The sequence below is a fragment of the Sphingomonas paucimobilis NBRC 13935 genome, assembly GCF_000739895.2.
Classification (GTDB): domain Bacteria; phylum Pseudomonadota; class Alphaproteobacteria; order Sphingomonadales; family Sphingomonadaceae; genus Sphingomonas; species Sphingomonas paucimobilis.
Genome location: NZ_BBJS01000007.1, coordinates 112,501 through 204,859, shown reverse-complemented (window position 1 = coordinate 204,859; position 92,359 = coordinate 112,501). Strand labels below are relative to the sequence as shown.

Genomic DNA, 92,359 nt, shown 5'->3' with positions numbered 1-92,359 from the left:
ACACAGGACACCCTTTGCGGCACGCCCCCTCCACCATGCTTCGCATGGTCCCCTCCCCTATAAGGGGAGGATTTCAGGGCGTCACTGTTCGTTCGTCGGAGCCTCAGCAGGCGCGGCCTCATCCGTCGAGGTCCGTCCGCGCGTCACGCGCGAGGTCATGCCGGTCGCCGAGGCATCGTCGAGCATCTGCTGATCGACCGTCCGCTCCGGCGGCGGGGGCGGCAGCGTTTCCTCGACCGCGTTCATGTCCGCGACCGGCGCGGCCTGGTTCTCCATGGCCGGCATCACATCCTCCGGCTGCGTCTCGATCACGCCTGCGTCATTCTCGGTCATCGCGGCCGGCTGTTCCTCCGGCTCGGAACGCGAGCAACCGGCCAACGCCGGCAGCAGCAGCCCGGCCGCGACGAGTGCCAGGCCATGGCGGCGATAGGTCTTGATCGTCATGCGTTTATCCCTGTTTCGCGTTACTTCGTGGAAAGCGCCCGCTCGGCCGAGCGGGCCTCGATCTTGGTCGCCAACTGGGCGTCCCAGCCATAAGGGTCTTCCCGGAAGCTGACCTGCCCATCGCTATTGGCGAAGGCCGTCCAGTACAACAGATAGACCGCCACCGGCTCGTCCATGCTGGCGCGCACGGTCTTGCCCGAGGCCAAGGTCGCGTCGACCGCCGCCGGCTGCCATTCGGGCGTGGTCTTCAGCACGAGACCGGCGAGTTCAGCGGGCTTTTCCAGGCGGACGCAGCCATGGCTGGCCAGCCGGTCGAACTTCGAAAAGCCCGACTGTGCCGGGGTATCGTGGAGATAGACCGCGAAGTCGTTGGGGAAGTCGAACTTGAACCGCCCCAGCGCGCTCTTCTCCGAGGATTGCTGCAGGCGCTTGGATCCGTCGCCATTGTCGATCACGCGGAAACCGTTGCGCTTCAGATAGCCGGGATTGGCACGCTCCTTGGGCCACAGCTCCTTGTTGGCGATCGAGCTGGGAACGTTCCACGGCGGATTGAGCACGACGCTGTGGATCGAGGAGACGAGCATCGGCGTCTCATTGCCCGGGCGCCCCGTCACCGCCTTCATCGACAGCACAGGATTGTCGCCCTCGAACACGGTCAGCACCGCCGCAGCGATGTTCACCTGCACCCGCTTGGCCTCCAGCTGCTGTGGCAACCAGCGCCAACGCTCCATATTCGCCATGATCTGGCGGATGCGCTGCGAGACGGGCACGTTCAGCGCCGCGATCGTCTGCGACCCCACCGTGCCGACGGGATTGAGGCCATAGCGACGCTGCGCCCGGCGCACCGCCGCCAGCAGCGGTTCGTCGAAGGTCGCACCGGTCTGGCTGACCGCCGGGTCCTCCATCGCCAGACGCTTGCGCAACTGCGCGACCAGCGGCCCGCTCGAACCATAAGGAATGGAGGCGTTGGCGGGCAGCGCCGTCCAGCCCCCCGCTTCTGCCATGGCGCGGTAGCGGGCCAGCCCCGTGACCAGCGTGTCATAGCCGGCATAGGGCGGCGGCAGCGCGGCGATCCAGTCGGCGATCCGGTCCTGCCGCACCGCATCGGCAAAGCCCGGCAGCGGATCATAGGATTGCGGGCGAATGCCCCAGTCCTTCGAGAAGTCGGCGGTATCAAGCCGCCCGACATGCACGGCATGGGCGTAATCGAGCGCGATACGGGCGATGGCAGCGGGCGCCAGTCCCGACAGATCGCGCGGTGCCCCCTGACGCAGGCCCTGGGTGACCTCGCCCTTGGCGATCAGCGTGGCAAGCTGGTGCGCCTGCGCATCGCTCAGCGTCGGCATGCTGACCGGTGGTGCAATCGCCAGCGGGGGCGCCACCCTGGGCGCCGTCACCGGCGGCGTGGTGGCCTGCGGCGTCGCCACGGGGGCGGGCACGGGCGGCGGCGCCACCTGCGCGAACAGGGGCGTCGCGACGAGCGATCCCCCCGCCAGCGCGCCGATCAGGCGAGCGACCGAACGGCCAGAAACAGCGAAAGGCGATGCGGTCATAAAATCAGGATTGCCCCTTCTCGACATGGTGCCCCTCGGCAAATGCGCGCCTAGTGCACCATCCTATCCTACGCCAAGCTGAACCGATTGGTTCGGTCCGCGATAAATTTTTTTACGCGGGGCAAGGCGATGACGGATGGCCCGGCCTGCGCGGATCACTCTTTCCGTCACGGCACCTGATCGGCGTTAACCATCTGAATCAGTTCCGAAAGCGGACAGGTGGCATCCCCCTGCGCAGCCACCCGGTTAGCATGCCACGAACCGGGGAGGTTGCGTACCCGCGCGCCATGACATGGGGCCGCACCCCCCCCCCCGAACCGACAGGACGCTGTCGGTCAACGCGACATGCGAAAAGGGAGGATCACGCCATGCAGACCGAGATCATCGCCAAGGCAACCGGCACCATCACCAACACGACCGCCAATGTCATCGATCTCGAGACCCCCAGCGTCGTCCGCCTCGATCTTAACCGTGATCAGGTGGCGAGCATGGAGCGGGAGGGCAACGACCTGGTCATCCGCCTGAACGACGGCCAGACCATCCGCATCGACAATTTCTATGTCGACCAGCGGGGTTTGGGCAGCGACCTCGTCCTGCGCGAGAATAATGGCGGCCAGTGGCTGGCGCATCCGGGGACGAGCGGAGCGGGCCGCTTCACCACGCTGACCAATCTCGACGACCTGCTGGCGGCACAGGCCGCGCAGGCCGGCGGATCGTCCTTCATCCTGCCCGCCATCCTGGGCGTGGCGGGCGCGGGCGGCCTGATCGCGGCCGTGGCGAGCGGCGGCAATGATGGCGAGGCACAGATCCCCACCACCCCGCCCGACACCCAGGCCCCGGCACGGCCGACGGCGGTTTTCGGCTCGAATGGCGGCGTCGTCACGGGGACCGGCGAAGCGGGGTCGACGGTCCGGGTGATCGGCGGCAACGGCTCGGTGCTCGGCACCGGCACGGTCGGCACGGATGGCAGCTATAGCGTGCCGCTGAATCCGCCCCAGGCCAATGGCCAGCAGATCACGGTGACCCAGACCGACGCGGCCGGCAATGTCTCGCCCGCCACCACGATCAACGCGCCCGACATCACTCCGCCCGCGGTACCCACCGCCGCGATCAACGGCCAGGGCACGACCATCACCGGTACCGGCGAACCCGGCGCGACGGTGACCGTGCGCAACGCGGCCGGCCAGGTGCTCGGTACCGCGACGGTCGACGCACAGGGCAATTACACACTGACCCTGACCACGGCGCAGGCCAATGGCGGCACGCTGACCGTGACGCAGAGCGATGCCGCCGGCAACGCCTCCCCCGCCGCCAGCGTGGCCGCCCCCGATCTGACCCCGCCGACCGCTCCCACCGCCACGATCGACGATGAAGGCACCAGCATCTCCGGCACCGGCGAACCCGGCGCGACGGTCAGCGTGCGCGACGGCGCTGGCGTGGTGCTGGGCAGCACCACCGTCGATGCGCAAGGCAATTACACGCTGGCGCTGGACACGCCGCAGGCCAATGGCGAAGCGCTGACCGTCACGCAGAGCGACGCGGCGGGCAATCCCTCGCCGGCGACGCCGCTTACCGCGCCGGACATCACCCCACCGGCCGCGCCCACCGCCACGATCGGGGCCGATGGCGTCACCATTACCGGTATCGGCGAACCAGGCACGACCCTGACCATCCGTGACAGCGCGGGAACCGTGCTGGGCACCGCCGTGGTCGATGCGCAGGGCGGCTATACGCTGACGCTCGCGACGCCGCAGGCCGAGGGCACGATGCTGATGGCGACGCTGACCGATGCGGCGGGCAATGTCTCGCCGGAAGCGACCATCATCGTCTCGGACCTGGAGGCACCGACGGCGCCCACTGCGACGATCAGCGCGGACGGCACCAGTGTCGTCGGCTCCGGCGACCCGGGAGCGACCGTCAGCGTGCGTGATCCCGCCGGCCAGGTAATCGGCAATGCGCTGGTCGGTGCGGATGGCAGTTACACCCTCACCCTCTCGCCCGCCCAGGCCAATGGCGAGACGCTGAGCGTGCTTCAGACCAATGCGCAGGGGCTGTCGTCACCGACCATTTCGCTGCTGGCCCCCGACATCACCGCGCCGGCGACGCCGGTCGCGACGCTCGCCGGTGACGGCACGGTCGTGACCGGCACCGGCGAACCCGGTGCCACCGTGCGGGTCGTCGGCGCGAATGGACAGACTCTCGGCACCGCCACGGTCGGCGCCGATGGCGGCTTCTCCGTGCCGCTGACGCCCGCGCTGACCAATGGCCAGACGCTGACCGTCGATCAGGTCGACGCGGCCGGCAATGCCTCGCCTGACACAACGCTGACCGCGGGCGACACGACCGCGCCAGCCGCCCCCAGTGCCGCCATCGACGCACAAGGCAGCACCGTCACGGGCACCGGCGAGCCCGGTGCGACCGTCACGGTGCGCGATCCGGCCGGCCAGATCGTCGGCACCGCCGTGGTCGATGCCCAGGGCAACTACACCCTGCCGCTGACGACACCACAGACGGCGGGCGGCAGCCTGACCGTGACCCAGAGCGATGCCGCCGGCAACGCCTCCCCCGCCACGACGGTCACCGCGCCCGACACCACCGCCCCCACCGCGCCCGTCGCGACGGTCAGTACGGACGGCACGACGCTGACCGGTACCGGCGAAGCGGGCGCGACCGTCCAGGTCACCAACGCCGGCGGCCAGCCGATCGGCACCGCCACGGTCGGCGCGGATGGCAGCTACACGATCGCTCTGCCCACCGGCACGGCCGACGGGCGGCCGCTGACCGTCACCCAGACCGATACCGCCGGCAATGTCTCGCCCGCGACCAGCGCCGCGACCCCGGACCTTGTCGCACCCGCAGCCCCCACCGCCGCACTCAATGCCGACGGCACGGTCCTGACCGGGACCGGGGAACCCGGCGCCACGGTTCAGGTTTCCGATGCCAACGGCCAGCCGCTGGGCACGGCCACGGTGGCGACGGACGGCACGTATAGCGTCACGCTCCCCGCCGGTACGGCCGATGGCCAAGTCCTGACCGTCACCCAGGCCGACGCGGCCGGCAACGTCTCCCCCCCGACGACCGCCACGACCACAGACACGACCGCCCCCGGCGCACCGGTTGCGACGGTCAGCGCGGACGGCACGACGCTGACCGGTACCGGCGAAGCGGGCGCGACCGTCCAGGTCACCAACGCCGGCGGCCAGCCGATCGGCACCGCCACGGTCGGCGCGGATGGCAGCTACACGATCGCTCTGCCCACCGGTACGGCCGATGGGCGGCCGCTGACCGTCACCCAGGCCGATGCCGCCGGCAATGTGTCGCCCGCGACCAGCGCCGCGACGCCCGATCTCGTCGCGCCCACCGCGCCCACGGCCATACTCGGCGCCGATGGCCTGACACTGTCCGGCACCGGCGAGGCCGGCGCGACGGTCGAAATTCGCGCAGCGGACGGCTCGCTCCTCGGTTCTGCGACGGTGGCCGGCGACGGCAGCTACAGCGCCAAGCTGACCGGCCCGCAGGCCAATGGCGAGACCTTGACCGTCACGCAGACCGACGCGGCCGGCAATGCCTCCCCCACCACCTCGATCACCGCACCGGATACCACGGCCCCCGCCGCACCGGTTGCAACGGTCAGCGCCGACGGTGCCACCCTGACCGGCACGGGTGAGGCCGGCGCGACCGTGCAGGTCACCGACGCCGATGGCCAGCCGATCGGCACCGCCACGGTCGCGGCGGAGGGCAGCTACAGCATCGCCCTGCCTGCGGGCATCGCCGATGGACGGCCGCTGACGGTTACCCAGACCGACGCCACCGGCAATGTCTCCCCCGCGACCAGCGCGACGACGCCCGATCTCGTCGCCCCGACGGCGCCGTCTCTTGCCGTCAGTGCGGATGGCACCAGCGTTTCGGGTACCGGCGAAGCCGGCGCCACGGTTGAAATCCGTGCTGCCGATGGCAGCCTGCTGGCCTCCACGGTCGTCGCGGCGGACGGCAGCTATAGCGTGACGCTCGCCACCCCCCAGGCCAATGGCGAGGCGCTGACCGCCACCCAGACGGACGCGGCGGGCAATATCTCGCCTGCGATCTCGGTCACAGCGCCGGATATCACGGCTCCCGCCGCGCCGACGGCGACGCTGGCGGCGGATGGCGCCTCCGTGTTCGGCAATGGCGAGCCCGGTGCGACGGTGCGGATCGTCGATGCCAATGGCACGCTGCTCGGCACCGCCGTGGTCGATGCGGACACCAGCTTCACCCTGACGCTCACCCCGCCCCAAGTGAACGGCCAGACGCTGAGCGCGACGCAGGCGGATGCGGCGGGCAATGTCTCGCAACCCGCCACCGTCAGCGCTCCGGATGTGACAGCCCCCGACGCACCGATCGCAGCGATCTCGGTCGACGGCGCGACCGTCACCGGCACCGGCGAACCCTTCGCCACGGTCACTATCCGCGCGGCCGATGGCACGCCGATCGGCACCGCGGTGGTCGCTGCGGACGGCAGCTTCTCGGCGGCGCTCACCCCGGCCCAGGCCAATGGCGAGACGCTGTCGATCGATCAGACCGATCGCGGCGGTAACAGCTCGCCTGCGGCGACGCTCACCGCCCCCGACATCACCGCCCCGACCGGGCTGGTCGCGGCGATCAGCGGCGATGGCAGCATCGTCACCGGCACGGGCGAGGCTGGCGCCACCGTGACCGTTCGGGATGCCAATGGCGCATCGCTGGGCACCGCGGTGGTCGCGGCCGATGGCACCTATAGCGTCCCATTGACCACGGCGCAGATCGACTCCGAAGCCCTGACCGTGGTGCAGGCGGACGCGGCCGGCAATGTGTCCGCACCCGTGCCGCTCACCGCCCCGATCTCACCGCGCCGCTGGCCCCCACCGGTGCGGTCATCGATGCCGGCGCGACGCTGAATGGTACCGGCGAAGCGGGTGCGACGGTCACCGTCCGCGCCGCTGACGGCACGGTGCTCGGCGCCGCGACGGTCGGGGCGGATGGAAGCTTTGCCGTCCCGCTGACGCCACTCCAGGCCAATGGCGAGACCCTGCAATTCACCCAGACCGACGCGGCGGGCAATGTCTCGCCCATCGTCTCGATCATCGCTCCCGATATCACCGCACCGACCGGGCTGGTCGCGGCGATCAGCGGCGACGGCAGCATCGTCACCGGCACGGGCGAGGCTGGTGCGACCGTGACCGTCCGTGATGCCAATGGCGCATCGCTGGGCACCGCCGTAGTTGCGACCAACGGCATCTACAGCGTCCAGTTGACGACGCCGCAGGTCGGCTCCCAATCCCTGACCGTGGTGCAGGCGGATGCGGCGGGCAATGTGTCGGCGCCCGTGCCGCTCACCGCCCCCGATCTGACCGCGCCGCTGGCTCCCACCGGTGCGGTCATCGATGCCGGCGCGACGCTGAGCGGTACCGGTGAAGCGGGAGCGACGGTCACCGTCCGCGCCGCTGACGGCACCGTTTTGGGCTCCGCTGTGGTCGCCGCCGATGGCAGCTTCGCGGTCCCCTTGTCACCCGCCCAGGCCAATGGCGAGATCCTGCAATTCACCCAGACCGACCCGGCCGGCAATGTCTCCGCCAATGTCACGGTCATCGCACCCGACGTCACCGCACCGACCGGGCTGACCGCCGGGATCAGCGGCGATGGCGCGATGGTCACCGGCACCGGTGAGGAAGGGGCGATCGTCACCGTGCGCGACACGAACGGCGCGACGCTCGGCACCGCTGTCGTCGATGCCAATGGCATCTACATGGTGCAGTTGACCCCGGCGCAGATCGACTCCGAGCCGCTGACCGTGGTCCAGGCGGACGCGGCCGGCAATGTGTCGGCGCCCGTGCCGCTCACCGCCCCCGATCTGACCGCGCCGCCCGCCCCCACCGGCTTGGTCATCGATGCCGGCGCGACGCTGACCGGCACTGGAGAGGCAGGTGCGACCGTTACCGTGCGTGCTGCGGATGGCACCGTGCTCGGCACCGCGATCGTGGGCGCCGATGGCAGCTTCACCGTCCCGCTCGCCACGCCGCAGGCCAATGGCGAGACACTGACCCTCGTGCAGGCCGATGTCGCGGGCAATGTCTCGCCCGGCACCATTATCGCCGCACCCGACATCACAGCACCGATCGGCCTGACCGCCACGATCAGCGCCGATGGCAGCGTGATGACCGGGACCGGCGAGCCCGGGGCGATCGTCACCATCCGCGATCCCGCCGGCACCGCGATCGGCACCGCGACCGTCGCCGTCGATGGCAGCTATGCCGCGATCCTTACCCCGGCCCAGCTCAACGGCGAAATCCTGCAGGTCGTCCAGGCCGATGCGACCGGCAACGCCTCCGCGCCCGTGAACCCCGTCGCCCCCGACCTGACGGCACCCCTCGCGCCCCTCGCGGCGCTGGCGGCGGGCGGGACCAGCGTCACCGGTATCGGCGAGGCCGGCGCGACCGTCACCGTGCGGGCGGCCGATGGCAGCGTGCTCGGAACCGCCACCGTCGCCGCCGATGGCAGCTTCACCGTCCCGCTCGCCACGGCACAGATTAATGGCGAGACGCTGTCGGTCGAGCAGAGCGATGCGGCGGGCAATGTCTCGCCCGCCCTCGGCCTGACGGCGCTCGACACCAGCGCGCCCACCGCACCGACCGCGATCATCGATGGCACCGGCACGGTTGTCAGCGGGCAGGCGGAGGCCGGCGCCATCGTCACCGTGCGCGATCCCGCCGGCACCGTCATCGGCACCGTCACAGCGGGTATCAATGGCGACTATGCGGTGGCGATCAACCCACCCCAGGCCAATGGCGAGACGCTGACCGTCACGCAGAGCGACGTGGCCGGCAATCTCTCGGCCCCGACGCCGGTCCTGGCGCCCGACATCACCGCACCCAATGCGCCGCTGTTCACCATCAACGCAACCGGCACCGAAGCCAGCGGCAACGGCGAGGCGGGCGCAACCGTCACCATCCGCGACCCCGCCGGCACCGTGATCGGCACGACTGTGGTCGCTGCGGATGGGACGTTCACCGTCCCGCTCGCACCGGCACAGGCCAATGGCGGCACGCTAAGCGCGATCCTGACCGATGCCGGCGGCAACGACTCGCCGACCTCGACCGCGCCCGCCCCCGACATCACCGCGCCAACGATACCGGCCGCATCGCTGGATGCGACGGGCACGATCGTGTCGGGCACCGGTGAGGCCGGCGCGACCGTCACCGTGCGGGCAGCTGATGGCACTATACTGGGCACCGCGCTGGTCGCGGCCAACGGCACCTATGCGGTGGTCCTGTCGACGCCGCAGCTCGACAGCCAGGTCCTCTCGGTGTCGCAGGCGGATGCCATCGGCAATATCTCGCCCTCGACGACCGTCACCGCCCTCGACCAGACACCGCCGGGCGCACCGGTCGCCGCCGTCTCGGTGGACGGCACGACCCTGACCGGTACCGGCGAGATCGGCGCGACGGTGACTGTCACCGATCCGGTCGGCATCGTGCTCGCGACCGTGCCGGTGGGGGCGGATGGCAGCTTCACGGTGACGCTGACCCCGCCGCTGACCAACGGCCAGTTGCTGACGCTGACCCAGGCGGATGCCGCCGGCAATATCTCGGTCCCCGGCAATGCGGCGGCGCCGGACCTGATCCCCAACGACACGCCCGGCGCGCCGACCGCGGCCGTGGCCGTCGATGGCGGCAGCGTGAGCGGCACCGGCCTGGCGGGGACGACGATCACCGTCCGCGATGCGACCGGCACCGTCATCGGCACCACCATTGTCGCGGGCGACGGCAGCTACACCGCGCTCCTGACCACCCCGCAGCTCAATGGCGAGACGGTCCGCGTGACCCAGACGGATGCCGAGGGCGACGTTTCGCCCCCGGCCATCGCCATCGCACCCGACCTGACGCCGCCCGCCGCGCCGACCGCCACGATCGATGCGACCGGCACCGTGGTGTCCGGCCTGGGTGAAGCCGGCGCGACACTGACCGTCACCGGCGTCGGTGGTACCGTGCTCGGCACGACCACGGTCCTGGCCAATGGCAGCTATGCGGTGGTGCTGAATACCGCGCAGACCAATGGCGAGCCGCTGACCGTCATCCAGGCGGATGGGGCGGGCAACGCCTCGCCCTCGGCGGCCGTCACCGCACCGGACCTGACCGCGCCGCTGGCACCGGCGGGCATCGTCTCGGCGGATGGCACGACCCTGACCGGCACCGGCGAGGCCGGTGCGACGGTCACGATCAGCGATGCCGCCGGCAATGCCATCGGCACCGCGCTGGTGGCAGCCGATGGCAGCTTCACGGCGACCCTGACCCCGGCCCAGGCCAATGGCGAGCTGCTGACGCTGACCCAGGCCGATGCGGCGGGCAATGTCTCGCCCATCGCGCAGGCGCTCGCACCCGATATCACCGCGCCGGTCGGCCTGACCGCGGCGATCAACGGGGCGGGCACGCTGGTCACCGGTACGGGCGAAGCCGGCGCGATCGTCACCATCCGTGACGATGTCGGGACGGTACTGGGCACCGCCATCGTGGCCGCCAACGGCACCTATGCCGCGCTGCTGACCCCGGCGCAGATCAACGGCGAATTGCTGAGCGCGATCCAGGTCGATAGCGCGGGCAATGCCGGCACCCCGGCACCGGTTACCGCCCCCGATCTGACCGCGCCGCTGGCGCCGGCCGGTACGGTGTCGGTCGACGGCACCACGCTGACCGGCACGGGTGAGGCGGGCGCGACCGTCACCATTCGGGCGGTCGATGGCACCGTGTTGGGGACCGCGCTCGTGGCGGCCGATGGCAGCTTCACCGCTGCCCTGACGCCCGCCCAGGCCAATGGCGAAGTGTTGACGCTGACCCAGGCGGATGCAGCTGGCAATGTCTCGCCCATCGCTCAGGCGATCGCACCGGACTTCACCCTGCCTGTCGGCTTGACCGCCGCCATCAACGGTGCCGGCACGCTCGTGACCGGCACCGGTGAGGCGGGGGCGACCGTGACCATCCGCGACGCCGGCGGCACCGTCCTCGGCACCGCCGTGGTCGCGGCGAACGGCACATATGCCGCCGTCCTGACCACGCCGCAGATCGCCGGCCAGGCGCTGACCGCGACCCAGGCGGACCCGGCCGGCAATGTCGGCGCCCCCGCTCCGATCACCGCACCCGACCTGACCGCACCGCTGGCCCCCGCCGGCACCGTGTCGGCGGACGGCACGACGATCACCGGCACGGGCGAAGCGGGTGCGACCGTCACCATCCGCGCGGTGGACGGCACGATCCTGGGCACCGCCGTGGTGGCCGGCGACGGCAGCTTCACGGCCGCGCTCAACCCCGCCCAGGCCAATGGTGAGCTCCTCTCGCTGACCCAGGCAGATGCGGCCGGCAATGTCTCGCCCATCGGCCAGGCGACCGCGCCCGACATCACCGTTCCGGTCGGCCTGACCGCCGCCATCAACGGCGCGGGCACGCTGATCACCGGTACCGGCGAAGCCGGGGCGACCGTCACTATCCGCGACGCCGCGGGCATCGTCCTCGGCACGGCGGTGGTGGCCGCCAACGGCACCTATGCCGCCGCGCTCACCACGCCGCAGATCAACGGTCAGGCGCTGACCGCGACCCAGGCGGATGCCGCCGGCAATGTCGGCGCTCCCGCGCCGATCACCGCACCCGACCTGCTCGCCCCGCTGGCACCGATCGGCACCATCTCCGCCGATGGCACAACCCTGATCGGCACTGGCGAGCCGGGCGCAACCGTCACCATTCGCAGTGCGGGGGGTGCGGTGCTCGGCACGGCGGTGGTCGCGGCGGACGGCAGCTTCACCGCCGCCCTCAGCCCCGTCCAGGCGAACGGCCAGATCGTCTCGCTGACCCAGGCCGATGCTTCGGGCAATGTCTCAGGCGTGGCGCAAGCCACCGCACCGGACATCACTGCACCGATCGGGCTGACCGCCGCCATCAACGGCGCGGGTACGCTCGTCACCGGCTCGGGCGAAGCCGGGGCGACCGTTACGATCCGCGATGCGGGCGGTGCGATCCTCGGTACGGCGGTGGTCGCGGCCAATGGGACCTATGCCGCCGTCCTGACCACCCCGCAGATCAATGGCCAGGCGCTGATCGCGACCCAGGCGGATGCCGCGGGCAATGTCGGCGCCTCTGCGCCGATCACGGCCCCCGATCTGGTCGCCCCGCTGGCACCGATCGGCACCATCTCCGCCGATGGCACGACCCTGATCGGCACCGGCGAGCCCGGCGCGACCGTCACCATCCGCAGTGCGGGTGGCACGGTCCTCGGCACGGCGGTGGTCGCGGCGGACGGCAGCTTCGCCGCTCCGCTCAGCCCCGCCCAGGCCAATGGCCAGATCGTCTCGCTGACCCAGGCGGATGCATCGGGCAATGTCTCGGGCGAGGCGCAAGCCACCGCGCCCGACATCACCGCACCGGTCGGGCTGACCGCCGCCATCAACGGCGCGGGCACGCTGATCGCCGGTACCGGTGAGGCCGGGGCGACCGTCATCATCCGCGATGCGGGCGGTGCGATCCTCGGCACGACGGTGGTCGCCGCCAATGGCACCTATTCTGCGGTCCTGACCACGCCGCAACTCAACAGCCAGACCCTGACGGTCACCCAGGCCGACGCGGCGGGCAATGTCTCCGCCCCCGCCACGGTCGTCGCCCCCGATCTGACCGCACCGCTGGCGCCGGTCGGTATCGTCGCGGCCAATGGCACCGCGATCAGCGGCACGGGTGAGGCCGGCGCGACCGTCACCATTCGCGCGGTCGACGGCACCGTCCTGGGCACCGCCCTGGTGGCGGCCAACGGCACCTTCACCGCACCGCTCAGCCCGGCCCAGGCCAATGGCCAGATCGTCTCGCTGACCCAGGCGGATGCGGCGGGCAATGTCTCGCCCATCGGGCAGGCGACGGCGCCCGACATCACCGCGCCCATCGGTCTGACCTCGACGATCAACGGCATCGGCACGATCGTAACCGGCACCGGCGAGGCGGGGGCGACCGTCACCGTCCGCGACCCGCTGGGCAATGTCATCGGCACCGCGATCGTCGGCGCCAATGGCAGCTATAGCGCGGCGCTGACGACGCCCCAGGCCAATGGCCAGTTGTTGCAGGTGACCCAGGCGGATGCCGCCGGCAACGCGTCGCTGCCCAACGCGGTGCGCGCGCCCGATATCACCCCGCCGGCCGCGCCGATCGGTGTGGTCAACGGCACCGGCACCGTGGTGACCGGTACGGGCGAGGCGGGCGCGACCGTCCGCATCTTCGATCCGCTGGGCCAGCTGGTCGGCACGGCCGTCGTCGCCGGCAATGGCAGCTTCAGCGCGACGCTGACCATACCGCAGGCCAATGGCCAAGTCCTGACGCTCAGCCAGACCGATGCGGCGGGCAATGCCTCGGGCACGGTCGCGGTCAATGCGCCGGATATCACCCCGCCGGCCGCCCCGACCGCGGTCATCGATCCGACCGGATCGGTCATCACCGGCAGCGGTGAGCCCGGCGCCCGGATCGAGGTGCGCAACGCCGCCGGTACGCTGATCGGCACCGGCACGGTGACGGCGGGCGGCCTCTATGCCGTCACGCTGACCAGCCCGCAGGTGGCGGGCCAGGCGCTGGGCGTCGGTGCGCGCGATGCGGCCGGCAATCTATCGGCCTCGACGGCGGTCACCGCCCCCTTCGACATCAGTGCCTTCGACAATACGGCGATCGCACTGGTCGACCTGAACCCGGTCCAGACCAACCAGAATGTCGGCACGGCCAACTATACCGCGCTGGTCTCGCTCGGCGCCGTCAACCTCGATGCCCAAGTGCTCGCCGTTCCCAACGTCCAGTTCACGGTGCAGCCCGGCCATACGCTGGCGACAACCTTCACCTATGACGCGACGGTGAATGTCGGCGTGGCCAGCGGCTATTCGGTGGTGATCCAGCGGTTCAACGGCACCAACTGGGTGGCGGTGAATGGTGGCGGCAACAGCTCGCTGTTGCAGGTCGGCCTGCTCAACGGCGATCTCGTCGCCACGGCAAATCTGGCACCGGGCCAATACCGGGCCTTCGTCACCTTCGACAATACGGCGGGTGTCGGCCTGCTCGGCAGCCTGAACGTCCGGGGGGTCGACTCCGACTTCACCGATGTCGCCTCGGCCGTGCCCGCGCCGGTCAGCGGCAATGTCATCACCGATGCCGGCCCCACGGGGCAGATCGATGTGGTCAGCCCGCAGACCCGCGTCGAAAGCGTGACGCTGAACGGCGTGACGACGCAGGTGGCCGTCGACGATACCGTCGTCACCGGGCAATGGGGAACGCTGATCATCGATCGCGATGGCAGCTATACCTACACCCCCAATGCCAATGCGGCGTCCATCGGCAAGGTGGACAGCTTCACCTACACGCTGCTCGACGCCAGCGACAATGAGCGGGAAAGCGCCCGCCTGACCATCTCGATCGGCAGCCCGGACATCACTGGCGCACCGATCGCGGTGAACGACACCGCCATCGCGGCGGCCAGCTTCACCCCTGTCGTGGTCAATCGGGCGGCCGCCGTGGACACGTTCTTCTCCACCCCGGCCGTGCCGCTTCTAGGGGCACCGCAAACGACGCGGGTCAATGACAGCTTCACCGTGGATGCCAACAGCACCTCCACCGTCACCTTGTCGGCGGTCACCGCATCCACTTTGTCGGTGTTGCCCAGCTATACCGTCACCGTCACCAATTCGGCCGGCGCGGTGGTCGGCACGGCTTCGGGTACCGCGGTCGCCGGCGTCGGTGGCCTGGTCGGCAGCGGGATCAGCGTCACGATGAGTAACCTGCCATCGGGCACCTACAACTATACGGTGGTCGGAACGAACGGCGCGCCACTCCGGCTCGATACCAATGTCTATGTCGCGGAGACGGTCACCCGGCTCAACGAGTTCAACCTGACCGGCACCACCCCGGTCAGCGGCCAGTTGACCGCCAACGACACGCTGGGCAGTCCCTTTATCGGGATCAAGGTGCTGACCGGCACCGGCTTCCAGGAGATCGGGGACACGCCGATCACGCTGAACGGCGCGCATGGCCAGCTCACCATCAACGAGACCGGCGGCTATACCTACACGCCGGTCGGCGTCACTTATGCCGCCACCGATCCGATCGACAGCTTCACCTATCAGCTGATCCAGCCCGACGGCCAGTTCTCGACCGCGCGGCTGGACGTGGCGGTGAACATCAACAACGGGGTCGCGCCGGTCTTCCCGACCGCGACGATCACCGCGCTGTCGGCCGATAGTGCGCTGCATCTCGATGCCGATGTCGTCCCGATGACCCTCAGCGCGGATCACATGGCCCCGGCGGATACACCGGCAACCGACCAGGCGGATGCGCGACTCGCCCTGTCGTTGATGGAAGGACAGGGGAGCATCGAGGATGTTTTGGGCCATTATCTTGATGCGCATCAAACGACCGCCGACGTTACCACGGCGAACGATAATGTAGGCGTAACGGCTACCGTTACCGATATCAATTCGACCGTTCCGATTATGGACGATCCCCTGGCCTATCTGACCGTTTCGGTCGATCCCGAGCAGGAAAAAATGAGCACCATGCATATAATGTGACCATCCTGCGCAACAGTCCGGAATCGGACTTGATAATAGGTGCCGAAGTCGCTCCACTTCGACACCTATTTCCTTGTTCTAAAGTAGTTTAGTCGAGATTTTTGGCTCGACCGGCAAATGGGGCCATCGATGACGATGAGGCGGCAGGGACGCTATCAGGGTCGGAGAGCGAAGGGGCGGACGATGGTCCTCGCCCTGGCCGCCATGGCGTCGGTCGCCACCCCTGTTAGCGGTAGCCCTGCTCCTGTCACCATGGAAAGCGCGATGCATGAGGTGCTGTCCTGGCACCCTTCGGTCGTGCAGGCCGCCGCCACGCTGGACGCGCGCGGCGAGGATGTGACCATCGCCCGTGCAGGCTACCTCCCCCGCATCAGCGCGGGTGTCGGCAGCGGTTACGACAGCCGGCTGGGCAGCATCTGGCGCCCCCGGCCCCAGCTTTCCGCATCGCAGATGCTCTACGACTTCGGCAAGGTGGCGAGCGCGGTCGACTATGCCCGCGCCGGCACCCGGCTGGGTCGCGCGGACATGCTGCTGGCGATCGACGGGCTGATCCGTGACACCGGCTATGCGATGGTCGAGGTGCAGCGCAACGCCGCGCTGCGCACCATCGCGCTCGAACAATTGTCGCGGATCGAGGAGATCAGCGCGCTCGTCGAAAAGCGGTTCGGCAAGGGCGCCACCACCCGCTCCGACGCGCTCCAGGCCCAGTCGCGCGTGGCGGCCGCACAGGCGACGCTGACCCGGATCGAGGCGGAACAGCGCCGCTGGACCACCAGCCTGGCCTTTCTGTTGGGCCGCGACATCGCGCCGGTGGTCGATCCCGATGTGCCGGACTGGCTGATGCGCAGTTGCACCCAGGCCACGCAGGTCGATTGGGCCGACATCCCGGTCATCATGCGCGCCAAGGCGCAATATGAGCAGGCCACCGCCGAACAGCGCCGCGCCCGCGCCAACCGCCTGCCGACGATCGCGCTGGCCGGCGATGCGGCGGCGGATATATCCTCACCTTTTTCCGACCGCAGCGTCTATAATTTCGGGCTGAACGTCAGCAGCGACGTGTTCGGCGGCAGCGCGGTGCGCGCCCGCGTGCGTGGCGCCGATTACGCCCTGCGCGCCGCCGAGGCCGCCGAGCGCCAAGCCCGGGTCGAGATCGGCCAGCGGCTGGCTGAGGCGCAGCAACAGATCACCGGGCTGACTGAGTTGCTGGGCACCCTGTCCGAACGGCAGGACAATATGGTCGAGACCGGCAAGCTCTATCGCCTGCAATATCTCGACATGGGCACGCGGACGCTGGTCGACCTGCTCAACGCCGAGCAGGAATTGCAGCAGGCCCGGTTCGACGGCGTCAACACCACCCATGACCTACGCCGGCTGGCGATCGATTGCCTGTATTATTCGGGGCGCGCGCGCGACGATTTCAAGCTGACCGGCACGACGGTGCGCGGGGTGACGCTATGACCGCCGCCGCCTTGCCGACCGGTGCGGCCGCCGCACCGCCGACCGACCCCTTCGCCTGGATCGACATGCTTGGCCAAGTCGCACGCCATTTCCGCATGCCCTTCGCCGAGCAGCGCGCGCGGCTGACCACATTGTGGCAGGGCGGCGGCGATGAGGAGACGCGGGTCCGCGCGCTTGCTCGTGCGTCCGGCCTGTCGGTTCGCTTCGTCGCGCCCAGCGCGATCCGGCTGACCAGCTGGCGCCTTCCCGTCATCGCCTGCCTGGCCGATGGCGAGTTGGCGCTGATCACCGCGATCGATGCCGATGGCGAGGCGCAATTCACGGTCGCGGGCGAAGGCGGCTCGCCAGTGCGGCGCCCCCTCGCCGCATTGGTCGAGCAGACGCGACTGTTCGTCGTCCCCCGCCCCGCGCGCTCCGCCACCGATATCCGTGTCGACAGCTATATCCGCCCCTTCGAGCAGCATTGGCTGCGCACCCTGCTGCTGCAGGACGCCAAGGGTTACGGCCATGTCGCGATCGCCTCGGTCGTGACCAACTGCCTGGGGCTGGCGGGCGTGCTGTTCTCGATGCAGGTCTATGACCGCGTCGTCCCCGCCCAGTCGATGCCGACGCTCTACATCCTGTTCCTGGGCGTGATCCTGGCGACCGGGTTCGATTTCGTGTTGCGGCGGCTGCGGGTCAGCATCACCGACATTCTTGGCAAGCGCGCCGATTTGCGGCTGTCGGACCGGGTGTTCGGCCATGCGCTGCGCGTCCGCAACCGGGCACGGCCGACCTCGACCGGCACCTTCATCGCGCAGCTCCGCGACCTGGATCAGGTGCGCGACATGCTGACCTCGACCACGGTCGCGGCCATCGCCGACCTGCCCTTTTTCATCCTCTTCCTTATCATCCTGGCCTTCATCGGTGGGTCGCTGGCACTGGTGCCGGTCGTCGCGCTCGTCGCGCTGCTGCTGCCCAGCCTGCTCGCGCAGCGCCGCCTGCGCGCCCATGCCACCGAGTCGATGCGCGAAACCTCGCTGCGCAACGCCCTGCTGGTCGAGGCGGTGCAGGGGATCGAGGACATCAAGACGCTACAGGCCGAGGAGCGCTTCCAGCGCCAGTGGAACCATTGCAACGCGGTGGCGGGCGAGGCGCAGTTGCGCCTGCGCGGGCTGACCGCCAGCCTCTCGACTTGGGCACAGAGCGTGCAGAACGCGGTCTATGCCACCGTGATCTTCGTCGGTGCGCCGATGGTGATCGGCGGCGACATCACGACGGGCGCGCTGGTCGCCACCTCGATGCTGGCCAGCCGGATGATGGCGCCAATGGGTCAGGTCTCGCACCTGCTCGGCCGCTATCAGCACGCCAAGGTCGCTGCGCAGAGCCTGGACCAGATCATGGCGCTGCCGGTCGACAATCCCGATGCCGAGCACCGCATCCCCCTGCCCTCGGTCAGCGGCCGCTTCACCCTGCGCTCGGCGGTGTTCGGCTATGCCGATCCCAATGCGCCCCCGGCGCTGACCGTCCCCCGGCTGGAGATCGCCGCCGGCGAGAAGGTCGCGCTGCTGGGCCGTAACGGCGCGGGCAAGTCGACCCTGCTCCAGGGGCTGTCGGGGATGCTTCAGCCGCTGGGAGGCGAGATACTGCTCGACGACCTGACCCTGCATCAGATCGATCCCGCCGATGTCCGCCGCGACGTCGCGCTGCTGACCCAGAACAGCCGGTTGTTCCACGGCACGTTGCGCGAAAACCTGACCATGGGCGCACCGATGGCGGGGCATGACGAGATCGTGCGTGCGCTCGACATGGTCGGGGCGATCGACTTCGTCCGGCGCTTGCGCGACGGGTTGGAGCATGTCGTGCTGGAGGGCGGGCTCGGCCTGTCGGGGGGACAGCAACAGGCGCTGCTCCTCGCCAGGCTCCTGATCCGCCAGCCCCAGGTGATGCTGCTCGACGAGCCGACCGCCGCTATGGACGAAACCTCCGAGCGCCAGTTCATCGACCGCTTCCGCGACTGGAGCCGCGACCGCACCGTCGTGGTCGCCACCCACCGGATGCGCGTGCTCGATCTGGTCGACCGGATCATCATCATCGACAATGGCCAGATCCTGCTCGATCAGTCCAAGGACGCCGCGCTGGAGACGATGCGCAGTGCCGGCCGGAGCCAGGCGGCATGAACGCGCTGACCGCCCCCGCCGACCTGCCCTTTGCCGATGAGGGCGGCGCGCCGCTGCTCGCGGCCAAGCGGATGACCTGGGTGCTGACCGCGTTGTTCGTGGCCGCATTGGGCTGGGCCTGGTTCGCCACGCTCGACGAGGTGGCGACCGGCAGTGGCAAGGTGGTGCCCACCAGCCGCGAACAGGTGCTGCAATCGCTGGAAGGCGGCATCCTCGCCAAGATGCTGGTGCGCCAGGACGACATCGTGAAGCCGGGCCAGATCCTCGCCCAGCTCGACCCCACCCAGGCCGGATCGACGGTCGAGGAAAGCGCCGCCAAATACCGTGCCGCGCTCGCCGCGCAGGCGCGGTTGCAGGCCGAGGTGAACGGGACGCCCCTCACCTTCTCCCCCGAACTCGCCGCCTTCCCCGAGCTGAAGGCCGAGCAGCAGCGGCTCTACAATGCCCGCCGCAGCAGCCTGTCCAGCTCGATCGGCCTGATCGACGAGTCGCTCGCACTCATCGGGCGCGAGGTCGGGATCGGCGAGTCCCTGATCGAGGTCGGTGCGGCCAGCAATGTCGAGGTGCTGCGCCTGAAGCGTCAGCGCGCCGAGCTGGACCTGAAGAAATCCGATCTGCGCTCGCAATATATCGTCGAGGCGCGGCAGGATCTGGCCAAGGTCAGCGAGGAGGTCGAAGCGCTGGCCCCCGTCGTGCGCGGCCGGTCGGACACGCTCCAGCGCCTGACCCTGCGCTCGCCAGTACGCGGCGTGGTCAAGAATATCGAGGTGTCGACGATCGGCGGCGTCATCCCGCCCAATGGCAAGATCATGGAGATCGTGCCGCTCGACGAACGCCTGCTGGTCGAGGCGCGAATGTCGCCGCGCGACATCGCCTTCATCCGCCCAGGCCAGCGTGCCAGTGTCAAGATCACGGCGTACGACTATGCGATCTATGGCGGGCTGGAGGGGCAGGTCAGCAGCATCTCGCCCGATACCATCCGCGACGAGGTCAATCCGGACGTCTATTACTACCGGGTCTTCATCCGCACCCGGTCGGACTCGCTGGTCAACAAGGCGGGCAAGCGCTTTCCGATCGTGCCGGGAATGATCGCCACTGCCGACATCCACACCGGCAGCAAGACCGTGCTCCAATATCTTCTGAAACCGCTCAACCGCGCGCGCGAAGCGATGCGCGAGCGATGAGCGCCTCCCTCTCCCATGCCGCTCCCATCCCAAGCCACGCGCCGGAATTTCCGAACCCGGCATCAGCACAGGATCATGCCCATGCCCAAGAGTAGCGCCGCTCGTTATTTCGCCCCCACCCCCACACGGAGTTATTCCGCGCAACCGGCCGCGCGGAGCAATACGCCCAGCCTGCTCGACCTGGCACGCCAGACCCAGGCGATGCGCGCCAATGTCGCGCAATTCTTTCCCCGCGATGTGTTCCGCGATTCCGCCTGGGACATGATGCTGGAGCTGTTCATCGCCGAGCAGCAGGCCCGGCCGCTCTGCGTCAAGGAGTTGATCCTCGTGTCGGGGGAAAGCTCGACCAGCGCGCTGCGTCGGATCGACCGGCTGGAGGAATCGAACCTCCTTCGCCGCCGCACCGACCCGACGGATCATCGCCGCCTGATCGTCCGCCTGACCCAGCGCGGCACCGACGCCATGACCGCGATGCTGCGCCATCTCTTCCTGACGATGAGTGACGAACCGCATTACGGCCAACGGAGCGGCAAGCCGGACTGATTGCCTGGCCACCCCTCCCCTTCAGGGGAGGGGCCAAAGCCCTATCATGCCGCCAGCGCCAGTAGCGCGAAGGTGGCGAGCCAATGCTCGCCCATATAATTGTCGCCGATATGCGGCAGGCTGGCGGCCAGATGGTCGGCGGCGGCCGCTTCCGCCCGCGCCGCCACCGGATGATCCGCGCCCAGCTTGCCCGCGATCGTCCGCCAGCACCAGGCGCGGCTGAGGTTGAGGCCGTCGAGATGCGCGATCTTGCCGTCGTTGCGGTCGGAGACGATGGCAGGGGTGAACAGGGTGGCAGGCTCCCCCTCCCCCACGCGCGGCAGGAAGGCGTCAAACCAGTTGCGGAAGCTCGGTGCGTCGAAGACCCGGCTCATCACGAGCGCCTCGGTCAGCGCAGGCGACAGGAATTCGTCACCGCCCGGCTCCCAGGCCTGGCAATCAATGTCACGGTCGAACCAGGTGATGACGCTCTGCGCGATCAGCGAGCGCAGGCCGTTGTCGCGCCCCTCCGCCCAATCCCAGGCCAGGGTCAGGGCAAAGCTGGTGTTGAAATGCGTTCCGACGCGAAGCGGATAGGTCAGGCGCGGCAGGAAGGTGCGGAAGCGCTCCGCCAGGAACAGGGCGAAGGGCTCCAGCGCCTGAGCCCAACCGGCATCGTGACGGCTCGCCTCGTCATGCAGCGCCAGCAGCCAGGCCCAGCCATAGGGCCTCTCGAACCCGCCAGCGCTTGGTCGTTCGAAATAGGCGATCTCGGCCGCGACCTTGTCGGGCACCAGCATCGCATCGGCACGCGCGCGGACCTCGGCGGCAATGGGCAGATCGGGATAAAGGCGGATCAGCCGGAGCAACTGCCACCAGCCATGGACGCAGCTATGCCAGTCGAAGCTACCATAGAAGATGGGATGCAGTTCGGACGGCGTCCGCGCATCCTCCGGTCCTTCGAGCGCGTGGCTGAGATGATTGGGATATTCGCGCCCGACATGGCCCAGCGTCATGCTGGCGAAGTGTTGCGCTGTGGCTGGGTCCAATCGGGTCACGCGATCATTCCGTAAAGCAGGAGGATGTTGAAGACGAGCAGCAACAGCGCGGTCGGTGCCTGGGCCCGGATAACGCCGTACTTGTCCTTCAGCCCGAGCAAGGCAGCCGGCAGCAGGTTGAAATTGGCCGCCATGGGGGTCAGCAGCGTCCCGCAAAAGCCCGCCAGCATACCCACCGCCGCCACGATCGCCGGATCGCCGCCGGCACGCTGGATCAGCAGGGGCACGCCGACCGCCGCCGCCATCACGGGAAAGGCGGCAAAGGCATTGCCCATGACGATGGTGAACAACGCCATGCCCAGCGCATAGGCCAGCACCGCGCCGATCACGCTGCCCGCCGGGATGATCGTACCGATCAGCGTGCCGACCACCTGCCCCACTCCCGCCAGCGCGAAGACCGCGCCCAGGCTGGCGAGAAGCTGCGGCATCACCGCCACCCAGCCAATATCGTCGATCAAACCGCGCCCGGCAACAAAGGGCTCGGCCACCCGCGCCTGAAGCAGCGCGCGACACAGGATCAGGGCGATGATCGTGCCCAGCGTCAGCGCGACCAAGGTCGCCTGCTTGGGATCGACCAGCGCCGGCACCTGCTTGAACGCGAGCGTGCCGAGCAGCGCGACCGCCGGCACGATCAGCGCGGGCAGGAAGACCTTTGCGCCATGGCGGTCCTGTGGCGGGGCGACGGGCTCGGAACGACGCATCCGGCCCGAGGCGGCGATAGCGACCAGCACCAGGACGAGCACGCCATTGCCGATATCGCCCAATCGATCCCCCGCCAGGAAGGACAGCGCGATCAGTCCGTGGAATGCGCCATTGGCCCAACGCCGATCTCGCAGGCCCGAGAGGGCGAAAATCGCGAAGACCACGCCGACGACCGTATAGACCAGGTTAAGCCCGATCACGACTTGGCGCCCCGCCGCGACAGCCGTCGATCTAGCAGCAGCAACCGCGCACCATGGATCATGAATGCCGCGATCGCGGTCGGGATCGCCCAGATGGACAGCTGGAACGGCTCCAGATGGATGCCATAGCCATCGAGCACACCCTTCATCAGCAGGATCGATCCGATCGCGATGAAAATGTCCTCGCCGAAGAACAGCCCGACCGTGTCGGTCGCCGCCGCCATCGCCTTGACCTTTTCCGCCGTCTCGGCGCTGCCGTCGCCCTGGCGCTCGGCGGCGGCCTCGGCCATCGGCGCGACCAGCGGACGCACCGTCTGCGCCGGCCCCGCGACCGAGGTCAGGCCCAGCGCCGCCATCACCTGGCGGAAGAGCAGATAGCCGATCAGCAACCGCCCGGTCGTCGCACCGCGCAGGCCCGCGACCAGCGCCCGCGCGCGTTCCTGCAACCCCCGCCGCTCCAGCAGCGCGATGACCGGCAGGATCATATAGACAGCGGTGACATAGCGCGTCTCGTTGAAGGCATGGCCAAAGGTCGCCAGCACCCGCACGGGATCAAGCCCCGCCGCGAGCCCGGTGACCGCCGCCGACACGATGATGACCAGCAGCGGATGCGCGCGGAGCAGGAAGCCGCCGGCAATGACGACGATCCCCGCCAGCACCCACATCAGCGCAGGCTTCCATAGCCGCCGCCGCCGGGCGTCTCGATCACCAGCACGTCGCCGACCTCCATGTCGATCCGCGCAGTGGACGCCAGCGGCTCGATGCCGCCATCCGCCCGCTCGACCCGGTTGACGCCGACCTGCCCGTCCGCGCCCCCGGCCAAGCCGAAGGGCGGCACGACGCGGCGGTTGCTGAGAATGCCGGCACGCAGCGGCCGCAGGAAGCGGAGACGACGGACGGTGCCGTCGCCGCCGTGCCGCTCGCCCGCCCCGCCCGATCCGCGCCGGATCGCGAACTGCTCGAGCAGCACGGGGTAGCGCGTCTCCAATATCTCGGGATCGGTCAGGCGGCTGTTCGTCATATGCGTCTGGATGGCATCGGCGCCGTCATGGCCCGGCCCCGCGCCCGCCCCGCCCGCGATCGTCTCATAATATTGATAGCTGTCGTCGCCGAAGGTCAGGTTGTTCATCGTCCCCTGACTGCCCGCCATCGCGCCCAGAGCGCCGAGCAGTGCGTCGGTGACCACCTGGCTGACCTCGACATTGCCGGCGACCACGGCAGCGGGGGCGCGTGGGTTGAGCATCGATCCTTCGGGCACGATGATCTCGACGGGGCGCAGGAAGCCTTCGTTGAGCGGCACCGCCTCATCGACCAGCAGGCGCAGGACATAGAGGACGGCGGCACGGGTGACGGCGAGCGGCGCGTTGAAATTGGTCGGCCGCTGTTCGCTGGTGCCGGTAAAGTCGATCACCGCGCTTCCCTGTGCCGGGTCGACGCGAACCGCCACCTCGACCGCCGCGCCGTCGTCCAGCGCATAGCGGAAATGGCCGTCGGACAGGGTCGCGATCATTCGCCGCACCATCGCCTCGGCATGCGCCTGGACATAGGCCATATAGCGGGTGACGACGCCTTCGCCCTGCTGCGCGGCGAGTTGGCGCAACCCATCGGCTCCGCGCGCGCAGGCCGCGACCTGCGCGGCGAGATCGGCGATGTTCTGGTCGATGTTACGCGCCGGATAGGGGCCGCTGGCGAGCAGCTCCCGGATGGGCTGTTCGCGCAGCACGCCGTCCTCGACAATCAGCATATCGTCGAACACCACGCCTTCCTCGGCCAGCGTCCGGCTGTCGGGTGGCATGGAGCCGGGCGTGGTACCGCCGACATCGGCATGATGCCCGCGTGCCGCGACATAATAGACCGGCGTCTCGCCCCCGGCGAAGACCGGCATGATGACCGTGATGTCGGGCAGATGGGTGCCGCCACGATAAGGATCGTTCAGCGCATAGACCTGCCCCTCGCGCATCGTGCCGGCGCGATTGGCGATGACGGTGCGGATGCTCTCACCCATCGATCCCAGATGCACGGGGATATGCGGCGCGTTGGCGACCAGCCCGCCCTCGGCGTCGAACAGCGCGCAGGAAAAGTCCAGCCGCTCGCGGATATTGACCGAGGCGGCACTGCGTTGCAGCGCGGCGCCCATTTCCTCGGCGATCCCCATGAACAGCCCGGCGAAAATCTCCAGCCGCACCGGATCGACCGCATCGTCCGCCGCCTGCGCGGCGCGCGCCTCGGCACGTTCGAGAAGCAACGTGCCGTCGCTCAGCACCCGCGCGCGCCAGCCGGGCTCGACCACCACGGTCGACACCGGATCAAGGATCAGCGCCGGACCGGTCACGACCCCATCCACCGCCAGCCCTTCGCGGGCATGGACCGGCGCCTCGTGCATCGCACCGGCCAGATACATGGGCACGCTGGCCACCGGATCGGCCGACCGGGCCGGCAGATCGGGCGCGGGCAGATCCTGGCCATCCTCCTCGGCGCTCGCCTCGACCCGCAATTGCTCGACGACCAGCGCATCGTCGCCGACAAAGCCGAAACGCTGGCGGTGTGCCGCCGCAAACGCCTCGGCCATGGCCTCAGGCGTATCCCACTGGACCGCGATCGTCTGGTCGTTGCGGGCATAGCGAAGCTGAGCCAGCGTCGTGATGCGGATCGCATCCGCCGCAACGCCCTGCTCGGCCAGTGCCGATGCGGCGGCGTCACGCAATTCGGCCAGCGCAGTGTGCAATCCCGCGTCCGCCAGCGGCAGCGCGACGGTCGCCTCGCGCACCACGCTGCGCGCCGCCAGCCCGATGCCGACCGCCGACAACACGCCGGCCAGCGGATGGATCAGCACCTGCTCCATGCCCAGCGCATCGGCGACCAGACAGGCATGTTGCCCGCCCGCTCCCCCGAAACAGGCTAGTGCATAGGAGGCCGGGTCCTCGCCGCGCGCCACCGAGACCGCGCGGATCGCCCGCGCCATATTGGCGACCGCGATCGCGACCATGCCCTCGGCCGCCGCGAACCGGTCCAGCCGCTCGCCAGTCGCCGCCGCCACCTGGTCGAGCAGCGCGTCCAGCGCCGCCTCGGCCGCCTGCCGATCGGGCGGCAGGTCGCGGTTCGGCCCGAACAGCGCGGGGAAGTAATCGGGCTGCAGCTTGCCCAGCACCATGTTGCAGTCTGTGACGGTCAGCGGCCCGCCGCGCCGGTAACAGGCCGGCCCCGGATCGGCCCCGGCCGAGGCGGGACCGACCAGCAACCGCCCGCCATCGAAATGACAGATCGATCCGCCGCCCGCCGCGACCGTGTCGATCCGCATCATCGGCACCGCGACGCGCACCCCCGCCAGCACCGCGTCGGAGCGCCGGTCATAACTCCCGGCATAAAGCGACACGTCAGTCGAGGTGCCGCCCATGTCGAAGCCGATGATGCGGTCGAAGCCCGCGCCTTGCGCGGTCCGCGCCATGCCGACGATCCCGCCAGCGGGACCGGACAGCAGCGCATCCTTGCCGCCGAAGCGATCGGCCGCGACCAGCCCGCCGCTCGACTGCATGAAGAGCAGTCCCCCGGCTGCCGCCTCGTCCAGCGATGCCTCCAGCCCCTGCACATAACGGCGCAGGACGGGCGACAAATAGGCATCGACCAGCGTCGTGTCGCCGCGCGCGACCAGCCGGATCAGTGGCGCGGTGCGGTGGCTGACCGAAATCTGCGTAAAGCCGGCCGCCTGGGCGAGATCGGCCAGCTTCGCCTCATGCGCCTGGTGCCGCCAGCCATGGACCAGGACGATCGCCACCGATCGAAGACCCTCCGCATAGGCCTTGGCGAACGCCGCCGCCGCGGCCGCCTCGTCGAGCGGGGTCAGCACCGTGCCGTCCTCGGCGACCCGCTCGTCGATCTCGACGACCTCGGCGAACAGCGGCGGGGCGCGGCGGATATCGCGCGCGAAAATATCCGGACGATCCTGATAGCCGATCGTCAGCGCATCGCCGAAACCGCGGGTGATCGCCAGCAGCACCGGCTCGCCTTCGCGCTCCAGCAGCGCGTTGGTCGCGATCGTCGTACCGATACGGATGGTGCAAGGCTGAAGCGGGCCGTCGCCGGCCCCCGTCAACTGCCGGATCGCCGCCTCCGCCGCGTCATAGCGCCGCTCCGGATCCTCCGACAGCAGCTTGGCGGTGACCAGCGTGCCATCAGGCCGCCGTGCCACCACGTCCGTGAAAGTCCCCCCGCGATCGATCCAGAACTGCCATTCTTTCATAGGTGCAAGGCATGTCATCGATTGTCCCGCATCGCTAGAGGGTATTTTGTATCCGATGTACGATTTGACTTTGTGCTGATGGCTGTTCCCGTGGGCCCGACATGAGCAGGCCGCCACCCGCAAGGATGAGTACCTTCCAAAGGGCGACACCCCTTCACAACGCTTCGTATGTCCTCCTGTCAGCGGGTCGGTTTAGTGCAATCCGCCAACATCCGAGCATCCCGTTTGACCTTCGGCGACGCCGCGGTCATCACTCGGGGATGGATCGCTTCTTGTCTCGTCGCGAAACCCTGGCCGGGTTTGCCGCCGTCACCGCTTCGACCGCCCTCCCCGCAGCCGCGCCGGCGGATGGCGTACCGGCTTTGCTCGACCGCCTCGCCTGGCAGTTGCTCGACCTGCTCCCGGAGCGGGCGACGACGCTGGGCGTCGACAGCGGGGCGCATGCCGATCTGCGCCGCCGCCTGGAGGATCGTTCGCCGGCGGGAATCACGGTGCGGCAGCGCGTCCTGACCCAGGCGCTGGCGGAGCTGGCCCGAGTGCCGCGTGCCGGGCTCGATCCCTCGACCGCGACGAGCGTCGCCGTGGTGGAAAGCGCCTTCCGCACCGCGCTCGATGGCATGGCCCTGCCTTATGGCGTGGCAACGATCGGCGACTGGCGCAACACGCCCTATGCCGTCGTCCAGAATGTCGGGTCGTGGCTCGACGTGCCGCAGATGCTCGACGGTGATCAGCCGGTGCGCGACAAGGCCGATGCCGAGGCCTATCTCGCCCGCCTCGCCGCGATGCCCGCGCAATTGGACGGCGAAACCACCCGCATCCGTCAGGCGCGCGGGATGGGCGTCGTCCCGCCTTCCTTCCTGCTCGACAAGACGATCGCGGGCATGACCCGCACCATTGCCGAGGCGGCGAATACCGATGGTCCGCTCGTCGGCCCATTGGCGCGCAAGGGGACAGCCATACCCGGCGACTGGGCTGCGCAGGCGGCGCGTATCGTCCGCACCGCCATCGTGCCCGCGCTGGAGCGGCAACTGGGCGAGCTGCGCGCCGAACGCGCGGTGGCGACCGATGCGGCCGGGCTGGGCACGCGCCCGCATGGCCCCGAATGGTATGCCTGGGGCCTGCGCGCCGGCACGACGACCCGGCGCAGCGCGACCGAACTGCACGCCATGGGTCGTGCCCGCCTGACCGACCTTCAGGCGCAGATGGATGCGATCCTGCGCCAGGCCGGACTGACCCAGGGCAGCGTCGCCGAGCGCACCATGGCCTATCAGCGGCGTCCCGGCATCGGCTTTCCCGATGGCGACGAAGGCCGCCGCCAGATCGTCGCCTATATGCAGGGTCGGATCGACGCGATCCGACCCAAGTTGCCGCAAGCCTTCCGGCGGCTGGCACGCGGCCATCTCGAAATCCGGCGTATGCCGCTGGCGCAGGAGCCGGGCGCGCCGGCCGCTTATGGCGGGCCGGGGACGATCGACGGCAGCGTGCCGGGCAAGGTCTGGGTCAATCTCGGCGATCCCTCGATCCACAACCGTGTGACCATTCCCGACCTCGTTTATCATGAGGGGATACCGGGCCATGTCTGGCAGGGCGAATATGCGCAGGCCCTGCCGCTGATCCGCTCGATCCTGGCGTTCAACGCCTATTCGGAAGGCTGGGCGCTCTATGCCGAGCAGCTCGCCGACGAGCTGGGCATGTATGAGGGCGATCCCGCCGGGCGGTTGGGTTATCTGATGGGCCTGGCCTGGCGGGCGGTGCGGTTGATCGTCGATACCGGCATCCATGCGCTCGGCTGGTCGCGCGACAAGGCACTGGCCGAATTCATCGCCGCCACCGGCCTGCCGCGCAGCAATGCCGAGAGCGAGGTCGATCGCTATTGCGCATGGCCGGGCCAGGCCTGCGGATACGAGGTCGGCCGCGCCGAGATCGTCGCGCAGCGGGCCCGCGCCAAGGCAGCGCTGGGCGCGCGCTACGACCTGCGCGATTTCGACCAGGCGGTAGTCGATGGCGGCAATGTGCCGCTCGACGTGCTGGCGGGCAATGTCTCGCGCTATATCGCGGGGGCGTAGCGGCCGGGAACGCCGCCCCCTTCCCCTGGCGAGGCTTTCCGGCCTATCCATGACCCAAAGCCATGAAAACATGCCGTTTCTGGGATGGAACGGCACGAGGGGGGAGACGATGCGATGCGAATGATGCTGACCGTGGCGATGGCCGCGATCCTGCCCTTAAACGCGCCCGCCATTGCGCAAGGGCCCGCGCCGATCGCCAAGACCGACCGCGGCGCGGTGCGCGGCGGCATCGAGGACGGCGTGGCCAGCTGGAAGGGCATTCCCTTCGCCGCGCCGCCGGTCGGCGCGCTTCGCTGGCGCGCGCCGCAGCCAGCCGCAGCCTGGACCGGTGTGCGTGACGCGACCGGCTATGCCCCCGACTGCATGCAGGTCCCCTTCCCCAGCGATGCCGCGCCGCTGGGCACCAAGCCCGCCGAGGACTGCCTCTACGCCAATGTCTGGAAACCGGTGACGGCCAAGGGCAAGCTGCCGGTGGTGGTATGGATCTATGGCGGCGGCTTCGTGAATGGCGGGGCGTCGCCACCGACCTATTCGGGTGCCGACCTCGCCAAACAGGGCGTGGTCTTCGTCAGCTTCAACTACCGCGTCGGCCGGTTCGGCACCTTCGCGCTGCCGCAGCTGACCAGGGCAAATGCCGATGGCGGGCGGCTGGGCAATTATGGGATCATGGACCAGATCGCCGCGCTGCAATGGGTCCAGCGCAACGCGGCGGCCTTTGGCGGCGATCCGGCCAATGTCACGATCATCGGCGAAAGCGCAGGCGGCATGTCGGTGCACATGCTCAACACCTCGCCCTTGGCCAAGGGGCTGTTCCACAAGGCCTTCATCATGTCAGGCGGCAATGGCCGGTCGGATGGCAGGACGCTGGCCGATGTCGAGCGGATCGGCGCCAATTTCGCGCGGTCGAAGAATATCGATCCTGACCGCCCCGATGCGCTCGACCGGCTGCGCCGCCTGAGCGCCGAGGAGGTGACCGACGGCCTCAACATGATGGCGCTGTTCCGGCCGCCGGCCGGTCCGCCGACCAACAGCGGGCCCTTTGCCGATGGCAAGGTGGTGGTCGACATGGGCCCCGCTTATGCCAACGGTCGGTTCGCGCGCGTGCCCGTCGTCGTCGGGGCGACCAGCGCCGACATGGGGGGCAGGACCGGCTTCATGATCGCCGGTGCCCGCGAAGTCGCCGGGCTGCTGTCGGACAAGCGGGCGCCGGCGTGGGAATATCGCTTCTCCTATGTCGCGGACTCGGTCGGCCAGCCAGGGGCGCAGCACGCGACCGACATTCCGTTCTTCTTCAATACCGTCGCGATCAAATATGGCGACAAGGCCACCCCGCGCGATCGGGCGATGGGACAGGCGATGAGCCGCTATGTCGTCCGGTTCGCCAAGACCGGCGATCCCAACGCCCCCGGTCTGCCGTCCTGGCCCGGCTATACCCGCGCCGGTGACCACATCATGGACTTCACCCCGGACGGCAAGGCAATCGCCGGCGCCGATCCCTGGGGCGCGGAGATCGATGCCCAGATGCTCAAGGCGTCGCCCCCGTCGCAATAAGGGACTCTCTAACGCCACGATGCCATTGCCGTGGGCGCCGCACCCCGATACGCGGCTTCCCCTAGTTGTTCTTTGATAAGTATGTCGGCATTAGCGCGACTTCGGGGGCAAGCCGGCAAATGGGGGCCGCGAGAGTGGCATCGAACATCAGAGCATTGGTGCTCGCTATGCTCATGCTGTTCACCGGGCTGATCCCGGCGGCGGCATCGGCGGCGAGCATCGATTTACGACAATCGGCGTGCGTCGCGATCCTGCCCGATTCCGCTGCCCAAGCGGATGTCATCGCCGCGCATTATGAGTGCGGCCCCGATGCGCCGAGCCGTGGCCCCGAATGGACCTGGCTGAAGCTCGATGCGTCGCGCCTGGGTTCGCTGCCCGCCCATTGGAATCTGCTCGTCGATCAGACCCGGTTCGATCGGATTGCGGTGCTCGTCGTCGGCCGTGAGGGCACCACGCAACTGGTCCGATCGGCCTATAATCTGCGCGGCTATTGGGCGCCGGGCGGCCTGCTGAAGTTCGGCATCGCCCAGCCGGGGCGCGATATTCGCGGCCTGTATCTGGGTTATCGGTGGATCGACGACCTGTCGCTGATGCGCAAGGTCGTGGCCGAGCCGGGATCGGCCATCGCGCACCGCGATATCGCATGGCTGATGCTGATGGGTTTGTTCGCGGGGACGCTGCTCTCCGCCGTGCTCTACAATCTGGTCATCCATACCGGACAGCGATACGCCTTTCAGCGCTGGTATCTGCTCTGGGTCGTGGTCGCCCTGATCTATGGGCTCACATGGACCAATACGGCGGCGCTGCTGATCCCCGACCTGGTCGGGCCCTTGGCGGTGCGGCTGGACTTCATGCTGGTCGGCCTGATGGTCGCGGCGTGCAACATGTTCTTCTTCGCCGTGGTCGAGGAAGGGGTGCTGCCCCATGGCCTGGCGCGGGTCGGCCGTTTGCTGGCGGCGGCCGGTGTCGTGACGGGGATCACCGCCGCTGCCGATATGTGGCTGCCGCCAGTACTGACCGATCGGCTGCTCAACTATGTGATCGCCGCCATGGTGCTGGTGGTCGCGATATCCTGCGGCATCGCGGTCCGACGCGGCAGCCGTGTGATCTGGTTCTACATGCTGGGCTGGGGGCCGGTGATCGCGCTGTTCCTGGCGCGACTGGCCCGCAATTTCGGATTTGCGCCGCAAAATGACGCGGTCGACATGGGGACCTTCGCCGCGCTCGCCTTCGAGGCGCTGATCCTGTCGCTGGCGATCGCGGACCGGTTCCGCCTGATCCGGCGGCAACTCGAAGTGGCGCGCCAGCGTCGCGAGATCGACCTGGCCGAGACCAAGGCGCTGCGCCTGGCCGCGCATACCGACTTTCTGACCGGGTTGGGCAACCGCGCCGCCTTTCAGGAGCAGGCGCAAGCGCTGATCGGCAAGGGCACGCCTTTCAGCCTGTTCCTGATCGACGTCGATTATCTGAAGGACGTCAACGACCGGCTGGGCCATGCCCTGGGCGATACACTGCTGCGCCATGTCGGATCGGCGCTGGTCCGGACGATCGGAGCGATCCCGGGCATTCGCATCGCCCGCATCGGTGGCGACGAATTCGCCATTCTCTGCCCCGGTGACCTGTCCATGGAAGCCGAGCTGGCAGATATGTTGAGTGATCTACAGGGCGAGATCTGGCATCCGGGCGACCGCAACCGCACCCTGTCGTTCAGCTTCGGCTCGGCACGTTATCCGGACGATGCCCAGGCGCTGGACCTGCTTTATCACAATGCCGATCTGGCGCTTTATACCGGCAAGCGGCTCGGCCGGGGTCGGTATGTCCGGTACGACCCGCTGCAACGCAGTCTGCGCGATCTTCAGATCACCTTTGCCGACGATGCCGAGGATGCGATCCGGCGCGGCGAGTTCGCGCTTTATCTGCAACCCATCGTCTCGCTGACCGACGAGATAGTGTGCGGGCATGAGGCACTGCTGCGCTGGAACCATCCGCGCCATGGCCATATGACCCCCGATCGCTTTGCCGATGTGCTGGTGGCGGAGCGGATCGGCCCGCTCATCCAGGACCATGTGCTGGAACTGGCCCTGACCCTGTTGCGCGACCATGGCGAGCGGCTGGGCGTGTTGAGCGTCAACTTCACCTCCGCCCAACTGGCCGGGCCGCGATCGGCGCAGGGGGTGATCGACCGGCTGGCGCATCACGGCATCCCCCCTACCCGCCTGTGCGTCGAGGTGACCGAGGGCGTGATGCTCGACCGCGCGGCCGACAGCATCCTGGGCAATCTGCGCACGCTGCATGAGGCCGGGGTGGCCATTGCGCTGGATGATTTCGGCACCGGTTACGCCTCGCTGGTCCATCTTCGCCGCCTGCCGGTCGATCGCATCAAGATCGACCTGTCCTTCGTCGCGGGCATCGACCAGCCCGATGGCGGCATGCTGGCCATCGTCCATGCGATCGTCGGGCTGGGCGTGGGGCTGGGCAAGGTCGTCGTCGCGGAAGGCATCGAGACGGAGATGCAGGCGCTCCAGCTCCGCGAATTGGGATGCCATCTGGGCCAGGGTTTCTTGTACGGACGCCCGGCACCCCGGGAAGCCATCGAGCCACCCGCCTTGCCCGCTCCCCTCCGCCTTCCGTCGGCACCGTCGCACAGCCGGAATGCGGATCAGGCCCTGCCGCCGCAACGGTCCTCAGCGAAAGCGACCAGCGTTCGATAAATCCTTGGTGTCGCGGCGTTTCTGGAAAACTCGCGGCAAGTTTCACGTCCCTATTTTCGACGTGCAGCATGGTGCTGCATTTCGAAAGTAGACGCGATGACGATCCACAACCCCAATTGGACGACGAACCTACATGCCCCGCATCCCGGCATCGGAACGGAGCGGGCAACACCCCTGTTCCAGTTCGACCAACTGGCGATCCGCCACGACCAGGACACGCAAACGCTCTGGACCGACATGCGGCCCCGCAACCGGCCCAGCTTCAATCCCGACCTCCTCCGCGATTTCGTGCGCTGGCAGGAGGACATCGTCGATGCCGTCGACACGGGCGCGATGCCGATCCGCTATCTGGTGCTCGGCTCGCGCTTTCCCGGCGTGTTTTCGCTGGGCGGCGACCTGGACCTGTTCGCCCATGCCATCCGCACCCGCGATCATGCCGCGCTATCCCGTTACGGCCGATCCTGTGTGCAGATTCTCCACCGCAACATGCGCGGGCTGGAGCGGCCGATCATCACCATCGGCTTGGTCGAGGGTGATGCGCTGGGTGGCGGGTTCGAGGCGCTATTGTCCTTCCACGTCGTGATCGCCGAACGCGGCACCAGCTTCGGCCTGCCCGAGACGCTGTTCGGCCTGTTCCCCGGCATGGGGGCGCATTGCTTCCTGTCCCGCCGACTGGGGGCAGCGCGGGCGGAGCGGATGATCCTGAGCGGCCGGACCTACAGCGCCGAAGAGCTTTATGAGATGGGGCTGATCCATGGTCTTGCCGAGCCGGGCGAAGGGCGACGTATGGTCGCCGACTATATCCGCCAGAACGACCGCCGCCACAGCGCGCATTGTGCGATCTATGAGGCGTCGCGCGCGGTCAATCCCCTGCCGCTGGAGGAACTGGAGGCGGTGGTGGACCTGTGGGCCGAGGCGGCGTTGCGGCTGACCGAGGCGGATCTGAAGCGGATGGAGCGACTGGTCGCCGCACAGACCCGATTGCTGGACAAGGCCGCCGACTGATCAACCGGCCCCGGGCAGCAACAGCCGCCCGGGGCCTTGATGACCGGCGTCCTGATCAGCAAACAGCGCGACCACCTGCTCCGCCGGCATGGGCCGCGCGAGCAGGAAGCCCTGCACCGCGTCGCACCGCGTCCGCCGAAGCTGTTCGAGCTGTGCCGGCGTTTCTACCCCTTCCGCCACGGTCCGCATGCCCAGCTTCGCGGCAAGGTCTACGATGGTCTGGACGATCGCGACGGAGGCGGGATTATGTTCCAGATCGATGACGAAGGAGCGGTCGATCTTCAGCGTCTGAAACGGAAACTGGGTCAGATAGCTGAGCGAGCTATAGCCCGTCCCGAAATCGTCCAGCGTGGTGCAGACATGAATCCGGTTGAGCGCGTTGAGCGCCGCCAGCGAGCGTTCGACATCGTCGAGCAAGACGGATTCGGTCACTTCCAGCGTCAATCGTTCGGGCGGCAGGCCGCTCGCCGCCAGCGCGGCCATGACGGCGCGGGGCAGATCGGGCGCGCGCAACTGCACGGGCGAGAGATTGACCGCGATGGTGACTTCGGCCGGCCAGGTCGAGGCGGTCCGGCACGCCTGGCGCAATACCCAGTCGCCGACGCTGACGATCAGGGCATTGTCCTCGACGATCGGAATGAACTCGGCGGGGGAGACGGCGCCGAATTGCGGGCTGTTCCAACGCAGCAACGTCTCGCACGAGGTGATGCGCCCCTTCGCCAAGTCGAAGATCGGCTGATAGGCCAGATCGAATTCGCCCCGCTCCAGCGCACCATCGAGCGCAATGGCGAGTTGGCGACGCCGCTCGATCTTTTCGTCCATCAACGGTTCGTAGAAGAAGAAGCGCCCCCGCCCCTTCTCCTTGGCCCGATACAAGGCGAGATCGGCATTTTTCAGCAGGGTATCGGCATCGCTGCCATTGTCCGGCGCAATGGCAATTCCGATCGAGGCGGTGGTGCGCAGTTCATGACCGTTGAAGCGGACCGACTGGCGGACCGAGTCCAATATCGCCGTTCCAATCCGGCCCGCCGCCTGCGCATCGGCAATGCAGCAGATGACGGCGAACTCATCCCCGCCGAGCCGGGCGACGATGCCATGGTCGCCCAGAACCGCTTCCAGACGCCGGGCGACCGATACGAGCAGGGCATTGCCGGCCAGATGGCCGAAGGAGTCATTCACCTCCTTGAAGCGATCGAGATCGAGCCAGAGCAAGGCCAGCTTCTTTTCCGATGCCGCCCGGAGGCGGAGCCGTTCCTCGAAATGCTCGCGAAAGGCAGTACGATTGGCCACGCCGGTCAGGTCGTCACGGCGTGCCATCCGGGCATGATGCTCGGCCAGCGCCGCCTTCTCGTCCGATGCGATGGTCGCGCGCAGGATCGCGGCATAGGTCTGCTGCGTGATGTCGCTCATCGCCAGCACGAAGAACAGGATGACCGCCGCCAGCAATGCCTTGAGCGGATCGAGCGGCAGGAGAAGCCCGAAGGCCAGCGGCAGCGACGCGAAGCAGAGTTGCGACAGCGCGATCAGCGGCCGCCCGGCATTGCGGCCCGCAATGCCCGCCGCATAGCCGATGGCGGTGGTGACCGACAGCAGATCGAGTACCCCGTCCTCGGTCCGCGTCAGGGTGAGCAGGCCGAATACGCCCAGCAGCCCGGCATAGGTCAGCGCCCCGACGCGGTAGCCCCGCTCCTGCTGCCGCACCGTCGCCGAGCCGCGCATCCGCAGCGCGTCGACGATTCGGACCGCCCCCACCAGCCCGATCAGCACGGCGCATCCGATCAGCCATTCGTCGCCACTGACCGCCGCTACCACCATCGCGATCGCACTGCTGGTCAAAGCGCCGATGATGAGCGAGCGCGGTGAGGCGTAGAGCGATTCCACCAAAACCGCGCGAACCCGTGCGGAGATTTGATCGTCAGAATGGCGCAGAAGCTTCATCCGGCGGATTAAGCGTTTCATATCAATCTCCTGAGCGATGCTTATCCGATCCGCCCGGAGTGCCAAGGGGCCTTTTGACCTATGGTTGTCCTATCCGCTTGCCTGACCGATGCCCATGGTGGTGGCTATGCTGGCCATCGAACGCCATGATGAAGTTGATGGTGGGAGCGGTAACGAGACAATCCCCTCCAAATGCTGGATTTTATGCAGCATCGATGACGATATCGATCGACCACGAAGGGCGATGCAGAGGCTTGGAATCGATCCGAACCCGGATCCAATTCCGCTATCCGCGCCCGTTTTGGGGCCGCTCCCACCGATATTCTTTCTGCAACCCCAGTTCGTCACGCCCGGCCGTGAGAATGGCCTGTTCGCGGCCATCTTCGGCGAAGGACACGGCAAACTCCTGCTCCCTGGCATTGCCGTCGATCGTCCGGTCGTCCGGGGCGGCCACATGACCGACATAGCGCAGGCTGAGATCGTAATGGCCCGACCAGAAGAAGGGCACATCCTGATAATCACCTTCGACCTGGCCGAGCAGATGGCGGGCAAGCCATTGCCCCATGCGCTGCGCCACAACCCAATGTTCGACGCGGATCGGGTGTCCAAGGCGGGGGTCGGGCACGCTGGCGATATCGCCAATCGCGCAGATGGCCGGGTCCGACGTGCGCAGCATCGCGTCTACCTGAACCCCACCACCGGCCGCCTTGTCGGCGAGCGTCAGGCCTGCCGCCTCGGCCAGAGCGATGCGCGGCGTCACTCCGATCCCGGCGACGACGATGTCGCCCTCCACTTGGGTGCCATCGTCCAGCATCGCCACGTTGCCATCCCAACGCGCAATGCGACGGCCGAGATGGAATTCGACGCCCTTCGACTGGTGCAGGTCACGGATCATCGCCCCGACCTCGGGCCCGGCGGTCTTTTCCAGCGGCAGTTCGTCACTGGAAACGACCACCACGCTCAGGCCGCGCGCGATCAGCGAGGCGGCCACCTCCAGCCCGATATAGCTCGAACCCATGACGATCGCTTTCTCCACACCGGCGGTGGCGGCGATCAGGCGATCGGCGTCAGCCATGGTGCGGATGACATGAACGTCGTTACGGTCCGCGCCGTAAAACTCCGCCTGCACAGGAGACGCGCCGGTCGCAAGTACCAGCGTGTCATAGGAGATGTCCGTGCCGTCGCGCAGGACGGCCGTCTTGCGATCCCGGTCGATACGGGCCACCCCGACGCCCGAACGGTAATCGACCCCGCCCAGCGCCGGCAGCGCGGCATCCTCGCGATCCGCTTTGCCGGCCAGATACTGTTTGGAGCAGAAGGTCCGATCATAGGGCGCATCGCCCTCTTCATCGATGATCGTCACCGCCGCCCCGGCACCATGACGCACCAGCATTTCGGCACAGGCATGGCCCGCCGCCCCCGCACCGATGATGACGATGCGCCCGATCCCGGCATCGGCCTTCGGAACAGGCCTTTCGATTGGAGCGGCAGGCCCATCGATCCGCACCTGCCCATCCTCTTCGACCACTGCGAACCGGTCGAGCGATGCGAAGGCCGGAGCGCCGACAGCTTCACCGGTTTCCAGATCGAACCGGGCATGGTGCCAGGGACAGCGCAACGTTCCGTCGGCCACGATCCCATCCATCAGCGGCGCTTTCAGATGGGTACATTGGCCGGACAGGGCACAGACCCGTCCCCGATGCCGGACCAGGACGACATCGCGTCCGTCCACCATCCCGGCGACGATCTGCCCCTCCTCCAATTCGGTCGAGGCGATGCCCTTCGCCAGATCACGCTCCGCCATCGCCTCGTCCTTTTCCTTTTCCGGTTCGCCTGAGATCAATCCGCGCGCTGCAGCGCTGTGGCAGCCAGATGCTCGCCGATGAACCAGACCTGCGGCTCGTTGGAGCGGATGATGTCGCTGACCAGCAGGTCGTTGGTACCGTCATCGCCGGACTCATCGGCGGTCTTGGCGCCCTCATGCGCCTGTTCCAGTACGATCCTGTGCGCTTCCAGCAGGCGCGCCAGCATGGTCGGCACATCCTCGCGTCCACGCGGCGGACGCGGGATGCGGGTCATTTCCGCCACGTCATGCGGCGTCGCGATGCTGATACCGCCCAGCGCCTGAATACGCTCGGCGACCATGTCGACCAGTTCCGCCTGCTTCTCGTAATGCGTATCGAGCAGCAGATGGAGCTGGTAGAAGGTCGCGCCGGACATCTGCCAATGATGTTTCTTGTAAAGGTCACGCAACATCATCGTATCGGCCAGAACCTGATTGAGGATCGAAACGCTCTGCTTGCGGGCATTGTCCGACAGGCCCAGCGGCAAGTCTTTCAGCGTACCGAAAGCCTGGATTTCACGATATTCGATCTGATATTGCGGCTGCGCTTCGTCGGTCTTTGCCACGACTAGACTCCAAATTGGGAAAGGGATTGTGGCGAAGCGCATGCCTCGGCGCACGGTTCCATGAAATCATCCACATGCCGGATGACGCGACAATTCTCCCCGATGATCCAAATTAATTTCTGATCTCGGTGTTTAACCCGGAACGCTACCGCCGTTGCGACGTCCAGCAGGGGATTTTGTTCGCGAGGCCGCATGACCCGACCCACCTTGGTTTTTCTTCACGCCCTGGGCTCCAGCCACCGCGAATGGGATGCGGTACGCGCCTCTCTGCCCGACGCGACCTGCATCGCGCTCGACCTGCCCGGCTTCGGCGAGCGGGCGGAGGAAGGCTATGCCGATGTCGCGACGATGGCCGATGACCTCGCCGACCAAATTCGGCGCCATCGCCTGACCGGCTGCATCCTGGTCGGACACAGTATGGGCGGCAAGATCGCCACCATCGTCGCCAGCCGCGCCGCCGCTGGTGAGGCGGGGCTGGCGGGTGTCGTCGGAGTCGTGCTGGTGGCCGCCTCGCCCCCTTCCCCCGAGCCGATGGAGGAGGATCGTCGCCAGCAGATGATCGGCTGGGTCGACAACGGATCGATCGAGCAGGAGGATGCTGAGACCTTCGTCGATGCCAACACCGCCGAACCGCTCCCCAAGCCCTGGCGCGACCGGGCCGTCGCCGATGTCTGCCGATCGAGCCGCGAGGCGTGGCTGGGCTGGCTGGAGCGCGGCAGTCTGGAAGATTGGAGTGCACGGGTCGGACGCATCTCCATCCCCGCCCTGATTGTCGCGGGCGCGGAAGATGGCGACCTGGGGGAAGACGCGCAGCGCCGGTTGAACCTGCCGCACTATGGTCATGCCGAGATTCGCTCGGTGGAGGGGGCCGCGCATCTCATCCCCTATGAACAGCCCGAAGCCCTGGCCCGGCTGATTGCGGATCATGTCGCGACCATCGCGCCGTCGATCCTTCCGGCGGAGTTCGTCGAGCTTCTCGGCTCCGACCGGGTCAGCCAGCGGACCCGCACCGCCATGTTGGAACGGACCCGCCCGGTCCCCCATCGCGAGTCCGATTGGTCGCCGGAACACCGAGCGATCGCCGCCAGCTTGATCGCCCATATCCTCCCCGATGTCGGGGCCGATAACGATCTCGCGTCGCGAGTTGAAATGGTCGTGACCGAAGGAAAGGGCGATGGATGGCGCTTCGCCGCCCTCTCCTGCGATGCCGAGGCCTGGGTTCGCGGCCTGGCGACACTGGACGCCCTGGCGGGTGGGTTCGTCGCGCTTGGCGAAGGCGAGCAGGGTGATTGGCTGGAGCGGATCGCCGCGGGTCAGGGCGGCCTCGCCGATGATGGCAATCATCTGTCGCCCGAACAGATGGCACTGTGGTTTCAAGACGTCCGCGCGGAGGTTGTACGTCAATGGGTTTCGCTGCCCTCCACCATGGCGGCGATCGGCTATGACGGATTTGCGGTGGGCGGCGACGGTCCGCGCAAACAGGGTTACTCCCGCACGGCCGCCAACGACGTCGAAGCCTGGCAGAAGATCCGGGAGACAAAGGCGTGAGCCGCGCGCCCTATGGCCTGGGCGAAATGGTCGATGCGGTGGTCATCGGTACGGGCGCGGGTGGCGCCCCCCTTACCGCACGTCTGGCCAAGGCGGGTCTGTCGGTCGTCGCGCTGGAGGCAGGCCGCTCCTTTGCCCCCAACGACCATGTCGCCGACGAACTGGCGGCCGACATTTACTGGATGGACGAGCGGCTGAGCGGTGGCGCCGATCCGACAGCCTTCGGCTCGAACAATTCGGGCATGGGCGTCGGCGGATCGACGCTCCATTGGGGTGCCTTTTGCCCTCGCCCCGATCCGCGTGACCTGCAACTCAAGACGCTGACCGGGCAGGGCGCCGATTGGCCGATCCCGCATGCCGAACTGCTGGCTTATATCCAGGAGGTAGAGGGCTTTACCGGCGTATCCGGCCCGGCCACCTATCCCTGGGACCCGGGACGGCGCTATGCCTATCCGCCGGTTCCGCGCAATGCGTCCGCCGATGCGATGGCGCGGGGATGCGAAGCGATCGGAATCACCGCCACCGATGCGCCCGCCGCCCTGGTATCGCGCGACCACGACCAGCCTTATTGGGGACAGCGGCAAGCCTGTGTGAATTGCGGCACCTGCCATCAGGGGTGCCGCAACGCCTCGAAGACGAGCATGGACACCAGCTACCTGCCCTTTGCGGTCGCGCATGGGGCAGAGGTTCGGCCGGGTGCGCGCGTCGTGTCGCTCGAGGTAGATCATGCCGGCCGGATCACCGGCGTCGTCTATCGCCAGGATGGCGAGGACCTCCGCCAACGCTGCCGCGCCGTCTTCCTGTGCGCCGGCGGCGTGGAGAGCCCGCGCCTGCTGCTCAATCTGGGCCTCGCCAATTCCAGCGGACAGGTCGGCCGCAATTTCATGGCGCATGTCGCCACTCAGATCTGGGGCCGCTTCGACGCCGAGATGCGGATGAACCGCGGCTATCCCTCCTCGCTCATCACCGAGGACATGATGCGCCCTGCCGAGGCGGGCTGTGCCGGCGGTTATCTGATCCAGAGCCTGGGCGTGTTGCCGGTCAATCTGGCGACCGGGCTGGCACGTGGTGCCGGCATGTGGGGCACGCGCCTTCAAATGATCCTGCACCATTATAATCGGATGGCCGGGATCGGCATCAATGGCGAATGCCTGCCGCATTCCGACAACCGGCTGACCCTATCCGACGAGACCGACGCCTTTGGCCATCGCAAGGCCAGGATCGATTTCAGCTATCATGAGAATGAGCAGGCGATCGATCGCCACGCCCGCCAGACCATGACCGCCATCTGGGAAGCGGCCGGTGCCCAGGATATCTTCGCGGTCGATCGCTCGGCACACACGATCGGCACCTGCCGTATGGGTCACCATGGCGACGAGGCGGTGGTCGATGCGGAGGGGCGCAGCTTCGACATCCCCAATCTGTGGATTTGCGACAACTCGGTCTTCCCCAGCGCGCTGGCGGCCAATCCGGCGCTGACCATCATGGCGCTGTCGCTGCGCACCGCCGATCGGTTTCTGGCTTCATCAGGATGAAGAACGAGCGGTGTGAGCCCTTTGAGAAAGCCAAGGGATACCCGCCAAGCTTGCCCATTCCGACGCGACCGCCGTGCCCCGGGGTCAGTTTTTCGCGGTCACCGGCACCGACGCGCGCGGCGCGGGATGCGGCGCCGTCTGGACGGGGGCTCTTTCGCCCACGGCGTCAAGCCGCGTCGCGTAAAGATGCCGCAGGATCAGCGCCAAATCCTGCTCCCCCAATTGCGACGCGGGATCGATCAGCGCATCCTGCGGCAGCGACTCCACCCAGGCCGCCAACCGGTTGCAGGCCACACCGAGTTCGGGATCGAAGCTGTCGTCAAAAGCCGCCATTGGATCATCCTATGGTTCTGATCATGTCCCGCCAGACCATCGGGCGGGCCTTACAGGGCGATGCCGCGCTTCGCCATTTCCGCCGACGCCATCTCCCCCAGCGGCGACGGCGATGCACCGGAAAATATATCCGCCAGATCGAGCAGATCGTCATCGCTCAGCGCGACGACCGATGCCTCGATCAGGGCGATCGTTCGTGCCGCCGCCGCCTGGTGGTCCGCGATCCGCTTCATACGTGTCTTCAACATGACACCGCCTATCGCACCTTTCTGGTCGCCCTGAGAAGCCGCTCCAGCGTTACCGGAGCAAATTCCTGAACGTCGACGCCGACATCGAACTGACGGGGCATGGGTTTCAGGCGGCCATGGCTGTGCCCGTGCAGGTTCAGCGTGCCCCTATGCTGCCCGTTCCAGCTACGAAACGGATAGTGGCACAGGACTAACGCCTCGCCATCGACCACGATCTCTGCATAATCGCCGACACTCGCCCAGCCTATCGCGGTGAGGGTCGCATCGGGATCGTTATTGCCGCGCAGAAGATGCTTGGTGCCGTGCAGCCGGTCGAGCAGTGCGGGCACATCCGCCGCCCGCCTCGCCACATCGCCCAGATGCCAGACGATATCGTCCGGCCCGACCATCGCGTTCCAGCGCTCGATCAACACCGCATCCATCTCGCCGACGCTGGCAAAGGGCCGCTTCTGGATATTGATGGTGCGGTGGTCGCCGAAATGGGTGTCGGCGGTGAAGAAGATCGTCATGTCCAATAGAGGATACGCGCAAATGGCAGCGCCAAGGCGATCCGCTCCTCGAAAAACCGACGCAATCTGCGCATCGTCTCGGCATCATAGACCTGCTTCTCGGTGCCGAACTTCGTCCGCTTCGTCGTACGGTTGGCCGATCCCATGTCGAGTGCCGAGCCGGGATACCAGCTATCAAGCACCGTCTTCGATCCGCTGGTGAAGCGGTGGGTGATCAGTTCGACGGTCAGGTCGAGCCCCGGCACATCCGCCAGCGCGGCACCCGCATCCGCCAGCAACGCGCCATAGGCCTCCCGCCAGCCCTCCGCCGCGATGATCGGCGCGATGGTGAGCCCGACCGGATAGCCCGCCAGCGCCATCCGCCGAAGCGCCACCAGCCGCTCTGCAACCGGCGAGGTTCCGCCCTCGAAACGCGCAAACAGACGGGGGTTGATCGATGCCCGCATCCGCGTCCGCCCCTGATGATCGAGCGCGAGCAATGGCGCGACATCGGCGAATTTGGTCGTGAAGCGCAACTGGACCGGCGCCTCCCATCGCCCGAACCCGGCAATGGCGCGCGACAGTGATCCGGTGATCGGCTCCAGTGCAAGCGGATCGGTATAGCAGGACGCCTCGAACGTCGTACCTTCATGCACCCGGTCGCGATTGCGCGAGGTGATGGTCCCCTGCCCCAGATAGGCCGGCAGGCTCTCCAGTATCTCGTCGAGATTGGCATAGGCGCGGGTGATCGGCGGCCCCTTCAACGACCCGGCGAGATAGCAATAGCTGCAATGTGCCGGGCACCCCTCCGCCAGATCGACCCGCCAGTCGGCGCTCGGGGCGATCGGCTGCAGCTTTCGCTTGGAGGGCGGTGCGACGACCACGGCCAAGGTTGACTTGGCGGCGGCATAGGCTTGGCGCGGGTCATCGGGCAGGCCCAGGTTGAGACGGTCGCCGGGCAGTTCGACGATCTCCACGCCATAAGCGACGGCGCGCTCGACCATCTCGCGGCCATGGGCGAACGCCATCGCCGAACGAGTGATCAGCAACCGACGCGGCCGCCATGCCGACCGTGTGGAATATTGTGGGTTTGCGGCACTCGCCATCGCCGGTCAACGATCCGCGCCGCCGGATGGTCCGCGAAACGCCACCGCTCTCGAACAGATATTTCAAACTTTGCAAGCGACTTAAACGGCAGGGCACGGACCGAGGACCGTGCCCCCGTCCCGGAAAATGCCTCCATTGAGAATGAGAGAAATCTGGCAAAGTCGAAGCTGAAGCGAACCGGAGATTTTGCCTGAAAAAATCGAAGTTCACGGGCGAGCAGGTCGTCGACGTGCTCGACCGCCTATTGTTCGATCGCGGATCTTCGCCCACCAAAATCCGCGTGGACAACGGGCCGGATTTTATCTCCTGGGCGCTCGACCATTGGGCGTACATCAACCGGGTGACGTTGGGCTTCAGCAGGGCCGGCAAGCCGACCGATAATGCCTTTGTGGAATCGTTCAAGCGGCAGGCGCCATCAAAGGTCATTCAAAGCAAAATTCATATTTGACTTTGACAGCCGTGCTTTCGGCTAATGGAACATCAGGACGCCGCTGCACATAAAAGCCAGTGTTACATATAATAGCCGAACATCATCAGGACAGACGCCTTCCATCGGTTATCGCCCCCTTGCGCTGCGCCCGAGGTAAATTGACCGGCACCGACATAGGGGTCGTTCCGGCCGACCAGCATCTCCGTCCAGATGCGGATACGCTTGCTCGCCTTGTCGTTCCAGAAGGCGCCGACATTGATGCGCTGCGTATCGGCGAAGGCGGCCTTTTTCAGGACGCGGGCATAGCTGGCATAGACGTCCAAGCTGAAGGGAAATGACCCGGTATCGACCGCGTAACCCATCTCGGCGAAGGTCAGCGTTCCCTTCGCGGCGATATTATAGGAAAAGTCATAGTCGCCAACCGCGATCAGGTCGTTGCGCTCGGCATTGCGCGGATCGATGTCCTGATGCGCGGCGAGCAGCTTGAAGCGCAGCGGACGACGGTCGTCCTTCAGGCTGAGCGCGAAGGCATGGCGCGACCCATTCTCGCCGGTGTCGAAACTGTGAACCTGCGAGGCCCAGCCCGATCCGGTGACGCTGAGCTGCCCGCGCGCGGTGCTCGCCAGCGTATAGCGGACCTTGCCGATCGCCATGTTGCGCTCGGCATTGCGCGAGGCGAAGGGCAGATAGGGATCGCCCCGGACGATATTGACCGAATAGCGCGCGCTGTCGCGGCTGTTGCCGATGCCGGGCGGACCGGCGACGGGGAAGAAGCCCGCCGACACGCTGACCCGGTCGTCGCTATGCGTATAGCTGATGCCGGTATTATAGACCTCTTCCAGGCCGTAGACGAAGCCCAGGCTGTTATACCAGGACGACCCCCAATAGCGGTCGTCGAACGGCACCGGCTGGATGCCGACCGTCACCCGGTCGTTCGGGGACAGCTTGGCACCGGCATAGGCATAGGACAGGAACTGGATCTCGCCGGGATAGCCCTGATAGCCGTTGCGCCGGCCATAGATGAAATTACCGCCGTAGAAGCGGTAATCGGCCGACCCGAAGAAGCGCAGCCCGTCATAATTGGCGCTGAGGATCAGCGTATCGAACGAGGCGTGGGTCGAGGTCGCCCGGTCCCCTGCGCCATTGACGTCGTTGAAGCGGATGTCGATCCGCCCGCGCACCCCGATCCCCAGCTTCAGGCGGGGCGCTGGCGATGGCTTTGCCGGGTCGGCCAGGCTCACCACCTCGGGCGTCTCGACCCAAGCCGGTAACGCCATGTCGTCGGGCATGACATCGGCCGGTGACAGCGTCCAGCCTCCCGTCATCGGCGGACCGCCGGAATGAACCTCCACCGACGCAGTGATCCCGTCGGCTGGCGGGATGGATGTATCGGCCGCGAACAAGGTCGTCGCCAGGGCAGCGAAAGATAGGAACGTCATGATACCCCTGTTCGGTGCGAGTGTGCCAGCGATGTGCGGGCTCAACGCGCCGCCATTCGCGCCATCGGGCACACCGATGCCGCTATGCTTGAAATGACCGGCCAGCTTCCCGCCCCCCCGGGGCCGCCGGCCAATGAACGGTTAGAATTCCGACCAGTCGTTGCTGGACACCGCCAGCGCCGTGTTGCCGGCCACCAGGATCGGCCGGCTTGGGGGCCGGACGGGGCGCGCGGCGCTTGCCGGGCGGGGCACGTCCCGACGCAAGCCATCATGGCGTGAGGCCAGCGCCGCGACCGGTCCGTCCTCGCTCAGGCGGAAGCGGGCGACTTCGCTGGCCAGCACCTCGGCCTCGGCGGCCAGGTTGCGCGCCTCGGCGGTGGTTTCCTCGACCATGGCGGCGTTCTGCTGGGTCACGCCGTCCATCTCGGACACCGCGATATTGACCTGTTGCAGTCCGCCCGCCTGTTGCTGGGTGGCCGAGGTGATTCCGGCGACCAGCCCCTCGATCTCACCCACCCGTTCGATGATCAGGTCGAGCGAGCGCCCCGTCTCCGACACCAGGCCAACGCCGGCCTCGACATGCGCGGTGGAGGCGGTCACCCGCTGCTTGACGTCCTTGGCGGCATCCGCCGAGCGTTGTGCCAGCGCGCGGACTTCGGAGGCGACGACGGCAAAGCCCTTGCCCGCGTCGCCCGCGCGCGCCGCTTCGACCCCGGCGTTGAGCGCGAGAAGGTTGGTCTGGAAGGCGATGCCGTCGATCACCGAAATGATGTCGGCGATCTCGGCGGAGGACCGTTCGATGCCGTCCATCGCCTGGATCGCCTGGCGTACCACATCGCCCGAGCGTTTGGCCTCGGCACGGGCCTGTCCCACCACGGTGTTGGTACGCGCGGCGTCCTCGGCCGTCTGGCGGATGGTGACGGTGATCTCATCGATCGCTGCGGCGGTCTCCTCCAGGCTGGCCGCCTGTTGCTCGGTGCGGCGCGACAGATCGTCTGCCGCCACGCTGATCTCGCGCGATCCGGCGCTGACGTCGCCGGCGCTGCTCGCCACCTTTTTCATGGCATCGGCAAGGCGACCGACCGCATCGTTGAAATTGCTCTGGATGCGCTGATATTCGCCGCTGAACTGCGCGGTCAGCCGGGTCGACAGATCGCCCGCCGCCAGCCCCTGCAGCGCGTCGGCCAGGCTGGTGACGACCTGTTCCTGATTCTGGTCCGCGACCCGCTTCTCGCGCGCCGTCTGGCGAAACACGTCGACCGCCATCCGCATCTTGGCGATCTCCTGCGCCTTGGCGTCCGCGCGCACCGGATCGCTCAGATCGCCCGAGGCGACATGCTCCATCTCCGCCGACAGATCGGCCAGCGGATCGCCGACCAGCCGCTTGGACATGCGGCGCAGCACGAAGGCCAGTCCCGCGACCATCACCAGTGCCGAGATCAGGAGGACCAGTTCCGCCTGGCGCGCATCGGCCAGCACCGCGCTCATCGGCAAACGCACGCGCACGATCCAGCCGCGGTCGAACCCGTCGAAACGGATCGGGCGTATGATCTGGATGACCTTCCCCATCGCCGGGTCGTCGACCACCGAATAGCCCGGCGTGAAATGCGGCCCCGGCTTGCCCAGCGCCGCCTTGTCGCTGGTGTAAGCGTAGAGATCCTTTTCCGACAAAACCTCGACATTGCCGTCATAGGGCAAATGAATCGCGCCGATCCGATTGGAGAGGTCGCCCAGCCCCAGATCGACGCCCAGCACCGCGACCGTGCGTCCCTGTTCCTGATAGGGCAGCACGACCGAGGCCATCAGCGTCTTCTTGCCCGCCACCTCATACAGGCTCGGCCCCCACATCAGGGGCCGTCCGGTCTGGCGCGGGACCAGATACCAGTCGCCCTTGCCCGGCTTCTCATAGCCGGTCAGCGGCTCGACCGCCGCGTCATCGCCCGCATGATGCCAATAGGGCAGGAAGCGACCGGTACGATCATAGCCGGGCGTACCGGCAAAACTGGCGTCTCGACCGTCAAAGGCATTGGGCTCCCACCCGATCCAGGTGCCGATCAGTTCGGGGTTGGTCATCAGCGTGGATTTCAGGATGCCGTTATGCGCCTCCCGGCTGGCAATGCCCTGCGCCCTGGCCGCCGCGATCGCTGCCTTCAGCCCACCGGCGATGCCGATGGGGCGTTCGAACTGGGTGCGGATTTCGGCCGTCACCTGATCGGCGACGATGCCCCCCGTCTCCTGCGCCCGCGTCTTGGCCGATTGCTCCAGCATCACGCCCGTCACCGCCGAACCCAGCGCGACGAAACACGCCACCGTCAGCATGCCACGCATGCTCAGCATCGTCGCCAGCGATTTCAATGTCTTTGTCTGCACCGCTCCCTCCCTCGAGAAAGCGTTCTACGCCGGGAGTCGGTAAATAAGCGTTACTATGAACGCCAAGGCTTTTTAACCTCGCTCGAACGTCATGATAAGCGGATCGATCTGAGAGATTTTGTTAGATTGCTTTGGATCAATCTACGCCATTTACACCATTATTTGATTTGAATATATTCGAGACTTCATTGCGATAGCTCCTGCCGGACGCGGGAATAATGTAGATGGTTGCAGTCCAAGCGGGGGTTAAGATGATGCCTGCCTTTGCGATAGACAAATATCTCTTGATACAATTGTGATGTGTCTTTGACCCATTTGTGGCCCCTCAACGCCGTTGAGACGATCCCCAAAACCCGCCGTTCGTTCAGGCGAATAGCGCCCCTCGGCCAGCCCGTGCAGGCGCATGGAACAGCTGGGATCGGGACGAAACCGTCGTTTCCAGCTCTACGCTGGAACGACGACCCTGGGCGGGAGCAACGAAAGGCTGAGGTCGGACGGCCCGAGGCGGTCGGCGATCGAGCCGCAGCGCTTCAAGCTACCAAGCAGATACGGCCTAGCATTACAGTTGTGTTTTTGATCGACTGCGCGCGCATTGCGGCGGCCTGACGGCCACAACCGGCTTATCGCCCCACGAGCCGACGCGATGGTCGCCTTTCACGCCGCGCACATACCCCTTGCCGGCACGCCGCAACGCCTGCTCGATGGTGCTAACGCCGTCGATAGCATGGAAGCGTGGCCGGCAGGACATCTGGTCAAGCTATTGTGGTTCGATGGTCTCCGCCACGTCGGACAGGAGATTGGGCAAGGCTTGGTGGCAGCACGGCGCGGGGGGTGTAGATCAATGACCTACAGCACCGAAATTTCCCCTACCCCTGCGTTCTCGAAGCCGATCGGCGGCCGGGCGTCAGCCGGTTCGCGCCGTGTGGTCTGGACGTCGCGTCTTGACCTTCATCGCATGTCGGCTGGTGTAACTGAGCCCGCGACGTCCAACCTTCCGTGAAATACCGCCATCGCCGCATAGCGATCGCGGCCGATTTCAAAGCCCGCATCGTCGAGATCAAAGCCGGACGATGACGGAGCCCATATGCTCACCCGCGGCGGCCGCCTCGAGGGCTGCGGGCGCCTGATCCAGTCCTTCGATCAGCGTATGGGCGATATGGATGTCCCCCGTTTTCAGCCACGCCGCCAGCCTTGCCGGCCATTCCTCGCGCGCATCCGGATCGTCATCGGCACTATAGCCCTTCAGGCTGATCCGCTTGAGCACGATCTGGGTGGAGTCGAGCGTGACCGGCGAGGCCCGCCCCGTTCCACTAGCGGCAAGCTGTCCCGAAAGACCGCCGATCAACACGAACCGGGCGCCCTCATTCGCCACGGTCACCGCCGCGGCAAGTTGCTCGCCCCCGACCATGTCGAGAACCACGTCCACGCCATCGGGTGCCGCCTCGCGCAACTGATCGACGATCGCCCCGCCCTCCCCGCGACGGATCGCCGCGTCATAGCCCAGCGTTCCGACCAGCCAGTCGGCCTTGCGCTGTGAACTCGTGCTGCCGATCACGCGGCGCGCGCCGAGCAAGCGGGCGATCTGCCCGGCCATCGACCCGATCGCGCCCGCCGCACTGGAAACGAACACGGTATCGGTCGGCCGTATCCGCACTGCCCGGGTCAGTGCGGCATAGGCGGTCCAACCATGGCCGAGATTGGCGATATCGCCCAGAGCATCGGACGTTTCGATCCTGCGACACTGCGCCGCCGAGACCATTGCGAACTCGCGCCAGCCGTTCATGTGCACGACAGTGTCGCCGACCGAGAAGCCACTTGCCTCGGGAGCGGCGAGCACCGTCCCGAGCGCCTCGCCCGGCAAGGTATCGCCTGGGGCGAGGACCGGAAACGGGATACCGGGCATGGCCTCGGCACCGTCGCTGATCATCAGCCGAAGTGACGGGGATATTACGAAATATCTATTCCTGATCAGAATCCGCTCATGCACATCCCGTGGCAAGGAAACTGAGACGATCTCCAAATCGGAAGCTTTGGGCAGGCCAAGCGGCCTTTCTTTCAGATGCACTTCTCGGCTAACGATATGCGGATCATGCATCGACGAACCCTTTGTCTAGTCAGGCCGGGAAGCCGCCGTTCGCGGCGCGTCGATATCTAATTCCGAAGGTACCTCATGCCTACTCGCATTTCGTGCACAGTGGCGGACATGCGGAAACGTCCCCAACAGGCGCGTTCTCGCGCGACGATCGACGCGATCATCGATGCCTCAGCTCACATTTTGCGGAGTCGCGGGCTCGACCGTTTCAACACCAATTTGGTTGCCGAGAAGGCGGGCGTCAGCATCGGAACGCTCTATCAATATTTCCCGAACAAGCGCGTATTGTTGGAAGCCCTACGGGAACGCCACCTTAATGACATATTGGGGACGCTCCATGCCGCCTCCCGTCCGACGCTCGCGCGAGCCGACAGGCTGGCCGTCTTCGCTGAAGGCATGATCGGCGCCCATCTGTCACTGCCCGCGGCGTTTGGCGATTTGCAGCATGTGCTTCCCGAAAAACACACGGACAATGCCGCCTTCGAAACCTTGTATCGCAGCGCGTATTGCGCCTTCACCGCCGTCAATACGCTAGGCCGCGCTTCTTTCGATCCGCTCGACAGGGTCCTGGCGTCTTCGGTAACAGGTGCCGTTCACGACGCCGTCGCGGAAGGGTTTGTGGCAGATCCCTTGTTCAAGGCCGAGTTGCTGAAGATCGTGACGGCGGTGCTCGGATAGGGAAGCGCCCGCCTGACCGGCATGGATCGCTATCCCGGCCCGGAATGCATTTCGATCGATATCAAGCCGCCCGGATCGCCGGCGAACCTGCGAAACCCTCGGACCGGTAATTGTCGGCGGACAGATTCTGTTTCCGCCCCCCGGCCGTATCGACATGGAATCGCATGACGGAGGCGACGAGGGTGCCGCATTCCTTGGCGAGCATGGTGGCGGCGGCGGTGGATTCCTCGACCATCGCGGCGTTCTGCTGGGTGACCGCGTCGATCTCGCCGATGGCGATGTTGACCTGGCTCAGGCTGTGCGCCTGCTGTTCCGACGATTTGGCGATCACATCGACCACCGCGCTGACGTCGGACACCTTGCCGATGATCCGTTGCAGGGCATTGCCCGTCTCGTCGACCAGCGTCACGCCCGAGCGGACATGGTCGATCGCCGATACGATGCGCGATTTCACGTCCGAAGCCGCATCCGCCGAGCGCTGCGCCAGCGCGCGCACTTCGGAGGCGACGACCGCAAAGCCCTTGCCCGCATCGCCCGCGCGCGCCGCTTCCACGCCCGCGTTGAGCGCCAGCAGGTTGGTCTGGAAGGCGATGCCGTCGATCACCGAGATGATGTCGACGATCTCGCGGCTCGCCTGGTCGATGCCGTTCATCGCGGTGATCGACTTGGCGACGATCTGGCCCCCCTTCTCGGCCTCGTCGCGCGCCTCGGTCACCGCGCGATTGGCCTCGCCGGCATTGACCGCGCCGTCGCGCACCCCTTGCGTGATCTCGCCCACCGCCGCCGCCGTCTCGCGCAGGCTGGCCGCCTGCTGCTCGCTGCGCGCCGACAGATGGTCGGTCGCCTGGCGGATTTCCTCGATGTTCGAGCGGATCGCGCCCGCGCTGCCGCGCACGTCGCTGGTCAGGCTGGAGAGATTCTGCACCGCGCCGTTGAAGTCCCGGGCCAGTTGATGAAAGGCCGGCGGCAGGTCGGTGAGCCGCGCCGTCAAGTCCGCCTCGGACAGGCTGTGCAGGCCTGCGCCGATCGCCTGCAGGGCTTGTTCGCGCTCCCGGTCATCGGCGACCTTGGCCTTGGCCGCGTCGCGGAAGACGACCACGGCCCGCGCCATGTCGCCCAGTTCGTCGCCGCGCTCGCTGCCCGGCACGGCGATGTCGTTACGCCCGCGCGCCAGGTCCGCCATCAACTGGGTCAGCGTGGTGATCGGCCGGGCGATACTGCGGCTGAGCAACATCTGGAGCGTGATGGCGATGCCGATCAGCATCACGCCGCCCAGTATCAGCGCGATGGTCGCGGTGGTGATCGCGCGCTCCTGCGACGCGGCATTCTCCTTGATCGCGGCGGTTTCCTGGTCGCGCACATCGCGCAGCGGCAACACGATGGCGCTGGTCAGCACCGCCTTGCCCGCATCGCGCACCGCCTGCTGCGCCTCGTCGCGCCGCCCCGCCCTCACCCAGGCGGTCAGCCGGTCGCTCCACTGGCGGCGCCAGCGCGTCGCCTCTTCGCGCGACTTGGTGACCAGTGCCCGCTCCGCCGGGTCGCTCAGCATCGCGATCAGCTCGCGGCTGGTCGTGTCATACTCCTTGCGCGCCTCGTCATAGGATTTGAGATAGCTCTTGTCCGCCGTCACCAGAAACCCGCGCAACTGGCTGTTCTCGCGCAGGATCGAGGTCTCCAGCGTCAGCGCCTTGGCATATACCTCCTGCGCATGGTTGCTGCGCACCGTCGCGCTGCGAATCTCCCAGATATTGGCGAAGAAGACGATCGTCATCACCGCCGCCGACATGCCGATCACCAGGAACGATACGCCCAGTTTCTTGGGGATGTTCATGTTCGAAAGCATCTAGCGGTTCTTTCCCATGTTCAGGCCAAACGGCAGGCGCGGATCGATCCGGCGGAGGATGCGGGTCAGGGTCACCCTGTCGCGCTGATCAGGCTTCCGGACATAGCCCGTCGCATCCAGGTCCTCGCGGCGAGCGATTGGGAGGTCTCGCGATACACCGAGAGGTGGGGACATCTGTGCGAGCCCGAGCGCAGTCATGACGAACTGGACACACATAATGGCGCAACCCTCGCCATCCCACGCCGAACGTTCATGACCTTGCCCCCTCGTTTCCTGTACGAAATAAGATTGCCGTCTTAAGGATAGGTAAAATTGCCTTACCTTATCCGTCCGGTGCCGATCCGTTCGATTGCCGTATCGGCGCCATCACCCGCATTGGGGCGGATTGGACAGGGCCGGATAGGGGTGCGGCATCTCCCCGCACCCCTATCCGTCCCATCAGCTTCGGGACGACGTAATGATCGCTCCGATGCCTCATGGCCTCATCGGCGACTTCAGAAGTTAAAGTTCGCGCCGGCGCTGAAGTTGCGACCGACGAGACCGGCATAATGCCAGCTGCTCAGATAGTTCGGATTGCTGGTATAGGCCGCCGCCGCCAGCGGTGCGCGGGCGTTGGTCAGGTTCTGGATGTTGAAGAAGAAGCGAAACTGATCGTTCACCCGCACGCCCAGGTTCAGGTCGGTGTAGATGAACGGGCGGATGTAGCACTGGTTGTTCACGTCGCTGCCCGGTACGATCGGCACCATCGTGTTCTTGCACGACAGGTCGATCACGCCGTTGACCGGGGTGATCTGGTCCGCCGCCACCTGCTTGATCCGACCCACATAATAGGTCGTCGCGGTGATCGAGAAGTTGTTGATCTCCAGCGAGTTCTGCCAGTTGCCACGGATGCGCGGCGTACCGCCACCCGAAGAAAGCTGGTAAGGCCCAAGCGTGCCGGCATATTTCTGCACCACGCCCGCCGGGGTCACCAGATCGAGGCGAAGCACGCGGGTGACGTCCAGGCGGCTGATCAGGCGCGCGCCGTTCGCCAGCTCGAAGGCGGCATTGGCCTGCATGTCGATGCCGGAGCTGACCTGATAGTTGGCGTTGACGTACGGTACGTTGAACACCAGCAGACGCGGCAGCGCGTTCGGATTGGCGGGATCGGGAGCGTCGATGACGTTGCACTGATAGCCCGGGCCCACCGCCGCCAGCGCGGCACAACCGGCGGTCGCGTTGGTCTGACCATAATAGGCCGCGATCGCCTGGGCACGCAGCGGCCCGCTGACGATCAGGTTCGACTTCTTGATGTTGTAATAGTCGACCGTCAGGTTGAACCAGCGCGTCGGCCGGAAGATCGTGCCGGCCGTGAAGCTGCGCGACACTTCCGGCAGGATGTCGGGATTACCGATCGAGCCGCTGCCGATATTATAGGTGCTGGTATAGGCCGGATTGCCCGGGTGGGCAGCGACGAAGCTGGCGGGCGGCGTCAAGGACGAGAAGCCCGCATAGCTGCTGGCCGGGTTGTTTTCCGCGAAGGTCGGCGCGCGGAAGCCCTGCGAATAGGTGGCGCGGAGCGAGAATTGCTCGACGGGCGTGAACTTCGCACCGACCTTGGGCGAGAAGTGGCTATAGCCCTGCGAATAGTGGTCGTAACGGCCCGAGACGTTCAGGTCGAAGGTCCGCAGGAAAGGCGCGTCGATTTCGAAGAAGCCGGCGGTCACGGTCTGGCGTCCCTGGGCCGATGAGGTGTTCAGGCCGTAATAGCTGAGGTCCGCATTCTGGTTGCGGTTCATCAGCGTCTCGCGGCGGATCTGGAAGCCCGCGCCGACATTGAGGTCGCCGCCGGGCAGTTCCATCAGCGACTTGAGCAGCGAGCCGCCGATCGTCGCCACCGTCGAATAGGACGGTGTCGTACGCTCGGGCGAGATCTGGTTGCGCACCGCCGCCGTGTTTTGCTCGGGATTGACGAAATTATAGGCGCCCGTGTTGATCGCGTTCAGCAGGCCTTGGATGTTGATGAAGCCGCGCTGCGTGACGCTGAAATTGTCGCGGGCATAGACGCCGTTCAGACGGAACTTGAACCCACCGCCCAGATCGCCCGAGATGCCGCCGGTCGCGCGGAACACGTCGACATAGCGATGGCTGTTCGCAGGGATGTCACCGAACAGATAATAGATGCGCGCCGCACTCTGGGTGGGATCGGCGCCCGCCACGGCATAGGGGTTGTTCGGGTTGAGCCGGCGATCGGCCGCCGTGGCGCAGTTCACGCCTGTCGAGCAGACATACATGGGCAGGACGATCCCGGGGCTGCTCGAGGCCAGCGCCGCCGAGCCGCCGAAGGGCTGGGTCTGGCGGATGCCTGCCGGGGCGCCGCGAATGTCGACCTCGGAATGCGAGTAGCTGCCGCTGGCGAATGCCTCCCAACCTTCGGCCAGACGGACGTTCAGACGCGCCGTGGTCGAATAGCGCTGCTGGCGCGGCTGGATGATCGAATATTCGTCAGGCAGGTTGTGCTTGCAGCCGGTGCCCTGCGCCGAACCGGACGAGACCGTGAAGGTGCCGAAGGGGCAAGCGCTGGGATTGATGAGCAGTTGGTACTGGTTGGTCAGCGGCGCGCCGACCTGGCCAGCGAGCGGGTTGTTGAGATCGGTCTGACGCACGCGGGTCACGACCGCCTGTGGGTTCGCCGCGAGCAGCGAGTCGTCGTTGCGGTTACGGTCCGTCAGGCCGCTGGGGGTCAGATCCAACGTGTTGAACGGGTAACCGCGCGAGTGATTGGTGATATACCCGTCATAGGTATATTCGCCGTTCACATAGAAGTTGAAACCCTGCTCGTTATAGTCGCCAACGCCGGCGGTCAGGGTCGCGCGATAATGCGAGCCATCGGCCTTCTCCGTCGTGCCGCCCTGGACCGATCCCTGGATGCCCTGGACATTCTTCTTGCTGATCAGGTTGACCACGCCGCCGATCGCGTCCGCGCCGTAAGTGGAGGACGCGCCGTCCTTCAACACTTCGATGCGATCGATGGTGCTGAAGGGAATCGAGTTCAGATCGACATAGGCGTTATGGCCGTCGTCGTTCAGCGGGAAATTGGCCGAGCGAAGCCCGTCGATCAGCACCACGGTCGACGAGACGCCCAGGCCGCGCAGCGACACCGCCGCGCCGCCGGCCGAGAAGCCGTTGCGGAAGCCGGTCGAGATCGAGCCGGCACTGTCCGCCGAGACTGAGCGGATCGCGTCCTGAGCGGTCGTGATATTCGCCAACTGGAGCGTTTTAGAGGTCAGCAAGGTCACCGGCGAGATCGAGCTGGCGTTCGAATCACGAAACAGCGTGCCCGTGACGATGACCGTCTCACCCTGACCATTGCCGGACTTCGCAACGGGCGCCGCCCGCTTGTCCTGCGGCTTCTGCGTGGTCAGGATCACCGGCGCTTCGCTCTGGTCGACAGCATCCGTGGCCTGCGTCGGCACAGCGTCCTGCGCATATGCCGGGACAGCCATCGCGGTCAGCAAAGCCGCCGTCGAAATCCCAAACCGCAGGGTATAAAATGCGGAATTCATCAAGCTCACGAAACTATTCCCCCATTCAACGCAGCAGCGATTGTCGTCGCCGGTTCGAAACACGCCATCCCCCCCGGCGCCGCGCTGCGGGAACGCTTACCGTTCGGGAAGTTACCGAGACGTTAAAATGCCGTTGTTGCGTCGATGAGGTGTACATTCCGAAATATCATGCTTTTACATCAGCATCTCCATTCCCGTTTCACATAAATTATGGAAGATACATTAGGCCAACTAAATGATGGACAGACTTTCCTTTTGTTATTAACGGATCCCCACCCAGCATATTGTCATAGTTGCAAGAATATCTCGAATTATTCCGATCACCGTCCTTGCAATCGGACATCAAGTTTAAGTGTATGAGCGGCAATTAGGGTCAGGACTCGTTGATCACAGCCAGAAGATGACGGTTGCCGCGAGGGCGATGGCCGAGAAGAAGGCGGTGGGGCAGCGGTCGTAGCGGGTGGCGACGCGGCGCCAGTCTTTCAGGCGGCCGAACATCATCTCGATGCGGCTGCGTCGTTGGTAGCGGCGCTTGTCGTATCTGACTGGCTGATTGCGCGATTTTCGACCTGGGATACAGGGCTGGATGCCTTTGGCATACAGGGCGTCCCTGAACCAGTCTGCATCATAGCCGCGGTCACCGAGCAGCCACTGTGCTTTTGGCAGATCATCGAGCAGTGCTGAAGCTCAACGGGCGTCCGTTCGCGTCGGCGACCGCATGGAGCTTGGTGTTCATGCCGCCCTTGGTGCGCCCGATGAGGCGGCCGAGATCCCCTTTTTAACCCGCAGGCTCGATGCCGTGCGGTGCACCTTCAGGTAAGTCGCGTCGATCATAACCGTCTTCGGCTCGGCGTCCGCCGCAGCCAAGCCCTCCATCATCCGCGTGAACACGCCTGCCTCGCCCCAGCGCTTCCAGCGGTTATACAACGTCTTGTGCGGGCCATAGTCCTTGGGTGCATCTCGCCAGCGCAGCCCGTTGCGATTGACGAACACGATACCGCTCAGCACTCGACGATCGTCCACGCGCGGCTTGCCGTGGCTCTTGGGGAAAAAAGGCCGAAGCCGTTCCATCTGATCGTCCGTCAGCCAGTACAGGTCGCTCATTCCAGTCTCCTCTCGAAGCCTGAATCAGATCGCGCGCCTCATATCAATGGGTCCTGACCCTAGGGCTGACATAGCCGATCAGCGTCGCCACGCCGGTCGTGTAATTGGTCGGATTGATATCGACGATCCAGCGGCTGCGATGCAGGCGGGCGATACCGCCATCGATATGGACCGACCAATTGTCGTCGATCTTGTAGTTGAGGCGCGCCAGACCATTCGTCACCCGCCCGAAATAGGCGGCATCAGTCGGCGCAAAGCGCAGATGCGGGTCAGGATAGCGCGGCAACGTCACCGTCCCACCGATACCCTTCACCGCCCCCACCGGACTTGGAAGCAGGACGGAGCCGGGCTCGGCCATCTTGCGCTCATAATGCTCAATGTCGAATTGCAGCGACAGCCGGTCGGTCCGCCGCACGTCGAACGCGCCGCTGGCCAGCCAGCGATAGCCGCTGACGCCGTTGAACGGGGTCTCGAGATGCGCGGCATAGCCGTTCAGCCGCATCCCGAACTGGCCCGCACTGCCGAACAACCGCCCGACATCGGCGCCGATGCCGTATGTCCCTTCGGCATCGGTATCCAGGCGGAAGTCCGTCACCGGGTCGCGCCCGGCACGCTTGGTCACCATGTTGACGATGACCGACGGGCTGGTGAAGCCGTAATAGAGCGCGGACACGCCCTTCAGCGCCTCGACCCGTTCCTTGTTCTCGATCGGGATCGGCAGATAGTTGATGATCGGCAGCGTGCCGTTGAGCCGAAAATTGGTGCGCGGATTGGCGACGACGCCGCGTGCGGCATAGCTGTTCGCGGTCAAGGGGCTGTTGCCCTGTTGCGTGATGCCCGCGACGTTGCGCAGCGCATCATCGAGCCCGCGCGCATCCTGCGCCTGGAGCAGCTTGGCGTCGATCACCGTCACGGTCAGCGGCGTGTCGAGCAGCGACTGGTTGCGGAACGCGCCGACCTGCGTCTCGGTCGGTGCGCCTTCCTTGTCGCGGCGGCCGGTGACCAGGATGTCGCCGTCGCGCGCAAAGCCGGTCTGCGGATCGGGATCGCCCGGCTCGGCCCAGGCGGCCGATGGCACCGCGATCGTCAGGATCGAGGTCAAAAGGATAGTGTTGCGATACCGGCGCATTCGCCGGCCGCTCTGGCCGTTCGTCATGATGTTTGCCCCTCAAGCTGTGTTGCCGGGGCCGCTACGGACGGGTCATGTCACTTCTGTTGCAAAGTCGCGAGGTTGGGAAAATGTATAGGAAGCGACCTTTGCGTCAGTCGTGCGACGCGGCCTGAAGCGGGAGGTGAAGGACCACGCGCAGGCCGGGCGCGGCGTCCTCCAGCCGCAAATCCATGGCGTGCATCCCCGCGATCGCCGTGACCAGGCTGAGCCCCAGTCCATGCCCCGGCGTCGCGCGGCTGGCGTCGAGCCGGGTGAAACGCTGGAGCACACGCTCCCGGTCGGCCATGGCGATGCCCGGTCCATCATCGCGAACCGACAGGCGGATGCCGTCGGGCGCATGGTCCAGCATCACCTCCACCATCGTACCCGGCGGCGTATGGGTCGCAGCATTCTCGATCAGATTGACGATCGCCTGCGCCAGCAATTGTCTGTCGCCGGTGATCGTGACGCCCGGCACTACCGTCCAGCGCAATTGCCGTCCGCCATCGCGTAACGCGGGTTCGTAGCTCTCGCTCATCTCCTCGACCAGGGTGGACAGATCGAGCGGGCCGAACCCACGCCGCCCACCGCCCGCCTCGATTTCGGAGATGCGCAGCAGCGCGGCGAAAATCTCCAGCACTTCGTCCGCTTGCGCCACCACCTTGTGCAACCGGGCGCGTGCGATCTCCGACCCGTCCCACTCCCCCGCCGCCCGTTCGGCTTCCGCGCGCAGCCGGGTCAGCGGCGTGCGCAGATCATGGGCGATGTCGCTCGACACCTGGCGCAGATTGCCGATCAGCGCGCCGATCCGGTCGAGCATCGCATTGAGGACCGTGGCAAGGCGATCGAACTCGTCATCGCCGCCGATCGGCATCCGTCGCTCCAGCCGCCCGACCATGATCGCCCGTGCGGTCTCCGCCATCGCCTCCAATCGGCGGCGCAGATAGCGGCTGAGCAGCAGCGCACTGACGATGCCCAGCATCGCCACCGCCAGCGCCTGGAAGACAAACAGCCGCGTTATCGGCGCGGCCGCCGCGCCGACCGCGTCTCCGGCAGAGGCGACGAGGACGGTCGAGCCGTCCCCCAGCCGGACCGCCAGGGCGCGTGCCGGGATCGGCGGGATATGGCGAGGATGAAGGATGATCTGTCGCCAACCCGGTGGCTGGACCGCCAGCACCGCCGATCCCGCGATCCGGCTTCCGTCCCGCGTAAATGCACCGCGCAACAGGTCCGGCATCATGTCCGCGCGCTGCGCCATCGCCCGCAACAGCCCCGCGCGCCCGTCCCTCCTGTAATGATGGACCAGGCTGCGCATATCGTCGGTGATCCGCTGATCGACCTGACGCTGAACCGTGACGTGAAAGGCATGGACTACCAGCGCTCCGAGCAAGGCGGTCGCGAGCAGGATCGCGGCGGAATGAATCAGCGCGATCCGCAGCGTCGCCGAGTGGCGCCAACGCACCAGCCCCTCAGACGCCATCGCGCATCCGATAGCCTGCGCCGCGCACCGTCACGATTGCATCGGCGCACCCCGCTTCGGCCAAACGCGTGCGCAACCGGCTGAGATGCGTTTCGACGATATTGGTGCGGGGGTCGAAATGCAGCTTCCACACGCTTTCGAGCAGCATGGTACGGGTCACGATCCGCCCCTGGGCGCGGAGCAGTTCCTCCAGCAACCGGAACTCGCGCGGCTGGACGAGAATTACGGCCTCGTGCCAGCGAACCTGGCGGTCAAGCAGATCGAGCGTCAGCCCGCCCCAGCGCAATATGACCTCAGGGCCATCCTCCTCCTTCGCCACGGCGCGCCGGCGGCCGAGCGCGTTGATGCGGGCGGTCAGTTCGGGAAGGGCGAAGGGCTTGACCAGATAATCGTCCGCCCCCTCCTCCAGCCCCTCGACCCGATCCTCGATCGCGCCGAGCGCGGTCAGCATCAGCACCGGCAGATGCCGATCGCGCTGCCGGATGGCCGCAAGCACGCCCATGCCATCGCCCTGCGGCATCAACCGATCGAGCACCGCCAGGTCGAACGGCTCGGCATTGAGCAGCGTCAGGGCCTCATGGCCCGTGGAGGCGATACGGATATGATGGCCCGCCGCACGCAGGCCTGCACCAATATTCTCCGCCGTGACGGCGTCGTCCTCCGCCAGCAGAATTCTCATCGGTCATCCTGCCGCGCCACCGCCCGATGAAGGTATGAAAGACCGAGAATGGTATGGAAATGGGGTAATCGCGGATGCGGCATGGACCGGGTGACGTCACGAAAGAGAGGCACCGCCGCTCGCGAGAAACTATTCGTCGCGAGCAACCGGAATGACGCTTCCGCTAGAGGGCGATCGTGACGCCGACATGACGCCCCATGCTCATCTGCCTCGCATGGCCGATCGGGGAGCGCCCCCCTCTCCGACACGTGGCGTCGGCTCAGGCGTTCCGCAACGGACGGCCCTGCCCTCGCGCGGCGATATCCCCGAACGGCAACTCGGCCATCCGCCGGTCGAAGTCCGCCGCGATGTCGGCCAGCGTCACCTCGCCCAGGCGACGGAGCAATAGCGCCTCCGCCTCGCGAAGCGCCTCTTCCAGCGAGCCGTTGACCGCCTGCTCGACCAGACATGTGGCTGCGGGATCGGCGGGGCCGAGCGCGAAGATCCGGTTCTCCCCCAATGCCCGATGCACGTCGAGCATGGTGATGCCATCCAGCCCGCAGGTCAGCGACCATCCACCGCCATGGCCCTTCATCGACCGCACATAGCCGGCGTCGCGCAGCCCCGCCATGGTCCGGCGCACCACGACCGGGTTCGTCCCCAGCATCATGGCGGCGTCGTCCGAGGTCAGCGGCCCCTCCATCCGCCCCATATGGATCAGCAGGTGCAGCATTCTCGACAGGCGCGCGTCCACGCTTCAGGTCCTTCGCAATTCACGCTCGGCCTTATCACGTCACTTTTGCTGTTGCAAAATATCCGCTGGGCATTCATGTAACTTCCTATGTTTCATGAAAGGCGAGCCATGTACGACGTAATCGTGATCGGCGGCAGCTTTGCGGGCCTTTCGGCTGCAACCCAACTCGCCCGCGCCAGACGTCATGTGCTGGTGATCGATGCCGGGCTGCCCAGAAACCGGTTTGCGGACGAGGCACACGGCTTTCTGGGCCAGGACGGCCGACCGCCGGCCGCGATCATGCGCGATGCCCGCTGCCAGCTCAGCCGCTATCCGACGGTCGAGTTCCTGTCCGGCGAAGCCCATGGCGCCGAGGCCGTCGATGGCGGCTTTGCCATCAGCCTGGCGACAGGCGAAGAGCGGCACGCCCGGCGCCTCATCCTGGCAACGGGGGTCAGCGACAAACTGCCGGCGGTTCCGGGCATGACGGAGCGTTGGGGCGCGACGGTGCTCCACTGCCCCTATTGCCATGGCTATGAGATGCGCGACCTGCCGCTGGGCGTGCTGGCGGCGCATCCCATGTCGGCGCATCAGGCCGTGCTGATCCCCGACTGGGGGCCGACCACCTATTTTACGCAAGGACAGTTCGAGCCCGAGCCCGACCATCTCCATGCATTCACCAACCGGGGCGTGACCGTGGAACGAACGCCCGTCGTCGAACTGCTTGGCAAGGGGCCGGCGCTTGACGGCGTCCGGCTGGCGGACGGACGCGTGATCGAGCTGGTGGCGCTGTTCACCGCACCACGGACGAAGCCGGCCACGCCTCTGGCCGCGATGCTCGGTTGTGACCATGAGGACGGGCTGACGGGGCCTTTCGTGAAGGTCGATCCCTGGGGTGCGACCTCCATAGCCGGCGTCTGGGCGGCGGGCGATGCCGCCAATCCCATGCACAATGCGACCCTCGCCTCCGCCGCCGGCGTACTGGCGGGGATCGGTGCCCATCAGGCTTCGGTGCGCATGGCATCGGGCTGACGCTTTCGGAAGGGTGGCAACCTATGGGCTGGACCTGGACTGCGACGCCGTTCGGAGCACTTCCACCGGTCATGCAAAGCCTTATGCGCGATATAGTCGCCTGATGCGGTCTCGCCACGCCAGTCCGCTTCGTTCGTGCCGGACGGCCGCGCATCGAAATCGAGCGACGAAGCGTTGATCCTGTCCGCCCGATATGGTTCGGTCGAGGCGCAACGCGTACCGTTAATTAGGCTCGTATTCCCAGTGACACCACCCAATGATCAGGGGCCGGTCCCGGCCTGGAATGAAGACGCCCGCCTTGCCGCGCTCGACCGCTACGCGATTTTGGACACGGGCCGCGACGCCGCGTTCGATGATGTGGTTCGGCTGATCGCCGATGTCTTCGAGGCGCCCATTGCCGTCGTGAATTTCGTCGCGGCCGATCGCCAATGGTTCAAGGCCGAGATCGGCGTCGGCACCGACACGCTGCCGCTCGACGCATCGCTGTGCCGACATGCCATCCTGCAACCCGGTGTGTTCATCGTGCCCGACACGCTGGAGGACGAGCGGTTCGTCCACAATCCGCTGGTCGCTGGCGACCCGCGTCTGCGCTTTTATGCCGGGGCGCTGCTCGAAACGTCCGATGGCCTGCCGATCGGCACCCTCTGCGTGCTGGATACCAAGCCCCGCCCCGACGGCATCACGGAGCGGCAGCGCTTCACGTTGCAACTTCTGGCACGGCAGGTCATGGCGCAACTCGACCTGCGCTATGAGATCGCGATGCGCGAGGAACATGCACTGCGGCTGGAGGCCGAGATCGCTGGCCGCAATGCGGCGGACCAGGCCCATCGCGAAAGCAAACGCCGCCTCGATGCGGTCCTCAACAACACCCGCATGGCCGTGTTCCTGATGGATGAGCAGCAGCAATGCGTCTATGCGAACGCCGCGGCGGAAACGTTGACGGGATATTCGCTCGCCCAGATGAAGGGGCGGCCGCTGCACAATGTGGTCCATCATACGCGGCCCGACGGATCACATTATCCGCTGGAAGAATGCCCGATCGATCGGGCATTCCCCGAACGGGCGCAGATGGACGGCGAAGAGCTGTTCGTCCGGCCGGATGGCAGCTTCTACCCGGTCCGGTTCACCGCGAGCCCGCTTCTCGACGAGAATGAGCAGCCCGTCGGGACGATCATCGAGGCCCGCGACATCACCGCCAGTCGCGCACGTGACGCCGCGCTGCGCGAGTCCGAGGCGCGGTTCCGCAACATGGCCGATCATGCCCCGGTCATGATGTGGGTCACCGATGCCGATGGCAATTGCACCTATCTCAACCGCGCCTGGTACGAGTTCACCGGCCAGAGCGAAGATGCCGCGCATGGCCTGGGCTGGCTGGACGCCGTCCACCCGGACGACAAGGGCTGGTCGGGCGACATGTTCCTCGCGGCCAATGCGGCGCGCGAGGCGTTCCGGTTGGAATATCGCCTTCGCAATCGGGACGGTAGCTATCGATGGGCGATCGATGCGGCGTCGCCCCGCTTCGACGCGCATGGCGTATTCCTCGGCTATATCGGCTCGGTCATCGACATCAACGAGCGACGCGAAGCCGAGAATGCATTGCGGATCAGCGAAGAGCGCTATCGCACGCTCTTCGAGACGATCGAGGTCGGCTTCTGCATTGCGGAGGTGCTGTTCGATGGTGACCAAGCCGTCGATTACCGCTTCATCGAGGCCAACCCCGCCTTCGAGAAACAGACCGGCCTCCTTCATGCCGCCGGTCGCACCGCACGGGAGCTGGTACCCGGACTGGAGCAATTCTGGTTCGACCGCTACGGACAGGTGGCCCGAAGTGGCGAGGCCGCGCGTTTCGAAAGCGGATCGGACGCGATGGGACGCTGGTTCGATGTCCATGCGTTGCGGATCGGACATCCGAGCGCGAACCGGATCGCCATTCTGTTCAACGACGTCAGCGCCCGGCGGCAGGCCGAACTGCAACTGCGCGAGATCAACGACACGCTGGAGCTTCGCGTCGAGGAAGCCGTCGCGGAACGCCAGCTCTGGGCAGACGTCATCGAGAATACCGATGCCCTGATCGCGGTGGTATCGTCCGGTTTCCGCTATCTCGCGCTGAACGCGGCCTATGCCGAGGAATTCGAGCGCATCTTCGGGGTGCGTCCGAAGGTGGGCGACCATTTGCCGGACCTGATGGCGCAGATGCCGGAGCATTGCGAACCGGTGCTGGCCATCTGGCGGCGCGCGCTGGAAGGTGAGAATTTCTCCGTCGTCGAGGAATTCGGCGATCCCGACCGGGACCGGCCCTATTACGAACTGCGTTTCAACGCCTTGCATGATCGCATGGGCCGTTTCGTCGGCGCGTTCCAATATGCGGTCGACGTCTCCGACCGCCTGCGCGATCAGGCCCGCCTCGCCGAAGCCGAGGAACAGCTCCGGCAGGCGCAGAAGATGGAGGCGGTCGGCCAGTTGACCGGGGGCATCGCCCATGACTTCAACAATCTGCTCGCCGGTATCATCGGCAGCCTGGAGATCATCGAGCGGCGGCTCTCGACCGGGCGGACGGATGGTCTGGATCGCTTCATCAACGGCGCGCAGACATCGGCGCAGCGGGCCGCGGCCCTCACCCAGCGGCTGCTCGCCTTCTCGCGCAGGCAGACGCTCGATCCCAAGCCGACCGACGTCAATCGGCTGGTATTCGGGATGGAAGACCTGATCAGGCGTACGGTCGGACCGGCGATCAAGGTCGAGGTCGTGGGAGCCGGCGGCCTGTGGCCGGCCAAGGTGGATGCGGCGCAGCTCGAGAGCGCGCTCCTGAACCTTGCGATCAACGCGCGCGATGCGATGCCGATGGGCGGTCGCCTGACGATCGAGACCGCCAACAAATGGCTGGACGATCGCGGCGCGCGTGAACGCCAATTGCCGCCGGGCCAGTATCTGTCGATCTGTGTCACCGACAGTGGGACGGGCATCCCGAAGGATATCGTGGACCGGATTTTCGACCCCTTCTTCACGACCAAGCCGATCGGCCAGGGAACGGGCCTTGGCCTGTCGATGATCCATGGTTTCGTGCGCCAGTCGGGTGGGCAGGTGCGTGTCTATTCCGAGGAGGGGCATGGCACGACCATGTGCCTGTACCTGCCCCGCTTCCTCGGCGAGGTCGGAGAGGATCAGGTACCGGACGAAGCCATCGCGGACGACGGGGCCGGACGGACGGTGCTGGTCATCGACGACGAAGCGACGGTCCGAATGTTGATCGTCGAGGTTCTGGAGGAAGCCGGCTACACCGCGATCGAAGCGGAGGACGGTCCTTCGGGAATGAAGGTCCTGCAGTCGGACATCGCGATCGACCTGCTGATCACCGACGTCGGACTGCCGGGCGGCATGAACGGCCGGCAGGTCGCCGATGCGGCACGGGAAATCCGCCCCGATCTGAAGGTCCTGTTCGTGACGGGCTTTGCTGAGAATGCGGCCGTCGGCAACGGCCATCTGTCGCCTGGCATGGCCGTGGTCACCAAGCCCTTCGTCATGACCGAGCTGGGCAACAAGATTGTCGAGATCTTGGAAACGCCGATCGGGGCTTAGCATTACAGTTGTGTTTTGATGGATTGTGGATGCATTGCGCGGCGGCCTACGACCGCCGCCAATGCCTGGTCGATCGCCTCACTCTCGACATGCCAGCGCCTGAGGCGCGAGCTTTGCCATCGCACCACACTCCAAATTGCCCCCACTTTCCCCCGCACATTTCGCGGGATGGCGTTGGATCACGTGGAATTCAGCGACAGGCACCATAGCGTCATCAGCAACCCGACGACGACGCCCAGCCAGCGATGCAGGAAGAGGACCGGCCGCCGCATAGGGATCAGAAGGCGACGCCATAGCTTGCCCGCAGCGTGCGCGGCACGCCCCGGAAATAGTAGAGGAACGGGCTCATCGTGCCGTCCCGCCGCCCCGCATCGCTGACGGTGCGGCGATAACCAACGCTGGCGTAATCCTTGTTGAAGACATTCTCAACGTTGATGCCGAGGCGATGCTTGCGGGCGGCATCCGGATATAGATGCACGCCGGTATCGACGACGGCATAATTGCCGTAGTTGCGACGTCCATACGACGGCAGCGTCGAATAGACGTTCCCGACCCAGTTGACCGATACGTTCGCGCCGACTGGCAGGCGCTCCGGCGTCCAAGCGATCGAACCACGTGCGAACTGCTCCGGTGAGCGATCGCGCTGCACCTCACTGCCTCTTTCGCGGAGCCGCGCGCGCGTATAATTCGCCGCGAGTGTCCAGCCGCCTGCTAGCGATGCGCCCAATTCAAGATCGACACCATGGGAATGCACCCTGCGGGCGACATTGCCATAGGTGCCGTTGGGAAAGGCGGGGTCGTCATAGACGGTGTCAATCAAATTGGTGATGCGCCGTTTGAAATAGGTTGCCTTCCATCGCAGCATACCAGTGCCGGTCGCGGCATGGCCCCCAGCGGATATGTTGACGCTAAGGCTCTCTTCCGGGTTCAGGCGCGGATTGCCGATTTCGCAGCAAGGATCGATGCCGTAGAGCTGGGACGCGTCGGGCAACACGAACGAGGTGCCCCCATTGGCCTCGAAGTACACCGCGTCGGCGAAGTCGTAACGGCCCGATGCGTTCCACACCGTCTTTTGCGCACCCCGGCTCTTGTTGTAGCGCACGCCTGCGGCCAGCCGACCGTTCTTCGACAGTTCGTCATTGGTGCGAAGCTGGAAGATGCCAGCATGCACCTGCTCATCGGTCGGTGCAATCCGCAACACGTCGTCGCGCCCGCTGAAGCGCTGATAATCATAACCGACGAGATACTCGACGTAACGGTGCAGGTGCAGCTTAGCAATCGCCGTACCGCCATAGTCGCGATAGCCCCAGAACGTGCCGGACGGATAGACCGTGATCGGCGGCCCGGCGGGCACGGGATTCAGAATCTGGACATAGGCGGTCTTCCAGTCATGGAAATACCCCTTCAGGAACAACTGCACCGTGTCGTTCCGGGTATAGTCGAGCCAGACGCTGCCGATCTCTTCGTTTCGGTCGTTGCGGCTTTCGTTCACTCGCGTCGCGCTCAAATTGTCGATTTTGCCCTCGGTATGCTGCCAGAAGGCGTTGAGCGTCAGGTCGGGCGCCAGCTCGAACTGGTATTTAAGGCCGGCGGACCACAGGTCGTAGCCGCGATTGCGGTCGGTGGCGCTCGGCTCCATCCGGCTAAACGGTTGAAAACCGGGTGACTGGTTATGCGTGGCATATGCCACGAAACGATGATCGCCGATCGCGCCGCGCGCAAAACCGTCGACGGCATTGCCGCCGAAGGTATCGACGCTGGCGTTGAGCTGACCGTCGAACGTGTTGCTGAAGCCGCGGGTCACGACGTTGATAACCCCGCCCGCCGCTTGCGTGCCGTAGAACAGGCTCTCGCCCCCTTTCAGTACCTCAATCCGCTCGATCATGCTTGCCGGCAGCGTGTCGGTCGGCAGCGTCGTGCCGTACAGCCGATTGTTGAGACGGATACCGTCCCAGGTCCACAAAACGTCCTGGCTGCGCGATCCCTGCAGGCTCAAATCGGCGTAACTGAACGGGCCGGACTGGCTGCGGATATAGAGGCCGGGAACGCTCTGCAACGCTGCGGTCAGATCGACGGCGCCTGCGTTCCTGATCGCCGTGGCGTCCACGGTGACCAGGTCATGGCCCAGGCCCGACAGTTCCTGCGGTTGCGTCTCCTCCAGGCTCTTCCCCGTGACGACGATGGTCTCGTTGGTATCGGCGGCCTTTGTCTGGGCGAACGCGCTCATGCTCCAGCCAAGACCGGCCGCTGCCAGAAATGCCGCGCGCAGGTCGATGCGTCGTCGTGCCATTGATCCTCCCCGTCAATGTCGATTTAAGGCGGTGGGGGCGGAAATCCGCGAACATCAGATCAGCGTGCCGCTAATGCTCCCCCACTGCTTCCTATTGTGTTAGAACTGTGGCGGGACGAGATCGAGCGAGTTACGGTTTTGAAGCCGTTACATGCCGAGGGTGCACGGGGCCCTTTCGACATCCATATAGACAAATTGGATTCAGTCTCTGATCCACGCCCCGCGAAGCAATTCCATTGTCGAAAGCAGCACCGCACCAGTTCGTGTGACAACTTAATTTCGCGACGCTCGGTCTGGAGGTTCAGGCATCGCCAGACGGTATCGCTTTCAAATGTCGCCGCCGGCTATGTGTTGCTGCCCCCTCCCAGAAGATCAATTTGGACTGAAGCGGATCTTCGGATACGTCTTAGGGATGGGCGAGTTGCACGGCGACTGGTCGCTTCGGTCTGACCATGGCGACCGAAACGGGCAGGCGCGCGCAGGTGCAGGGGCCCTCGTCACCGCAGCGACCGACGGCCTCTCGGCCACGACCTTGCTGGTCCTGCCACCCCTGTCGAGGCTGGTTCGCGGAAATAACGATTGGTCACAATGGCGCTCAGCGTCGATTGAAGATCAAACGCATGTCGTGACAGCGGTCTGCTCGTGGCGAACGCTCGCGGTCGGAATAGAGATTGAACGGCCAAACGATGTAACCGCTTCGGGGCCGGTCCGTTTCCGTTCGGCTGAACGTTTCAAACGGTAAATTTATAGCAAAAAGCGCGCATTCTTCCATGGTCGTCCAATCAGCCACGCGGAACGACCACGGGCTAGAGTGGATGATCAAAGGCCGATCTGGCAATCCAGCCATTGCCGCCACCGCATTCGCTCGCCACCGTGACGGCCGCCTCAACAGAGGCATTCCCATGACAAACCGCTCACTTCCGATGATCGAGGACCGTAACGTAGCGGGCGCTGTCGTCACCCAGCGCTGGATGCTGCCCACTACGACGGCGTGGCTGAGCGGCTTTCTGGAGGATGTCTTCACCCGCTATTGGGATCGCCTCATCTATGGCCCGATCCTGGACGGGATCGCCTATGAATGGACCTGCCCGGCGGCGCCCGATCGCATCGCCCTGTCCGAAGGCTATCTGACTATCGGTTTCAACGGCCCGCATTTTCACCTTTGCGTCGGACCAGGCGCTTTGCCCGATACGCCGGATGGGCAGCGACGAATGCCCGCCGCCGCCAGCCTGTTCCGTTCGCTCGACCCGGCGGGCGCACCGAACAGCTGGGGCTTCGAGCTGCGCGACGGCAGCGGTGGCGCGATGATGTCGATCTATTTCGACAACCCGTTTCTCGATGGTCCGGACCGTATCGCGGACGATCCCGACTGGGGTCGCCTCGACATGTGGCGCGATATCGCCGCCCGCTATGCCGGCTTGGCAGAAGATCCCTTCGATACGACTTCCCGCGGTTTCCAATGGGCAGATGCGGCGTGAACGCGTGGGCTCGCGGCGCGATTGACAGCCCGCCGTCGTTGGATGAGGCGCGCGTGATCGTCGCGCCGCTCATAGAACATCTGCGCGTCGAAACCGCGCCGGCCGATCGGGAGGCGTGGGTCGATCGCGCAGCGCTGTGCGATCCCGCGACCGGTCCGATGGCTGATCTGCATGCACGCTTCGTATCTGCGGGCTTTGGTCCCAACCGTCGCGCCGCCGCCGCGTCGCTACTCCTCCGTCATGGCTGGGCCTCCGCCTATATCGTCGCCAGTTGGCTGGCGTACGGCCTGGTCGTGCGGATCGATGATTATGCGCTCAAATTCTCCAAGATGACTCTTGTCGAAGGCATCTGGATCAAAGCCGGCAGGATCGAGCAGCCGATGAGCAAAGCCGCCGGTCGCATCGCGGTCGCGCGCCATCTGCGGCGCTTCACGGATGATGTCGTCGAGGCACAGCACGCATGGTCCCGCATGTCGCGTCACGCCCTATGGGCCATGGCAACCTCTTCCTGGGCGGCACAATTCGTGTCGATTGGCGAGAAAATGAATTGCCGCGATGCTGCGGTGGAAGAAGCGCGTGCCATTATCGCGCTTGATCGCGAAACCCGCAGCGCAGCGCCCACCCTGTACGAGGTCACCGGGGTCGCCGGCAGCACGATCTGCCAGCGTCGCGCGGCTTGCTGCCTGTACTTCAAGGGACCCCGGGCGCAGTTCTGCGCAAGTTGCCCGATCATTCCGCCCGCCGATCGGCTGATCCGCAACCGCGCGTGGGCAAACGCCAGTGCGACGGAAAGGGTGGCATGATGGAGGATATGATCGAACTGGTCGACACGATGATCGCCGACCACCGGCACGGCTGGAGCATCGGTGTCTTTGGAGCCGTCGGCGAATTCACGTATGATGACGGGGAAGATGCCGTCATCAGGAATCGGGGCAGCGCGCGAGAGGTCATCACGGCACGCGGCGGCATCCGGATCGACGTCAGGATCGCCGCCAGGATCGTCGCCTATGACACGCTGTCGAGCGACGGCGATACTTGGGGCCAGGCGATCGCCTTCTGTTTTCCCTCACCGAATGACATGGAGCATGGGCGCGTCCGCGCGCTCGGCGCAGACTACGGCGCGCTCCGGCCAGCCGATCGCACCAGCACCTTGTTCGACTTGGGTGTCGGCCGCGGCCATGTTCATTTTTGCGTCCGTACCGCCGATCCCGCGCTCGACGCGGCGCTGAGGGCGATTGAAGGCAGGTCGCTGCTGGAGGACGCGGGTCGTGACGCGATGGCCGAGATGCTGCGCGCCCAGCCACACAGGGTGCTCCTTTCCCCATTGGCCAGAGTGGAGGTCTTCTCGGCCATTCCGGCGACCGGCGGCGACAGCCCGGAGGGACCGCATACGCATCTTTTGCCAAAAATGCTCGGCGCCGGCCGCACCCATGCCGCGAACGCACCAATCCCGGACGGATATCAGCCAGTCCTGATGCTCCATCCCGGCTCGCCGTGGCGCGATGCGCTGGGCCGCCGAATGCCGTTCGATTCCGGTCTCGACGAGATGTTTGCCGCGCTGCTCGACCGCTTCGGCTCACGCGAAGACAGGGACGTCGTGAACGCCATATCGGCGGCACTGAACGAGGGCCTTGCACCCGAAACATTTGCTTGGCCACAGACGCGACGCGGTCGTGCCAAGGCGCGGATCACGTTGCGACGCATTGCGCAACGTACGCCGGGATCGGCAGTCGAGGCCTGGCGACGGACCTACGACCGTTTGCCCGCAGGCGATGCCGTCGAGGTCGCGGCCGATGTCTGACGCTCACGCCGCCCTGCTGACCGGGTCACGCTCCACTGCCGGTCACGACGCGCGCGCCACTTTCGTCCGGCATGATTTTCTGGGCGAGCGGCACGATCATCATGCGCGGCGAACCACAGCGGTGCTCATCGTCTGTGCCTTGACCATGATCGTCGAGCTGCTCACCGGCGCGCTGTTCGGCTCCATGGCGCTCATCGCTGACGGCCTGCACATGGCGACCCACGCCGGGGTGATGTTCGTCGCCGCTCTCGCCTATCGCGTTGCGCGCCGGCGGCTCAACGACCCGTCCTTCTCGTTTGGGACGGGCAAGATCGGCGACCTCGCTGCATTCGCCAGCGCGGTCGCGCTCGCTTCGACGGCGGGCTTCATTGCGGTGGAGAGCCTGGAGCGGATGCTCTCTCCCGTCCCGATCGCCTTCGACGAGGCGTTGGTGGTCGCGGTGATCGGGCTGGCAGTAAACCTGCTTTCGGTCCTGATGCTGCACGATTCCGGTCATGCGCACGATCACGGTCACGACGACCACGCGACGGATCGTCATAACGCGGTTCATCACCGGCATGCTGACCACGGCCAGTCGTCGTCGCATCATGACCACAACCTTCGTGCCGCCTATCTGCATGTCCTGGCCGATGCCGGCGTCAGCATATTGGCGATCATTGCGCTGCTGCTAGGGCGTCAGCGGGGCTGGTCATGGCTCGATCCGGCGATGGGGCTCGTCGGCGCGTTCGTGATCGCACGCTGGTCGCTCAGTCTGTCTCGTGTCACCGCGTCCGTCTTGCTCGATCGGATTCCAGACCAGCAGATGCTCGATCGCATACGCGGAATATTGGAGAAGGCAGGTGCCAAGATCGTCGATCTGCACCTCTGGCGCGTCGGCCCCGGCCACAATGCCGTCATCGCATCGGTCAGTGGACTTTCGGTTGCTGATGCGGCCCGCTGCGGCGCGCAACTGCGCGCCTTGCACATGCTCAGCCATGTCACGGTGGAATGCCTGCCGCCCGATGGCAGCGATCATCACGCGCTCGACGTGAGCATACCTACAGCGAAGCAGCCGCTCCACCGGTGTGACTGCTGAAACCAGCGAGAAGACCGACAGACCAAAGAACTTTAGGGGGGAACCAATGAAGACATTTGTATCACTGCTTGCACTTGCCGCCGCGACACCCGCGCTGGCACAGAGCAATCCGACAGTGCCGACCCAGGACGAGGCAGGCAACGACATCGTCGTCACCGGATCCCGATCCGGTGACGGCACCGCGGTCAAAAATGTGCCTGCTTCAATCACCCTGATTACCAGTGAGGATCTGCAGGAACGTCAGACGCGGGTGGTCTCCGACGTGCTACGCGATGTTCCTGGCGTCGCGGTCAGCCGCACCGGTGCGATCGGTGGTCTGACGCAAATCCGGATTCGCGGGACCGAGGGCAACCACGTCCTGGTTCTGATCGACGGCATCAAGGCCTCCGATCCATATTATGGCGAGTATGATTTCGGCACGCTGATCGCCGATGAGGGGGCCAAGGTCGAGGTTTTGCGTGGCCAGCAATCCTCGCTCTATGGATCGGATGCGATCGGCGGCGTGATCCAGTATATCACGCTGACTGGCCGTGAGGCGCCGGGCATCTCTGCGCGCGCAGAAGGCGGATCGTTCGGCACGTTCAGCGGCGGGGCTCGCATGGCCGGCTTCACCGACACCTTTGATTATGCCGTCTCTGGTTCGGTCTATCGAACGGACGGTACGCCAACCGCGCGAAACGGCACGCGGGATATCGGATCGACAAGCGTCGGCGCGAGCGGAAAAGCAACATGGACGCCGTCCGACTTCTTCAAGCTCACGGGCGTCGCCCGCTATAGCAACACCTCCGCCGACACGAACAACAGCGACATCAATCCCCGCAGTCCCACCTTCGGATACACGATCGACAGCCCGGGCGTCCGTTACGTCAACGAGGCCTTCTACGGCTTGACCCGCGCTGAACTTTCGCTTGCCGACGGTCGCTGGACGAATACGCTGACCGGTCAGTTCGCCGACACAACCCGGCGCGGCTACAACGCGGGTGGCTTCAGCTACGGCGACAGGGGCCAGAGGTACAAGGGTACGTTCGAGACGAGTTATCGCTTCGGCAGCGACCGTTTTATCAACCGATTGACCGGCGCAGTCGATTTCGAACGCGAGATGTTCCAGAACACCACGCCGTCGTCATTTGCCTTCCAGGGACGGCGATCCACTGACAATTGGGGCTTTGTGGGTCAGTATGAATTGACCATCGACGACGCCTTATCCGCAGGCGCCAGCATCCGCCGCGACGAGAACAACCGTTTCGCCGACGTGACGACGTGGCGCGCGCAGGCGGGTTATCGCCTGCCGTTCGGCCTGCGGGTACGCGGTGCCTATGGCACAGGCGTCAAAAACCCTGGCTATTTCGAACTCTATGGCTATTCGGACGGCCGCTACATCGGCAACCCCAATCTCAAGCCCGAGCGTTCCGAAGGCTGGGAAGCGGGCATCGACCAGGTCCTTGCCGGCGGCAAGGCAACGATCGGCGCAACCTATTTCGACAGCCGCCTGAAGGACGAGATCTACACGACTTACCCCGCACCGACCTTCGTCGCCACACCGTCCAACCGCACCACCGATTCCATGCAGCACGGCGTCGAGGCATTCCTGTCGGCGCGGCCAATCCCGCAGATCAAGCTCGATCTCGCCTATACCTACCTTCATTCACGTGAGAACAGACTGGAAGAGGTAAGGCGGCCAAAGCACGTCGCCAGTCTCAACACGACAGTTTTCAGCACCGACCAGCGTTTCTCCGGTACGTTGACTGTCCGTTACAATGGGCGCAACACCGATCTCGCCTATACCGACCCCAGCTATGTGCCGGTACGCGTGTCGATGCAGGAATTCGTGCTGGTCAACCTGAACGCCAATTACAAGCTGTCCGATCGCGTTTCGCTATTCGGGCGGATCGAAAATCTGCTCGACGAGCAGTATGAGGAACTCTTCAGCTTCGCCGCGCCCGGTCGTGCCGCCTATGGCGGTATCCGGGTTCACCTGTAATGCGCAGCCTGTCAGCCCTGCTGGCGTTCGCAGCCGCCGGCTGCAGCCCGGCCGGGCCGGCGATCCCCACACGGACAGCCTATCCGCTGCGTGTGATGAGTATGAACCAGTGCACCGATCAGCTGGTCCTGGCGCTGCTGCCAGCCGAGCGGATCGCGTCGGTGACCTGGCTGTCACGCGATCCCGGTGGCTCGCTGATGGCGCAGGAGGCGATGCGGGTCGGCGTCAACCATGGCCTGGCGGAGGAAGTGCTGGCACAAAAGCCCGATCTGGTGGTGGCCGGCTCGTTCACAACACCAGCCCTGCGCGGAATGCTAAAGCGGCTCGGCTATCCCATGTTGGAGGTCGACAATGCGAATGACTTCGACGGCATCCGTCGGATCACGCGCCAGGTGGCGGCGGCCGTGGGCGAACAAGCGCGGGGTGAAGCGCTTATCGCCGACATGGACGCGAAGCTGGCATTGCTGGCGCACGACAGACCCTTACCGATCCGGGTCGTGGCCTGGGACCGCAGCGGCTTCGGAGCCGGGAAAGGCACGCTCTACGATGCGATCCTGACCGCGGCGGGCGCGCGCAATCTCGTCCGTGCACCAATGGTGCTCAGCTATCGTAAGCCCGATACCGAAGTGTTGCTGCAGGCCAATCCTGCCCTGCTGGTGCAGGGAACGATCGATCCGCGGGGGCCGAGCCTAAGCGACGATGTAGTTCGACATCCGCTGGTGCGGCGTTACTGGAAAAATCGCATCCTGCCGATCGCACAAGGCAATTACATCTGCGGCACGCCGATGGTCGCCGATGCCGCATTGAAGCTACGCCGGGACTTGCGCGGTGCGGCGGGCGCTGCCAGCCCCGCCGTGCCGACCGGGGAAATGATCCCGTGAAGCGCTGGCTGGTACTTGGACTTGTCGCGCTAATCTCGCTGCTGGCCATCGCTTCGCTGCTGGCCGGGACGATCTGGCTGTCGCCCGATCAGACATTGCACGCCCTTGTCGATCCTACACCTGATCTTGCACAGATCGTCGTCACTCAGGTGCGGCTGCCACGACTACTGCTCGCGCTGATGATCGGCGGCATCCTGGGTTTGGCGGGTGCGGTCCTGCAGGGGTTGTTGCGAAACCCCCTCGCCGAGCCCGGCCTGCTGGGCGTCGGCGCCGGTGCGTCGCTCGGTGCCGTCATTTCGCTCTACTATGGCTTCGCATCCACCTTCGCGCTGATGACGCCGCTGTTTGCGATGGCCGGCGGATTTGCGACGATCCTGATCGCGTTGGCCCTGTCACGCTCCGGCGGCAATCTTTCGCTGATCCTGGCCGGGGTCGCCGTATCTACCGTCGCGGCCGCCGGTATCAGCCTCGCGCTCAACCTCGCGCCCAACCCCTTCGCCGCCTATGAAATCATGACCTGGTTGATGGGATCGCTGACCGACCGCAACTGGGATCATGTTTGGCTCGCCGGACCGTTCGTTCTTCTCGGTGCGGCACTTCTGCTCGCAACGATGCGCGACCTTGATGCACTCTCCCTGGGCGAGCGGCAGGCGGAAAGCCTGGGCATCAACGTGCGTCGCACCCGGTTGCTCGCACTTTTTGGTACTGCATTGGGGGTCGGCGCAGCGACCGCCGTTACCGGTTCGATCGGTTTTGTCGGGCTCATCGCACCTCACCTGGTACGCCCCCTTGTAGGCCACCGGCCCGGCGCGACGCTGATCCCGGCTGCCCTCGTCGGCGCAGCGATCGTCTTGGCCGCCGACATCGCCACCCGCTCGCTGCGCTTCGGACCCGACATCAAGCTCGGCGTCTGCATTTCGATGGTTGGCGCTCCGTTCTTCCTGTGGTTGGTTTTGCATGTCCGAAAGACCGCCCCATGAGCGCGCTCGTCCTTGATCGCATCGCGGTATCGCGCAACCGTCGCGAGATTCTGGTCGATGTGAGCATTACTTTTGCTGCAGGCCGGTTGACCGGCGTGATCGGCCCCAACGGCGCCGGCAAATCGACACTGCTCGACGTCGCGGCCGGGTTGCTTGCACCGACGGCAGGAACCGTCCTGCTGGGCGATACGCCGATCGCCACCCTGCCACGAAAGGCGCTTGCCGCTCGACGCGCCTATTTGCCCCAAGCACCTCGGGTCGATTGGCCCATCAGCGTCGAACGGGTCGTCGCTTTGGGTCTTACCGCGCATTTACCCGCATTCGGCGACCTGCCGAAAGCGTGGCAACCAAAGATTGACACGGCACTTTCCCGCTTCGATCTGCTCGACTTGCGCGATCGTCCCGCAACGCAATTGTCGGGCGGTGAACTTGCCCGGGTCATGCTTGCCCGCGCCACCATCGGCGCGCCGGAGGTGCTCATCGTCGATGAGCCAACTGCCGGCCTCGATCCCCGCCATGTCCTCGACGCCGGTCGCAGGCTTCGTGCGCTCGCCGATGCCGGATGTACGGTTATCGTCGCGCTCCACGATCTCGATCTCGTCGCACAGATTGCTGACGACATCGTAATGATGAAGGCGCCAGGTGCGTTTTCGCACGGCACAGCGGCTGCATTGCTGCAAAATGGACCGCTTAGTGAATTGTACGACATCGACGTCAAGGTCCATCGTGACGGCGACTGCCGGATCATTCGATTTCTGGGGTCCAAACCCGATCAGCGTATTGAGGGATGGTAGTTTTCCAGATTCACTGAAGGATGGATCAGGAGGAGTGAGGCATGGCGCTGTTGTGGTTGTCGGATGAAGCGTGAGCGGCGATCGAGGTACGGCTCGCGCTGCGCTGCCTGATCGCGCATTGCCCGGAGCGCCGGCCGCTCGACATGTTTTGGAACTCGGCCGGGACCGATCATGACATCGGACGTGCCCAGGGCTGCACGGCAGCGCTGAATGGAATTGTGAGACAGCTCGAATTGAACGCTGCAGCGTGAGGCCCAGGTGGAAAGGCGTCCGCATATGGAAAGCGAATAGATCTCAGAATCACGCAACGCCTGCTTCGCCAGCGTTCACGTTCGGCCGCTGAGAACCAAATCAAAAGTGGGCATGAATGTGGCCACGAGATCTTCGTTTTTGATTTTATCCTGTAAAATCAACGAGATCTGGCGGAGAGGGAGGGATTCGAACCCTCGGTACCGTTGCCGGCACGCCGCATTTCGAGTGCGGTGCATTCGACCACTCTGCCACCTCTCCGCGAGGACGATCCGAAAGGGCCTGGACCCTCGGGGCTGATCGATTGGAGGCGCGCTCCTAGATCAGCTTTTTGGGCAATGCAAGCGCCTAAACTTGTGCGGCGCGACAAACGCATTAAATCATGATCCATGGACCTGATCGACATGCCGCCCCTCACCTCGCGCTTCGACGTGGAAGCGCCCATCGTCGCGAGCGCGCGGTTCGCGATCGGCGATGTCGTGCGGCATCGCATGTTCGATATTCGCGGCGTGATCTTCGACGTCGACCCCGTCTTCGCCAATAGCGACGAATGGTATGACGCGATTCCCGAACAGATTCGCCCCGCCAAGGATCAGCCCTTCTACCATCTGCTCGCCGAAAACGCCGAATCGAGCTATGTCGCCTATGTCAGCCAGCAAAATCTGCTGCCCGACGACAGCGACGAGCCGGTCGACCATCCTGCGCTGGCCGGGCTCTTTACGGGCTATGAGGACGGTCGTTACCTGTTGCGGCGCGAACATCGGCATTGATGGTTCGACAGGGCCGCATTTCCGGTCCCGCCATGCAATCCTTGGTTGACAATCCACCGACCTTTGCCTAGCTGACCTTTCTTTCCCGACGGGTCTTCCCGAGCGGGAGCCATGCATTTGGGAAGTGATAACAGCCATGTTCGCAGTCGTGCGCACGGGCGGCAAGCAGTATCGCGTCGCCGCCGGAGATAAGATCGTCGTCGAGAAGATCGAGGGCGAGGCCGGCGCGTCGGTGACGCTGGGTGACGTTCTGCTGGCGGGCGAAGGCTCGGAGCTGAAGGCCGTCGACGGCATCACGGTCGCCGCGGAAATCATAGCTCAGGCGAAGGCCGACAAGGTCATCGTCTTCAAGAAGCGTCGCCGTCATAACTATCGCCGTCGCAACGGCCACCGTCAGCAGCACACGATCCTGAAGATCGTGTCGGTCGGCGCCTGAACCTCAGCCGCGCCACCCAACGAAATCCAGGAGTAGTTCGCAATGGCACATAAGAAAGCAGGCGGTTCGTCGCGCAACGGTCGTGATTCGGCCGGCCGTCGCCTTGGTGTGAAGAAGTTCGGCGGCCAGGAAGCCGTGGCCGGCAACATCCTCGTGCGTCAGCGCGGGACCAAGTTCTATCCGGGTCGCAACGTGGGCATGGGCAAGGACCATACCCTGTTTGCGCTCGTCGATGGTCGCGTCTCGTTCCACGAGGGCAAGCTTGGCCGTAAATTCTGTTCGGTCGAACTGGCCGCAGCGGCCGAATAATCGGGCAACCGCGCCGGGTTGCCCACCAGGGTGACCCGGGTTCCGCGCAGGAACCAGCAAAAAAGGGAGACGGGTCACCCCGGCTCCCTTTTTTCGTGCTCCCTCCACCGCCCTCGGGCCATGTCGCCGTCCCGTCATCCAGACGTGGCAGGGGCAGGCCCGACGCGACGAGGAGTTGTCGAGTGATGTTCGCGCGGACCGAAAGATTGTTGTTGCGGCCAGCCTGGCCGGAAGATGCCACCGCCCTGGCCCAGGCCATCGGCCATGAGTCGATCGCCCGCATGGCGGCACGGGTCCCCCACCCCTATACCCCCGACGATGCCAGGAATTGGCTGGCACAGCCGTGCGGCGCGACCGAACCGCGTTTCATGATCACCGCGCTCGATCGTGGTGGCGCGCCCGAATTGATCGGCGGCATCGCGATCATCGCGGGCGATACGGGTCATGAGCTCGGCTATTGGCTGACCCCCTCGGCCTGGGGGCGGGGCTATGCCACCGAGGCCGGGCGCGCGGTCGTCGCCATGGCGCGCCACGCCCTGCCGATTCGGCGGCTGGGTGCATGGCATTTCGCCGACAATCCTGCCTCGGGTCGTGTGCTGACCAAGCTAGGTTTCCGCCCGACGGGCGAGCGGATGGCCAGGGCCTCGATCGGACGCGGCGGCAGCGCGCCCAGCATCCATTATGCGATCGATCTGGAAGACCATCGAAGCGGGTCGATGCCGCTGGCAGCATGATCCATGCAGGCCTCGGGGCGGGCATTCACCGCATTCCCGCCCCGAAGATCGGCGCGTCTCGCGGGTTCGGCGCACCGTTCCCTATCGATCGAGACTTTGCCAGATCGTGACGAACAAAACGCGTCGCGACTCGGGGCGTGATCCGACGCCTGTCTTCACGCCGCCCTGTCGTATACGGCAATGCGCGACCCAATTCCGCTTAGCCATCGCTACGCTCTGAGATAATTTGTACTATTAAAAAAGCTGAATTGGCACCGTTACGCCGACCGCTGCTTCAAGCTATAAACATTTGTTAACAAACTGCTGTCTGATTGCCCGTGGGGAGGCGGTTTTACCGCCACGGGGAAAAGCGATGAACGAATTCTCGAGAGCGAAAACGCATAGCGACGCGCATTCCATGAGATCGTTGTGTTGGGAAAGATATTCCGTGCCCGACCGGTGTGGCGTGGCGGCGGTCGAGACGGCGCTGGTCATGCCGGTGCTGCTGTCGGTCTTGTTGGGTATCGTGAGTTTCGGCGACTATCTCATGACCGCGCATCTCGTCCAGCAATCGGCGAACAGCGCCGCACGGGCGGCGCTGGCGGGCATCGATGCCGCCGAACGCCGGAGGATCGCGATCACCACAGCCCGCCAAATGCTTGATTCGACTGGCGTCCTTCACGCCAACCGCGGCCAGATCGATACCACTGAGCGGGACAATATCCTCACCGTGTCGGTCCGCTATGACGCATCGAGCGATCCGTTGCTCAATCTGCCTTTCGTCCCCGCTTTTGGTCGGACGCCCAGCGCGAGCGGCGCAGCGATGCTTGGGGGCCTGTCATGATCCGCAGACTTCGACGCAACCGACGGGGCAGCGTCGGCATATTGATCGCCCTGTCCGGGGTGATGATTGTCGGCGGCGCGGCCTTCGGCATCGATATTGGAATGCTGACCCTTTCTCAGCGCAAGCTGCAGGGAACCGCCGACGAGGCCGCCTTGGCCGCCATGGCATCGAGCCCCGAACGTCGGTCCCAGGCCATCGGGCAGGTGCTGACCGCCAATGGCGTCGCCGATGCATCGAGCGACATGATCCTTGGCCGCTATGACGCGAACCCCGACATCTTGCCCGAAGCTCGCTTCATTCCGGGCACGGACGGCGGCGCGATGCGCGTGGTCCTGCGGCGCCCCGTGCCGCTGATCTTCGGCCGTATCCTGACCGGGAAAGCCACGCAGCAAGTGTCGGCCAGCGCGGTCGCTCAGCGGATGGATTATGTCGCCTTTTCGGTGGGCAGCCGGGCAGCCCGGGCCGGTGGAGGCCTGCCAGGCGCGTTCCTCAACGCCTTGGCCGGCACCAATTTGTCGCTGTCCCTGTTTGATTATCAGGCCTTGGCCAGTGCCGAGGTAGAACTGTTGCAGATGATCCCGTTGCTCGGCACGCGCATCGGCCTGACGGGAGCGAGCTTCGATACCATATTGGCGGCAGACATCAGGCTTCCCGTATTGCTGAACGCGATGGCGGATACCACCACCCATCCCGGCGCCGCTGCCGCGCTCCGGGTCATAGCCTCACACGCCCTGAATTCGAAGGTGCCACTCAACCGGCTGATAGATCTGGGACCGCTGGGAAAAATGTCCAAGGCGCAGTCTCGCGAGGTGGTCAACGTCGGCGTCTACCAGATGCTGCGCGAGGTCCTGGCGATTTCCAATGGCCAACGCCAATTCTATATGGACCTGGGCGGAACGCTTCCAGGCCTGACCTCGACCAAGATCATGCTGGTGATCGGCGATCGGCCAGCAAAGACGCCCTGGCTGGCGGTGACCCAAAACGGATCGGCGACGGTTCAGACGTCACAGATGCGGATGCTGGTCGATGTTCAAATCGGCGTGCCCCGGATGGCGAACATTGAGCTGCCGATTTATATGGAGGCCGCTTCCGCCCGGGCACGCCGAAGCAGCATGAGTTGTTGGGAATCGACGCCATCGGTGACGATCGAGTCCATCCCCTCCCCCGGCAGCATCGCTATCGCGCAGATCGACAGAAGCCGCTTGGAGGACATGCGGCAATCGCCGATCATGGGTCCGGCCACGCTGCTGCAGGTTTGGCCCGCCAAGGTCACCGGCTGGACGCAAATCAACCTTTCGACCGATGCGGCCTGGCAACGGGTCGCCTTCAGCGCGGCGGAAATCCGGAACGGCACAACCAAGACCATCACCGCCAATTCGGCAGCACAAGGCTATGCCAGTTCATTGCTTCACCGAATGGACCTCCAGGTCGAAGCGGGTGGTCGCGGCGTTGGATTCCGCCGACTGCCTCAGGTCGTGGGCGCCGCGCTGATGCCCGTGGCACCGACGCTCGACATGCTGATGAGCACGATATCCGACCTGATGGGAATGCATATCGGGCAGGCCGATCTGACGGTCGATGGCGCGCGATGCGGCGCGGCGTCGCTCGTCGCCTGATCCGGCAGGAGGAAAGGCCGGGCTGGCCTCTTGCGCCCTTGCGCGGTAAGGGCGGGCCATGCATTTCCTTGACCAGGCCAAGATCTTCGTCCGCTCCGGCGCGGGCGGCCCCGGCGCCGTTTCCTTCCGGCGCGAGAAGTATATCGAATATGGCGGCCCCGATGGCGGCAATGGCGGCAAGGGCGGCGACATCATCTTCGAGGCGGTCGCCGGCCTGAACACGCTGATCGACTTCCGCTACACCCAGCATTTCCGGGCGCCGCGCGGCCATGGCGGGTCGGGCTCCAACCGCACGGGCGGCGGGGGCGACGATCTGGTCATCAAGGTGCCGGTGGGCACGCAAATCCTGTCCGAGGACAAGGAAGAGGTGCTGCTCGACTTCACCAAGGTCGGCCAGCGCGAGGTGTTCCTGCGCGGCGGTGACGGCGGGCGCGGCAATGCCAGCTACAAGACCTCGACCAACCGCGCACCGCGTCAGCACGGCACCGGCTGGCCCAGCGAAGAGGCCTGGGTCTGGCTGCGCCTGAAACTGCTGGCCGATGCAGGCCTTGTCGGCCTGCCCAATGCCGGCAAGTCGACCTTCATCAACGCGGTCACGAACGCGCAGGCCAAGGTCGGCGCCTATGCCTTCACCACCACCCGGCCGCAGTTGGGCGTGGTGCGCCATCACAATCGCGAGTTCGTGGTCGCCGACATTCCTGGCCTGATCGAGGGGGCGGCGGACGGGGCCGGGATCGGCGACCGGTTCCTCGGCCATATCGAGCGGTGCCGCGTGCTGCTCCACCTGGTCGATGCCAACGATTCCGATGTCGCCGAAAGCTATCGCATCGTGCGCGACGAGCTGGAGGCTTATGGTGCTGGCCTGATCGACAAGCCGCACATCATCGCGCTCAACAAGATCGACACGCTCGACGACGAGCTGATCGAGGCGCTGTCGGCCGAACTGGCCGAGGCGAGCGGTGCCGACGTGATCCCGCTATCGGGTGCGGCGGGCACCGGCGTCGACTGGGTGCTCGACAAGCTGCTCGAGGCGATCGGGCCCGGGCCGGATGCCGTCCCGGAGAATGACGAGGGCGAGGACGAGATCACATGGTCGCCGCTCTGATCGCAGCATGATCTTTCCCCCCGCCACCTGCCAGCGGCTGATCGTCAAGGTCGGCTCCGCGCTCCTCGTCACGCCCGAGGGCGAAGTCCGGCGCGACTGGCTGACCGGCCTTGTCGCCGACATCGCCATGCGGGTGCGGCAGGGGCAGCAGATCGCCATCGTCTCCTCGGGCGCGATCGCGCTGGGCGCGCGGCGGCTGGGGCTCCCCAAGGGCGGCCGCGCCAGCCTGGAGGACGCGCAAGCCGCCGCCGCGACGGGGCAGATCGCGCTCAGCCAGGCCTGGGCCGAATTGCTCCATGCCGAGAGACTGACCGCCGCGCAGATGCTGGTGACGCTCGACGATCTGGAGGATCGGCGGCGTTACCTCAATGCCGCCGCGACGCTGGGCCGGTTGCTGGGATTGGGCGTGGTGCCGGTCATCAACGAGAATGACAGCGTCGCCACCGAAGAAATCCGCTTCGGCGACAATGACCGCCTCGCCGCGCGGGTGGGGCAAGCCGCGGGCGCGAACGGGGTGTTGCTGCTCTCCGACGTGGATGGGCTCTACGACTCCAACCCCCATACCAACCCGCAAGCGCGCCATATCGAACGGGTCGAGCGGATCGAGGCGGTCACCGGCATGGCCGATGGCGGCTCGGCTTCAGGCATGGGTTCGGGCGGCATGGTGTCCAAGATCGCCGCCGCCCGCATCGCAGTGAGCGCGGGCGCGCATCTCGCCATCGCGTCGGGCCGGATCGAGAATCCGCTGTCGATACCCGCACGCCACACCATCTTCGTCGCCGAGAAGAGCGCGCCCGCCCGCAAGGCTTGGCTCGCAGGTGGCTTGACCGCACGTGGGGCGATCCAGGTCGATGCGGGCGCGGCCAAGGCACTGACCGAGGGCGGCAGCCTCCTCGCTGCCGGGGCGATCGCCGTCCACGGCCATTTCGCGCGCGGTGACCTCGTCACCGTCGAGGGCCCCAACGGCACCGTCGCACGCGGCCTCAGCGAATATGATTCGACCGAAGCACGCGCGCTGATCGGCACGCGTTCGGATGAGCAGGCGGCAATCCTGGGCCATGCCCCCCGCGCCGCGCTCATCCACCGCAATCATCTCGCTTTGCTATGATCGTCGCGGTGACGGGGGCGACCGGCTTTGTCGGTCGCGCGGTGGTGGACCGTTCCGCCGGTTCGGGCCTGAGCTTGCGCGCGCTGACCCGCCGGGCCCAGCCGTCGCGCGCCGGGATCACCTGGATCGCGGGCGCGCTCGACAAACCCGACAGCCTGGCGACGCTGGTCGAGGGGGCCGACGCGGTGCTGCATATCGCGGGTGTGGTGAACGCGCCCGACCGCGCGGGCTTCGTCGCGGGCAATATCGACGGCACCCGTGCCATCGTCGAGGCGGCGAAGGCGGCGGGCATCAAGCGCTTCGTCCATGTCTCCTCGCTGTCGGCCCGCGAGCCCGCGCTTTCCACCTATGGCTGGTCCAAGCGGCAGGCCGAGGCCATCGTGACGGACAGCGGGCTCGACTGGACCATCGTCCGGCCGAGCGGCATCTATGGCCCCGGCGACATGGAGATGCGCGACATGTTCCGCGCCGCCAAAATGAGAATCGCACTGATGCCGCCACCGGGCAAGGTGTCGCTGGTCGCGGTCGAGGATTTCGCGCGGCTGCTGACCACGCTGGTGACGACCGACGGCCCGCGTGCCGTACTGGAGGTGGATGACGGGCAGGCGCTGACCCATGCCGAACTCGCCAACGCCATCGGCGCAGCGGTCGGACAGCGGGTGATGACGCTCCACCTGCCCAAGGGTCTGTTGCAACTCGGTGCGAAGATCGACCGGGCATTGCGTGGCAACGGTGCCAAGCTGACCCCCGACCGGGTCGGTTATCTCTGCCACCCCGACTGGACCGCCGACCCTGCCAAACGCCCCGACCCCGCGCTATGGGAGCCGGCAATCGCCCTGTCCAAGGGGCTGGCGGACACGGCACGGTGGTATCGCGCCAATGGCTTGCTATAGCAGCGGCCATCACGCGGTCGAAAAGCCGCCGCATTTGGGTGCCACTGGCCCCCTCGAAAGGATCATCATGAGCGACCGCCAAGCCATTTTCGACATCGTCGCGGCCCAGATCGCGCCCTTCAACAAAAAGGGCGTGGAACTGACCGAGGCGACGACCTTCCAGGGCGATCTGGAGTGGGACAGCCTGACCGTGATGGATTTCGTCGCCGCGATCGAGGACGAGTTCGACATCATCATCACGATGAACATGCAGGCCGAGATCGAGAATGTCGGCCAGCTGGTCGACGCGGTCGAAAAGCTCAAGCAAGCCTGATCGCCCTTACACGGACACCGACATGACCGAAGCCGCCGCTCAGCCCCACGCCCTCCCCGCCGACGCGCCCGACATCGCGCCGGAACGCGACCTGCTCTCCAAGTTCGACGGCCTGATCGCCGAGCGGCAGAAGCTGCTCGACTCCGGCGTCACCGATCCCTTCGCGATCGTGATGGAACAGGTGAAGTCGCCGACCGAGGCCGTGATCCGTGGCAAGGACACGATCCTGCTCGGCACGTACAACTATATGGGCATGACCTTCGATCCGGACGTGATCGCAGCGGGCAAGGAAGCGCTGGAGAAGTTCGGGTCGGGCACCAATGGCAGCCGGATGCTCAACGGCACCTTCCACGACCATATGGAAGTCGAACAGGCGCTGCGCGATTTCTACGGCACGACCGGCGCGATCGTCTTTTCGACCGGTTACATGGCCAATCTCGGCATCATCTCAACGCTGGCGGGCAAGGGTGAGTATGTCATCCTCGACGCCGACAGCCATGCGTCGATCTATGACGGCTGCCAGCAGGGCAATGCCGAGATCGTCCGCTTCCGCCACAATTCGGTCGAGGATCTCGACAAGCGGCTGGGCCGTCTGCCCAAGGAACCTGCCAAGCTGGTCGTGCTGGAGGGCGTCTATTCGATGCTCGGCGACATCGCTCCGCTGAAGGAGATGGTCGCGGTCGCCAAGAAGCATGGCGCAATGGTCTTGGTCGACGAAGCGCATTCGATGGGCTTTTTCGGCCCCAACGGGCGCGGCGTGTACGAGGCGCAAGGGTTGGAAGGCCAGATCGATTTCGTCGTCGGCACCTTCTCCAAATCGGTCGGCACAGTCGGCGGCTTCGTCGTGTCCAATCATCCGAAGTTCGAGGCGGTCCGCCTCGCCTGCCGTCCGTACATCTTCACCGCCTCGCTGCCGCCCTCGGTGGTAGCGACCGCGACGACGTCGATCCGCAAGCTGATGACCGCGCATGAAAAGCGTGAGCGGCTGTGGTCGAATGCCCGCGCGTTGCATGGCGGGCTGAAGGCGATGGGCTTCAGGCTCGGCACCGAGACCTGCGACAGCGCGATCGTCGCGGTCATGCTGGAGGATCAGGAACAGGCCGCGATGATGTGGCAGGCGCTGCTCGACGGCGGGCTCTACGTCAACATGGCGCGCCCGCCCGCGACCCCGGCCGGCACCTTCCTGCTGCGCTGCTCCATCTGTGCCGAGCACACGCCGGCGCAGATCCAGACCGTGCTGGGCATGTTCCAGGCCGCGGGCCGCGCGGTCGGCGTCATCGGCTGAGCCAAGCACTGCGGCTTTGCATTATCCGATCCTTGCGATAGCGTCGCGGGCGTGATCGAGCAGGAAGACCAGCAAGGGGTCGGCCGTTGGCGGACCTTCGCACTGATCGCGATGGCGGTGGCCGGCGCGGCGACGCTGGTCTTGCTCATCGTCACGCTCGGCCATGCCAATCGCGAGCGCGACCGCGCGCTGGAACTGCAGAGCCGCAGCTATGACGTGATGATCCTGGCGCGGATGCTGTCGGGCACCATCGCCCGGTCGGAAGCCTCGCTGGGCCGCTATGTCATCTCGGGCGACCGCAAGCTGGGCCAACTCTATTCGGAGGAATGGTTGCTGGCGGGCGCGCAACTCGAGCGGCTGGACCAGTTGATCGAGGACCCGCGCCAACAGGCCTTGGTCAATCGGCTGCGCACCGCCTATGACGCCCGCGGCGGCGAACTTTCCAACATCGCCCTGTCGACCACCTATCACCGCGATCGACAGGCCTATGCGCTCTATTATGCGGCGCGACAGGCGGATGCGCTCCTTCAGATCAACCGCACGCTCAACGGGTTGATCGACGGCGAGCGCACGCTCCTTGAACAGCGCAGCAGCGATGCGCGCGAGACGGTGGAGCATTCGAACAAGCTGGCCGGGGGGCTCGCGCTGTTCGGTGTCGGGCTGGCGCTGGGCGGGGTCTTCCTGGCGTGGATGATCATCCGCGCGGAGGGCGAACGCGCCGAAGCCCGTGCCGAGGCCCATGCCGAACGCGCCCGTGCCGAGGAACTGGCCAACGCGGTCGAGGCCGCGACTGAGGAACTGAAGGTACAGGAAGCCAAGCTGCGCCAGGTGCAGAAGATGGATGCGCTCGGCCAGCTCACCGGCGGCATCGCCCATGATTTCAACAATATGCTGGCGGTGGTGCTGGGCGGATTGGAGCTCGCAAGGCGGGCGCACGCGATCGAGGATACGCATCGCCACCTCGACAGCGCGACCGAGGGCGCGCACCGCGCCGCCGCACTGACCCGCCGGCTGCTGATGTTCAGCCGCGAAGAGGCGCTGACCCCCGAAGCCCTGCATCCCCGCCAACTGGTCGCGGGAATGCGCGATCTGCTTGACCGGACGCTGGGCGATGGAGTGAAGGTGACGGTCGAGGACAAGACCAGCGACTGGGCGATCTTCGGCGATCGCACCCAGATGGAAAACGCCATCCTGAACCTGGCGGTCAACGCGCGCGACGCGATGGACGGGCGTGGTGAGCTGACCATCCGCACCGCCGAGACGCGCGTCGCACAGGACGAACTGCCGCGCGCGGTCCCCGGCGACTATGTCGTGATCTCGGTCACCGACACCGGCGCGGGCATGACACCCGAGGTCGCCGAACGGGTGTTCGAACCCTTTTTCACCACCAAGCCGGCCGGCAAGGGGACCGGCCTGGGGCTCAGCCAGATTTTCGGACTGGTCGGGCAACTGGGTGGCGACGTTACCATCCGCACCGCGCCGGGGGCCGGCACGACGGTGAACCTCTATTTCCCGCGCCATGTCGCCTTGGCCCCCACCCTGCCCCCCATCGAGGCGGCGGCCCCGGAAGCGACGCCCGAGGAAGCGGATGCACTGCGCGTCCTGCTGGTCGAAGATGATCCACGCGTGCTGGCGGCGACCTTGGCCGCGCTTCGGGAACTGGGACATGATCCGGTGCCATGCAACGATCCGCGGGAGGCCGAAGGACTGCTTGCCCGCCATCCGGGCATTCGCTTGATCGTGTCCGACGTGCTGATGCCGCATCAGACCGGCCCCGAACTCATCGCCAGCCTGCGTCCCCGCTATCCGGATGTCGCGGTGCTGTTCGTAACCGGTTTTGCCGGCGACGCCCAGGCGACAGGGTTCGAGGGGCATGAGGTGCTGCGCAAGCCCTTCACGTTGATGGGGCTGGAACGCGCGGTGGCGGCAGCGTTGAAACGCGCGGAGGGGCCGGTCTGCGCGGCAGCTTGAAGTGAAGTTTGGGGCGAGGCCTTCGACTTCGGCGCGTAGCGCCCACGTCGAAGCCCACGGGAAAGCCTCACAAACGGGGGGTGACGCGCCCTGCCCCGCCTCGTATAGCCATGGCCGTTTTATCGCGCGAGTGATGTCCCCGGCATGAAATCCATCGATCGCTACATGGCCCGGCTGATCGCGTTGCCGCTGTTCGCGACGCTGATCATCGCTGCCATGCTGCTGGTGCTCGACCGCATCCGCCGTCTGTTCGAATTCGTCGCGACCGAGGGCGGACCGATCAGCGTGGTGTGGCGGATGCTCGCCAACCTGTTGCCCGAATATCTGGGACTGGGCATTCCGATCGGGCTGATGCTGGGCATTCTGCTCGCCTTCCGCCGGCTTGCCACCTCATCCGAACTGGACGTGATGCGCGGCGTCGGCATGAGCTATACCCGGCTGCTGCGCGTGCCCTATATGTATGCGATCGTGCTCGCCGCGCTGAACCTGGCGATCGTCGGCTATGTCCAGCCGATCGCACGTTATTATTATGAAGGGCTGCGCTACGAGCTGCGCACCGGCGCGCTGGGCGCCTCGATCAAGGTTGGCGAGTTCACCCATCTGGGCAACCGGATGACGCTGCGCATCGAGGAAAGCCGGGACAGCGGGCGCGACCTGTCGGGCATCTTCGTCCATGCCAACACGTCCAAGGGCGACTGGATCGGTGTGACGGCCGAGCGCGGCCGTTTCCTGGCGACCGACGATCCCAACGTCATCATCTTCCGCCTGACCAACGGCACCCTCATCCACAATCGCCCGGAGTTCCGCGCGCCGCGCGTGCTGACCTTCTCCAGCCACGACCTGCCGATCGATCTGCCCAAGTTCGACAATTTCCGCCAGCGCGGCGGCCGCGACCTGGAGTTCACTTTGCCCGAGTTGGCCAAGCTCGGCCACGAGGCGCCCAGTGCCGAGGCGCGGGCCGGCAGTCGAGCCGAATTCCACTTCCGCCTGGTCGAGGTGGTGACGATGTTCCTTTTGCCGTTGCTCGCGGTATCGCTGGGCATACCGCCCAAGCGATCGACCTCGGCACTGGGCGTGTTCCTGTCGATCGTGATGCTCGTCACCTATCACAAGGTGAACCAATATGCCGCCGATATCGGGGCGCTGGGCCGGGTCGATCCCTTGATCGCGCTATGGGTGCCGTTTGCGATCTTCGCCGGGCTGGTCGGCTGGATGTATTATGTCACCGCCTATGTGCCGGGTGGCCAGCCGATCGGCGTGCTGGAGCGCGGCTTTGCCAAGCTGGGCAAGCTGATCGGCCGCTGGCTGCCCGGCCGCCGCCGCAAGAAGGCCTATTCCGCATGAGCCTGTCGAGCATTTTCCCGTCGCGGACCATCGCCATCTACATGGCCAAGATGTTCCTGCTCCGCACCTTCGCGATCCTGTTCGCGCTGGTCATCGTGCTCCAGGCGCTGGACATTCTCAGTGAATCCGGGGCCATCCTGGCGACGCCCGGCAATGGCGAGGCACAGGTGTGGCGCTATGTCTCGTTGCGTGCGCCGCAGATCATCGCCTTCATCCTGCCCTTCTCGGTGCTGCTCGGCACCATCCTGACCTTCTTCACGATGAACCAGAATTCGGAGGTCATCGCGCTGAAGGCCGCCGGGCTCTCGGCGCATCAAGTGCTGGCGCCGTTGTTGGTGGCGAGCGCAGGCGTCGCGGTGCTGAGCTTCGCCTTCAACGACCGGATCGTGCCGCGCGCGACGGCGACACTGAGCGCGTGGCAGAAAGTGGATTACGGCCCCATCCCGATCGACAGCGGCGACCGTTCCAATGTCTGGGTGCGTGACGGTGACGATCTGATCTCGGTCGATCTGGTCCAGGGGCGCGGTGCCAACACCCAGCTCGGCGGCGTGACCCTTTATGATCGCAAGGGCGGCGGCAGCCTGCAGGCGATCGTCCGCGCGCCGCGGGGCCGGCGCATGGGCGATGGCTGGCAGATCGGCCCGGCGACCCGGTTCGAGGTCGCCTCGGGTAAGCTCACCTCCATCCCCTCCATGATCATCGGGCGCGGCGTGACGCCCGAACAGCTAACGCTGGCCAGCGTCAATGCCGATGGCCTGTCCTTCAAGGGGCTGTCCAACGCGATCGACGACCTGCGCGAGGCGGGGCGGCCGACCAAAACGCTGGAGGGATCGCTCTGGCACAAATTGTCCGCGCCCATGTCGGCGATATTGATGCCGCTGCTGGGGGCCGTGGCCGCATTCGGTATCGCCCGATCGGGCAAGCTGTTCGTCCGCGCCGTGATCGGCATGGCGCTGGGCTTCGCCTTTTTCGTGGCGGACAATTTCTCGATGGCGATGGGCGATCTCGGGGCCTATCCGCCGTTTCTCGCGGCCTGGGCACCGATCCTGCTGTTCTTCCTGATCGGCGAAGCGGTGCTGTTCCGGACCGAGGAGTGAGGCCGGGCCGTCGAGGCCCGCTTCATCTGTCCTAAATCCCAACACCCGTTCGCACTGAGCGAAGTCGAAGTGCACGTTGCAGAGTTTGCGGCTTGGCGGGTTGTGTCCCGTGGCCTTCGACTTTGCTCAGGCTGAACGGAGGTGAGGGATCGGCTCTTGCCCCTCACCCCGCAGTGGTCACTTCCCCCGGCGGATCGTGCTGAGGCCGATCTTGGCGACTAGGCCCGGCAGCCCCTTGTAGCTCGCCTTGTGATAGGGCGACTCCGGCGTCACGGCGGCGCTGATCCGGCGGTGCGCTTCGCCCAGCGCATGATAAGGCAGCGAGGGCAGGAGATGGTGCAGCGCGTGATAGCGCAGGCCGACCGGCGCCCACAGGCCCGGCAGCAGCGCCGGCGGCGGCACATTGACCGAGTCCAGATACTGCGCGGTCACCGTCATCGGCTCGCCGTCATTCTCCCACAGATGCGCGACCAGCGTGCGGACCTGGTTCAGCACCGCGATGGCCGAACCGATGGCGAAACCGATCGCAAAGCCGCGAACCGGAATCACCCCGGTGGCGACCATCACCACCAGCGCCAACGCCCAGACAGAGGCGGCCGCATCGGTGCGGTTGAAGAGCTTTAGCGCCTCGCCCTCGGGCATGCGGCGGCGGAACTGCGGGTTGATCGCCAGCGCCGAGTAGCGCTCGACGACGATCTTGCGCAGACCCGGCACGATCCAGGACAAGGGCGACAGGATCGCAAAGCGGATCAGCAGCCCGAGCGGCGCCAGCGCCGACACCAGGATGAAGACCGGCAGCGTCCAAGGCCTCATCAGGGCCAGCGGCAGATATTCGGGGTCATCGACCGTGCCATA

Annotated in this window: 61 protein-coding genes, 1 tRNA gene and 2 pseudogenes (1 of these 64 cut by a window edge); 38 read left to right on the top strand and 26 right to left on the bottom strand. The window is 66.0% G+C overall.

Annotation, left to right across the window (positions count from 1 at the left end; all coding sequences use genetic code 11):
• Positions 1–81 precede the first annotated feature (81 nt).
• Complete coding sequence (locus SP6_RS02345) at positions 82–444, bottom strand: hypothetical protein (RefSeq protein WP_007405895.1); 363 nt, start codon at positions 442–444, stop codon at positions 82–84.
• A 20-nt stretch (positions 445–464) separates the two neighbouring features.
• The gene (locus SP6_RS02340) at positions 465–1,997 is read right to left on the bottom strand and encodes a L,D-transpeptidase family protein (protein WP_007405900.1); all 1,533 of its coding nucleotides are present in this window, start codon (positions 1,995–1,997) and stop codon (positions 465–467) included.
• A 368-nt stretch (positions 1,998–2,365) separates the two neighbouring features.
• Here SP6_RS02340 and SP6_RS19945 point away from each other — a divergent pair, with 368 nt between their 5' ends.
• The 6 genes from SP6_RS19945 to SP6_RS02315 all read left to right on the top strand — a co-directional run bounded on the left by SP6_RS19945 (position 2,366) and on the right by SP6_RS02315 (position 20,926).
• Positions 2,366–6,910, top strand: coding sequence for an Ig-like domain-containing protein (locus tag SP6_RS19945; RefSeq protein WP_053003265.1), 4,545 nt, complete (start codon positions 2,366–2,368; stop codon positions 6,908–6,910).
• Complete coding sequence (locus tag SP6_RS02335; protein WP_369397416.1) at positions 6,868–15,582, top strand: BapA/Bap/LapF family large adhesin; 8,715 nt, start codon at positions 6,868–6,870, stop codon at positions 15,580–15,582. The genes SP6_RS19945 and SP6_RS02335 overlap by 43 nt, the downstream gene beginning before the upstream one ends.
• Positions 15,583–15,765: 183 nt before the next feature.
• Positions 15,766–17,040, top strand: coding sequence for a TolC family protein (locus SP6_RS02330; protein WP_007405866.1), 1,275 nt, complete (start codon positions 15,766–15,768; stop codon positions 17,038–17,040).
• A complete protein-coding gene (locus SP6_RS02325; RefSeq protein WP_007405930.1) occupies positions 17,037–19,199 on the top strand; it encodes a type I secretion system permease/ATPase in 2,163 nt (720 codons plus the stop codon). Before SP6_RS02330 ends, SP6_RS02325 begins: the two co-directional genes overlap by 4 nt.
• Positions 19,196–20,383 (top strand): beta-barrel domain-containing protein, encoded by a 1,188-nt coding sequence (locus SP6_RS02320; RefSeq protein WP_042468380.1) that lies wholly within the window; start codon positions 19,196–19,198, stop codon positions 20,381–20,383. The genes SP6_RS02325 and SP6_RS02320 overlap by 4 nt, the downstream gene beginning before the upstream one ends.
• A gap of 81 nt (positions 20,384–20,464) precedes the next feature.
• Positions 20,465–20,926 (top strand): helix-turn-helix domain-containing protein, encoded by a 462-nt coding sequence (locus tag SP6_RS02315; RefSeq protein WP_007405931.1) that lies wholly within the window; start codon positions 20,465–20,467, stop codon positions 20,924–20,926.
• Positions 20,927–20,970: 44 nt separating this feature from the next.
• Here SP6_RS02315 and SP6_RS02310 read toward each other — a convergent pair whose 3' ends face one another.
• From SP6_RS02310 to SP6_RS02295, 4 genes are read right to left on the bottom strand one after another with little or no spacing between them, the layout of a single operon-like run.
• Complete coding sequence (locus tag SP6_RS02310; RefSeq protein WP_037569224.1) at positions 20,971–21,963, bottom strand: DUF2891 domain-containing protein; 993 nt, start codon at positions 21,961–21,963, stop codon at positions 20,971–20,973.
• Complete coding sequence (locus SP6_RS02305) at positions 21,960–22,865, bottom strand: DUF979 domain-containing protein (RefSeq protein ID WP_007405865.1); 906 nt, start codon at positions 22,863–22,865, stop codon at positions 21,960–21,962. Before SP6_RS02305 ends, SP6_RS02310 begins: the two co-directional genes overlap by 4 nt.
• The gene (locus tag SP6_RS02300; RefSeq protein ID WP_007405932.1) at positions 22,862–23,530 is read right to left on the bottom strand and encodes a DUF969 domain-containing protein; all 669 of its coding nucleotides are present in this window, start codon (positions 23,528–23,530) and stop codon (positions 22,862–22,864) included. The genes SP6_RS02305 and SP6_RS02300 overlap by 4 nt, the downstream gene beginning before the upstream one ends.
• Positions 23,530–27,102, bottom strand: coding sequence for a hydantoinase B/oxoprolinase family protein (locus SP6_RS02295; RefSeq protein ID WP_007405894.1), 3,573 nt, complete (start codon positions 27,100–27,102; stop codon positions 23,530–23,532). The genes SP6_RS02300 and SP6_RS02295 overlap by 1 nt, the downstream gene beginning before the upstream one ends.
• Before the next feature lie 260 nt (positions 27,103–27,362).
• On the opposite strand from SP6_RS02295, the gene SP6_RS02290 reads away from it, so the two are divergent.
• The 4 genes from SP6_RS02290 (at position 27,363) to SP6_RS02275 (ending at position 34,435) form a co-directional block, all read left to right on the top strand.
• On the top strand, positions 27,363–29,168 hold the full coding sequence (locus SP6_RS02290; RefSeq protein WP_007405906.1) for a DUF885 domain-containing protein: 1,806 nt from the start codon (positions 27,363–27,365) through the stop codon (positions 29,166–29,168).
• A gap of 114 nt (positions 29,169–29,282) precedes the next feature.
• On the top strand, positions 29,283–30,719 hold the full coding sequence (locus tag SP6_RS02285) for a carboxylesterase/lipase family protein (RefSeq protein ID WP_037569256.1): 1,437 nt from the start codon (positions 29,283–29,285) through the stop codon (positions 30,717–30,719).
• Positions 30,720–30,853: 134 nt separating this feature from the next.
• Positions 30,854–33,430, top strand: coding sequence for a putative bifunctional diguanylate cyclase/phosphodiesterase (locus SP6_RS02280; protein WP_113667942.1), 2,577 nt, complete (start codon positions 30,854–30,856; stop codon positions 33,428–33,430).
• 96 nt (positions 33,431–33,526) lie between these two features.
• Entirely contained in the window at positions 33,527–34,435 is a 909-nt protein-coding gene (locus SP6_RS02275; RefSeq protein WP_007405907.1) for a crotonase/enoyl-CoA hydratase family protein, read from the top strand.
• Here the strand turns inward: SP6_RS02275 and SP6_RS02270 are convergent, their stop codons facing one another.
• The 3 genes from SP6_RS02270 to SP6_RS02260 form a co-directional block, all read right to left on the bottom strand.
• Positions 34,436–36,394 carry a putative bifunctional diguanylate cyclase/phosphodiesterase gene (locus SP6_RS02270; protein ID WP_042468374.1) on the bottom strand — a complete coding sequence of 653 codons (1,959 nt, stop codon included), beginning with the start codon at positions 36,392–36,394 and terminating at the stop codon, positions 34,436–34,438.
• Between the two features lie 265 nt (positions 36,395–36,659).
• Positions 36,660–38,177 (bottom strand): FAD-dependent oxidoreductase, encoded by a 1,518-nt coding sequence (locus tag SP6_RS02265; RefSeq protein WP_037569248.1) that lies wholly within the window; start codon positions 38,175–38,177, stop codon positions 36,660–36,662.
• Between the two features lie 35 nt (positions 38,178–38,212).
• Positions 38,213–38,782: a Dps family protein gene (locus SP6_RS02260; protein ID WP_007405884.1), complete on the bottom strand. Its 570-nt coding sequence runs from the start codon at positions 38,780–38,782 to the stop codon at positions 38,213–38,215.
• A 192-nt stretch (positions 38,783–38,974) separates the two neighbouring features.
• Between SP6_RS02260 and SP6_RS02255 the strand changes: the two genes are divergently transcribed.
• Entirely contained in the window at positions 38,975–40,330 is a 1,356-nt protein-coding gene (locus tag SP6_RS02255; RefSeq protein WP_007405916.1) for an alpha/beta fold hydrolase, read from the top strand.
• Positions 40,327–41,865: a GMC family oxidoreductase gene (locus SP6_RS02250; protein ID WP_007405896.1), complete on the top strand. Its 1,539-nt coding sequence runs from the start codon at positions 40,327–40,329 to the stop codon at positions 41,863–41,865. The genes SP6_RS02255 and SP6_RS02250 overlap by 4 nt, the downstream gene beginning before the upstream one ends.
• Positions 41,866–41,949: 84 nt before the next feature.
• On the opposite strand, the gene SP6_RS02245 is transcribed toward SP6_RS02250, so the two are convergent.
• Genes SP6_RS02245 through SP6_RS02230 form a run of 4 tightly spaced genes read right to left on the bottom strand, consistent with a single transcriptional unit; the run spans position 41,950 to position 43,983 of the window.
• Complete coding sequence (locus SP6_RS02245) at positions 41,950–42,198, bottom strand: hypothetical protein (RefSeq protein ID WP_007405868.1); 249 nt, start codon at positions 42,196–42,198, stop codon at positions 41,950–41,952.
• Between the two features lie 50 nt (positions 42,199–42,248).
• On the bottom strand, positions 42,249–42,446 hold the full coding sequence (locus SP6_RS02240) for a hypothetical protein (protein WP_113667941.1): 198 nt from the start codon (positions 42,444–42,446) through the stop codon (positions 42,249–42,251).
• 8 nt (positions 42,447–42,454) lie between these two features.
• Entirely contained in the window at positions 42,455–42,955 is a 501-nt protein-coding gene (locus SP6_RS02235) for a metallophosphoesterase (RefSeq protein ID WP_007405863.1), read from the bottom strand.
• Positions 42,952–43,983, bottom strand: a complete 1,032-nt coding sequence (locus tag SP6_RS02230; RefSeq protein WP_227876661.1) for an SPL family radical SAM protein — start codon at positions 43,981–43,983, stop codon at positions 42,952–42,954. The genes SP6_RS02235 and SP6_RS02230 overlap by 4 nt, the downstream gene beginning before the upstream one ends.
• 269 nt (positions 43,984–44,252) lie before the next feature.
• Between SP6_RS02230 and SP6_RS21425 the strand changes: the two are divergent.
• Positions 44,253–44,441, top strand: a pseudogene (locus tag SP6_RS21425) (IS3 family transposase); the annotation flags it as partial.
• Between the two features lie 110 nt (positions 44,442–44,551).
• On the opposite strand, the gene SP6_RS02220 reads toward SP6_RS21425, so the two are convergent.
• The 3 genes from SP6_RS02220 to SP6_RS02210 form a co-directional block, all read right to left on the bottom strand.
• Entirely contained in the window at positions 44,552–45,910 is a 1,359-nt protein-coding gene (locus SP6_RS02220) for a hypothetical protein (protein WP_050794203.1), read from the bottom strand.
• Between the two features lie 141 nt (positions 45,911–46,051).
• Positions 46,052–48,280 (bottom strand): methyl-accepting chemotaxis protein, encoded by a 2,229-nt coding sequence (locus SP6_RS02215; protein WP_007405872.1) that lies wholly within the window; start codon positions 48,278–48,280, stop codon positions 46,052–46,054.
• Between the two features lie 1,057 nt (positions 48,281–49,337).
• Positions 49,338–50,375: an MDR family NADP-dependent oxidoreductase gene (locus tag SP6_RS02210; protein ID WP_007405910.1), complete on the bottom strand. Its 1,038-nt coding sequence runs from the start codon at positions 50,373–50,375 to the stop codon at positions 49,338–49,340.
• Positions 50,376–50,483: 108 nt separating this feature from the next.
• Here SP6_RS02210 and SP6_RS02205 point away from each other — a divergent pair, with 108 nt between their 5' ends.
• On the top strand, positions 50,484–51,050 hold the full coding sequence (locus SP6_RS02205; RefSeq protein WP_007405878.1) for a TetR/AcrR family transcriptional regulator: 567 nt from the start codon (positions 50,484–50,486) through the stop codon (positions 51,048–51,050).
• 61 nt (positions 51,051–51,111) lie between these two features.
• Here the strand turns inward: SP6_RS02205 and SP6_RS02200 are convergent, their stop codons facing one another.
• The 7 genes and pseudogenes from SP6_RS02200 to SP6_RS02160 all read right to left on the bottom strand — a co-directional run bounded on the left by SP6_RS02200 (position 51,112) and on the right by SP6_RS02160 (position 61,584).
• Complete coding sequence (locus tag SP6_RS02200) at positions 51,112–52,893, bottom strand: methyl-accepting chemotaxis protein (RefSeq protein WP_227876662.1); 1,782 nt, start codon at positions 52,891–52,893, stop codon at positions 51,112–51,114.
• Positions 52,894–53,387: 494 nt separating this feature from the next.
• The gene (locus SP6_RS02190) at positions 53,388–56,438 is read right to left on the bottom strand and encodes a TonB-dependent receptor domain-containing protein (RefSeq protein WP_007405899.1); all 3,051 of its coding nucleotides are present in this window, start codon (positions 56,436–56,438) and stop codon (positions 53,388–53,390) included.
• 387 nt (positions 56,439–56,825) lie between these two features.
• Positions 56,826–57,542, bottom strand: a pseudogene (locus SP6_RS20215) (IS5 family transposase).
• Between the two features lie 43 nt (positions 57,543–57,585).
• Positions 57,586–58,698 carry a TonB-dependent siderophore receptor gene (locus tag SP6_RS02175; RefSeq protein WP_082052397.1) on the bottom strand — a complete coding sequence of 371 codons (1,113 nt, stop codon included), beginning with the start codon at positions 58,696–58,698 and terminating at the stop codon, positions 57,586–57,588.
• A gap of 106 nt (positions 58,699–58,804) precedes the next feature.
• Positions 58,805–60,172 (bottom strand): sensor histidine kinase, encoded by a 1,368-nt coding sequence (locus SP6_RS02170; RefSeq protein ID WP_037568916.1) that lies wholly within the window; start codon positions 60,170–60,172, stop codon positions 58,805–58,807.
• Positions 60,162–60,851, bottom strand: a complete 690-nt coding sequence (locus SP6_RS02165) for a response regulator transcription factor (protein WP_007405383.1) — start codon at positions 60,849–60,851, stop codon at positions 60,162–60,164. The genes SP6_RS02170 and SP6_RS02165 overlap by 11 nt, the downstream gene beginning before the upstream one ends.
• Positions 60,852–61,110: 259 nt before the next feature.
• Positions 61,111–61,584: an Rrf2 family transcriptional regulator gene (locus SP6_RS02160; protein ID WP_267884181.1), complete on the bottom strand. Its 474-nt coding sequence runs from the start codon at positions 61,582–61,584 to the stop codon at positions 61,111–61,113.
• A gap of 108 nt (positions 61,585–61,692) precedes the next feature.
• On the opposite strand from SP6_RS02160, the gene SP6_RS02155 reads away from it, so the two are divergent.
• Entirely contained in the window at positions 61,693–62,595 is a 903-nt protein-coding gene (locus SP6_RS02155; RefSeq protein WP_007405364.1) for an NAD(P)/FAD-dependent oxidoreductase, read from the top strand.
• Positions 62,596–62,838: 243 nt separating this feature from the next.
• Positions 62,839–66,171, top strand: a complete 3,333-nt coding sequence (locus SP6_RS02150; protein WP_007405495.1) for a PAS domain S-box protein — start codon at positions 62,839–62,841, stop codon at positions 66,169–66,171.
• Between the two features lie 277 nt (positions 66,172–66,448).
• Here the strand turns inward: SP6_RS02150 and SP6_RS02145 are convergent, their stop codons facing one another.
• A complete protein-coding gene (locus SP6_RS02145) occupies positions 66,449–68,461 on the bottom strand; it encodes a TonB-dependent receptor plug domain-containing protein (RefSeq protein ID WP_007405400.1) in 2,013 nt (670 codons plus the stop codon).
• A gap of 902 nt (positions 68,462–69,363) precedes the next feature.
• On the opposite strand from SP6_RS02145, the gene SP6_RS02140 reads away from it, so the two are divergent.
• From SP6_RS02140 to SP6_RS02105, 8 genes are read left to right on the top strand one after another with little or no spacing between them, the layout of a single operon-like run.
• On the top strand, positions 69,364–69,939 hold the full coding sequence (locus SP6_RS02140) for a DUF7676 family protein (RefSeq protein ID WP_113667370.1): 576 nt from the start codon (positions 69,364–69,366) through the stop codon (positions 69,937–69,939).
• Positions 69,936–70,742, top strand: a complete 807-nt coding sequence (locus SP6_RS02135; protein WP_130120031.1) for a (2Fe-2S)-binding protein — start codon at positions 69,936–69,938, stop codon at positions 70,740–70,742. The genes SP6_RS02140 and SP6_RS02135 overlap by 4 nt, the downstream gene beginning before the upstream one ends.
• Positions 70,742–71,740 carry a DUF6925 family protein gene (locus SP6_RS02130; RefSeq protein WP_217996028.1) on the top strand — a complete coding sequence of 333 codons (999 nt, stop codon included), beginning with the start codon at positions 70,742–70,744 and terminating at the stop codon, positions 71,738–71,740. The genes SP6_RS02135 and SP6_RS02130 overlap by 1 nt, the downstream gene beginning before the upstream one ends.
• A complete protein-coding gene (gene dmeF, locus SP6_RS02125; RefSeq protein ID WP_411841066.1) occupies positions 71,712–72,815 on the top strand; it encodes a CDF family Co(II)/Ni(II) efflux transporter DmeF in 1,104 nt (367 codons plus the stop codon). The genes SP6_RS02130 and dmeF overlap by 29 nt, the downstream gene beginning before the upstream one ends.
• Positions 72,816–72,861: 46 nt before the next feature.
• Positions 72,862–74,796, top strand: a complete 1,935-nt coding sequence (locus tag SP6_RS02120) for a TonB-dependent receptor plug domain-containing protein (RefSeq protein ID WP_007405403.1) — start codon at positions 72,862–72,864, stop codon at positions 74,794–74,796.
• Positions 74,796–75,677, top strand: coding sequence for an ABC transporter substrate-binding protein (locus SP6_RS02115; protein ID WP_007405491.1), 882 nt, complete (start codon positions 74,796–74,798; stop codon positions 75,675–75,677). The genes SP6_RS02120 and SP6_RS02115 overlap by 1 nt, the downstream gene beginning before the upstream one ends.
• Entirely contained in the window at positions 75,674–76,657 is a 984-nt protein-coding gene (locus tag SP6_RS02110; protein WP_007405355.1) for a FecCD family ABC transporter permease, read from the top strand. The genes SP6_RS02115 and SP6_RS02110 overlap by 4 nt, the downstream gene beginning before the upstream one ends.
• On the top strand, positions 76,654–77,451 hold the full coding sequence (locus tag SP6_RS02105; protein ID WP_007405370.1) for an ABC transporter ATP-binding protein: 798 nt from the start codon (positions 76,654–76,656) through the stop codon (positions 77,449–77,451). Before SP6_RS02110 ends, SP6_RS02105 begins: the two co-directional genes overlap by 4 nt.
• A 420-nt stretch (positions 77,452–77,871) precedes the next feature.
• Here SP6_RS02105 and SP6_RS02100 read toward each other — a convergent pair.
• Positions 77,872–77,961, bottom strand: a tRNA-Ser gene (locus tag SP6_RS02100).
• Between the two features lie 128 nt (positions 77,962–78,089).
• Between SP6_RS02100 and hspQ the strand changes: the two genes are divergently transcribed.
• From hspQ to lptG, 14 genes are all read left to right on the top strand, one after another.
• Entirely contained in the window at positions 78,090–78,470 is a 381-nt protein-coding gene (gene hspQ / locus SP6_RS02095; protein WP_390901605.1) for a heat shock protein HspQ, read from the top strand.
• A gap of 136 nt (positions 78,471–78,606) precedes the next feature.
• Positions 78,607–78,906: a 50S ribosomal protein L21 gene (gene rplU, locus SP6_RS02090; protein WP_007405484.1), complete on the top strand. Its 300-nt coding sequence runs from the start codon at positions 78,607–78,609 to the stop codon at positions 78,904–78,906.
• Positions 78,907–78,948: 42 nt separating this feature from the next.
• Entirely contained in the window at positions 78,949–79,215 is a 267-nt protein-coding gene (gene rpmA, locus SP6_RS02085; RefSeq protein WP_037568911.1) for a 50S ribosomal protein L27, read from the top strand.
• A 185-nt stretch (positions 79,216–79,400) separates the two neighbouring features.
• Positions 79,401–79,949, top strand: a complete 549-nt coding sequence (locus SP6_RS02080; protein ID WP_206378529.1) for a GNAT family N-acetyltransferase — start codon at positions 79,401–79,403, stop codon at positions 79,947–79,949.
• A 427-nt stretch (positions 79,950–80,376) separates the two neighbouring features.
• On the top strand, positions 80,377–80,772 hold the full coding sequence (locus SP6_RS02075) for a TadE family protein (protein ID WP_007405480.1): 396 nt from the start codon (positions 80,377–80,379) through the stop codon (positions 80,770–80,772).
• The gene (locus SP6_RS02070; RefSeq protein WP_007405385.1) at positions 80,769–82,388 is read left to right on the top strand and encodes a TadG family pilus assembly protein; all 1,620 of its coding nucleotides are present in this window, start codon (positions 80,769–80,771) and stop codon (positions 82,386–82,388) included. The genes SP6_RS02075 and SP6_RS02070 overlap by 4 nt, the downstream gene beginning before the upstream one ends.
• A 58-nt stretch (positions 82,389–82,446) precedes the next feature.
• A complete protein-coding gene (obgE, locus tag SP6_RS02065; RefSeq protein ID WP_007405354.1) occupies positions 82,447–83,493 on the top strand; it encodes a GTPase ObgE in 1,047 nt (348 codons plus the stop codon).
• Between the two features lie 7 nt (positions 83,494–83,500).
• The gene (gene proB, locus SP6_RS02060; protein ID WP_007405404.1) at positions 83,501–84,601 is read left to right on the top strand and encodes a glutamate 5-kinase; all 1,101 of its coding nucleotides are present in this window, start codon (positions 83,501–83,503) and stop codon (positions 84,599–84,601) included.
• Positions 84,598–85,494 carry an SDR family oxidoreductase gene (locus SP6_RS02055; RefSeq protein ID WP_007405427.1) on the top strand — a complete coding sequence of 299 codons (897 nt, stop codon included), beginning with the start codon at positions 84,598–84,600 and terminating at the stop codon, positions 85,492–85,494. Before proB ends, SP6_RS02055 begins: the two co-directional genes overlap by 4 nt.
• Positions 85,495–85,561: 67 nt before the next feature.
• Positions 85,562–85,807 carry an acyl carrier protein gene (locus SP6_RS02050; RefSeq protein WP_007405408.1) on the top strand — a complete coding sequence of 82 codons (246 nt, stop codon included), beginning with the start codon at positions 85,562–85,564 and terminating at the stop codon, positions 85,805–85,807.
• Positions 85,808–85,829: 22 nt separating this feature from the next.
• Positions 85,830–87,092, top strand: a complete 1,263-nt coding sequence (gene spt, locus SP6_RS02045; RefSeq protein ID WP_007405449.1) for a serine palmitoyltransferase — start codon at positions 85,830–85,832, stop codon at positions 87,090–87,092.
• A gap of 51 nt (positions 87,093–87,143) precedes the next feature.
• Complete coding sequence (locus tag SP6_RS02040; RefSeq protein WP_007405477.1) at positions 87,144–89,063, top strand: ATP-binding protein; 1,920 nt, start codon at positions 87,144–87,146, stop codon at positions 89,061–89,063.
• A gap of 144 nt (positions 89,064–89,207) precedes the next feature.
• Positions 89,208–90,407 (top strand): LPS export ABC transporter permease LptF, encoded by a 1,200-nt coding sequence (gene lptF, locus SP6_RS02035; RefSeq protein WP_007405447.1) that lies wholly within the window; start codon positions 89,208–89,210, stop codon positions 90,405–90,407.
• Complete coding sequence (gene lptG, locus SP6_RS02030) at positions 90,404–91,504, top strand: LPS export ABC transporter permease LptG (protein ID WP_007405433.1); 1,101 nt, start codon at positions 90,404–90,406, stop codon at positions 91,502–91,504. The genes lptF and lptG overlap by 4 nt, the downstream gene beginning before the upstream one ends.
• A 177-nt stretch (positions 91,505–91,681) precedes the next feature.
• On the opposite strand, the gene SP6_RS02025 is transcribed toward lptG, so the two are convergent.
• On the bottom strand, positions 91,682–92,359 hold the 3' portion of the coding sequence (locus tag SP6_RS02025) for a fatty acid desaturase family protein (RefSeq protein ID WP_007405453.1). The gene runs 417 nt beyond the window's last position; only the last 678 of its 1,095 coding nucleotides appear in the window; its start codon lies off the right edge, out of view — the gene reads right to left on this strand; it ends in the stop codon at positions 91,682–91,684.

Coding starts and splice junctions, on each gene's coding strand:
- SP6_RS02345 (WP_007405895.1), bottom strand. CDS start 444: ATGACGATCAAGACCTATCGCCGCCATGGCCTGGCACTCGTCGCGGCC.
- SP6_RS02300 (WP_007405932.1), bottom strand. CDS start 23,530: ATGTGGGTGCTGGCGGGGATCGTCGTCATTGCCGGCGGCTTCCTGCTC.
- SP6_RS02210 (WP_007405910.1), bottom strand. CDS start 50,375: ATGCATGATCCGCATATCGTTAGCCGAGAAGTGCATCTGAAAGAAAGG.
- SP6_RS02115 (WP_007405491.1), top strand. CDS start 74,796: ATGCGCAGCCTGTCAGCCCTGCTGGCGTTCGCAGCCGCCGGCTGCAGC.
- SP6_RS02140 (WP_113667370.1), top strand. CDS start 69,364: ATGACAAACCGCTCACTTCCGATGATCGAGGACCGTAACGTAGCGGGC.
- SP6_RS02205 (WP_007405878.1), top strand. CDS start 50,484: ATGCGGAAACGTCCCCAACAGGCGCGTTCTCGCGCGACGATCGACGCG.
- SP6_RS02070 (WP_007405385.1), top strand. CDS start 80,769: ATGATCCGCAGACTTCGACGCAACCGACGGGGCAGCGTCGGCATATTG.
- SP6_RS02105 (WP_007405370.1), top strand. CDS start 76,654: ATGAGCGCGCTCGTCCTTGATCGCATCGCGGTATCGCGCAACCGTCGC.
- SP6_RS02050 (WP_007405408.1), top strand. CDS start 85,562: ATGAGCGACCGCCAAGCCATTTTCGACATCGTCGCGGCCCAGATCGCG.
- SP6_RS02325 (WP_007405930.1), top strand. CDS start 17,037: ATGACCGCCGCCGCCTTGCCGACCGGTGCGGCCGCCGCACCGCCGACC.
- SP6_RS19945 (WP_053003265.1), top strand. CDS start 2,366: ATGCAGACCGAGATCATCGCCAAGGCAACCGGCACCATCACCAACACG.
- SP6_RS02320 (WP_042468380.1), top strand. CDS start 19,196: ATGAACGCGCTGACCGCCCCCGCCGACCTGCCCTTTGCCGATGAGGGC.
- SP6_RS02190 (WP_007405899.1), bottom strand. CDS start 56,438: ATGAATTCCGCATTTTATACCCTGCGGTTTGGGATTTCGACGGCGGCT.
- proB (WP_007405404.1), top strand. CDS start 83,501: ATGATCTTTCCCCCCGCCACCTGCCAGCGGCTGATCGTCAAGGTCGGC.
- dmeF (WP_411841066.1), top strand. CDS start 71,712: ATGCCGTCGAGGTCGCGGCCGATGTCTGACGCTCACGCCGCCCTGCTG.
- SP6_RS02145 (WP_007405400.1), bottom strand. CDS start 68,461: ATGGCACGACGACGCATCGACCTGCGCGCGGCATTTCTGGCAGCGGCC.
- rpmA (WP_037568911.1), top strand. CDS start 78,949: ATGGCACATAAGAAAGCAGGCGGTTCGTCGCGCAACGGTCGTGATTCG.
- SP6_RS02055 (WP_007405427.1), top strand. CDS start 84,598: ATGATCGTCGCGGTGACGGGGGCGACCGGCTTTGTCGGTCGCGCGGTG.
- SP6_RS02315 (WP_007405931.1), top strand. CDS start 20,465: ATGCCCAAGAGTAGCGCCGCTCGTTATTTCGCCCCCACCCCCACACGG.
- SP6_RS02175 (WP_082052397.1), bottom strand. CDS start 58,698: ATGACGAACGGCCAGAGCGGCCGGCGAATGCGCCGGTATCGCAACACT.
- SP6_RS02155 (WP_007405364.1), top strand. CDS start 61,693: ATGTACGACGTAATCGTGATCGGCGGCAGCTTTGCGGGCCTTTCGGCT.
- SP6_RS02340 (WP_007405900.1), bottom strand. CDS start 1,997: ATGACCGCATCGCCTTTCGCTGTTTCTGGCCGTTCGGTCGCTCGCCTG.
- SP6_RS02120 (WP_007405403.1), top strand. CDS start 72,862: ATGAAGACATTTGTATCACTGCTTGCACTTGCCGCCGCGACACCCGCG.
- SP6_RS02080 (WP_206378529.1), top strand. CDS start 79,401: ATGTTCGCGCGGACCGAAAGATTGTTGTTGCGGCCAGCCTGGCCGGAA.
- SP6_RS02275 (WP_007405907.1), top strand. CDS start 33,527: ATGACGATCCACAACCCCAATTGGACGACGAACCTACATGCCCCGCAT.
- SP6_RS02270 (WP_042468374.1), bottom strand. CDS start 36,394: ATGAAACGCTTAATCCGCCGGATGAAGCTTCTGCGCCATTCTGACGAT.
- SP6_RS02200 (WP_227876662.1), bottom strand. CDS start 52,893: ATGCTTTCGAACATGAACATCCCCAAGAAACTGGGCGTATCGTTCCTG.
- SP6_RS02245 (WP_007405868.1), bottom strand. CDS start 42,198: ATGGCGGCTTTTGACGACAGCTTCGATCCCGAACTCGGTGTGGCCTGC.
- SP6_RS02130 (WP_217996028.1), top strand. CDS start 70,742: ATGGAGGATATGATCGAACTGGTCGACACGATGATCGCCGACCACCGG.
- SP6_RS02220 (WP_050794203.1), bottom strand. CDS start 45,910: ATGACGTTCCTATCTTTCGCTGCCCTGGCGACGACCTTGTTCGCGGCC.
- SP6_RS02255 (WP_007405916.1), top strand. CDS start 38,975: ATGACCCGACCCACCTTGGTTTTTCTTCACGCCCTGGGCTCCAGCCAC.
- SP6_RS02165 (WP_007405383.1), bottom strand. CDS start 60,851: ATGAGAATTCTGCTGGCGGAGGACGACGCCGTCACGGCGGAGAATATT.
- hspQ (WP_390901605.1), top strand. CDS start 78,090: ATGGACCTGATCGACATGCCGCCCCTCACCTCGCGCTTCGACGTGGAA.
- SP6_RS02330 (WP_007405866.1), top strand. CDS start 15,766: ATGGTCCTCGCCCTGGCCGCCATGGCGTCGGTCGCCACCCCTGTTAGC.
- spt (WP_007405449.1), top strand. CDS start 85,830: ATGACCGAAGCCGCCGCTCAGCCCCACGCCCTCCCCGCCGACGCGCCC.
- obgE (WP_007405354.1), top strand. CDS start 82,447: ATGCATTTCCTTGACCAGGCCAAGATCTTCGTCCGCTCCGGCGCGGGC.
- SP6_RS02265 (WP_037569248.1), bottom strand. CDS start 38,177: ATGGCGGAGCGTGATCTGGCGAAGGGCATCGCCTCGACCGAATTGGAG.
- SP6_RS02295 (WP_007405894.1), bottom strand. CDS start 27,102: ATGAAAGAATGGCAGTTCTGGATCGATCGCGGGGGGACTTTCACGGAC.
- SP6_RS02285 (WP_037569256.1), top strand. CDS start 29,283: ATGCGAATGATGCTGACCGTGGCGATGGCCGCGATCCTGCCCTTAAAC.
- SP6_RS02290 (WP_007405906.1), top strand. CDS start 27,363: ATGGATCGCTTCTTGTCTCGTCGCGAAACCCTGGCCGGGTTTGCCGCC.
- lptG (WP_007405433.1), top strand. CDS start 90,404: ATGAGCCTGTCGAGCATTTTCCCGTCGCGGACCATCGCCATCTACATG.
- SP6_RS02170 (WP_037568916.1), bottom strand. CDS start 60,172: ATGGCGTCTGAGGGGCTGGTGCGTTGGCGCCACTCGGCGACGCTGCGG.
- SP6_RS02240 (WP_113667941.1), bottom strand. CDS start 42,446: ATGTTGAAGACACGTATGAAGCGGATCGCGGACCACCAGGCGGCGGCG.
- SP6_RS02235 (WP_007405863.1), bottom strand. CDS start 42,955: ATGACGATCTTCTTCACCGCCGACACCCATTTCGGCGACCACCGCACC.
- rplU (WP_007405484.1), top strand. CDS start 78,607: ATGTTCGCAGTCGTGCGCACGGGCGGCAAGCAGTATCGCGTCGCCGCC.
- lptF (WP_007405447.1), top strand. CDS start 89,208: ATGAAATCCATCGATCGCTACATGGCCCGGCTGATCGCGTTGCCGCTG.